Origin of the sequence: Arthrobacter sp. StoSoilB20 (assembly GCF_019977295.1) — a bacterium.
Lineage (GTDB): Bacteria > Actinomycetota > Actinomycetes > Actinomycetales > Micrococcaceae > Arthrobacter > Arthrobacter nicotinovorans_A.
Genome location: NZ_AP024651.1, coordinates 1,949,102 through 2,064,444, shown reverse-complemented (window position 1 = coordinate 2,064,444; position 115,343 = coordinate 1,949,102). Strand labels below are relative to the sequence as shown.

The 115,343-nt window shown below is 62.8% G+C and carries 102 protein-coding genes, 7 tRNA genes and 1 riboswitch (2 of these 110 running past the window's edge); of the genes, 48 read left to right on the top strand and 61 right to left on the bottom strand.

The genetic code is table 11. The features are described from left to right. The 7 genes from trpA to hisI form a co-directional block, all read right to left on the bottom strand. On the bottom strand, nt 1-488 hold the 5' portion of the coding sequence (gene trpA / locus LDN85_RS09325) for a tryptophan synthase subunit alpha (RefSeq protein WP_035760616.1). The gene continues 325 nt to the left of window position 1, outside the view; only the first 488 of its 813 coding nucleotides appear in the window; its start codon is at nt 486-488; its stop codon lies beyond the left edge, outside the window. Further along, nucleotides 488-1,864, bottom strand: coding sequence for a tryptophan synthase subunit beta (gene trpB, locus LDN85_RS09320; protein ID WP_223945182.1), 1,377 nt, complete (start codon nt 1,862-1,864; stop codon nt 488-490). Before trpB ends, trpA begins: the two co-directional genes overlap by 1 nt. 114 nt (nt 1,865-1,978) lie before the next feature. After that, entirely contained in the window at nt 1,979-2,797 is an 819-nt protein-coding gene (gene trpC, locus LDN85_RS09315; RefSeq protein ID WP_223945181.1) for an indole-3-glycerol phosphate synthase TrpC, read from the bottom strand. 2 nt (nt 2,798-2,799) lie between these two features. Continuing rightward, entirely contained in the window at nt 2,800-3,072 is a 273-nt protein-coding gene (locus tag LDN85_RS09310; RefSeq protein ID WP_026540363.1) for an HGxxPAAW family protein, read from the bottom strand. Between the two features lie 132 nt (nt 3,073-3,204). Then, complete coding sequence (locus LDN85_RS09305; protein ID WP_026540362.1) at nt 3,205-3,807, bottom strand: Trp biosynthesis-associated membrane protein; 603 nt, start codon at nt 3,805-3,807, stop codon at nt 3,205-3,207. Further along, a complete protein-coding gene (locus tag LDN85_RS09300) occupies nt 3,804-5,387 on the bottom strand; it encodes an anthranilate synthase component I (RefSeq protein ID WP_026540361.1) in 1,584 nt (527 codons plus the stop codon). The genes LDN85_RS09305 and LDN85_RS09300 overlap by 4 nt, the downstream gene beginning before the upstream one ends. A 56-nt stretch (nt 5,388-5,443) precedes the next feature. After that, nucleotides 5,444-5,860, bottom strand: a complete 417-nt coding sequence (gene hisI / locus LDN85_RS09295; protein WP_026540360.1) for a phosphoribosyl-AMP cyclohydrolase — start codon at nt 5,858-5,860, stop codon at nt 5,444-5,446. A gap of 89 nt (nt 5,861-5,949) precedes the next feature. On the opposite strand from hisI, the gene LDN85_RS09290 reads away from it, so the two are divergent. After that, on the top strand, nt 5,950-6,594 hold the full coding sequence (locus tag LDN85_RS09290; protein WP_026540359.1) for a TIGR03085 family metal-binding protein: 645 nt from the start codon (nt 5,950-5,952) through the stop codon (nt 6,592-6,594). Between the two features lie 73 nt (nt 6,595-6,667). Here LDN85_RS09290 and hisF read toward each other — a convergent pair whose 3' ends face one another. The 16 genes from hisF to LDN85_RS09210 all read right to left on the bottom strand — a co-directional run bounded on the left by hisF (nt 6,668) and on the right by LDN85_RS09210 (nt 21,275). Next, nucleotides 6,668-7,444, bottom strand: a complete 777-nt coding sequence (hisF, locus tag LDN85_RS09285; RefSeq protein WP_026540358.1) for an imidazole glycerol phosphate synthase subunit HisF — start codon at nt 7,442-7,444, stop codon at nt 6,668-6,670. A 41-nt stretch (nt 7,445-7,485) separates the two neighbouring features. Continuing rightward, complete coding sequence (gene hisG / locus LDN85_RS09280) at nt 7,486-8,346, bottom strand: ATP phosphoribosyltransferase (protein WP_026540357.1); 861 nt, start codon at nt 8,344-8,346, stop codon at nt 7,486-7,488. A gap of 84 nt (nt 8,347-8,430) precedes the next feature. Then, complete coding sequence (locus LDN85_RS09275; RefSeq protein ID WP_024820576.1) at nt 8,431-8,694, bottom strand: phosphoribosyl-ATP diphosphatase; 264 nt, start codon at nt 8,692-8,694, stop codon at nt 8,431-8,433. Nucleotides 8,695-8,800: 106 nt separating this feature from the next. Further along, nucleotides 8,801-9,286 (bottom strand): 6,7-dimethyl-8-ribityllumazine synthase, encoded by a 486-nt coding sequence (ribH, locus tag LDN85_RS09270; protein ID WP_026540356.1) that lies wholly within the window; start codon nt 9,284-9,286, stop codon nt 8,801-8,803. Between the two features lie 17 nt (nt 9,287-9,303). Next, nucleotides 9,304-10,008 carry a GTP cyclohydrolase II gene (gene ribA, locus LDN85_RS09265; RefSeq protein WP_026540355.1) on the bottom strand — a complete coding sequence of 235 codons (705 nt, stop codon included), beginning with the start codon at nt 10,006-10,008 and terminating at the stop codon, nt 9,304-9,306. Continuing rightward, a complete protein-coding gene (gene ribB, locus LDN85_RS09260) occupies nt 10,005-10,700 on the bottom strand; it encodes a 3,4-dihydroxy-2-butanone-4-phosphate synthase (protein WP_026540354.1) in 696 nt (231 codons plus the stop codon). The genes ribA and ribB overlap by 4 nt, the downstream gene beginning before the upstream one ends. Then, complete coding sequence (locus LDN85_RS09255) at nt 10,697-11,326, bottom strand: riboflavin synthase (RefSeq protein WP_026546615.1); 630 nt, start codon at nt 11,324-11,326, stop codon at nt 10,697-10,699. Before LDN85_RS09255 ends, ribB begins: the two co-directional genes overlap by 4 nt. Further along, nucleotides 11,326-12,420, bottom strand: coding sequence for a bifunctional diaminohydroxyphosphoribosylaminopyrimidine deaminase/5-amino-6-(5-phosphoribosylamino)uracil reductase RibD (gene ribD / locus LDN85_RS09250; protein ID WP_051421485.1), 1,095 nt, complete (start codon nt 12,418-12,420; stop codon nt 11,326-11,328). Before ribD ends, LDN85_RS09255 begins: the two co-directional genes overlap by 1 nt. A 32-nt stretch (nt 12,421-12,452) precedes the next feature. After that, nucleotides 12,453-13,157, bottom strand: a complete 705-nt coding sequence (gene pnuC / locus LDN85_RS09245) for a nicotinamide riboside transporter PnuC (protein WP_026540351.1) — start codon at nt 13,155-13,157, stop codon at nt 12,453-12,455. An 89-nt stretch (nt 13,158-13,246) separates the two neighbouring features. Beyond that, a riboswitch (FMN riboswitch) is annotated at nt 13,247-13,403 on the bottom strand. Between the two features lie 78 nt (nt 13,404-13,481). Beyond that, nucleotides 13,482-14,156: a ribulose-phosphate 3-epimerase gene (gene rpe / locus LDN85_RS09240; RefSeq protein ID WP_026540350.1), complete on the bottom strand. Its 675-nt coding sequence runs from the start codon at nt 14,154-14,156 to the stop codon at nt 13,482-13,484. A gap of 31 nt (nt 14,157-14,187) precedes the next feature. Beyond that, a complete protein-coding gene (locus LDN85_RS09235) occupies nt 14,188-15,738 on the bottom strand; it encodes a transcription antitermination factor NusB (protein WP_026540349.1) in 1,551 nt (516 codons plus the stop codon). After that, the gene (fmt, locus tag LDN85_RS09230) at nt 15,735-16,655 is read right to left on the bottom strand and encodes a methionyl-tRNA formyltransferase (RefSeq protein WP_026540348.1); all 921 of its coding nucleotides are present in this window, start codon (nt 16,653-16,655) and stop codon (nt 15,735-15,737) included. Before fmt ends, LDN85_RS09235 begins: the two co-directional genes overlap by 4 nt. Next, nucleotides 16,652-17,224, bottom strand: coding sequence for a peptide deformylase (def, locus tag LDN85_RS09225; protein ID WP_026540347.1), 573 nt, complete (start codon nt 17,222-17,224; stop codon nt 16,652-16,654). Before def ends, fmt begins: the two co-directional genes overlap by 4 nt. Before the next feature lie 60 nt (nt 17,225-17,284). Beyond that, on the bottom strand, nt 17,285-18,172 hold the full coding sequence (locus tag LDN85_RS09220; RefSeq protein WP_051421484.1) for a cytochrome: 888 nt from the start codon (nt 18,170-18,172) through the stop codon (nt 17,285-17,287). Nucleotides 18,173-18,480: 308 nt separating this feature from the next. Then, complete coding sequence (locus LDN85_RS09215; protein WP_155854070.1) at nt 18,481-19,413, bottom strand: hypothetical protein; 933 nt, start codon at nt 19,411-19,413, stop codon at nt 18,481-18,483. Between the two features lie 116 nt (nt 19,414-19,529). Continuing rightward, the gene (locus LDN85_RS09210; protein ID WP_223945180.1) at nt 19,530-21,275 is read right to left on the bottom strand and encodes an RNA polymerase sigma factor; all 1,746 of its coding nucleotides are present in this window, start codon (nt 21,273-21,275) and stop codon (nt 19,530-19,532) included. A 392-nt stretch (nt 21,276-21,667) separates the two neighbouring features. On the opposite strand from LDN85_RS09210, the gene LDN85_RS09205 reads away from it, so the two are divergent. The 5 genes from LDN85_RS09205 to LDN85_RS09185 all read left to right on the top strand — a co-directional run bounded on the left by LDN85_RS09205 (nt 21,668) and on the right by LDN85_RS09185 (nt 27,693). Beyond that, nucleotides 21,668-24,400, top strand: coding sequence for a SpaA isopeptide-forming pilin-related protein (locus tag LDN85_RS09205; RefSeq protein ID WP_091551196.1), 2,733 nt, complete (start codon nt 21,668-21,670; stop codon nt 24,398-24,400). Nucleotides 24,401-24,493: 93 nt separating this feature from the next. After that, a complete protein-coding gene (locus tag LDN85_RS09200) occupies nt 24,494-25,978 on the top strand; it encodes a SpaH/EbpB family LPXTG-anchored major pilin (RefSeq protein ID WP_026540344.1) in 1,485 nt (494 codons plus the stop codon). A gap of 124 nt (nt 25,979-26,102) precedes the next feature. Further along, on the top strand, nt 26,103-27,074 hold the full coding sequence (locus LDN85_RS09195) for a class C sortase (protein ID WP_081733252.1): 972 nt from the start codon (nt 26,103-26,105) through the stop codon (nt 27,072-27,074). 21 nt (nt 27,075-27,095) lie between these two features. After that, nucleotides 27,096-27,506 carry a response regulator transcription factor gene (locus tag LDN85_RS09190; RefSeq protein WP_026540343.1) on the top strand — a complete coding sequence of 137 codons (411 nt, stop codon included), beginning with the start codon at nt 27,096-27,098 and terminating at the stop codon, nt 27,504-27,506. A gap of 49 nt (nt 27,507-27,555) precedes the next feature. After that, nucleotides 27,556-27,693 carry a hypothetical protein gene (locus LDN85_RS09185; protein WP_155854577.1) on the top strand — a complete coding sequence of 46 codons (138 nt, stop codon included), beginning with the start codon at nt 27,556-27,558 and terminating at the stop codon, nt 27,691-27,693. A gap of 228 nt (nt 27,694-27,921) precedes the next feature. On the opposite strand, the gene LDN85_RS09180 is transcribed toward LDN85_RS09185, so the two are convergent. Both LDN85_RS09180 and LDN85_RS09175 read right to left on the bottom strand, forming a co-directional pair. Continuing rightward, entirely contained in the window at nt 27,922-28,548 is a 627-nt protein-coding gene (locus tag LDN85_RS09180) for a response regulator transcription factor (RefSeq protein ID WP_091551940.1), read from the bottom strand. Next, the gene (locus LDN85_RS09175) at nt 28,545-29,741 is read right to left on the bottom strand and encodes an ATP-binding protein (RefSeq protein ID WP_223945179.1); all 1,197 of its coding nucleotides are present in this window, start codon (nt 29,739-29,741) and stop codon (nt 28,545-28,547) included. The genes LDN85_RS09180 and LDN85_RS09175 overlap by 4 nt, the downstream gene beginning before the upstream one ends. Nucleotides 29,742-29,894: 153 nt before the next feature. On the opposite strand from LDN85_RS09175, the gene LDN85_RS09170 reads away from it, so the two are divergent. From LDN85_RS09170 to LDN85_RS09160, 3 genes are all read left to right on the top strand, one after another. Next, entirely contained in the window at nt 29,895-30,602 is a 708-nt protein-coding gene (locus LDN85_RS09170) for a DUF3060 domain-containing protein (protein ID WP_223945178.1), read from the top strand. A gap of 424 nt (nt 30,603-31,026) precedes the next feature. Beyond that, complete coding sequence (locus LDN85_RS09165) at nt 31,027-31,395, top strand: hypothetical protein (protein WP_155854576.1); 369 nt, start codon at nt 31,027-31,029, stop codon at nt 31,393-31,395. A 199-nt stretch (nt 31,396-31,594) separates the two neighbouring features. Further along, nucleotides 31,595-32,023: a hypothetical protein gene (locus LDN85_RS09160; RefSeq protein ID WP_051420736.1), complete on the top strand. Its 429-nt coding sequence runs from the start codon at nt 31,595-31,597 to the stop codon at nt 32,021-32,023. An 83-nt stretch (nt 32,024-32,106) separates the two neighbouring features. Here the strand turns inward: LDN85_RS09160 and LDN85_RS09155 are convergent. Further along, a tRNA-Val gene (locus tag LDN85_RS09155) sits at nt 32,107-32,178 on the bottom strand. Nucleotides 32,179-32,427: 249 nt separating this feature from the next. Here LDN85_RS09155 and LDN85_RS09150 point away from each other — a divergent pair. From LDN85_RS09150 to LDN85_RS09110, 9 genes are all read left to right on the top strand, one after another. Further along, a tRNA-Gly gene (locus LDN85_RS09150) sits at nt 32,428-32,500 on the top strand. Nucleotides 32,501-32,546: 46 nt separating this feature from the next. Then, nucleotides 32,547-32,617: transfer RNA gene (locus LDN85_RS09145), tRNA-Cys, on the top strand. 39 nt (nt 32,618-32,656) lie between these two features. Continuing rightward, nucleotides 32,657-32,731 (top strand) — tRNA-Val (locus tag LDN85_RS09140). A gap of 57 nt (nt 32,732-32,788) precedes the next feature. Then, nucleotides 32,789-32,861 (top strand) — tRNA-Gly (locus LDN85_RS09135). A gap of 24 nt (nt 32,862-32,885) precedes the next feature. Next, nucleotides 32,886-32,960: transfer RNA gene (locus LDN85_RS09130), tRNA-Val, on the top strand. Nucleotides 32,961-33,017: 57 nt separating this feature from the next. Next, nucleotides 33,018-33,093, top strand: a tRNA-Gly gene (locus LDN85_RS09125). Between the two features lie 176 nt (nt 33,094-33,269). Further along, nucleotides 33,270-34,724, top strand: coding sequence for an amino acid permease (locus tag LDN85_RS09120; protein WP_026540339.1), 1,455 nt, complete (start codon nt 33,270-33,272; stop codon nt 34,722-34,724). A gap of 95 nt (nt 34,725-34,819) precedes the next feature. Next, entirely contained in the window at nt 34,820-35,053 is a 234-nt protein-coding gene (locus LDN85_RS09115) for an antitoxin (RefSeq protein WP_026540338.1), read from the top strand. Nucleotides 35,054-35,167: 114 nt separating this feature from the next. Beyond that, nucleotides 35,168-36,385, top strand: a complete 1,218-nt coding sequence (locus tag LDN85_RS09110; RefSeq protein ID WP_091554126.1) for a benzoate/H(+) symporter BenE family transporter — start codon at nt 35,168-35,170, stop codon at nt 36,383-36,385. Nucleotide 36,386: 1 nt separating this feature from the next. Here LDN85_RS09110 and zapE read toward each other — a convergent pair whose 3' ends face one another. Beyond that, on the bottom strand, nt 36,387-37,427 hold the full coding sequence (zapE, locus tag LDN85_RS09105; protein ID WP_026540336.1) for a cell division protein ZapE: 1,041 nt from the start codon (nt 37,425-37,427) through the stop codon (nt 36,387-36,389). 210 nt (nt 37,428-37,637) lie between these two features. Here zapE and LDN85_RS09100 point away from each other — a divergent pair, with 210 nt between their 5' ends. The 3 genes from LDN85_RS09100 to ybaK all read left to right on the top strand — a co-directional run bounded on the left by LDN85_RS09100 (nt 37,638) and on the right by ybaK (nt 39,638). Further along, nucleotides 37,638-38,564 carry a sulfurtransferase gene (locus LDN85_RS09100; protein WP_223945177.1) on the top strand — a complete coding sequence of 309 codons (927 nt, stop codon included), beginning with the start codon at nt 37,638-37,640 and terminating at the stop codon, nt 38,562-38,564. Between the two features lie 73 nt (nt 38,565-38,637). Continuing rightward, nucleotides 38,638-39,096 (top strand): SufE family protein, encoded by a 459-nt coding sequence (locus LDN85_RS09095; RefSeq protein WP_202900146.1) that lies wholly within the window; start codon nt 38,638-38,640, stop codon nt 39,094-39,096. Nucleotides 39,097-39,131: 35 nt separating this feature from the next. Further along, nucleotides 39,132-39,638, top strand: coding sequence for a Cys-tRNA(Pro) deacylase (gene ybaK, locus LDN85_RS09090; protein WP_223945176.1), 507 nt, complete (start codon nt 39,132-39,134; stop codon nt 39,636-39,638). A 13-nt stretch (nt 39,639-39,651) separates the two neighbouring features. On the opposite strand, the gene LDN85_RS09085 is transcribed toward ybaK, so the two are convergent. Beyond that, nucleotides 39,652-40,992, bottom strand: coding sequence for an alpha/beta fold hydrolase (locus LDN85_RS09085; RefSeq protein ID WP_223945175.1), 1,341 nt, complete (start codon nt 40,990-40,992; stop codon nt 39,652-39,654). A 147-nt stretch (nt 40,993-41,139) separates the two neighbouring features. Between LDN85_RS09085 and LDN85_RS09080 the strand changes: the two genes are divergently transcribed. From LDN85_RS09080 to LDN85_RS09040, 9 genes are all read left to right on the top strand, one after another. Next, nucleotides 41,140-41,631 carry a hypothetical protein gene (locus tag LDN85_RS09080; protein WP_026540332.1) on the top strand — a complete coding sequence of 164 codons (492 nt, stop codon included), beginning with the start codon at nt 41,140-41,142 and terminating at the stop codon, nt 41,629-41,631. 14 nt (nt 41,632-41,645) lie between these two features. Further along, entirely contained in the window at nt 41,646-42,086 is a 441-nt protein-coding gene (gene msrB / locus LDN85_RS09075; RefSeq protein WP_223945174.1) for a peptide-methionine (R)-S-oxide reductase MsrB, read from the top strand. A gap of 199 nt (nt 42,087-42,285) precedes the next feature. Beyond that, nucleotides 42,286-43,653, top strand: coding sequence for a DUF6421 family protein (locus LDN85_RS09070; RefSeq protein WP_026546601.1), 1,368 nt, complete (start codon nt 42,286-42,288; stop codon nt 43,651-43,653). Then, nucleotides 43,653-44,393 carry an SDR family oxidoreductase gene (locus LDN85_RS09065; protein WP_223945173.1) on the top strand — a complete coding sequence of 247 codons (741 nt, stop codon included), beginning with the start codon at nt 43,653-43,655 and terminating at the stop codon, nt 44,391-44,393. Before LDN85_RS09070 ends, LDN85_RS09065 begins: the two co-directional genes overlap by 1 nt. Nucleotides 44,394-44,403: 10 nt before the next feature. Then, on the top strand, nt 44,404-45,516 hold the full coding sequence (locus LDN85_RS09060) for a low specificity L-threonine aldolase (protein ID WP_223945172.1): 1,113 nt from the start codon (nt 44,404-44,406) through the stop codon (nt 45,514-45,516). A gap of 63 nt (nt 45,517-45,579) precedes the next feature. After that, nucleotides 45,580-46,236 (top strand): DUF3000 domain-containing protein, encoded by a 657-nt coding sequence (locus LDN85_RS09055; RefSeq protein ID WP_223945171.1) that lies wholly within the window; start codon nt 45,580-45,582, stop codon nt 46,234-46,236. A gap of 91 nt (nt 46,237-46,327) precedes the next feature. After that, nucleotides 46,328-47,689: an HRDC domain-containing protein gene (locus LDN85_RS09050; RefSeq protein ID WP_026540326.1), complete on the top strand. Its 1,362-nt coding sequence runs from the start codon at nt 46,328-46,330 to the stop codon at nt 47,687-47,689. Between the two features lie 210 nt (nt 47,690-47,899). Continuing rightward, nucleotides 47,900-49,162: an acetyl-CoA C-acyltransferase gene (locus tag LDN85_RS09045; protein ID WP_223945170.1), complete on the top strand. Its 1,263-nt coding sequence runs from the start codon at nt 47,900-47,902 to the stop codon at nt 49,160-49,162. Next, nucleotides 49,159-51,303 carry a 3-hydroxyacyl-CoA dehydrogenase NAD-binding domain-containing protein gene (locus LDN85_RS09040; protein ID WP_223945169.1) on the top strand — a complete coding sequence of 715 codons (2,145 nt, stop codon included), beginning with the start codon at nt 49,159-49,161 and terminating at the stop codon, nt 51,301-51,303. The genes LDN85_RS09045 and LDN85_RS09040 overlap by 4 nt, the downstream gene beginning before the upstream one ends. Before the next feature lie 175 nt (nt 51,304-51,478). Here the strand turns inward: LDN85_RS09040 and LDN85_RS09035 are convergent, their stop codons facing one another. From LDN85_RS09035 to LDN85_RS09000, 8 genes are all read right to left on the bottom strand, one after another. After that, nucleotides 51,479-52,456 carry an aldo/keto reductase gene (locus tag LDN85_RS09035; protein ID WP_026540323.1) on the bottom strand — a complete coding sequence of 326 codons (978 nt, stop codon included), beginning with the start codon at nt 52,454-52,456 and terminating at the stop codon, nt 51,479-51,481. A 9-nt stretch (nt 52,457-52,465) separates the two neighbouring features. Then, a complete protein-coding gene (locus LDN85_RS09030; RefSeq protein WP_026540322.1) occupies nt 52,466-52,684 on the bottom strand; it encodes a hypothetical protein in 219 nt (72 codons plus the stop codon). A gap of 30 nt (nt 52,685-52,714) precedes the next feature. Then, nucleotides 52,715-53,275 carry a hypothetical protein gene (locus LDN85_RS09025; protein WP_026540321.1) on the bottom strand — a complete coding sequence of 187 codons (561 nt, stop codon included), beginning with the start codon at nt 53,273-53,275 and terminating at the stop codon, nt 52,715-52,717. Beyond that, nucleotides 53,272-53,838, bottom strand: coding sequence for a DUF402 domain-containing protein (locus tag LDN85_RS09020; RefSeq protein ID WP_091554145.1), 567 nt, complete (start codon nt 53,836-53,838; stop codon nt 53,272-53,274). Before LDN85_RS09020 ends, LDN85_RS09025 begins: the two co-directional genes overlap by 4 nt. Further along, nucleotides 53,835-55,808, bottom strand: coding sequence for a 1-deoxy-D-xylulose-5-phosphate synthase (gene dxs / locus LDN85_RS09015; RefSeq protein ID WP_026540319.1), 1,974 nt, complete (start codon nt 55,806-55,808; stop codon nt 53,835-53,837). The genes LDN85_RS09020 and dxs overlap by 4 nt, the downstream gene beginning before the upstream one ends. Before the next feature lie 177 nt (nt 55,809-55,985). After that, nucleotides 55,986-58,793: an aconitate hydratase AcnA gene (gene acnA, locus LDN85_RS09010; RefSeq protein ID WP_223945168.1), complete on the bottom strand. Its 2,808-nt coding sequence runs from the start codon at nt 58,791-58,793 to the stop codon at nt 55,986-55,988. Nucleotides 58,794-59,025: 232 nt separating this feature from the next. Further along, nucleotides 59,026-60,399 (bottom strand): TRAM domain-containing protein, encoded by a 1,374-nt coding sequence (locus LDN85_RS09005; protein ID WP_223945167.1) that lies wholly within the window; start codon nt 60,397-60,399, stop codon nt 59,026-59,028. Then, nucleotides 60,400-62,373, bottom strand: coding sequence for an APC family permease (locus LDN85_RS09000; protein WP_026540316.1), 1,974 nt, complete (start codon nt 62,371-62,373; stop codon nt 60,400-60,402). Between the two features lie 115 nt (nt 62,374-62,488). Here LDN85_RS09000 and LDN85_RS08995 point away from each other — a divergent pair, with 115 nt between their 5' ends. Continuing rightward, nucleotides 62,489-63,160 carry a TrkA family potassium uptake protein gene (locus LDN85_RS08995; RefSeq protein ID WP_026540315.1) on the top strand — a complete coding sequence of 224 codons (672 nt, stop codon included), beginning with the start codon at nt 62,489-62,491 and terminating at the stop codon, nt 63,158-63,160. After that, entirely contained in the window at nt 63,160-63,897 is a 738-nt protein-coding gene (locus LDN85_RS08990) for an NAD-binding protein (protein ID WP_026540314.1), read from the top strand. Before LDN85_RS08995 ends, LDN85_RS08990 begins: the two co-directional genes overlap by 1 nt. Here the strand turns inward: LDN85_RS08990 and LDN85_RS08985 are convergent. From LDN85_RS08985 to dut, 4 genes are all read right to left on the bottom strand, one after another. Then, nucleotides 63,864-64,646 carry a DUF3159 domain-containing protein gene (locus tag LDN85_RS08985; protein WP_223945166.1) on the bottom strand — a complete coding sequence of 261 codons (783 nt, stop codon included), beginning with the start codon at nt 64,644-64,646 and terminating at the stop codon, nt 63,864-63,866. The genes LDN85_RS08990 and LDN85_RS08985 overlap by 34 nt on opposite strands. After that, nucleotides 64,643-64,909: a hypothetical protein gene (locus tag LDN85_RS08980; protein WP_346347061.1), complete on the bottom strand. Its 267-nt coding sequence runs from the start codon at nt 64,907-64,909 to the stop codon at nt 64,643-64,645. Before LDN85_RS08980 ends, LDN85_RS08985 begins: the two co-directional genes overlap by 4 nt. A gap of 103 nt (nt 64,910-65,012) precedes the next feature. Next, a complete protein-coding gene (locus LDN85_RS08975; protein ID WP_026540311.1) occupies nt 65,013-65,756 on the bottom strand; it encodes a DUF3710 domain-containing protein in 744 nt (247 codons plus the stop codon). A gap of 112 nt (nt 65,757-65,868) precedes the next feature. Then, on the bottom strand, nt 65,869-66,426 hold the full coding sequence (gene dut / locus LDN85_RS08970) for a dUTP diphosphatase (RefSeq protein ID WP_223945164.1): 558 nt from the start codon (nt 66,424-66,426) through the stop codon (nt 65,869-65,871). Between the two features lie 150 nt (nt 66,427-66,576). Between dut and LDN85_RS08965 the strand changes: the two genes are divergently transcribed. After that, on the top strand, nt 66,577-67,071 hold the full coding sequence (locus LDN85_RS08965; protein ID WP_223945163.1) for a DUF3093 domain-containing protein: 495 nt from the start codon (nt 66,577-66,579) through the stop codon (nt 67,069-67,071). A gap of 195 nt (nt 67,072-67,266) precedes the next feature. On the opposite strand, the gene LDN85_RS08960 is transcribed toward LDN85_RS08965, so the two are convergent. Then, nucleotides 67,267-67,566, bottom strand: coding sequence for a DUF4193 domain-containing protein (locus tag LDN85_RS08960; protein WP_026540308.1), 300 nt, complete (start codon nt 67,564-67,566; stop codon nt 67,267-67,269). Between the two features lie 296 nt (nt 67,567-67,862). Between LDN85_RS08960 and sepH the strand changes: the two genes are divergently transcribed. After that, nucleotides 67,863-69,197: a septation protein SepH gene (gene sepH, locus LDN85_RS08955; protein WP_223945162.1), complete on the top strand. Its 1,335-nt coding sequence runs from the start codon at nt 67,863-67,865 to the stop codon at nt 69,195-69,197. Between the two features lie 9 nt (nt 69,198-69,206). Here the strand turns inward: sepH and LDN85_RS08950 are convergent, their stop codons facing one another. The 4 genes from LDN85_RS08950 to LDN85_RS08935 are packed head-to-tail and all read right to left on the bottom strand — an operon-like array spanning nt 69,207 to nt 74,626. After that, complete coding sequence (locus LDN85_RS08950) at nt 69,207-69,947, bottom strand: thymidine kinase (protein ID WP_223945161.1); 741 nt, start codon at nt 69,945-69,947, stop codon at nt 69,207-69,209. Further along, nucleotides 69,940-71,160, bottom strand: coding sequence for a nucleotide pyrophosphatase/phosphodiesterase family protein (locus tag LDN85_RS08945; protein ID WP_091554157.1), 1,221 nt, complete (start codon nt 71,158-71,160; stop codon nt 69,940-69,942). The genes LDN85_RS08950 and LDN85_RS08945 overlap by 8 nt, the downstream gene beginning before the upstream one ends. Continuing rightward, nucleotides 71,157-71,882, bottom strand: a complete 726-nt coding sequence (locus tag LDN85_RS08940) for a DUF5998 family protein (RefSeq protein WP_026546585.1) — start codon at nt 71,880-71,882, stop codon at nt 71,157-71,159. The genes LDN85_RS08945 and LDN85_RS08940 overlap by 4 nt, the downstream gene beginning before the upstream one ends. A 56-nt stretch (nt 71,883-71,938) precedes the next feature. After that, nucleotides 71,939-74,626 carry a bifunctional GNAT family N-acetyltransferase/acetate--CoA ligase family protein gene (locus LDN85_RS08935; protein ID WP_223945160.1) on the bottom strand — a complete coding sequence of 896 codons (2,688 nt, stop codon included), beginning with the start codon at nt 74,624-74,626 and terminating at the stop codon, nt 71,939-71,941. 54 nt (nt 74,627-74,680) lie between these two features. Between LDN85_RS08935 and LDN85_RS08930 the strand changes: the two genes are divergently transcribed. Beyond that, nucleotides 74,681-77,197, top strand: a complete 2,517-nt coding sequence (locus tag LDN85_RS08930) for a DNA topoisomerase IV subunit A (protein WP_223945159.1) — start codon at nt 74,681-74,683, stop codon at nt 77,195-77,197. Nucleotides 77,198-77,285: 88 nt separating this feature from the next. Here LDN85_RS08930 and LDN85_RS08925 read toward each other — a convergent pair whose 3' ends face one another. Then, nucleotides 77,286-77,669, bottom strand: coding sequence for a VOC family protein (locus tag LDN85_RS08925; protein WP_223945158.1), 384 nt, complete (start codon nt 77,667-77,669; stop codon nt 77,286-77,288). Nucleotides 77,670-77,798: 129 nt separating this feature from the next. Here LDN85_RS08925 and LDN85_RS08920 point away from each other — a divergent pair, with 129 nt between their 5' ends. Further along, nucleotides 77,799-78,317 carry a DinB family protein gene (locus tag LDN85_RS08920; protein WP_026546583.1) on the top strand — a complete coding sequence of 173 codons (519 nt, stop codon included), beginning with the start codon at nt 77,799-77,801 and terminating at the stop codon, nt 78,315-78,317. Nucleotides 78,318-78,323: 6 nt separating this feature from the next. Here LDN85_RS08920 and LDN85_RS08915 read toward each other — a convergent pair whose 3' ends face one another. Genes LDN85_RS08915 through LDN85_RS08900 form a run of 4 tightly spaced genes read right to left on the bottom strand, consistent with a single transcriptional unit; the run spans nt 78,324 to nt 85,512 of the window. After that, nucleotides 78,324-79,349, bottom strand: coding sequence for a GNAT family N-acetyltransferase (locus LDN85_RS08915; RefSeq protein WP_026540299.1), 1,026 nt, complete (start codon nt 79,347-79,349; stop codon nt 78,324-78,326). 9 nt (nt 79,350-79,358) lie between these two features. Further along, complete coding sequence (cydD, locus tag LDN85_RS08910) at nt 79,359-82,796, bottom strand: thiol reductant ABC exporter subunit CydD (RefSeq protein WP_223945157.1); 3,438 nt, start codon at nt 82,794-82,796, stop codon at nt 79,359-79,361. 7 nt (nt 82,797-82,803) lie between these two features. Further along, nucleotides 82,804-83,883 (bottom strand): cytochrome d ubiquinol oxidase subunit II, encoded by a 1,080-nt coding sequence (gene cydB / locus LDN85_RS08905; protein WP_223945156.1) that lies wholly within the window; start codon nt 83,881-83,883, stop codon nt 82,804-82,806. Between the two features lie 18 nt (nt 83,884-83,901). Then, nucleotides 83,902-85,512 (bottom strand): cytochrome ubiquinol oxidase subunit I, encoded by a 1,611-nt coding sequence (locus tag LDN85_RS08900; RefSeq protein ID WP_026546580.1) that lies wholly within the window; start codon nt 85,510-85,512, stop codon nt 83,902-83,904. A 280-nt stretch (nt 85,513-85,792) separates the two neighbouring features. Between LDN85_RS08900 and LDN85_RS08895 the strand changes: the two genes are divergently transcribed. Together LDN85_RS08895 and LDN85_RS08890 are read left to right on the top strand one after the other, a co-directional pair. Then, on the top strand, nt 85,793-86,179 hold the full coding sequence (locus tag LDN85_RS08895) for a BlaI/MecI/CopY family transcriptional regulator (RefSeq protein ID WP_011774471.1): 387 nt from the start codon (nt 85,793-85,795) through the stop codon (nt 86,177-86,179). Nucleotides 86,180-86,184: 5 nt separating this feature from the next. After that, nucleotides 86,185-87,171: a M56 family metallopeptidase gene (locus LDN85_RS08890; protein ID WP_223945155.1), complete on the top strand. Its 987-nt coding sequence runs from the start codon at nt 86,185-86,187 to the stop codon at nt 87,169-87,171. Between the two features lie 167 nt (nt 87,172-87,338). On the opposite strand, the gene LDN85_RS08885 is transcribed toward LDN85_RS08890, so the two are convergent. Further along, nucleotides 87,339-87,875 (bottom strand): Chromate resistance protein ChrB, encoded by a 537-nt coding sequence (locus LDN85_RS08885; protein WP_223945154.1) that lies wholly within the window; start codon nt 87,873-87,875, stop codon nt 87,339-87,341. Between the two features lie 34 nt (nt 87,876-87,909). Between LDN85_RS08885 and LDN85_RS08880 the strand changes: the two genes are divergently transcribed. Then, a complete protein-coding gene (locus LDN85_RS08880) occupies nt 87,910-89,109 on the top strand; it encodes an MFS transporter (RefSeq protein WP_223945153.1) in 1,200 nt (399 codons plus the stop codon). On the opposite strand, the gene LDN85_RS08875 is transcribed toward LDN85_RS08880, so the two are convergent. Continuing rightward, a complete protein-coding gene (locus LDN85_RS08875; protein WP_026540292.1) occupies nt 89,106-91,214 on the bottom strand; it encodes a DNA topoisomerase IV subunit B in 2,109 nt (702 codons plus the stop codon). The two genes, LDN85_RS08880 and LDN85_RS08875, sit on opposite strands and share 4 nt — an antisense overlap. Before the next feature lie 302 nt (nt 91,215-91,516). On the opposite strand from LDN85_RS08875, the gene LDN85_RS08870 reads away from it, so the two are divergent. Continuing rightward, nucleotides 91,517-91,738, top strand: coding sequence for a hypothetical protein (locus LDN85_RS08870; RefSeq protein ID WP_018778705.1), 222 nt, complete (start codon nt 91,517-91,519; stop codon nt 91,736-91,738). 266 nt (nt 91,739-92,004) lie between these two features. Here the strand turns inward: LDN85_RS08870 and LDN85_RS08865 are convergent, their stop codons facing one another. The 4 genes from LDN85_RS08865 to LDN85_RS08850 form a co-directional block, all read right to left on the bottom strand. After that, nucleotides 92,005-93,315: an RNA polymerase sigma factor gene (locus LDN85_RS08865; protein ID WP_026540291.1), complete on the bottom strand. Its 1,311-nt coding sequence runs from the start codon at nt 93,313-93,315 to the stop codon at nt 92,005-92,007. 258 nt (nt 93,316-93,573) lie between these two features. Continuing rightward, nucleotides 93,574-94,833, bottom strand: coding sequence for a DUF4192 domain-containing protein (locus LDN85_RS08860; protein WP_223945152.1), 1,260 nt, complete (start codon nt 94,831-94,833; stop codon nt 93,574-93,576). A 103-nt stretch (nt 94,834-94,936) separates the two neighbouring features. Then, entirely contained in the window at nt 94,937-96,289 is a 1,353-nt protein-coding gene (locus LDN85_RS08855; protein WP_026540289.1) for an MFS transporter, read from the bottom strand. A gap of 37 nt (nt 96,290-96,326) precedes the next feature. Beyond that, a complete protein-coding gene (locus LDN85_RS08850; protein WP_026546574.1) occupies nt 96,327-97,262 on the bottom strand; it encodes a PAC2 family protein in 936 nt (311 codons plus the stop codon). Between the two features lie 337 nt (nt 97,263-97,599). On the opposite strand from LDN85_RS08850, the gene LDN85_RS08845 reads away from it, so the two are divergent. From LDN85_RS08845 to LDN85_RS08825, 5 genes are all read left to right on the top strand, one after another. Further along, a complete protein-coding gene (locus LDN85_RS08845) occupies nt 97,600-99,123 on the top strand; it encodes a leucyl aminopeptidase (protein ID WP_223945151.1) in 1,524 nt (507 codons plus the stop codon). 294 nt (nt 99,124-99,417) lie between these two features. Continuing rightward, on the top strand, nt 99,418-100,800 hold the full coding sequence (gene lpdA, locus LDN85_RS08840) for a dihydrolipoyl dehydrogenase (RefSeq protein WP_026540286.1): 1,383 nt from the start codon (nt 99,418-99,420) through the stop codon (nt 100,798-100,800). A gap of 113 nt (nt 100,801-100,913) precedes the next feature. After that, on the top strand, nt 100,914-102,671 hold the full coding sequence (gene sucB, locus LDN85_RS08835) for a 2-oxoglutarate dehydrogenase, E2 component, dihydrolipoamide succinyltransferase (protein ID WP_091554196.1): 1,758 nt from the start codon (nt 100,914-100,916) through the stop codon (nt 102,669-102,671). Between the two features lie 130 nt (nt 102,672-102,801). Continuing rightward, nucleotides 102,802-103,155: a hypothetical protein gene (locus LDN85_RS08830; RefSeq protein ID WP_223945150.1), complete on the top strand. Its 354-nt coding sequence runs from the start codon at nt 102,802-102,804 to the stop codon at nt 103,153-103,155. A 135-nt stretch (nt 103,156-103,290) separates the two neighbouring features. Continuing rightward, on the top strand, nt 103,291-103,719 hold the full coding sequence (locus tag LDN85_RS08825; protein WP_026540283.1) for an OsmC family protein: 429 nt from the start codon (nt 103,291-103,293) through the stop codon (nt 103,717-103,719). Between the two features lie 96 nt (nt 103,720-103,815). On the opposite strand, the gene LDN85_RS08820 is transcribed toward LDN85_RS08825, so the two are convergent. Continuing rightward, nucleotides 103,816-107,319 carry a S41 family peptidase gene (locus tag LDN85_RS08820; RefSeq protein ID WP_223945149.1) on the bottom strand — a complete coding sequence of 1,168 codons (3,504 nt, stop codon included), beginning with the start codon at nt 107,317-107,319 and terminating at the stop codon, nt 103,816-103,818. A gap of 85 nt (nt 107,320-107,404) precedes the next feature. On the opposite strand from LDN85_RS08820, the gene LDN85_RS08815 reads away from it, so the two are divergent. Next, the gene (locus LDN85_RS08815; protein ID WP_223945148.1) at nt 107,405-108,304 is read left to right on the top strand and encodes a TIGR01777 family oxidoreductase; all 900 of its coding nucleotides are present in this window, start codon (nt 107,405-107,407) and stop codon (nt 108,302-108,304) included. 35 nt (nt 108,305-108,339) lie between these two features. Here LDN85_RS08815 and LDN85_RS08810 read toward each other — a convergent pair whose 3' ends face one another. Further along, the gene (locus LDN85_RS08810; RefSeq protein WP_223945442.1) at nt 108,340-110,136 is read right to left on the bottom strand and encodes a serine/threonine-protein kinase; all 1,797 of its coding nucleotides are present in this window, start codon (nt 110,134-110,136) and stop codon (nt 108,340-108,342) included. 180 nt (nt 110,137-110,316) lie between these two features. Here LDN85_RS08810 and lipB point away from each other — a divergent pair, with 180 nt between their 5' ends. Then, nucleotides 110,317-110,985, top strand: coding sequence for a lipoyl(octanoyl) transferase LipB (lipB, locus tag LDN85_RS08805; RefSeq protein WP_026540280.1), 669 nt, complete (start codon nt 110,317-110,319; stop codon nt 110,983-110,985). Next, nucleotides 110,982-112,001 carry a lipoyl synthase gene (gene lipA / locus LDN85_RS08800; RefSeq protein ID WP_223945147.1) on the top strand — a complete coding sequence of 340 codons (1,020 nt, stop codon included), beginning with the start codon at nt 110,982-110,984 and terminating at the stop codon, nt 111,999-112,001. The genes lipB and lipA overlap by 4 nt, the downstream gene beginning before the upstream one ends. A 71-nt stretch (nt 112,002-112,072) precedes the next feature. Here the strand turns inward: lipA and LDN85_RS08795 are convergent, their stop codons facing one another. The 3 genes in view from LDN85_RS08795 to LDN85_RS08785 are tightly spaced (each overlapping or abutting the next) and all read right to left on the bottom strand, a layout consistent with a single transcriptional unit that may run on beyond the window. Next, nucleotides 112,073-112,930, bottom strand: a complete 858-nt coding sequence (locus LDN85_RS08795) for an acyltransferase (protein WP_223945146.1) — start codon at nt 112,928-112,930, stop codon at nt 112,073-112,075. Then, nucleotides 112,914-114,788 (bottom strand): hypothetical protein, encoded by a 1,875-nt coding sequence (locus LDN85_RS08790; protein ID WP_223945145.1) that lies wholly within the window; start codon nt 114,786-114,788, stop codon nt 112,914-112,916. Before LDN85_RS08790 ends, LDN85_RS08795 begins: the two co-directional genes overlap by 17 nt. Next, a protein-coding gene (locus LDN85_RS08785; RefSeq protein WP_223945144.1) for a CDP-glycerol glycerophosphotransferase family protein crosses the window boundary here: on the bottom strand, nt 114,788-115,343 show its end. It continues 1,472 nt past the right edge of the window; 556 of the gene's 2,028 nt are visible here — the last part of the coding sequence; the start codon falls outside the window, past its right edge — the gene reads right to left on this strand; it ends in the stop codon at nt 114,788-114,790. The genes LDN85_RS08790 and LDN85_RS08785 overlap by 1 nt, the downstream gene beginning before the upstream one ends.

Genomic DNA, 115,343 nt, shown 5'->3' with positions numbered 1-115,343 from the left:
GTGGATGACGGTGCCACGAGGAACACCCGGTCCAAGCCGTACTTGTCCGAGGCCTCGAACCACTCGTGGGCCTCGTCAGGCACCAGGTCCGGGGTAATAAGCCCCGCTCCCCCGGCTTCGGCCAGGCGGCGGGAGAATTCATCGACGCCCATGCGCATGACTGGGTTCCAGTAGGTCATGACCAGAACGGCTGCATCGGTGGCGGCGGTGATGCCGGCAACGACGTCGAAAACGTTGCTGACACGGAAGCCATTGGCGATCGCCTCGGTGGTGGCAGCCTGGATGACCGGGCCGTCCATTACCGGATCGGAGTACGGGATGCCGATTTCGATCAGGTCGGCACCGTTCCGGGCCAAGGCGATTCCGGCCTCGATGCTCTCCTGGACCGTGGGGTACCCCGCGGGGAGGTAGCCCACCAGGGCGGCGCGGCCTTCAGCCTTGGCACGATCGATGGCGGCAGCGGATTTGCTGGCGAATTCTTCAGTCATCAGTTCTGGTCCTCGTTGACATCCACGGCTGCTTCGGACGTGCGCTCGGTGGGGCCCTTGGGCTTGCGCGTGGACAAGGTGGTGCCCTTGACGTGCCCTTCCTCATCCAACATGTTGAACCAGGCAGCGGCAGTCTCCACGTCCTTGTCTCCACGGCCGGAGAGGTTGACGATCACCGTGACGTCGGAAGGGTTGTCCTTGCCTTCAGTCAGGCGGTGGCCGATCTTGATGGCACCAGCCAGGGCGTGCGAGGACTCGATGGCGGGAATGATGCCCTCGGTCCGGCACAGGAGGCTGAAGGCGTCCATGGCCTCGGTATCCGTGACAGCCTCGTAGGTGACGCGGCCAATATCGGCCAGGTAAGAGTGCTCCGGACCCACGCTGGGGTAGTCCAGGCCTGCGGAGATGGAGTGGGATTCGATCGTTTGGCCGTCTTCGTCCTGCATGAGGTACGAACGTGCACCGTGCAGCACACCGGGCCGACCCAAGGAGATGGCAGCAGCGTGGCGGCCGGTTTCGACCCCTTCGCCGCCGGCTTCGAATCCGTAGATCTTCACCGAGGCGTCATCAAGGAAGGCGTGGAACAGGCCGATGGCGTTCGAGCCACCGCCAATACATGCAGCAATGGCGTCCGGGAGCTTGCCCGCCTGCTCCAGGATCTGGCTGCGGGCTTCTTCGCCGATGACCTCGTGGAAGTAGCGGACCATTGCCGGGAACGGGTGGGCTCCAGCTGCGGTGCCAAGAAGGTAGTGCGTGTGCTCCACATTCGAAACCCAGTCGCGCAGGGCATCGTTAATGGCGTCCTTGAGGGTCTGGGAGCCGTTGGTGACCGGCACCACAGTGGCACCGAGCAACTGCATGCGGGCCACGTTCAACGCCTGGCGCCGGCAATCCTCGGCACCCATGTACACCACGCACTCAAGGCCCAGCAGGGCCGCAGCAGTGGCACTGGCAACGCCGTGCTGTCCCGCTCCGGTCTCGGCGATCACACGGGTCTTACCCATGCGCTTGGCAAGGAGGGCCTGGCCCAGGACGTTGTTGATCTTGTGGGACCCGGTGTGGTTCAGGTCTTCGCGCTTGAGGAAGATGCGGGCCCCTCCGGCGTGCTCCGAGAAGCGCTTGGCCTCGGTAAGCAAGGAAGGCCTGCCGGAGTAATTCTTGTTGAGGTCCTTGAGCTGCGCGATGAAATCGGGGTCAGCCTTTGCCTTCTCAAACGTGTCCTGGACTTCGTCAAGGGCGGCGATGAGGGACTCCGGCATCCAGCGTCCGCCGTAGTTGCCGAAGTAGGGCCCGGAGGCGTTGCGCAGCGAAGGGCCACCTTGCAGGAATGCGTCGGCCGCATTCTCTTCTGAGCCGGCTGTTGGCGCGTCGACCATCAGTCTCACCGTCCTGTTCCAGTTAGTTCATTGGGTAGTTCCACGTGCCACAAGGCAGCCGCGGGCTTCAGCCCGGGCTGCCTTGCGGCTGTTCGCCGTGATTCAGTGACTGCCTCAGTTCCTGACGGCGATGGCGGCAGCTCCAGCTGCCTTGAATTCAGTAATGCGTTCACGCGGGGTCGAATCGCTGACCAGCGCCTCCCCCACCAGGATGGCGTTGGCACCACCGGCCGCGTAATGCGAGACGTCATCGGCGCCCCGGACCCCGGACTCGGCGACGATGACCGACTCAGCCGGAATCAAACCGGCCAGGGACCCGAAAACCGAACGGTCGACGTCGAGCGTCTTGAGGTTGCGTACGTTGATGCCGATGATCCGGGCGTTTGCCGCCACGGCACGTTCGATCTCTTCCTCCGTGTGGGTCTCCACCAGTACGTTCATGCCAAGCTCGTGGCTCAGTGCGCTGAACTCCGCCAACTCGGTGTCGGACAACGCCGCGACAATCAGCAGGATGAGGTCCGCTCCGTGGGCGCGGGCTTCCCAGATCTGGTACTCGTCCACCGTGAAGTCCTTGCGGAGCAAGGGAATCTCGACGGCGGCGCGGACCGCATCCAAGTCAGCAAGCGAGCCACCGAAGCGGCGCTGTTCGGTCAGGACACTGATGACGGAAGCTCCGCCGTCGGCGTACTGAACCGCGAGGGAAGCGGGATCGGCAATAGGCGCGAGATCGCCCTTGGAGGGGCTGCGGCGCTTGATTTCCGCGATGACTTTGAGGTCGTTGCGGACCGATGCAGGCCCACCCAAGGCAGCCCAGGCATCGAGGGCCGGAGCAGCCACCGCTGCCCGGTCCTTCAACTCCGCCAGGGATACGAGGCGCTTGCGCGCCTCCATCTCCTCCTTGACGCCAACAATGATGTCATCAAGAACGGTCACGATTAGTGGCCGTTGTTCTGCAGCTTGCTGCCACCAACTCCGTAGCCCGCCTTGCGCATGACAAAGCCAACGATCAGGCCGATGACCATGACTACCAGCCCGCCAACGAAGATCGGGGTGCTGGCAATGACGAACGCGATGGAGGAAATCAAGGCACCGACCAGCATCACGAGTACGCAGGTCCAAGCAGCCGGGCTGTTTCCGTGGCCGATGGCGTCAGCGTGGCTGGCCATGGTGGATTCAGCTTGGTTCGTGGACACTGTGGTTTTGCTCATGTGAAATCTCCTCAGGATGAATACTGCTTACATTCTGCCATTTATTGGCGGCGTCCGGGACATCGCCCGACGTCAGGACGGGCGCGTGGGGATTTGTTGCGCCCCACCTGCCCGCAAGCCCCCTATGGCTGCCTACGTAGGGTCCTCACCGCGCGACAGGCTGTCCCAACTGTCAATCTCGTCCACCGGTTCATTGCTGCTCTTCCGGCTCCGTGCGCCGGCGTCGTACTTGGTTCGCGAGGTCCAATGGCGGCCGGCCAGCGCTAAGGCAACAGCGCAAAGGGCCAGCAGGGCGCCGGCAACAATCGCCACCACAGGGAAGGCGGTGGCGGCTGCATCGGCCTGGCCGCCGGAAACACCTGTTGCAGCCGCAATGGCACCTTGGGAGGCACCCAACGGATCCATCAGAACGGTGATCGCGGCAAGAATGATCCCGGCCGCTGACAGGACGATGAGGACGGCGATGATCCAGCGCGCGATTCTTCCCGCAATGGAGGCGGCCAGGCCGCCGGCCAGGGCAACCACGGCCAGCGCCGTGACTGCTGTTGCGGCTTTGCTCCCCTGGACGTGGAGATCGCTGTTGGAGGCTCCCGTGGGATCCAGCCGCACTTCGATCCAGGTCTGCGTTGTGGCCCCGAAGACTGCAAGGGCAAGGATCGTGGTGGCCAGGACCAAAGTGGACTTACGCGCCCAGCGCGGAGGCCGCTTGAGGGCAGACGGGGATTCAGTGCTCATGAGGCCGAAGTCCCGTCGTCCGGGACGTCTGTATTTCCTGCCGCTTCAGTTGAAACGTTGTGCAGGGATCCGGCGGTGTGTACGGCACGCAGGGGCGCTGCGGCTTTGTTGACCGTTTCCAAAGCCTCGGAAGGCTTGTGGGAATCGGCCACGATTCCGCCGCCTGCCTGGACGTACGCACGGCCCTCGCGGAGCAGCGCGGACCGGATGGCGATGGCCATGTCCATGTCCCCGGCGAAGTCGAGGTAGCCCACTACGCCGCCGTAGATCCCGCGCCTGTGTGGTTCGAGTTCGTCAAGCAGCCGCAGTGCACGCGGCTTGGGGGCTCCGGACAGGGTGCCGGCCGGGAATGTTGCCTTCAGGACGTCGTAAGCCTTGGCCTGCGGGGCCAATTCGCCCACCACTGTGGAGACCAGGTGCATGATGTGGCTGAACCGCTCCACTTCCATGAACTGCGTGACGTCCACGGTGCCGGCCACACAAACCTTGGAGAGGTCATTGCGCGAAAGATCCACCAGCATCAGGTGCTCGGCGCGCTCCTTCTGGTCAGCCAACAGCTCTGCCGCCAACGCCTTGTCCGCCTCCATGGTCTTGCCACGCGGGCGCGACCCGGCGATGGGGTGCGTAATGACTTCCTGGCCGGTCACGGTGACCAAAGCTTCCGGCGAGGACCCCACAATCGAGTACTCGCGTCCGTCTGCATCTTCCAAGCTGAAGAGGTACATGTATGGGCTCGGGTTGGTGTTGCGCAGGACGCGGTAAACGTCCAACGGGTCCGCCGCGCACTCCATCTCGAAACGGCGGGAAATCACCACCTGGAACACTTCGCCGTCAACAATGGCTTCCTTGCCGCGGTCGATCGCCTCCAGGTACCTGGCCTCGTCCCAGCGTTCCTGCACGCTGGAAGCAAAGTCCAGGGCCGCAGTTTCCAGCACTGAAACCGGCTGGGAGACGGGTGTGCTGATCTGCTCCAGCAGTGCCTGCACACGGGCAACGGCATCGTGCCACGCGTCGTCCACGCGCTCGGAGCTGTCATCAAAGTTGATGGCGTTGGCGATCAGGAGGACAGTGCCGTCCATGTTGTCGTGGACAGCCATGTCGGTGACCAGGTTCAGGGCCATCTCGGGAAGCTGCAGGTCGTCCTCGGGCGGGGAAGTCAGGCGCTCCCAGTGGCGGACAGCTTCCCAACCGAGGAAGCCCACCAGACCGGAGGTGAACGGGGGCAGTCCCTCAAAGCGGTCCGTCTGCAGCGCAGCAATGGTATCCCGCACCGCTTCTACGGGGTTGCCCGACACTGGAACACCAACAGGGGGCTCGCCAATCCAATGCGCCTGGCCGTCTTTGGTTGTCAGGGTGGCGCGGGACTTCGATCCAATGAAGGAGTAGCGCGACCAGGCGCCGCCGACTGCCGCGGATTCCAGGAGGAAGGTTCCGGGTTGCCCTTTGGCCAGCTTCCGGTACAGGCCAATGGGGGTCTCGGCGTCTGCCAAGACCTTGAGGCGAACAGGAATGACACGGCTGTGGACGGCGAGTTCGCGGAACTCTTCCAGGCCCGGGCTGATGATTCCAAGGTCCTGCATGGCTATTTTCTCCGCCTTTATCTGAGGTGGTGCTTCAGTGGAATGTAGTGGGTGCCTTAGTCGCGGTGACCCGTAACAACTGTGAAGTCGCGACCATCGAAGCAGGTCCGGGTTCCGGTGTGGCAGGCTGCGCCGATCTGGTCCACGCGGATCAGGAGGGCATCGCCGTCGCAGTCAAGGGCAACAGACTTCACGAACTGTACGTGTCCGGAGGTGTCGCCCTTGCGCCAGTACTCCTGGCGTGAACGTGAGTAGAACGTCACGCGACCTGTGGTCATGGTGCGGTGCAGGGCTTCGTCGTCCATCCAGCCAAGCATGAGGACCTCGTTGGTGTCATGCTGCTGCACGATCGCGGCTACGAGCCCGGAAGAATCCCGTTTCAGGGCGGTGGCGATCTCCTGCGGCAGGGGGCTGGCGGAGTCGCTTGAGGGCTCCACGGCAGGAGTTGGGCTGGGGGCGGACTGCTCTGACATCAGATCAAGTCTAGTGCCTTTGGCGGGAGCCGGATTCTGCGGCGGTTCCTCTGCGCAAGAGCGCTCTGATCGTGCTAGTTTCACAAGTGATGCATTTCGTCGATCCTTCCCGAGAAGTACTGGCCGAAACCCTGCTGGCGGCCGGACCTGACTCCCCCACGCTCTGCGAGGGGTGGCAGACCCGGGATCTTGCTGCGCATTTATATCTGCGCGAACGGAAAATTGCGGTAGGCCTGGGCCTGCTGATTCCAAGCCTGGGCAAGGCCTCCGAGAAAGCCACCTCCAAACTGGCAGCAAAGCTCAAGAGCCCTGAGGCCTATGCGGAACTCATCAAGACGTTCCGAGGCGGGCCCCCGGCCCTCTCTCCCTTGAAGATCAAGGCTTTGGACGAGACGTCCAACCTCATTGAGTACTTTGTCCACACCGAGGACATCCGCCGCGCCGGCGATCGTTGGGCGCCACGGGCCCTGGACGAAGCCTATTCCGATGCCCTCTGGGACGACCTCATCAAACGGGCCGCCTTCTTGTACCGCGGAGTGGACCTCGGCATCGTACTGGTTCGGCCTACTGGCCCGCGGCATGTGGCAAAGCGGGCCCCCGTCTCGGTTGCCATCGTCGGCGAACCGGGCGAGCTGCTCATGCACGCCCATGGCCGCACCAGCCAGGCCCTGGTGACCTTCGAAGGCCAGCCGGACGCCGTCGCACTGTTGCAGTCTGCCGACATCGGACTCTAACGATCCACTTGTTTTAACAAAGAAATGGAGAGTCACTTTCACAGTGACTCTCCATTTCTGTTTAATCCTGGCGCTAGCGGACCTCGAAACCAGCGTGCCGGATCGCCGTTTTGACTTGGGCGATCATGTCGTCCGGCCCGAAGTGGAACACCGAGGCCGCCAGCACGGCGTCAGCCCCGGCTTCGACGGCCGGCGGGAAATGTGCCGGCTCCCCCGCGCCACCTGAAGCAATAATCGGGATGTTCACCGCGGCACGGACCAGACGTATCAGTTCAAGGTCGAAGCCGTCCTTGGTGCCGTCGGCATCGATGGAGTTGAGCAGGATTTCCCCCACACCCCGGTCCGCTGCTTCCTTGGCCCAGGCGATGGCGTCGATTCCGGTTCCAGTGCGGCCACCGTGGGTGGTGACTTCAAAACCGGACGACGTCGGGACGTCACCTTCGCGGGTGCGGCGCGCATCCACGGAGAGCACCAGGACCTGAGAGCCGAAGTGGCGGGTGATTTCGTCGATGACCCCGGGCCGCGCGACTGCTGCGGTATTGATGGATGCCTTGTCCGCACCGAAGCGCAGGAGCTTGTCCACCTCGGCAACACCACGGACGCCGCCGCCCACGGTCAAGGGGATGAAGACTTCCTCTGCCGTTCGTCTGACGACGTCAAAGGTGGTTTCCCGGTTGCCGGATGAGGCTGTGACGTCCAGGAATGTCAGCTCATCGGCCCCGCCGTTGTCGTAGCGGTGGGCAAGTTCCACCGGATCACCGGCATCGCGGAGGCCTTCGAAGTTGACGCCCTTGACGACGCGGCCTGCGTCGACATCAAGGCACGGTATGACTCTGACGGCTACAGCCATGTGCTGCTCCTCAATCTTTCTGGGCTTGCTGTTACCGCGGGTCAGATGCGGCAGGCGTGGATGCTGCTGACCAGGATGGCACGCGCGCCGAGGTCGTAAAGCTCGTCCATGATGCGGTTGGTTTCCTTCTTGGGAACCATGGACCGCACAGCAACCCACTCCGAGTCACGCAAAGGTGACACGGTGGGCGATTCCAGGCCGGGAGTCAGCGCAGCGGCGTCTTCCACGAGGTCCTTGCGGATGTCGTAGTCCATCAGCACGTACTGGCGGGCAACCAGGACACCTTGGAGCCGGCGGATGAGGATGTCGATTTCCTTGACGGTTCCGTTGGCTGCTCCACCTGAACCGGAGCGGCGGATGAGCACGGCCTCCGACTTCAGGATGGGATCACCAAAGATCTCCATTCCGGCGGCCTTGAGCGTGTTTCCGGTTTCAACGACGTCGGCAATGGCGTCTGCCACGCCCAGCCGGACGGAAGACTCCACGGCACCATCAAGGCGAACCACGGTGGCATTGACCCCGCGCCCGGCGAGGTAGTCGCGCAGGAGTCCGTCATAGCTGGTGGCAAGACGCTTGCCTTCAAGCTGTTCGACGCCGGCAAAGTCACCCACCGGACCTGCAAAACGGAAGGTTGACGGGGCAAAGCCCAGGGGAAGGATTTCTTCGGCTTCGACCTTGGCGTCGAGCAGGAGGTCCCGGCCGGTAATGCCAACATCCAGCGTTCCCTGACCTACATAGACAGCAATGTCGCGCGGGCGGAGGAAGAAGAACTCGATGTCGTTATCGGGGTCCACCATCACCAGTTCGCGGGTGTCGCGGCGCTGGCGGTAACCGGCCTCGGACAGCATGGCCGAGGCGGCTTCGGACAGGGATCCCTTATTGGGAACTGCTACACGGAGCATGGGGAGACTTTCTTGTTTGAAGGGAGGTTTCAGGCACCTTGGCCACGCGTGGGGACTCCGCGGAAGTACGCCGGAGTGGCGTGGCTAGAGATGCTTGTAAACGTCCTCCAGCGTGAGGCCCTTGGCGAGCATGAGGACCTGCAGGTGGTAAAGCAGCTGGGAGATTTCCTCAGCGGCGGCTTCGTCGGATTCGTACTCCGCGGCCATCCAGACTTCGGCGGCCTCTTCGACCACTTTCTTGCCGATGCCGTGGATTCCGGAGTCCAGTTCGGCAACCGTGCGCGAACCTGCCGGGCGGGTCGCTGCTTTCTCACTCAGTTCTGCGAACAGCGTCTCGAAATTCTTCACGCCCTCCAGACTACTTGCTCCGGGGCTGACACTGCTTGTTGGGGCGTTGCATGACGAAGGGGATGTGAGTGAAGACACACCCACATCCCCTCCATACGCGATGCCCCTAGCTGTACTGCTTCAAGGTCACGGCAGTGGCGAGGGCTGCGGTCACTGCCTCGTGGCCCTTGTCTTCCTTTGAACCGGGCAGGCCAGCGCGGTCCAGCCCCTGCTGCTCGGTATCGCAGGTGAGGACCCCGAAGCCAACCGGCACGCCGGTGCGGACACTGACGTCGGTCAGTCCCGACGTCGCGGCCTGGCAGACGTAGTCAAAGTGCGGCGTCCCGCCGCGGATGACCACACCAAGAGCCACCACTGCATCAAAGTGCGGCGCAAGTTTGGCAGCTGCCACGGGAAGCTCGAAGCTGCCCGGCACCCGCAGGAGTACGGGATCGGCGATCCCGGCTTCCTTTGCGGCGCGCAGTGCGCCATCAACCAGTCCGTCCATGATTTGGGTGTGCCAGCTTGCCGCCACGATGGCGAGCTTGAGCTGCGAGGTTTCCTCAGGGTTGAGGGTGGTGAGGTCAATAGTGGGCGCGCCGTGTCCGCTCATATTTTCGTGAAGTCCGTTCAGTCTTGGGTGCTGTCAAAGGTTTGGTTCGAAGGTGTCTTGCCGTTGCTGACCGGCTCAACGTTGAGCGCCAGCAGGTGGTCCATCCGGTCTTTCTTGGTCTGCAGGTACCGGAGGTTCTGTTCGCGGGAGGGAACCTCGGTGGGCACCATCTCCACAACGGTGACTCCGGCCTGGGCAAGACGGTTTTGCTTGTCCGGGTTGTTGCTCAGCAACCTGACCTCGTGCAGTCCCATCTCCGCCAGGATCTGGCCCGCCGCAGTGTAGGAGCGTGCATCCACGGGCAGGCCCAGCTGTTCGTTGGCCTCCACGGTGTCAAAACCGGCTTCCTGCAGGGCATAAGCCTTGATCTTGTTGGCCAGCCCGATTCCCCGCCCCTCTTGGCCGCGCAGGTAGAGCAAGGTTCCGCCCTCTGCGTGGATGAGCTCCAGGGCAAAGGCCAGTTGTTCTCCGCAGTCGCAACGGTAAGAACCAAATACGTCACCGGTCAGGCATTCGGAATGGAGCCGTACCAACGGTGCACGGCCGCCCTTAGGCGGGTTCGGGGAACTCACGGCAAGGTGCTCGTGGCCCGTCTCAAGGTCTGTCCATGCCTGTGCCACGAACTCACCAAATGCCGTGGGCAATTGCACGATCGGCCCACCACTGACGGGGTGCGGCGCCTGTCCGGAATGGTCGCTGCTGTGCGTGGTCGATGCGGTCATCGCTTCTCCTCGTCCTCCTGTGAAATACGTGCCGCCTGGGACTCTACCGTCTCAACATAAGACACCAGGTCCTCAATGGAGATGAGGGGGCATCCATGGTTGGCGGCGAAGTCGCGCAGGCTGTCCAAGCGCATCATTTCACCATCGTCATGTACCAACTCTGCGATCACACCCACCGGGGCGAGCCCGGCAAGACGACACAGGTCCACGGCAGCTTCCGTGTGACCTGGACGTTCACGCACTCCCCCGTTAACCGCGCGCAGCGGGAAAATATGCCCGGGACGGGTGAGGGACGCCGGGCTGCTGCTCGGATCTGCCAGGATCCGGGCGGTCAAAGCCCTGTCCGTCGCCGAAATACCTGTACTGACGCCGATCGCTGCGTCGCAGGAAACGGTGTACGCCGTCCCCTTGGCGTCCTCATTGATTTCCACCATTGGCGGCAGCAGGAGGGCGTCCGCCCGTTCGCCGTCCAAGGGGACACAGATAACGCCGGATGAATAGCGGATGGTCCACCCCATGAGGGCGGGCGTGGCGTGCTGGGCGGCAAAAATAATGTCGCCTTCGTTCTCGCGGTCCTCGTTGTCTACCACGATCACGGCCCTGCCGGCAGCCATGGCTTCAATGGCTGCTTCCACCGGATCCAGTCCGGTCCGGGGCGATCCTGCCGGCGAATTCCGGGTGGGGGCGCTCATGGTGCGTTCCCTGCCTGCGGTGCGAAAGACAGAAGACGTTCGGTGTATTTTGCCAGCACGTCCACTTCAAGGTTGACCCGGCCGCCAACGGGCTTGGCGCCCAGCCCGGTCTCATCCAGCGTGGTGGGGATAAGCCCGACTTCAAACCAGGGGGCCTGCTCAGCGGCAGGACTGACTGCCGTGACGGTCAGCGAGACACCGTCGACGGCGATCGAGCCCTTCTCGGCGATGTAGCGCGCCAGCGGGGCCGGCACCCCGAAGCGCAGGCGGTCCCAATTACCCAGGGCTTCGCGCTCCAGCAACTCTCCTACGCCGTCGACGTGGCCCTGGACTACATGGCCGTCCAGGCGTCCGCCCGCCGGCACACAGCGTTCGAGGTTGACTGCGTCCCCGGCTTCCAGTCCGCCGATGGTGGTACGGATGAGGGTTTCGCCCATGACGTCGACGCTGAAGTCCTGGCCGTCGATCTGCGTGGCAGTCAGGCATACGCCATTCACTGCGATGGACCCACCCAAGGCCAAACCTGCAGTGGTTGTAGGCGCTTTCAAGCGCAAGGTGGCGCTGACATCTCCGTCACGCTCAATACCCAGCACAGTGCCTTGTTCGGCAACAATTCCCGTAAACATCAGTGTCCTCCTGTGAGATGTTCCGCAGCTTCACTGCGCGAAACCAAATTCTTGTTTTGAACCACATTCCCGGCATTGCCCGCACTGCCCCTTGGTGATCTGAGGTGCAGGCGAAGGTCCTCGCCGAGCGTCCGGACAGCTCCGCCGCCGGCGTCATCCCAGGACCACCGCTGGGCGTCAGCCAAGGTGGTGATGCCCAGGTCATTCAATGCGGGGGTCCCTGATCCCAACAAGGTGGGAGCCAGGTAGACGATCAGCTCGTCCACCAGGTGCGCCTGGAGGAATGTACTCAGAATCGACGAGCCGCCCTCGACCATGACGTGCCGGACACCTTGGTCGAACAACATGCGTAAAGCCTCTGAAGGATCCCTCGTGGGCAGGTGCACGAACCTGCCGTCAGTGCCGCGTACCGAGGCGTCTTCGGGCACATCCCGTAAACCCATCACGGCGCGCAGCGGTTGCCGGTGGGAAAGTTCTCCGTCCGCGTCCCTGGCAGTGAGCCGCGGGTTGTCAATCAGGACCGTGCCTGTACCCACCAGGATGGCGTCGATGAGTCCCCGCAGCCCATGGTTGTCGGCCAGCGACTCCGGACTGGAGATCCATTGGCTGGTGCCGTCGGCGGCCGCTATGCGGCTGTCCAGCGTCTGGGCGATGTGCAAGGTGACAAACGGACGCTTGGCGGCAACGGCGTCGAACCAGTCCCGGTTCAAGTCAAAGGCCTGGTCCAAGGCCAGCCCGGAAAGGACCTCCACCCCTGCGGATCGGAGGGTTCGGGCGCCACCCGCGGCGGGGTCATGCGGATCATCGACGGCGTAGATCACCTTCGCGATTCCGGCGGCAATGATCGCCTGGGCACAAGGTCCGGTGCGGCCTACATGGTTGCAGGGCTCCAAGGTGACAACCATGGTGGTTCCCACGGTGTCGACGCCCTTCTTGTGGGCCTCGGAAATCGCGTCCGCTTCGGCATGGGCCGTTCCGGCTCCCCGGTGATAACCGGTTGCCAGTTGCTCGCCCTCCGGGCTGAGGATGACCGCTCCCACCAGAGGGTTGGCGCCACGGGGACCGGCCAGGGCAGCGGCGAGTGCGGCGTCCATGGCTGTCTGTTCTGCCGGGGTGCAGGTCACGCTCACTGGGCAGCACCCGCAGATACGGCGACGGCTTCCGGGCCGGCGTCATGGCTGGCACGTTCACGCTTTTCGGCCCGCCACCACACGAAGAACCCCGTGAGGGTGAAAAAGCCGTAGAACAGATACATGACCGCGCTGGCGTAGTATCCAGCACTGAAAAGCAGCGGAACGCCCACAATGTCAACGGCCACCCAGATCAGCCAGAATTCAGTCCATCCACGGGCCATGCCATAGGTTGCCAGCAAGGAGCCCATGAAGGTCCAGGCATCAGCCCAAACGGGCGGGTAGGAGCCAAGGGCATCGAACACCGGCGTGAGGGCCGCAGTGCCTGCCACCATGGCGGCGATCAGTGCGATGCGAACCTTGTTGCTCGCCCAACCGGGGACAATGGCGCGGCCTTGGGCACTCGATTCCTGGCCCTGCTTCCAGCGGTACCAGCCGTAGATGGCCACGGTGATGAACATGACCTGACGCGCAGCCTGTCCCCACAACGTGGCCGGTGCTGCTGCACCGAAAACGTTACCCAGGAAGACCGTGAGCAGGAGGATGTTTCCGAGTATGCCGATTGGCCAGGCCCAGACTTTGCGGCGCATACCGCCGAGGGCGCTGAGCAGCCCAAAGATGTTTCCAAGCACTTCGCGTAAGACAAGGGCAGATCCTCCAATGGGGATCTGTGCTTCGAAGAGCCATCGCAGTAAGTCCATGCCGTTCCTTCCCAGTAAGCCGCGATGACTCCGGGGGTGTACGACAGCGCAATGCCGGGCGTCGCTGAAGGAACGCCCAAGGCATGACTGTACGTGCTTCTCCCATCCAGACTTTAACTGTCGGTACCGGAATTTCACCGGTTCAACCGTCTGCCATCGAGGCTCCAATCACTTGGAATCACGATGGCTCGCGGGTCGCGGACTATAACCGCCGGTTCGGACTTACACCGACCCCGGAGCACGTATGTGTGTTGTTATTCTGCCACAACTACCAAGATGCCCGGGCTATTCCCGGGCAATCTTCGTAACATGTGGTGACGGTCGTCAGGCGAACGTCGCTGTGACGCCCTGGCCCGCTGCACGCAGGCGATCAATCGCCGCTGCGGGGTCCTGGTGCCCATAAACCGCCGAACCGGCGACGAACACGTTGGCGCCGGCTTCCGCGGCCCTGATGATGGTTTCCTCGGTGATGCCCCCATCAACCTGGATGGCTACACCGATGCCCGAGCCCTCTACTGCTGCCCGGGCACGACGGATTTTGGGCAAGGTGATATCAAGGAAGGACTGTCCCCCGAAACCGGGCTCCACCGTCATGATCAACAACATGTCCAGCTCGCTGAGCATGTCCAAATAGGGCTCTACCGGGGTGGCCGGACGCAGGGCCATTCCAGCCTTGGACCCCCTCGCCCGCAATTCCCGGGCGAGCTTTACCGGGGCCATGGCCGCCTCAGCATGGAACGTCACGGAAGCAACGCCGGCGTCCGCGTAGGCAGGTGCCCAACGGTCGGCGTCGGAAATCATCAAGTGAGCGTCCAGCGGTACCGGGCTGACCGCCTGGATGCGCTGCACCACCGGCAGGCCCAACGTCAGGTTGGGGACAAAATGGTTGTCCATGACGTCCACATGAACGGCATCGGCATTGCTGATCCGCTGAAGTTCCGCCTCAAGATTGACGAAATCAGCAGACAGGATGCTCGGGTTGATACAGCACTGAGACAAGGCAGCCCCTCTGGGTAGGTGGAAAGCCGGGTTACGGCTTTTTACGGATGATTGCCATGAACATGGCATCCGTCTGGTGGACGTGCGGCCACAACTGGGCCGTTTGCTCATGACCGGCACCCAAGCGTCCGGTCAGGCTGACATGGTCAAGTGCCTGTCCGGCGTCGAGCAGTTCCAGGTCTTCCCGCTTGGCCATGACGTCGCTGACAACCGCGGTGGTTTCGGCCGGGTGCGGCGAGCAGGTCACATAGGCAACCACGCCGCCGGGCTTGACGGCGTCAATGGCGGACTTCAGGAGATCCCGCTGCAACGGACCGAGATCGCCGATGTCCTTGGGCGAGCGGCGCCACCGCGATTCGGGTCGCCTGCGCAAGGCACCCAATCCGCTGCAGGGAACATCAACCAGCACGCGGTCGAAAGCTTCCGCCTGTTCGGAACCAACGTCGCGTCCGTCACCGGTCCGTACCGACCAGGTGTCCGCAGGAACTGCCGAGAGCGCCTGCTGGACCAGCTTGGCCCTGTGCGGCGCCGGCTCGTTGGCCAACAGGGTAGCGCCGTCCCGGTGTGCCAGGGCAGCCAGAAGGGCGGCCTTGCCTCCCGGGCCGGCGCACAAGTCCAGCCAGCGTTCACTTCCGGCGATGGCTCCACCAAGGTCCACTCCGGCCAAAGCCCGCGCGACCAACTGGGATCCAACGTCCTGGACACGGGTGGTGCCGCGACGGACCGACTCCAGGCGGCCGAGGTCCCCACCGGCGGACAAAGCAGAATCTTCCACCAACTCCCCCGCCGTAGCCCCATTGTCGAAGGCCTCATCCAGGCTCCCCAACCCGGGCAACGCTACAAGATTGACCACCGGAGCGGCGTTGTCCGCTTCCAGGAGGTCATCGATTTCCGACTTCGGGCGGCCGTGGTTGACCAACGACTGGCGCAGCGCGCGGACAATCCATTCAGGGTGGGCGTGCCGGAGCGCTGCGATCTTTGTTTCATCAGTCTCGTTGGCCAGGAGGATGTTCAGCCACTCACCCATGCTGTGCGCGGTGACCTTGCGAAGGACCGCGTTGATCAGGGCTGACGGACCTGCGCCGATGACCGCTCGCGCCAGGCCAACGGTTTGGTCCAAGGCTGCGTGCGCAGGAACGCGCATAGACAGCAACTGATGGGCGCCAATCCGCAGGGCATCCAGGATGGCGGGGTCGAGTTGCTCAAGGGGGCGGTCCACGCAGCGGGCCAAGATCGCGTCATAGGTGCCTTGGCCGCGCAGGGCACCGTAACTGAGCTCGGTGGCAAAGCCGGCGTCCCGGCGGTCCAAGCGATGTTCCCTGATGCGGGCCGGAAGCACCAGGTTGGCGTAAGCGTCCTCGGAGGCAACAGCGCGGAGCACTTCGAAGGCAACGAGCCGGGCCGGGTCAGCGCGGCGCGTGCGTTGCGACGGAGCATTGTTGGTAAATCCGCGCTGGGGTCCCCGGTTCCGCTCGCGGCCCTGGGCGTTGCGGCGGCTTTCACCCCGCGCACCACGGTTCCCTTGTCCTCCGCCGTCCCGGTTCCCGCTGTTGTTGGGGCCTCGCCGGCCGGACTCACTCATTCGAATACCACTCTCTCGGGTGTTGCCAAGCCGCGGGCCCAATCGGCCGACGACATCATTTTCTTGCCTGCCGGCTGGATCCTGCCAAGTTCAACGGCATGGGATCCGGTGCCGACAAGAACAGTTTTTCCATCCACCCTGATGGCACCTGGCGCCAGGTCCTTCATATCAGGACGGAGGCCTACGGGTTCGAGCTTGATCCGCTGGCCCTCCAGGGTGGTCCATGCCCCCGGCTCGGGGGTCACACCACGAGCCCGACGATTAATGGCCAAGGCGGGCATCTGCCAGTCAAGGCGGCCATCCTCCAACGTCAACTTGGGTGCCAGGGATATCTCCCCGGTTTGCGGTTGGGGGGCGGCTTGCCCGGCGTCAATGGCGGAGAGCGTCTGGCTGAGCAGCACTGCACCGCTGACGGAGAGGCGCTCAAGGAGGTCCCCGGCGGTATCGTCCGGCCTGACAGCTTCCGTTAAGGTACCGAAGACCGGCCCGGTGTCCAGGCCCTCTTCAAGCTGGAAAGTCACTGCGCCAGTGATCTCGTCTCCGGCGATAACGGAGCGCTGGACCGGAGCAGCACCCCTCCATGCGGGAAGCAGCGAGAAATGCAGGTTGACCCACCCATGCCTGGGAACTCCCAAAGCAGACTTCGGAACAATTCCCCCGTAGGCCACAATGGCCGCGACATCAGGGGCGAACTCCGCGATCCGGGCAGTGGTATCCACATCGACCTTGGCGGCACGGATCACCTCGATACCCAGTTCCATGGCCCGAGCTGCCACAGGTGAAGGTGTCAGGACCCTCTTCCTGCCTACCGGCGCGTCCGGGCGTGTCAGGACGGCAACGACGTCGAATCCTGCCTTAACCAGTGCGTCCAGAGACGGGACCGCCACGGCTGGGGTGCCAGCAAAAAGGACCCTCACTCGGGAGCCCCGAAACTGCCGCCACCAAAGCTTGATCCCACGCTGGTGGCGCGCTGGGACGTAGTCTTCTCCGTGATGGCGTGGTAGTTGGCGTTCCGGATGGCGCGGAGGGCTGCCTTCCGGTCCTCCCCTTCCAACCTGTCCGTGTACAAAATGCCGTCAAGGTGGTCCGTCTCATGCTGGAAACACCGGGCGAGCATGCCCTCGGCCTCCACGGAAACCGGGTTGCCATGCATGTCGACTCCCGTCGCCCGGGTTGCCCGGAACCGGCGCACCGGGAAACCCAGGCCAGGGATCGAGAGGCAACCTTCGACTTCATCCGGCTGGAAATCTTCGCTGTTCTCCAGGACGGGGTTGATGATGTGGCCTTCCACTCCCCCGATCCTGTAGGTAAAAACGCGCTGGCTCACGCCGATTTGCGGTGCAGCGAGGCCTGCACCTTCCACGTCCTCCATGGTTTCGGTCATGTCAGCTACCAGCTTGGCGAGCTCCGGACCGAAGTCGGTGACGGGGTCCGCTACGGTGCGCAACACCGGATCCCCGATGATTCGGATACTCAAAATTGCCATGTGCTGTCAGTCCTCACTATCGTCAAACCCGGCTCCGGGTGTTACGGAGCCTAAGCCAGTTTAGTTGAGAGCATCGCCGGTGCCCGCGGCTCCGGCACCGACCCCTGCAAACACGGGCGGAGCTATGGGCAACAGTGCTTGCCCCGCCGCAGAGACGTCCGCAGACATTTCCCAGACACGGCGAAGCGCGCAAAACTTCCACCAATGGTGCTTGAGTATCTCCGGATTGGCCCGCATGGGCCGCACTTCAGTCTCTCCGATGGCCACCGCCAGCAGCATGGGATTATCTCCGTATTTCCACGGCTCCCATTCACCGGCAACAGGATCAACCAGGCTCTCCTCTGCCTTCATTCCCGCGGCCAGCTGCATGACCACTTTGTCATCCAAGGCCTTGACTGTGCCGTCCCGCGTCGTGCCTTTGGTCTTGTAGTCGATCAGGCAGATACGTCCGTTGATCCGGGCCACAAGATCCAGTGTTCCGGCGTAGCCCACCGTCTTGTTCCACACAGTGATCTCCGGGGCCAACGGCTCCACCCTGTAAAGTTCCCACCACTCATCAAAGCGGGCGGCAAAGGCCTGCTCTCCGTGGGCTGCGAGGTCGTCCCTGCATTCCTGCATCCGGTGGGGGCGTCCCAGGGCACGAAGGGCCACCTGTTCACAGTAAGTGTGGACCCTGTCGCCGCGCGCCGCTGCGGCATCCCGGTAGGCTTCCGCAGCTTTTGCGGCTTTGTTGATGGCCTGCCGGGTCTTGGCCGGGCTACCCAGAATCGCGGGAAGCTCCGGATCCGCAGCGAGGCTGCTCGCGCCCATGTAACTGAACCAACCGTCCAGGGAGTGTGCCTGTTGTCCAATCACCGTAGTGATGGAGGGCACAGAAAATTGCTCCGTGGTGGAGCGGGCGTACATCCGGCCGTAGTCAGTAGCGTGGGCAAGCAGTGGAGCAGTCATATAAAGACTGTGTCATACCGGACCGACAGAATTCTCCGGCGGGAAGATCGTTGCCAGTTGCTCCGGTGCAAGCCTGGCCAGCTTCGCGGCGAGGACGGGAGCCGTCACCGCCAGCTCCTTGCAGGGCAGCGCAGGACCGGGACAGTTCCGGGGCAGTTCGGGTTCTTGATCGTCTTGCATGCTGACGAAGTGCGCCGATGCAGCGGTTCGTGACGCGAATTCGCAGTACGTCCGCTGTACTTCCGTAGAACGAGGCGCAAAAACAGGCAAGAACTTGGCCGATCTGCTCGGCCGGGAGGATGGAATGCTCAGTCTTTGGACAAAACTGCTTCCAGAACGGCCTGAAACTCCGGGCCGACGCGGATCGACAACTTTCCATCCTCAGACAACGCGGTCAGTTGCTCATAGCCAGCGCCGTTGCTCCAGTAGACATGGGGACTCACTGGTCCAGGTGCGTCGCCGTAGCCCATGGCAGTGAAGCGCACCATGCCGTCCAGGACCATCACCAGGGTTTCATCGCTGATGAGGTGCCACACCAACTGATGCCTGTTGGGCATGCTCATCAGCCAGCCAAGATCAGGGCGCAAGGTTTGGCCGGACGCCTCTTCAGCAAGTCCTGGCAGCAACAAAGCCTTACTCGCCGTATAGACCGAATCACCCAAGAGGGCAGTAAATGAGCCACCGCCTTGCACAGGCACGGTTTCCAGGTGCTGGTCTTCCACCAACTTCAAGTTCGCAATTCCCTGGGAACGCAGAGCTTCCCAGCCTCCGCATCTCCCCGCGTGTTCCCGATTGAACACTGCCACGGTATCGGGAAGATCCAGTGCCAGCATTTCGATCACACCTGGAGCAAATTCGGTGTGGGGATAAGCGTCCGGATTTGGAATGCTGGATGCTTCGTATAGGCGTGCATGGACCCGGCGTGCCACATCTGCAGGCGTGAGGCATTCGAACGGATCGGGCGCTTCAAAGCTGGCAAGAACCTTCTGCAGATGTTCTCTTATGGTGTCCCGCCATTGGGATTCCGGACGGTTGTGGCACGACGCAGCAACATTCCAGAATCCATAACCCCGTCCGTCAGCATCAACGGCGCGGTCGCTGAAAATGTGTACCTCGTAGCCCAGCTCGCCGAAGACTTCGCGGATTGTTGTCCGAAACCTTTGGGCTTCGGAAACCGTGAAGAAGGACAAATCCTCGTCGGACGGTTCTTGCTCAGGCCGTTTCTTTTTGAAGAAACCCACGGGACCCACTTTCGTTGTTCCTTGGCGCCCATCCCGCAACGCCGGGGACTTCGAGGGCTGTCAACACGATGCACCCAACCTACCGGGCCAACCCCACCGGGCATAGCAACCGCAGGTCAAAAGGTGTCCACGAACGTCGTCGGCGCAATCCCACTGCCGCTGAACGTGTAGGTCATCGTGGTTGTCTGGTTGGGGTCTTTGCGGGTGACTCCCATATGGAAACCGAGGGCTCCCGGGTCCACCGCGGTACTGGTGCACTTCAGCTCCGGAATATCGTCGTGTTCCTTCCGGCAGCTCCAGCCTGATGGCTCGATCAATTTACCTGGGATGAGGCCTGATCCCTCCGACAAGCTGAATGTCACTTCAGCAGATGCTGGAATCCTCCCGTCGCCGAGGACAAAAACAATTTCTACATTCGCGTCGGAAGCAGTGGTGCCGGGTTCTGCCGAGAAGTCTGCTGTCACAGCCGGCACCGGATTCGTTTGGGTCGGCGTCGGCGTCGGCGTCGGAGTCGGAGTCGGGGTTGGGGCTGGACTCGACGACGACGGTTGGGGCGAGGGCGTGGTGTTGCCCGTCGGCGTGGCAGCGGGAGGGACGGATGCTGTGGCTGATGGGGATGCTGAAGGGACAACTGGCGGGTTGGTCCCGGGCGCAGAGGGGGCAATGGTGGGCAGGACCGGAGGCAAGGAAGGCGGCTCCTTTGGGGTCGACCCTCCGGGCGCGGGGGGCAGTGCCGGCAACGAGGGGTTGGTGTTTCGCCGCAGCACCACCCAGATTGCGGGAAGTGCCGGCACCTCGGCTGCTGTGGGTGGATTGGCCTGGCCTGTTTCCCCCGGAACAGGAACCAGTGGCCGCGTCGGGCTGGCCGTAGGTCTTGGAGTTACTCCCCGGGGCTTCGGCGAAGGCGCAATCTCGGCCGTTTGTGCGCCCGGAACAAACATGCCCGCAGCGCCCATGGCTGCCACTGCTGCGGAGCCCGCCACGGCAGCCACAAGCACCCCGACAACCACTTTCATGGGCAGTGCCATGCCGCCATGGGCTGCACCTGCTGCGGCAGTCGCACCGGCTGAACCAGAGGCTGAAGCCACAGCGGCAATTGCCGGGCTGAAGGCAATTCCCGCTATCAACGGGAACAGCACAGACCTCATTGAGGATTGGACATCATGAAGGTCCAGCAAGAGAGCCGTGCACATTGAGCACTCCTCCAGGTGGGACTGGACTTTCCGTTCGGATCGTGGGCTGAGTCCTTTGCGGGAATAGACCCCAAGCTGCGCAGAGTACTCCTCACAGTCCTCGCCAACAGAGGCTTTGACATGGTTCTGCAGGTAGGCCTGACGCAAACCTTCCCTTGCCCTCAGGGCAAGGGCGGAAACGCCGTTGGGGCTGAGCCCCAACATCGGCGACGCTGCCCTGGGCTTCATGCCCTCAATGTCGACGTACCACAGAACGGCCTGCCATCGCTCGGGAAGGGATTTGAAGGCTTGGGCCACAGCGGCTGTTTCGAATTCGGCCAGCACCAAATCCTGATGGTAATGCGCACTATCCAAGAGATAGGACTCGTCAGTGGGCCGCGTTCGCGAACCGGAGCGGTTGGCCCTGTAAGCGGTTCTGCGGACTGCGGTCAGCAAATAGGCGCGGAAAAATAAGTCGGGGCCCTTCCCCTGGGTCAGTGATTCCAGCACGGATGCAAAGGCATCAGCCACTACATCGTCAACGTCAGCACTGTTGTCGACTTGGGCTGCAGCGACGTGCCTCGCCATCACGCGATGCCTGCCATAAAGAGCATCGAAGGCGGCGGTGTCACCGGAGCGCACCTGCTCAACCAGTTGCTCATCGCTTAGTGCCGGCTCGGCCAGCCCCACTCCAGAGCTACTGTCCCGCAATCTGTTCCGTCTTGGATCCGCCCCCATGGCGCTGCCTACTGACGGACACGACAAGGTGAACGGAAAACCCGGACAACAACGTCCGGGACAGGAGAGCCACGCTGCTGCAGCCCTCACGCAGTCGCCATGTCCAGGGGCCGCGCTCCCCCACCAGACTAAAGCCGACGACCTCCCAGGAAAATAACGAATCGGTACCTTGTTTTCCGTTGAGGAACCGAAACCGCGCGATGACGCGGCAGGACCGGAAACCGGCCTCTGTGTGATAAAGCTCACACTCACTTCTCCGTCACGATCCCCTTCTGAAATCCACTAGTCATCCAATTGGGCGAAGAGCTACCGGTTTTCCGGTGGCATGTCAGGAGAAATGGACCATGCAGAAGTACATGAAGCGGGGCGTCACCAAGACCAACCGCGAGCGTGCCGCCTCACGGCTCGTCCTCCTCGCAACGGCTCTTGCGGTCCTTGCCGGCACCATCGGCTACAGCGCCGTCAATGCCCCCACACCTGTTGCCGCCCTGCCTGGAACGCCGGGCGTCACCCAGGCGGGAAAGTTGGTCTACAGCGAAGATTTCTCAAATGCGAGCGCGGCTACGGCGCCAATACCCTTGGGCTCGTACACCGGCGGAGCAGCAGCGGGCAGTGAACAGTACACGGCCGATGCCGCATGGCTGCCCGGCGCCCAGGCTTGCAACGGCTGGATCCTGCGCGAAGGTACGCCATTGCCCAGCAACGGCGGACTCCTGAACATCTTGACCAACGATCAATGTGGCCGGAACACCGCTTTCACGGAGCTTGGCAAGATGGCACATGCCATGGGCCTTTTCCAGGGCATGACAGACGCGCAGGCCGCCCAGAACCAGATCCTGAGCGAGTACACCAACAGCGTTACCGGCGCCCAGTTGGCGGGGCGTCAGTTGCAGACCACCAAGAACACGATTCCCACCATCGCCGGGCATTACTACGCGATCTCAGGCATCTTCGGGGCAACCAGTTGCTTCTCCAACCATGCGAGCCAGGAGTTCGCCATCCTCATCAACGGAGTACCCACCGTGGTGGGCTCCAATTTGGATCCATGCTCCGATGCCAGTTCCCAGTCCGTCAATTATGGCGGCAGCAGCTTCCGCGTCGCGAAGCTGCAGTCCGGCGCAATTCAAGTTCCCGTTTCCGGGACGACTCCCACGCTGGGCATCCGGGTGCGGAACCTTACGGCTACAGGCAACGGAAACGACGTCGGTTTTGACCTTCCGCAGCTGGTGGACGTGACCCCTCAGCTGGACAAGTCCTTTGCCCCCACCACTATCACGCAGGGGCAGAACACAACACTGACCTACACCGTCACCAACACCTCTGACCTCATGGCCAAGAACGGATGGCATTTCATTGACACAATGCCTGCCGGATTGACTGCCGTCGGGCCACTGGGCGGGACGTGTGTCCGCACAGCCGGAACAGTGTCGGGCAGGACCGTGGATGTGACGGGGAACCTCGCACAGGGCAGTGTCTCGTGCACCATTACCGTTACCGTTACGTCCAACACTCCCGGCGTTTACAACAACTCGGGATGCGTAGCCAACGACGGTACTGCGGTTCCCAATTGCACCAACAACTTCCCCACCATTACCGGGCTTTACTCTCCGGGGACTGCCCCTCTGACCGTGAAGCCGGTGGTGGACCTGTCCATCACCAAAGGCGCTGACCTCACCACCTACGTGCCCGGCCAGAGCATCACGTACACGGTGGTGGTGCATAACAACGGACCCAGCGATGCCGTGAACGCTCTGTTCACTGATCCCTTGCCCTCATCCATCCAGGGCGCAGCATGGACTTGCAGTGTGACAGCTGCAGGTACCCCGAACCTCCCACCCACCGCACCGACCGCCTGCAACGCTCCCAGCGGCACAGGAAGCATCTCCGGAACTGTACGTATCAACGTCGGCGGGACACTGACCTACAGGATTACAGGCACAGTTGCCCTGGGCAGCTCAACGAGTATCACCAATACGGCCACCATCGTGCCCGCCGCCCAGACCGCCGTTCCCACCATGCCAGGTGGAGGACCGAATCCTGTGGCTGGCTCCACCTCGCTGGTCACTACCGTTGATCCCGCCTGTGCTCCGTCTCCGGGAACCGGCTGCTCCGCCACCGTCACAACCCCCGTAACACCCCAGTGGACCATGGCAAAGAGTGCCTCAGTCAACGGCATACCTTCTGCCGGAAACACTTCTGTTCGACCCGGAGAAACCATCACCTACTCTGTGACGGCCACCAGTGACAGAGGGCAGATCAACAACGTTGTCCTCACCGATAACCTGGCGGACGTCCTGGATCAGGCAGCCTTCGTGCCCGGATCCGCCACACTGAAGATTGGCACTTCAGCGCCTGTCGCTGTAGCCGACCCGCCGGCAGGTTCGACGGTACTCACCACCGCCCCATTCACGCTTCCGGCCGGTGCAACGGCCGTCCTGAGCTACAAAGTCACCGTCGCCCAGACGGCCTGGAGTTCCCAACTCGTCAACATGGCCACCGGCAGTGGCAGCGTGACTCCTCTTCGTTGCGCGACTGGCGCCACACCAGTGAATCCGGCATGCATCACCACCCACCACACGCCGTCGAAAATTCTTCTTGAGAAGGTCGGGGAATCCTCGGGTTCATTATGGGTCCCCATGGCGGGCTCGTCCTGGGCCATCCACGACGACGCCTCGGGTGCGGCCGGTGCCGTCAATAATGCCTACGCTGTGACGCCTGTCCCCTCCAGCATTGGACAGTTTCAGATCACCGGAATCGAGCCGGGCGTTTACTGGCTCCAGGAGACCCAGGCACCTGCGGGATTCAGTCTCCTCGCAGAGCCGGTGCAGTTCACGGTTGCGCCCAATGGTGCCGTAACGCTGGGCGCCGGCAGCGGTTCAGGTGTCGTGACCAGCGGTGACCCTGACGGCGACGGCGTGTTCCTCGTTACCGTCCGTGATGTCCCTGCTTTGAAGATGCCCGAAACAGGAGGCATTGGTTGGTGGCCGCTCACGGCAGCCGGAACAGGACTCCTGACGGCGTCGCTGTTCGTGGCCTTCACAAGCTTCAGGCGCTCACGCAAGCGGGCATTGGCCTGATACCAGACCCGGTCCGCCATCCCAAGGTAGGACCGTATTTCCCCCCAAGGTGTTCACTCCGAGCATCACCCCCAAAAAAAGAAAGAGGTTCACGTGAGCAATTTACGCTCCCGGGGTCTTTGGAAGACCGCCGCCGCCACCATCGCCGGGGCGGTGCTGGCTATGTCCTTTTCCGTAGCTCCTGCATCCGCCGCTCCCCTTGTCGATGGCACCCGGACTGGTTCCATCACTGTCCACAAGTTTGAGCGTCCAGCCACGCCCACCGGGTTGCCGAACAACGGCACCGCCGTGGATACCAGCGCACTGACCCCGTTGTCGGGCATTACCTTCAGCATCGCGCAGGTCAATTCCATCGATCTGAGCACGAACGCCGGCTGGGATGCTGCCCACAACCTCAGCACTACTTTCTCTGCGGCCAATCCGGCTGGTTCCATCGCGGCCGGAGGCTACACCCTGGGCGCCGCACAATCCCAAACAACAGACGCCACCGGCACAGCAGCCTTCAACACTCTTCCCTTGGGCCTCTACCTGGTGACAGAAACCAATTACCCGGCCGGTGTGACGCCGTCGGCTCCTTTCCTGATTTCGGTGCCGCTCACTGACCCCAACAACACCAACAACTGGATCTACGACGTCAACGTCTACCCCAAGAACTCTGTGACCGGTGCTGAGAAGACGGTTACGGACGCCCCGGCTGTGAAACTCGGTGACGCGGTCGACTTCACCATCACCGGTGACATCCCGAACGAAGCCATCATTGATGGTTACAAGATTGTTGATGTCCTCGATCCCAAGCTGAGCTACGTCGATGCAACGGCAACGCTGCTCGATGGCACCGTCCTTACCGAAGGAACCCACTACGTGGTGACCTTCGATGCAGCCAGCAACACTGTTTCGGTTGAGTTCACCGCAGCCGGCCGGGCCGTGCTTGCCGCGCACAACACCACCCGCGTCCAGCTCGTTGTCAACACCACCGCCAACGCAGTCGGAGAAATCGAGAACGTTGCTGCCGTTTACCCGAACGCCGGAAGCTTCACCGGCACCCCGGGTCAGCCGGGTGGACCGATCGTTACGCCGCCGGTTGTCACCAAGTGGGGCGAAATGACCCTTCAGAAGACCGATCCGAACGGCACAGCCCTTTCTGGCGCATCCTTTTCCGTTTACGCTTCCGAGACAGACGCCAAAGCCGGCACCAACCCGATCGCCATCAGCGGCCAGACCGTATTCACCGTAGCTGCCGATGGCACGCTGACTCTGTCCGGTTTGCGCTACTCAGACTGGGCGAACGGCGCTGCTGTGGCACCCGGGGATGCCAACTACCGCACCTACTACCTGGTTGAAACAACCGCCCCAGCCGGATACGAACTGCTGGCCGCGCCGGTGTCCTTCGTCATCAACGCCGGTTCCACGGCAGTCGGGATTGACCTCCAGGTCAAAAACGTCCCTTCCAACAGCGGTTTTGAACTCCCCCTGACCGGTGGCGTTGGAACGAACCTGTTGTACGCAGCCGGCGGACTCCTGGTGGTTGGTGCAGTACTGCTGCTGATCCGTTCACGCCGCAGCGCCGACAAAGGCTGAATCCCGGAAGATCAGGGCCTGACAGCTTGACCGCACCGTGGGGAAGAACGCCAATCATGCGCTCTTCCCCACGGTGGTTCCGTCCGTTCCAACGACTCACTTCACCACCCTTCCCAGGACCGACATGAAACCGAAGCAAACAAACCGGCTGCGCCCCCGGAGCCCACGTCGCCGTGCCTGGACAGGGCAGCGCCTCTTCATCATTTTTGCCGCCGTCATAGGCGTAGGCATCCTGCTGTACCCAACTGCGGCCGCCTGGTTCTCGGACCGTGTGCATGCCACGGAAATCAGCGGCTACGCCGACACGGTGGAGAACCTTGCACCCTCAGCGCAGGACTCGTTGCTGGAGAAGGCCCGGGCATTCAATGCAGCCCTGCCCAGCGGTCCTTTGAGGGATCCGTACTCTTTGAATGACGACGGCGGCCAGATCGTTGTGGGGGCCGGCTCGGAAACGTACAAAAACATCCTCGACGTCGGCCCCAACGGCATGATGGGACGCATCAGCATCCCTTCAATCCACAGCGACCTCCCCGTCTTTCATGGCACGGACGAGGAAACCCTGTCCAAAGGCATCGGGCACCTTTTCGGCTCTGGGCTGCCGGTTGGTGGAACGGACACCCACAGCGTGTTGACCGGCCATTCGGGCTTCGTCAATTCGACGCTCTTCGACAACCTGGACAAGGTCAAAACGGGGGACGTCTTCTCCATCACCGTCCTGGGCAAGGCGATTTACTATGAAGTCGACCAAATCCTGACCGTGAAGCCCGAAGACACCGAAGCCCTCCGCAAAATCGCAGGGCAAGACCTGGTCACCCTCGTTACCTGCACCCCAAAGGGCGTCAACAGCCACCGACTCCTGGTACGCGGGAAGCGCGTTGATGCTCCAAGCGAGGACCAAGCACAAGCCTTTGCCGGCCAGACGCTGGACCCCGGCTTTCCTTGGTGGACACTCGGACTCTGTGCAACGGCAGCCCTTGCCATCCTCGTGACACGCCCCCGTCAGCAGGGTGCCGGGCGGGGCGTTGCGCCTAATGGTGAAGGTCCGTCGGGACCTGAACCGGCGGGCCTCTACGGCGTCGGGCGGTCCCGCACGTAAGCTTGTCCCGAAGGGGGCCACGTGAATTCACCAAGAACCTGCGTTGTCATTGAGGACGATACTGATATCCGCGACCTCATAGCGTTGATCCTTACAGACGCCGGCTTCGAGGTTCACGCCTGCGAAACAGGACATGACGGCGTGGTTGCAGCCGAACGACTCAACCCTGACCTCATCACTCTTGATGTGGGCCTCCCTGATATGGATGGCCGCGAGGCTGCACGCCTGATTGCCGCCGTTTCACCCGCCCCCATTCTGATGATCACGGCCTTTGCAGAACTGGATGACGAACTGCACGCCATCGCCTCCGGAGCCACGGCATACCTCATCAAGCCTTTCCGGCCCCGCCAGCTGCGTGAACTTGCACTGCAACTGAGTCCCCACGAACCGGCCTCGGGCGCAGTGCGTCCGACACCGTGCGTCAAGCCGTAAAGGAGAGGTGGGGACCGGCCCATCGCTCCAAAGAAGGAGTGCCCACATCATGAATAGACTGACAGCACCAATCATGATCGCGGCAGTGCTGCTGTTGGGCAGCTTGTCGGCGTGCGCAGATTCCGCGGGCCCGGGGTCCGGCCGGACCAGCAAGCCATCTGCTCCTCACAGCACCAATGACGCCTAAGCGTATGTCGCCTTACTCACGCCTCAGTTGGGCCAGGACGGCCGATTGTCCGAGTATTCAGTGCAGGGTTACCAGTACGGTCTCCGGGAGGTAAAGGGCACCGGCGCCGAAACCACTTTGCTGAATAACGAAACCCATGAGTGGGAGAGCCTGGGAAGTTTCGTGAAACTTCCGTAGGCAGGGTCTCCGGTCTGTCACCGCCACCGCTCCCACGCCGGGAGCCGAGCTTCAGAGGTCCTCTTCCCAAAGCCGTTCGCGAAGTTCAAGTTTGGTCCTGGTTGGCCATCCGGCGTCAGTGTACTTGCGTTTGACACGCTCAAGGTACTCTCTGGCCGTTCCATAAGCTACGCCTGCTTGGCGGGCCGTTGCGGCCAGCGTGGCCCCCGAGGCGTAGATACGCAGAACCGTGGATTCCTGGGCTGAAAGCCGGGGTCGCTGCGGCCGCGCGTCAGTGCTTAGCAAAAACGCCAACTCCGGGCTGACCGCCAACTCGCCCTTAGCTGCGGACCGGATAAAGTCGACGAGGTTGGGCAGATCATTGTCCTTGGTGATGTAGCCCGACGCGCCCGCTTCAATAGTTGCCAACACATGTTCTTGATCGGGAATGGTTGAAACCACCAGAATAGCTGCACCTGTTTCGAGGAGCTCCTGGACATTGCGGCCGGGATTGCTGCCGTCCCTGAGATTCAAATCCAGCAGGATTACATCGACGTCCGCCTGATCCTGCAGGTATTCGGCCACCGTGGAAGCCATCCTGACCAGCAGCACATCCTCCAAGGGTTCCAGCCACGCAGCGAGGCCTTGCAGGAGCATCCTGTCATCGTCAATCGCGCCAATCCGCACAGGACTGCTCATGCGGGCCACCGCAATTCCACGCTGGTCCCTTGCCCGGTCTGACTCTCAACCACTGCACTGCCCCCAATTTCAGCCATTCTGGCAATGATCGAACCGCTCAGTCCGAGGCCCGGATAGTTTCCGCCCGTGTCGAATCCCCGCCCGCGGTCTGTTACCGTGACCGTGACTCCGCCGTTCCCGGAGGGGTCGCCGCGCCCCGTCACCCATGCCTGGCTCTGCCCCGAATGCTTCAAGACGTTGTTCAGAGCCTCCCTGCTGGCGTCCCGAATCGTCATGACGACCTCCTCGGGAACGGTTGCGGGCATGTCGGCAACCTGGTGGTGCACCCTCAAGCCCAATACCGCCTGTTCCCGGCCTAGAGCTGCAAGCTCGCCCTGAAGCCTGTTTGCCGCTGACCGGTCCGCCGAGGAGATAATCGAGCGCAGGTATTCCGCATCAGCTGCGCAGCGGCGTTGGACGAGCGGGTCTGAGGCATCCAAACTTCCACGGGCCAGCGCACTGAGGGTAGAGAGTACTGTGTCATGCAGCGTGCGGTATTGCCTTGTCCGTTCGCTGCCTTGCATTTCCGCGGCTCGGCGCCACTGCAGGGAGTTCTCCAATGCCTCCGCGGCGCGGCCGGCATTTTCCGCCAGCGCGCGCAGCCGGTGCCCCACCAGTGAGGCCAAGGTAGCCACGACGAGGAGCATAACCAAGGTGGAAAGATACTCAGTCACCATCGCCGGCTGGCCGAACATGGCGACAGAGGCGCCGGCACCAATACCGGTTGACAGCATAAGCCAAGCCAGGACAACGCGCCGTGCCGGAAAAAGCAGTGCGAGGGAAAACATGCTTCCCATGGCCAACGGAACCGCGGAATTTGACCAACTCAATGCGTCCCAGGGATAGCACGCCAGACCTGCCGTGACGGCAGCACTGGCATTGATGGAGACATCTGCCCACAGCGACCATACAGGGATGTCGTTTCGGCTGAGCACGATGGTCACCCAAATCAAGGACCAAAGGGTTTGCAGGACAATGGTGACGGTCGCCAGGGCCGGGTTCTCAATGCCCGCAGTCAGGCCGAACACAATGCCTGCCGGCCACAGCAGCAGCTGGGCCAGCCGAAGAAGGGCAATGCCCCGCACCAGGAATGTCCGGTTGTGCATCAACGCATCCCTCACCGTCGCAAGGGTCTCTTCCCCGGTTCTGTCCATGGAACGCAATGCTACCCATCGCCGCCACCGGCATGCTGTCGGCAGTTCTGCTGACAGCATTTTTCCCGGCGTGACAGCACTGGTTGAAACTGCGATGGTTACGTCACAACACGAAAAGTGCGGACCAACGCTATAGATCAAGGACAAGCAATCATGGAACGATTCGAACACCGGAGGATCTTGCTGTTATTGCCGTTGGTCTTGGCCAATGCAGGAGCAGCCTTTGCTCTTTCTGCGTGCGGTGCCGGCGGCGCTCCTGCAGGAGCAGTCGTAACGGATGCCCCCGTCAGCAGTGCCGTCTCCACTGCCGCCAGCCCGTCACCGCAACTTGGTTCGCCGGTATCTGCAGGCCCCACATCAAATTCTCCTGCCGCAGCCAACTCCAGTTCCGGACCAGAGGTAATTATCCCCACCACCGCCCCAACTGCGCTCCAGGTTTCCAGCGGAACCACCCACACTGTCACAGGCGACATTGTTACCGCCGAACTGAACTGTTCGGGTGGTGACGTTGTCATCGATGGAACAGGGAACACGGTGAGAATTTCCGGTGCCTGCAACTCAATCAGCGTCATGGGAACTTCGAATACGGTACAGGCCGCCAATGCCACAACCATTCAGATTGACGGTGTTGGGAATTTCCTCACAGGTGACACCTTTGAAAACGTCACCATCGTCTCGGGGCCCAATTCCCTGCACAATCGCACCACAGGTGTACTGACCATGGAAGGACAAGGCAATTCGGTCAAAACCGGCACGCTGAAGATGGCCACTGTCAGCGGCAACTCGAACTCGGCACGCTATGCCGGGGATGCCCCCGCGAGTTCGGTTACCGGCATTGGGAACAGCGTAACCCCCCACTAGCCACCGACACCTCGGACTGGAGACTGAAGCAGGCTTCGGCATCGAGTCAGTGTTTCCAGGCAGCTTGTCCCTCTTAGTCCGGGCACCTCATTTTCTGAAATTCCGCAGCTATTAAGTAGGAGAAACAGTCTTGAAGAGGATCCAACGTTCCGCCATTTTTGCCCTGGCAATGTCCATGACCTTAGGTCTGTCAGCCTGCGGTACCGGTGGCAGCCCGGAAGGCCCAAAACCCGACCCCTCCACTTCTACGACGGACTCGGCGCCCTTTTCCGGGCCTACGGCTTCTGAGCGTCACAGCCCGGCCGGGACATCCACGCCGGCACCGACGCCGACCACCACCGCACCCGGGAAGCTGGCGGCAGCGGGTTCCCTGCAGGCGGGCGGCCAGTGGCTGTACGCGCTCAAAAACGAATCCACCAGGCCGGTGGGCGAAACCAGCGCCGTACTTGAAGGCGATGCATCGGGCACCGTGTACACGAAATCAACATCCCAGTTCATGGGCTGCGACGGAACGACCGACCAGACAAGCTATCAATTGGATGGCGCATTCACGATTTTCAAGGCCCAAGTGGGTCTTCGCGCCGGTACCCCCGCTGGAATCAAAGCAATTGTTGATGTGTATCTCGATGATGCGCTCATCACCCGTCTGCAAATAGACGACGACGGAGGGGCGCCACTGCAGGTTGTTCTGACGGGGGGACAAACGCTGACTTTCCGTGCTTCAACAGGCACCGGCGAGTGCGAATATTCCGAGCAAGGCTATCTCGTCTTCGGTGACGCGCAGGTTTCCTGACCCAGCAAATATTTCTCCAGGCCAACAACGCAAGGCCGTTCGACGCGCAGGGACAACTCCCATTTCATCACTTGTCGTCACGATTCCGTAACCCACATCACATATAGGCAGCGGTAGTTCACCGTGGCACCGTCAGGCCTGATCTCAGTTGAGACCATGGCCTCCTCAGGCAACAAAGATGAGAAGGAGAAGTGGACAGTTGAAACCCACACTCAAGAAATTTGGCACAGCAGCGGCCATTGGCATCACACTCTCGTTGACCATGGTCGCTCCCCCGGCAAATGCGGCTGTTGCAAAGCTGTCAAGCACCATCAAGTACTGCACTCAGTTCCCACATAATGGCTACGGTGGCGCTGTCTCTTTCAGCGACTACCGCGCTAAGTGCGCTCAGGTCTACACCAACTACAACCTCAACGTCCGAAGAGGACCCGGCACCGGATACGCGCTCACGGGCCGCACGCTCAGCAGTGGCCTGGTCCAGGAATTCGATTGCTGGACCACCGGCACATGGGTAGACGGTGACAACATCTGGCTCAAGCTCTACCCCGGCTCGTTGGGTGCCCAGTACGTTTCTGACCGCTACGTCTACACCGGGCCGAACGTCACGACCATCCTGCCGCACTGCTGAAAGCTTCTGCTCAGACTTTGAGGACGACGCTGACATCCCCGGAAACCAAAAACCCCCCGGAGAGCCGGGGGGTTTTTGTTTTGTGGGCGATACTGGGTTCGAACCAGTGACCTCTTCGGTGTGAACGAAGCGCGCTACCACTGCGCCAATCGCCCGGGTGCATAGAAAACACTAACCGACCACGGCCTGAATGCAAAACCGATCAGCTCCTTCGCACCGGCAGCGAACTACACGGGTGGAATTACACCGGTGAAACTCCCCGCAAGCCGCGGAAAGACAAGGATCCGGCCGTCTCCGAAATCAAAAATCACCGCCCGATTTGGAGTTTGCAACAACCTCCTATAGAGTTTTTACTCGTCGGAAAGCGACGGAAAGCCTGCAGGGCTGGCCGTCAAAACGACACTGCGGACGTAGCTCAGCTGGTAGAGCACCACCTTGCCAAGGTGGATGTCGCGAGTTCGAATCTCGTCGTCCGCTCGCAAGGCACTGTCAAGGCAAGAATTCCCCGGAATCCTGCTTACACGGTGGGTTGGCCGAGAGGCGAGGCAGCGGCCTGCAAAGCCGTATACACGGGTTCGAATCCCGTACCCACCTCGGTGAAAACCATGTCTTCCAGCTTCTGGCTGGATGCATGGGCGATTGGCGCAGCGGTAGCGCGCTTCCCTGACACGGAAGAGGTCACTGGTTCGATCCCAGTATCGCCCACCAGAACAAGGCAACTTGTTTGTTGTTGAAGGCCAGGCACCAACCAGGCAGACAACATGTGCGGACGTAGCTCAGCTGGTAGAGCACCACCTTGCCAAGGTGGATGTCGCGAGTTCGAATCTCGTCGTCCGCTCTCCTTTTAGAAGGACCCGGAAACGGGCGATTGGCGCAGCGGTAGCGCGCTTCCCTGACACGGAAGAGGTCACTGGTTCGATCCCAGTATCGCCCACCAAAACAAGGCAACTTGTTTGTTGTTGAAGGCCAGGCACCAGCCAGGCAGACAACATGTGCGGACGTAGCTCAGCTGGTAGAGCACCACCTTGCCAAGGTGGATGTCGCGAGTTCGAATCTCGTCGTCCGCTCCAGAATAAAAAAGCAGCTCCCCGGAGCTGCTTTTTTTGTGCCATTTTTCAGCAAAGACCAACTCATTACGGGAAATAACCGATACCCCTCAGAAGAAGTCGCTTTATCTAATGTGATTCGGCTCGCATAATGTACTGCGAGCTCATCACCGTTCCACGCCTATGGCAGGAGTACCCCCATGAATCAACAGACGGCTTCCAAGTCCGTCCTGAGGCGCAAGCCCATCGACGACATCGAGGAAGAAAGCAAACACAGCGGACTCTTTAAGAGTCTTGGCCTCTGGCAACTGACAGCAATCGGCGTTGGCGGAATTATCGGCGTCGGGATTTTCTCCCTTGCCGGCCTTGTAGCCCACGGCAGCGAGGGCAACCCGGGCGTAGGCCCCGCCGTGCTCTTTTCCTTCCTGATCGCCGGCCTGGCTTCCGGTGCAGCCGCGCTCTCCTACGCGGAATTCGCCGGCATGATCCCGCGCGCCGGCTCGGCCTACACCTACGGCTACGTTGCCCTTGGCGAGATCATTGGCTGGTTCATCGGCTGGGATCTGCTGCTGGAGTACATTGCGATCGTGGCTGTAGTGGCCATCGGCATCTCCGGCTACTTTGATGCTTTCCTCTCCGGCATCGGAATTCACATGCCAACCTGGATGACGTCCACGGCCGACGAGGGCAAGGGCGGAATCATCAACCTCCCGGCAATCCTGGTCTGCCTCCTGGTCACCTGGATCCTCAGCCGCGGAACCAAGGCCTTTGGCCGGTTCGAGCTGGTAGCTGTGGCCATCAAGGTCATCCTGATCCTGTTCATCATTGGACTGGGCATCTTCTACGTCAACACCGAAAACTACAACCCGTTCATGCCCAGCGGCTTCGGCCCGGTCATTGCCGGTGCCGCCACCGTCTTCTTCGCCGTCTTCGGCTATGACGCCATGAGCACGGCGGCCGAAGAGGCAAAGGACGGCAAGAAGCACATGCCCAAGGCCATCATCCTGTCCTTGATCATTGCCATGCTCCTGTACGTAGCCGCCACGCTGGTCCTGACCGGCATGCAGAACTACAAGGACATCAATCCCACAGCCGGCTTCGCATCGGCGTTCCAGGGCGTGGGACTGCCCGTCATTGCCACCATCATCTCCGTGTTCGCGGTTCTGTCCATCCTGACCGTCATGCTGACCTTCCTGTTGGGCGTCACCCGCGTGTGGTTCTCCATGAGCCGTGACGGCCTGCTGCCGGGCTGGTTCGCCAAGACGGACCGGCACGGGACGCCGCAGCGCGTTACGTGGATCGCCGGCGTTGCTTCGGCATTCCTTGCCGGCGTCTTCCCCATCAAGGAAGTAGCCGACCTCACCAATATCGGCATCCTGGCTGCATTCGTGGTGGTGTGTGTCTCGGTGATTGTCTTCCGCTACACCAAGCCGAACGCTCCAAGGACGTTCCGGTTGCCGCTCATGCCGCTCGTGCCTGCCTTCGGTGTCCTGGCTTCGGCATTCCTGATGTTCCAGCTCCACTGGGAAACCTGGGTACGGTTTGGCGTATGGCTCGTGATTGGCCTGGTGATCTACTTCGCTTACGGCCGACGACACTCCCTGATGAATCCGGACAGCCCCCGCCACAAGGTGGAAAGTACGCCGTTGGCGTAGTTTATCCACAGGCCAATCCGGAACCCTTGGCACCCTTGAAAAGTGGTGTTAGGGTCGGACGCGGAGGAGCGAACTGGCTCCGCGATGGAAGGGAGGTGCCCGTGGGTTTAATTGACGACCTGAAGGGCAAGGCTCAGGGTCTCATTCAAGGCAACGAAGAAGCCATCAAGAATGGCATCGAAAAGGCCGGGGATTTTGTGGACGAGAAGACGGGCGGCAAGTATGCCGGCCACGTCGACAAGGTCCAGAACGCCGCTTCCGACTTCGTGGCCAAGAACGACGGTCAGCCTGGACAGGCTCCCGTCACGGATGAGCCGAAGCAGCCATAGCTGCCTGAGCCGCCGTACCAGATACGTCAAGGGGGCACCGGTCCCGCCGAGAGGCGCCACCGGTGCCCTTGGCGTTTAACGCCCACCCTCTGACGGTCGGGTACGTTGGTCTTTATGCCTTCCGTCTCCCCGCCCCGAACGCACGACAGTTCCAGCCGGGAGACACTGGGACCTCCGATTACCGCCGGTATCGTCACCGCGCTGGTGGGTTTCACCTCATCATTTGCCGTCGTCCTTGCCGGCCTGCAGGCGGTGGGCGCCAACCAGGCCCAGGCATCGAGCGGACTACTCGCTCTCACCCTCACCTTTGGCCTTGGAATCCTGTGGCTGTCCTGGCGTTCCAGGTTGCCGGTGACGCTCGCCTGGTCCACGCCCGGGGCGGCGCTGCTCGCCTCAGCCGGAACGGTCGACGGCGGATGGCCGGCTGCCGTGGGGGCGTTCCTTATGGTTGGGGTGCTGATCGTCCTGACTGGACTGTTGCCGGTATTGGGGCGGCTCATGGCAAAAATCCCGACGGCACTTGCCCAAGCCATGCTTGCCGGAGTCCTGCTCCCCCTGTGCCTGGCTCCTTTCAAGTCGCTGGGATCGGCTCCGCTGCTGATTGCTCCCGTGGTCCTGTGCTGGGTTGTCCTGATGAAGTTCGCGCCGCGGTGGTCAGTCCCGGCATCGTTGCTGGTGGCCCTGGCCGTTATCGGAATCCACATTGCCTCCAACGGCGTCCAGATCCCCGTGGACAGTCTCTTGCCAAGGTTGGAGTGGACCACACCGGCTTTCTCCGTGGAGGCGGCAGTAGGGCTGGCCTTGCCCTTGTTCATCGTCACCATGGCCTCCCAGAACATCCCGGGAGTCGCTGTCCTGAAGTCGTTTGGTTACACCACACCTTGGCGTTCCTCCATGCTGGTCACCGGAGCCGGAACCATCGTGGGAGCGCCATTCGGCGGCCATGCAATCAACCTTGCCGCCCTCAGCGCAGCCCTGGCAGCGGGCGAGGAGGCGGGCAGGAACCACAGCAGGCGTTGGATCGCAGCGTTCGTCTCCGGTTTGGCCTACCTGGTCCTGGCCGCAGCTTCGGCGGCCCTGGTGACCTTGGTAGCGGCGGCACCATCGGGGCTGTTGGAAGCCGTAGCCGGCCTGGCACTCCTGGGGACCTTGGCGGCGTCCATTTCCTCTGCGCTGGCCGTCGCAGAGGAACGCATACCAGCCTGCATCACTTTCCTGCTGGCAGCGTCAGGCCTCAGCTTCGCCGGTGTGGGCGCCGCGTTCTGGGCGCTTGCCGGAGGCATCCTGGTTCGCTGGATGCTCAAGAGCCGCGAACCAGTACAGAAAGCGTGAGTCAGGCAGGCTCGTGGTTTTGCGCCTCGCGGGCAAGCGCTGTCAGCCTGGACACAGCACGGAAGTACTTCTTGGTATAGCCGCCGGTCATCATCTCTTCGGTAAAGAGCTTGTCGAAGGGGACGCCACTGGCCAGGATGGGCACATCCTTGTCATAGAGCCTGTCCGCCAACACCACAAAGCGGAGGGCCACAGCCTGTTCCGTGATGGTTTCGACGTCGCTCCAGACCACTGCTTCGACGCCGGAGATGAGCTGCCGGTAGCGGCTGGGGTGAACCGCAGCCAGATGGTTGACCAGTGTGCGGAAATCGTCCACTGCCACCGTCTTGCCAGCAAATTCGGCCTTCATGCGGTGCTTGAGTTCTTCAGTCTTGAGGGGTGCCGGAGCAGCAGGCAAGCCGCGGTGCCGGAAATCCTCGCCGTCGATCCTGACAACATCGAATTGGTCGGCAAGAACCTGGATCTCGCGCTGGAAATCGACGGCGGCAAAGCGCCCCTCACCCAGTGAGCCAGGCAAGGTGTTCGATGTGGCGGCCAGTTTGACGCCGGCGTCGGCGAGTTCGCGCATGAGGCGGGACATCAACACGGTGTCGCCTGGATCATCGAGTTCGAATTCGTCGATGCAGACCAGCTTGTAGCTGCTCAGGGCCTCGACGGTCTTGCGGAACGAAAGCGCCCCAACCAGGTTGGTGTATTCCACGAACGTGCCGAATGCCTTGGGGCCCGGAGACCTGTGCCACAAGGAGGCCAGGAGGTGGGTTTTGCCCACTCCAAAACCACCGTCAAGGTAGATTCCTGCCCTGGTGGCCGGAGCCTTTTTGGCGAAGAGCTTCTTGAACAATCCGCCACTGTCCTCGGAACCAACCCCGTCGGCGAAGGCCGAAAGGAGCTTCACTGCGTTGGCCTGGCTCGGCTGCGAGGGATCGGGACGGTAACTGTCGAACGAGACCTCTCCGAATCGCGGAGAGGGGTAGAAACCCTTGAGGAGTTCCTCCACGGAGACTGCCGGTGTGCGGGCAGCCAGTTGTTCGATCTGTACCACGGTGGTCCGTTCCTTCGGTATTAGGTCCCCAGCAAGAATACCGGCATTGGAAGGTCCGGGAAGGACACGTGACCAAGCACATGTTTCATCGTGTGACCGCCGGGAAGCAATCCGGGCAGCCCGTGGTTAGTGTTGGGAGAACGCCGGGCTGGCACCTGCACCATTTTCCACGGCCTGGCTCCCGTCCGTTGTCAGTGAAAGGCCATCACCATGTCCTACCCCGTTGAACAGAACGAAAAGTTTGCCGCATACGCAAACCCGGAACGCCTCGTCTCCACAGAGTGGCTGGCATCAGCCCTGGCCGACGGTGCCATCGCCGACGGCAAGCTGGTAGTTGTGGAGTCCGATGAAGATGTCCTCCTCTACGAGACCGGGCATATCCCGGGGGCCGTGAAGATCGACTGGCACACCGACCTGAACGACGAGGTCACCCGTGACTACGTCGACGGTGCCGCGTTCGCTGCCCTCGCTGCGTCCAAGGGAATCTCCCGTGACAGCACCGTGGTCATCTATGGGGACAAGTCCAACTGGTGGGCTGCTTACGCCCTCTGGGTTTTCACTCTCTTCGGCCACGAAGACGTCCGGCTCCTTGACGGCGGGCGCGACAAGTGGATCGCAGAAGGACGCGCTCTCACCACCGACGCTTCCCAGCCCGGCGTCGGCGAATATCCCGTGGTGGAGCGCAATGACGCCCCCATCCGTGCGTTCAAGGAAGACGTCCTGGCGCACCTGGGCAACCCGCTGATCGATGTCCGCTCCCCCGAGGAATACACCGGCCAACGTACCCACATGCCTGCCTACCCCGAAGAAGGCGCCCTCCGCGGCGGCCACATCCCCACGGCAGCATCGATTCCGTGGGCACGTGCAGCTGCAGAAGATGGCACCTACCGCAGCCGCGAACAGCTTGAAGCCCTGTACCTGGGTGAAGCCGGGCTCGAAGCCGGCGATGACGTGGTGGCCTACTGCCGGATCGGCGAACGTTCAAGCCACACGTGGTTCGCGCTCAAATACCTGCTGGGCTTTGATTCCGTGCGCAACTACGACGGCTCCTGGACGGAGTGGGGCAACGCAGTACGCGTTCCCATCGTCAAGGGCGCCGATCGGGGCTCGGTACCGGCCGCCTTCGCTCGCAGCTGATACGTGAACGGGAGTCCCGTAGTGTTGCGGCACACAGAGCCATTCCGCCCCGGTTGTGCGTAAGCTGGAAGAGATGAGTACGTACACTTTGCCCACCGCGTTGGCGGAAATCGTCGATGACTTCCAGGCACTGACGGAGCCCGACCGCCTCCAGCTCCTGCTTGAGTTCTCCAGGGGACTGCCGGAGCTTCCGGAACGCTTGAAGGACCACCCCGAGTTGCTGGAACAGGTTGTGGAGTGCCAATCTCCGCTGTTCCTCACGATCGAGTCGGAGAAGAATCCTGATGGCGTCCGGAAGTACCGGCTCTTCTTCAAGGCTCCCCAGGAAGCGCCGACCACCCGCGGCTTCGCCGGTGTCCTGCACGAGGGACTCGACGGATTAACGGCCGAAGAAATCCTCGCCGTCCCGGATGACATGCCTGAACTGCTGGGCCTGACCAGGGCCATCACTCCCCTGCGGATGCGGGGAATGACCGCCATGCTCGGCCGCATCAAACGCAAAGTTGCAGCCGCCAACCGGTTGGAACACTGATTCCGTCAGAGCACTGAAAGGCGACACCACACGGTATGGCCAAAAAGATGGCTTCACAGGGAACGCCGGCCACTGCAGCCCTGGCTGCGGCCGGCGTTTCCTTTGTGCTTCGCCCGTACGTCCATGACCCGGCAGCAACCAGCTACGGCCTGGAAGCAGCAGAGGTCCTGGGCATTGAACCGGCGCGGGTCTTCAAAACCCTCATGGTTGAAGTCGAAGCCCGCCTTGCCGTGGCCATCGTCCCCGTATCGGGCAACCTGGACCTGAAATCAGTGGCGGCAGCGCTGGGAGCCAAAAAAGCAGCCATGGCAGATCCCAGGGCTGCGGAGCGCCGAACCGGCTACGTGCTCGGCGGCATATCCCCCTTGGGGCAGCGCCAGCCCTCCCCCACTGTCCTTGACGCTTCAGCGCTTGCCTTTGATGCCATCCTGGTATCCGGCGGCCGGCGCGGGCTGGACATCGAACTTGCTCCGACGGACCTGGTCCGGCTGACCAACGCCACTGTCGCGGCCATTGGGACCACGCCAACGGCCCAAGGCTAACCAGCCAGCGCGTTCAGCCGCGAGGGCCCTGAACGCCGACTGTGCCTCCACCGTCCACAGAATCCCCACCATGTACCTGGGCCGTGCCGTCCGCCGGCCCTGCTCCGCCCGCTTGTCCCGGGTTGTTCCGCGGTGCCAGCTGCCGCTGCAGCCATGAGCGCACTATGCGCTCCCACCGTTCCGGGTCCACATTCCATTCCTTGGTGTGCCGGGCGCCGTTGAATGGCTCAAAGGTCACCATCTCCGGGTTCTTCTCGGCAAGGCTCGCCGAGGGTCCGAACGGAACGTAGTCATCGTCAACGCTATGGATCAGAAGCGTGGGTGTGCGCAGCTCCACTGCCCGGGCTTCCCAATCCATTGCCTTGAGGTCAACGGGGGCCGCGAGACCGGTGAGCCTGCGCCCCAGCGGGTGACCCAGCATCAACTGCCCGTAGCGCCCCACAGCGTAGGGAATCCTGTTCATCTGCGCATGGTGTGCCATGACATTGACCCAGTTGATGACAGGGGCATCCAGGACCAGGGCCCGGATGAGATGCCGGTGGCTGGACAGATCGGCGGTCTGGAGGCTGATCGCTCCGCCCATCGACCACCCGAACAGCACGATCTCCTCCGCTCCGTGTTCACGCGCGTAGTCAATGGCAGCCTCTACGTCGCGCCATTCGGTGGATCCCAGGCCGTAGCGTCCATCGAGGGCTGACGGGGCAAGGCCGTCGTTGCGGTAGGAGATGAGCAGGCTGTCCATGCCCAGGCTCTGCGCCGTTCGCACAGCCCGAAGGCCTTCAAGGCGTGTGGCCCCACGCCCGTGGACCATGATTGCCCAGACCGCTGCCGGATTGGACGCCTCGGCGCGGACCAACCACGCAGGTGCCACACCGCCGTCGACCGCTATGTCCACGTCCTGGGCCACCAGGCCAATCGACGCCGGGTCCGGGTAGGTGGCGCCGCTCCACCACCCACGGCGCGCCTCTGCAAGATTTCCGCTGTAGACCTCTTCAACCTCCCGGAGTACGGTCTGCTCGGCCGGGGAATAGGACACGATCCTGCCAATCCGTGCATGGCCCTGACCACCGGCGAAGAAGAGGCTGAATACGCCGTCTATGGTGGTGTCGGGAGTAGCGGCCAGGATGACTTGGGGGCCCTTGTCGCCCTGGATGACGGCGAGGACCTCCTGGTCCTCATGCCTGGCAGCGGGGGTGATGACGCGGCGGGCAAAGTAGACGGCGAGCGCAGAGGATCCTGCGCCCAGCAGTCCGGCGAGGGTGCCGCCCGCGAGGAAGCCGCCGATGGCCCATTTGGTGCGGAGGGACAGTTTGTTCTCTGCAGCGTCGCTCGCTGACCGGTTAGTCGATGCCATGCTTCCATTGTTGCCGGTCCTTGGCGGTGCCTGGTGCAGGTGCCGGGCGCGCGGCGCCACTGTGCATTGAATCGGCGCGTTGATTCAGTGCGTTGATTCGGCGGCAAAAGCCTGCGGACGCACGTTGGGCGGGACTACGCTGTAGCCATGAGTGATCCCATAGTCATCCTGACTGAAGAGCCCCTTGGCCCCGACGACCGCGTAAACATCGCCAAACTGGTGGACGGCGGTGACACGCCCCTTGTTGTACTGGTTCCGGCCAATACCGAGCGACATCTCCTGGTGGATTTCCTGGAGAACCTCTCGTTGCTCGATATTGCCAAGGCATTCCGTGAGCTCACTGCGCAGTCACCGGATCCGGTAGCCGAGCGGGCTGAAGCGTCGGAGACGTTGGCTGCCTCGTTGGCGGCTTTGGCCGGCGTGGGTGGTGGCGTCACCGGTGAAGTAGTCGACGGCGGTGCGGTGGCCGGCTTGGTGGCCAAGGTGCGGGCACTGGATGCTGCTCAAGCTGTGGTGGTCACGCGGCCCCACGCGATCGCCGACACGTTCCACACGGACTGGGCCAACAAGGCCCAGGATCAATTGGGGCTTCCGGTGCTGCATTTGTACGCGGGTTCGGGATTTATCGGCGACTCGTGAGCGTTGGAGAAGACATGAACACTCCTGAGAACACCAGCAAGACAACCGCTGCGCCCGTGGAAAAGAGCGATGCCCAGTGGCGCGAGGAGTTAACCCCGGAGGAATACCGGGTTCTGCGGCAGGCGGGAACGGAGCGACCCTACACCGGGGAGTACTGGGATACCCACACCGAGGGCGTCTATCAGTGCCGTGCTTGTGGCAGCGAACTTTTTACCAGCAAGGAGAAGTTCGATTCCCATTGCGGCTGGCCCTCGTTCTGGGCTCCCCTGGCCGAAGGCACGGTCCGATACCTTCATGACCGCACCATGGGGATGGACCGGGTAGAGGTCCGCTGCGCCAACTGTGATTCCCATTTGGGGCACGTGTTCGAGGGTGAGGGCTACGGCACTCCCACCGACCAGCGGTTCTGCATCAATTCCGTTTCCCTCCGCCTGGTCAACGCGGAAGAGAACTGACGCGTCCGGACGGGCCAGCTATTCACTGGTCCGTCCGGCATCGTTCGGAGGAGAAACGCTGCGCGCTGGACCTCGAACGGGACAGAAGCACCCGAAGAACAAGAGTTGCTTATGCTGAGGGCTTTTTTGGATTAGCAATGCTTTTCGCTTGCTACGCTCGGCCCAGAAGCAATAACTACTTCGGAAAGGGCCGAGCTCCATGACAACCATCGCCACCTCCACCCTCCCGCGTGTCACCGCCGACAACGCCGAGTGGACATCGCTGAAGGCCGCGGCCACAGCACTCCAGGCACACCAGGAACAGGACGGCTCCATCGCCGATCCTGCTGCCCACGCCGGGGCAGCCGCGCTCGTCGCAACGATCTGCGAAGCCATTACCGCCCTGGCTCCCCTGTTCCCCCACGATGCCCGCTACCTGGAGTTGCTGGTGGAAGACTTCGGCCGGTGGGTGAACGACGGTTTTGGCGTACCTGACTTCCTGGATTCCCTGCAGGCGTTCCAGCCCCAGGAACTTCGCGTGGACGGCCTCCAGCACCTGGTGGTCTTCCCCATGTACACGCAGAACGGCAGCACCAACCGGCTGGTCGAGGCCGTCCTGATCGAGGTTATCTGGCCGGAGTTCATTGGAGGCCTGGAAGCAGGCGAGTACTCCAACAAGCTCTTCGTCCCCATCCGCTTCATCGATTTCACTCCGGGGTACGACACCAACTCAGCGGTCCTCTTCCCCGAAACGGTCGCGGTGCGCGAGACTCCTACCTTCACTTGGGGCGCCATCTTCGCCGACCGCGAAGCCGCACGCTTCCGTCGGGTCCTCAAAGCAGCAGCAGCAACTACGTCACTGGAACTTCCCGCGGATGCAGCCCAGTTGATTGAGGACCAGGAGCTCACGCAGCGTACGTTCGTTATGTGGGACCTCATCCACGACCGGACCCACATGCGTGGCGATCTTCCCTTTGATCCATTCATGATCAAGCAGCGCATGCCGTTCTTCCTCTACTCACTGGAGGAGCTGCGCTGCGACCTGACCGCTTTCCGTGAGTCGGTGCGCATCGAAAAGGACGAGAACGCTGATCCCGATGCCCGGAAACACGCAAAACTGGTTCAGTATGCGGTGATCTTTGACCGGATCTTCCGTTTTGCCATCACCGGCAGCCGCGTCCGCAACTACGACGGGCTCGGCGGGCAACTGCTGTTCGCCTGGATGCACCAGCACCACGTTCTGCACTGGACCGACAGCAAACTCTCCATTGACTGGGAAGATGCTGCTGCAGTCGTGGTTGAACTCGGCGCAAAGATCGAGGAACTGTACTGGCGTTCGATCGACCGCCCCAAGGCCGCCCACTGGTTGGCTGCGTACGAACTCATTTCCGGCACCGTCACAGCCCACCCGGCGTCGGTATGGGCCAAGGGTCCGGATGCCCTGCCGTTGGACGGTCCTCCCCGCGGACTCACCGACCAGGTCCTTGACGATGAGTTCCCCCTGTCCATGTTCTACGAAGCACTGGAGAAGAAAATGCGCCCCGTCATCGAATCCACCACCGGCATCACTGGCGCGACGGCAGCCTGATGCCCGGTTTGACCATCCTTGTAACCGGCGGCAGCAGCGCGTCCGGCATCGCCACGGCGCGTGCGTTGGGGGCCGCCGGTCACAAGGTTTTCACCGTCGGCTCAGACGATGCCCGGATCAAGGCCGCGGCGGATGATGCCGGCAGCGGAGTCACCCCCATGGTGTGTGACCTCGCCTCCTACGATGCCGTTCGTGAACTGGCCCGCGCGCTCACCGGCCGCGGCGTGGACCGCGTGGATGGTGTGATCCACTTGGTGGGCGGTTGGCGTGGAGCGAAAGGAATAGAAGACCAGTCCGATGAGGACTGGGATGCGATGGAACGCGGCGCTATCACTACCCTGCGCAACGTTTCCCGCGTCTTCTACAGCCAGCTTGAGGCCTCCCCCCAGGGCCGGCTGGCGATGATTTCCTCCACTGCCGTTTCCTCCCCCACCGCCGCTGCCGCCAGCTACGCCGCTTCCAAAGCCGCCGCTGAAGCCTGGACCCTGGCGGTGGCTGACGGGTTCCGCAGGGCGCAGGCTGACGGCCGGGCCGAAACCCAGCACCAGCCCCAAGACCTGCACAGTGCCGCTGTCGTCTTCGTTGTGAAGGCCTTGGTGGATCCTGCCATGCGGGCCGCGCATCCGGAGAGGCGGTTCCCCGGCTACACGGACGTCGAAGACCTGGCGGCCGCCGTCGTCGGATTGTTTGAAGAGCCGGCCGCAAACCTCAACGGCCAGCGCATCCTGCTGGCCAAATAGACTTGAAAGCGTGAATGAACAAGTGACGAGCACAACAGAGGCCACTGCCACCGCCAACACGATGGCCGGGCACCAACAACTCCACGACCCATCGGTGCGTGGATTTGCCTCCGACAACTACTCCGGCGTGCATCCTGAGATCCTTGCCGCCTTGGCCGCTGCCAACGGTGGCCACCAGGTTTCCTACGGCGAGGACGTCTACACGGCGCGCCTCCAGGAAGTTCTGGAGCAGCAGTTCGGCTCCGGCATTGAGAGTTTCCCTGTCTTCAACGGCACAGGCGCCAACGTCCTGGCTCTGCAGTCCCTCCTGCCGCGTTGGGGAGCCGTCATCTGCGCTTCCACCGCGCACATCAACATGGATGAGAACGGCGCACCGGAACGCGTCGGCGGGATCAAGCTCCTGCAGGTCCCCACAGAAGACGGCAAGCTCACGCCCGAATTGATTGATCGCGAAGCATGGGGCTGGGGTGACGAGCACCGCGCGCAGCCCCTGGTGGTCTCCATTACCCAAACCACCGAACTGGGCACCTGCTACACCCCTGAAGAAGTACGTGCCATTGCAGAACACGCCCACGCCAAGGGCATGAAGCTCCACATGGACGGCGCGCGGCTGGCAAACGCCGCGGCCTACCTGGATGTGCCCCTGCGCGCCTTCACACGCGATGCCGGAGTGGACATCCTCTCCTTTGGCGGCACCAAGAACGGCCTGCTCTTTGGCGAAGTGGTGGTTGCCCTGAACCCTGAGGCAGCGGACGGACTGAAGTTCCTGCGGAAGATGAACATGCAGCTGGCTTCGAAGATGCGCTTCATTTCCGCACAGTTCATCGCCCTGCTTGAGGACGGGCTGTGGTTGCGGTCTGCCGCACATGCCAACGCCATGGCGGCCCGTCTTCGCACGGCTGTCGAGGCAATCGACGGCGTGGAGCCCACCCAGGCAACGCAGTCCAACGGCGTCTTTGCCATCCTCCCGGCCGGCGTTGCCGATCGCCTGCGCAGGAACTTTGCCTTCTACGATTGGGACGCAGCCAGGGGCGAGGTCCGGTGGATGTGCTCCTTCGACACTACCGAAGCAGACATCGACGCCTTCGTCGCAGGAATCAAGCGGGAGCTGGGCTCCCTCTAACCCCGTGCATCCGGGGCGGCGAGCCTGCTGGGAATCGCCGTCCCGGAAGCATAACCTGCGAGGGTGAACGCCCTCGCACAGGTTCCCTCGGACTTTCTTCTCGCTTTGGGAACGCTACGAAAAGCCCAATGCCGCAGCGAACTGCGGCTTGACGAAATCCCTGCACCGGCACGGCTGGCACCCTATGCAGTAGCCCTCGGAGCAGAAGTCTTCAGCCCCACCGCGGCAACACGTCGGGTGCCCGTGCACGGGCCGGCAGCCAAAGCATTCGCAGCCAGCCAGTCCAACACGCCGGCAAGCGAGGACGACGACGAACTGGCCACGGGCCGGTTCATCCTCCTCTACGATCCCGACGGCTCGGCAGTATGGGAAGGCGAATTCCGGATCGTCACCTACATCAGGGCCCAAATGGACGCGGAGATGGGCAATGACTCCATGCTTGGCTCAGTCGCGTGGACATGGCTGGTGGATGCCTTGGAGAACCACGCGGCACCGTACCGCGCGGCCGGTGGCACGGCAACCAGGATCCTCTCCGAGAGCTTCGGCACGCTGGCCGAACGTCCGGACACCATAGACATTGAACTCCGCGCTTCGTGGACGCCGGCCGGCGCTGATGTCCAGGCCCACTTGGAAGCCTGGTCCGACATGGTGTGCACGTTCGCGGGACTTCCACCCCTTCCACCGGGTGTCACCGGACTGCCCAACAGGAGACTCAATTGACCAATAATCACCTACCGGCACAGGCGCCCAAGGTGCTGCCATCACCACGCCCCGGCGTGATCCCGGCATGAATCGGTAAGCTTAAGCCACCATGACCCCTGAAAACCTGGATAAAAACACAGCCGGCGTTCCGGTTGCTGATCCCACCACGCACATCAAGGTAGACGGCTTCGACAGCCACGTCCCTGAAGTCATCGATCTCGATACGCCACGCGAAGGCGTGCCCGTAGTCATCGATACGCCTTCTGGACTGGAACGGTGCGCCGCCGCCATCGCCGCCGGAACAGGACCAGCCGGGGTGGACGCAGAACGCGCCTCCGGCTTCCGCTACGGACAACGCGCCTTCCTGGTGCAGATCCGCCGCGAGGGGGCAGGAACCTGGCTGATTGACCCCGAGCCTTTCGAGAACCTGGACATCATCAACGAGGCCCTCCGGGGAGTCGAATGGATCCTGCACGCAGCAACACAGGATCTCCCCTGCCTGTCCGAGCTCGGCATGTGGCCGGACAAACTGTTCGACACCGAACTTGCCGCACGGCTTGCCGGCCTTCCGCGCGTGGGCCTGGCCGCCGTCATTGAACAACTCCTGGGATTCGGCCTCGCTAAAGAACACTCAGCGGCCGACTGGTCCACCCGCCCGCTGCCCGAGCCGTGGCTCCGGTACGCAGCCCTCGACGTCGAAGTTCTTGCCGAATTGCGCGAAGAACTCATCGAACTGCTCGAAGCTGACGGCAAACTTCAGTACGCAGAGCAGGAATTTGCCGGCATCCTTGCCGCCGGCATTTCAGCACCCAGGGTGGATCCCTGGCGGAAGACGTCCGGCCTGCACCAGATCCGGGACCGACGCCAATTGGCAGCCGTCCGTGAACTGTGGCAGGAGCGCGACCAACTGGCCCGCAAGCGCGATGTGGCTCCGGGTCGCCTGATTCCCGATTCTGCGCTGGTAGCCGCCGCCAAAGCCATGCCCACCACTGTCCCCCAGCTGCTGGCCACCAAGGGATTCCATGGCCGCTCAGCCCAACGTGAGGCGCCACGCTGGCTGCGCTGCATCACCAACGCCCGGACCCTGACGGACGTGCCGCCCTTGCACTTGCCCACGAACGCCCCGCCGCCACCGCGGGTCTGGGTGGATCGGGACCCCGAGGCCGCGGCCCGCCTGGCTACCGCGCGCCCTGCGCTCCAGGCCAAAGCTGACGAACTCAACCTGCCGGTGGAAAACCTGCTGACGCCGGACTTCCTCAGGCGCATCACGTGGCGGCCACCGGCAGAGATCTCCCTCGAGACCGTGGCTGCTGAATTGCGGGCCCTGGGCGCGCGCGAATGGCAGGTCGACTTTGCCGCCCCGATCCTCACCGATGCATGCTTGAACCCCAAACCGCTTCCGGCCAAGGAATCAAAAGCGAAAGACAACCCACAGTCCCCGGGAACCCAAGAGTCCAAGGACTCCGCCTGAGCCTTATCGGACCACCTAAGCCTTACCGGCCCGCCCGGCCCGTCACCCGAACCACGGTTCGCGGTGGCGGGCCTTTCGCGTCTCCCCATGCACGTTGAACGGATGTGACGCACCTTGCACCCTAAGTTACCGACGAGTAACATGGGCTTAATGCCAAACCGGAGTACCCGCAACGCGGGCCGGCACCATGTCTCAACGAGGAGTTAATACATGAGTCCATCACGCAGCGCCCAGAGGACCGTCCGGGATGTCGTCTTCGTGGACGGAGTCCGCACGCCCTTCGGCAAGGCCGGCGATAAGGGAATCTACGCTGGCACCAGGGCCGATGACCTCGTGGTGAAGTGCATCCGCGAACTGATGCGCCGCAACCCGTCACTGCCTGCCGAACGTGTGGACGAAGTAGCGATTGCCGCCACCACCCAAACCGGCGACCAAGGCCTCACCATCGGGCGCACTGCCGCTTTGCTGGCAGGTCTTCCGCGCACAGTGCCCGGCTTCGCGATCGACCGCATGTGTGCAGGTGCCATGACGGCAGTAACGACGACGGCGAGCGGCATCGGCTTTGGCGCTTATGACGTGGTCATCGCCGGCGGCGTCGAACACATGGGCAACCACCCCATGGGCGCAGGAGCTGACCCCAACCCCCGGTTCATGTCCGAGCGCTTGGTGGACCCGGCCGCCCTGAACATGGGTAACACGGCGGAGAACCTGCACGACCGTTTTCCGGCCATCACCAAGGACCGCACCGATGCTTACGCTGCGGCTTCACAAGCCAAGCTCGCCGCAGCCTACGCCAACGAACAAATCCAGCACGACCTCGTCCCCGTGGCCACCATGAAACCGGGCCAAGGCTGGGCGCTTCACACCACCGACGAACCCCCGCGCCCAGGAACCACGGTGGCGGACCTTGCCGAACTCCGCACCCCGTTCCGTGCCCACGGCCGTGTCACCGCAGGCAACGCCGCAGGACTCAACGACGGCGCCACGGCTGCCGTCCTCGCCTCTGCCGACGCTGCGGAGGAACTGGGCTTGTCAGTGAAGATGCGGCTCGTTTCTTACGCCTTCGCCGGCGTCGAACCTGAGGTCATGGGCATCGGCCCCGTCCCGGCCACGGAAAAGGCCCTGAAGAACGCCGGACTGGGCATCGAAGACATCGGGCTCTTCGAGATCAACGAGGCCTTTGCCGTCCAGGTGCTCAGCTTCCTGGACCATTTCGGCATCGCAGACGAGGACCCCCGCGTCAACCGCTATGGCGGGGCGATCGCCGTCGGACATCCCCTGGCTTCCTCAGGTGTCCGGCTGATGAACCAGCTGGCCAGGCAATTCGAGGAAGATCCCACAGTGCGTTATGGCATCACCACCATGTGCATCGGCCTGGGCATGGGTGCCACAGTGATCTGGGAGAACCCGCACCACGCCGACTACGCTTCCTCCACCGCTGATACCGCCACCACCGAAGGAGCCGCCGCATGAGCGCCGCCGAATTCCAGAAGCTCGCCGCCCTTTTCCCTGATGAAGTCCGCACCCACTCCTACGTGCAGGACATCCAGCTGCCAGGTGGCGCAGGAACCTTCGCGCTGATCACCCTGGATAACGGCCTGGACCACTCCAAACCGACCACGCTGGGCCCCAACACGCTTGTTGAACTGGGCGGCGTCCTGGACGCCCTCAAGGAGCGCGCCTCGAAGGGTGAGATCGTCGGCGTCGGCGTCACCGGCAAGCCGTACTTCCTGGTGGCCGGCGCGGACCTGTCTGCGGTCAAAACGCTCAAGGAGCGCGAGCACGGCCTCTGGATGGCAGAGCTTGGCCATGCCGTTTATAACACCCTGGCCAACCTTGGCGTTCCCAGCTTCGCCTTCATCAACGGCCTCGCCTTGGGCGGTGGCCTCGAAATCGCCCTGCAGTCCACGTACCGGACGGTCTCCACGGGCGCCGGCGCCTTGGCCCTGCCCGAAGCGTTCATCGGCTTGGTCCCGGGTTGGGGCGGGGTCTACATCCTGCCTCGCCTCATTGGCCCGGAAAACGCCGTCAAGGTCATGATCGAGAATCCCCTCAGCAACAACCGGACCCTCACCGGCCCGCAGGCCTTCGAGCTCGGTGTAGCTGATGCCATGTTCGAGCCCGCCGACTTCGTCGAACAGTCAATCGCATGGGCCGCCAAGGTCATCTCCGGTGCCGTAACACCGGAGCGGAAGAACTCCGTGGATGCCGGCGATGACACCGTCGCCGGCCGCTGGGCAGACGCTGTGGCCGCTGGACGTGCCTTTGTGGAGTCCAAGACCTCAAACGCTTCCCCTGCCCCGGCAAAGGTCCTGGATGTCATGGAGGCCAACCGCACCATGACGCAGGCCGAATCGGCCGCCCTCGAGTGTGAGACCCTGGCGGGCCTCATGCAAACCGACGAGTTCCGGTCCACGGTGTACGCATTCCTGGACCTCGTCCAGAAGCGCTCCAAGCGTCCTGCCGGCGCCCCTGACCGCAAGCTTGCCCGACCGGTCACCAAGATCGGCGTGGTGGGTGCAGGGCTCATGGCAAGCCAACTGGCGTTGCTGTTCGCCCGGCAACTGAAAGTCCCCGTGGTCATGACGGACATCGACCAGGCACGGGTGGATAAGGGCGTGGCCTACGTCCATGCCGAAGTCGACAAGATGCTGGCGAAAAAGAGGATCAAACCCGACGCCGCCAACAGGACCAAGGCATTGGTCACAGGCTCGGTCTCCAAGGAAGCCTTCGCAGACGCTGATTTTGTCATCGAGGCAGTCTTCGAGGAACTCCACGTCAAGAAGCAGGTCTTCGCGGAGGTTGAAGCAATTGTTTCCCCCGAATGCATCCTGGCCACCAACACATCCTCGCTGTCCGTCACTGCGATGGCCGAGGACCTGAAGAACCCGGAACGACTGGTGGGCTTCCACTTCTTCAACCCGGTGGCTGTCATGCCGCTCCTGGAGATAGTGCGGGCACCCAAGACAGACGACGCTGTGCTGGCCACCGCGTTCGAGCTCGCCAAGGGACTCAAGAAGACGGCCGTGCTGGTCAAGGACGCTGCAGCCTTTGTGGTCAACCGCATCCTGCTGCGCCTCATGGGTGAAGTCATCGCAGCCTTTGACGAAGGAACTCCTGCCGACGTCGCTGACAACGCCCTCCGTCCCATGGGCCTGCCGATGTCACCGTTTACTTTGGCTGCCATGGTTGGCCTCCCGGTTGCCCAGCATGTCCAGGAGTCCCTGCACAGCGCATTCGGTGAGCGGTTCCCCGTCTCGCAGAACCTGCAGAAGCTCATCGACAACGGAGTCAAGACCCTGTGGATTCCCGGCTCCGAGGGCAAGCCCGTCATTCCGGCTGAAACCCTTGCCATCCTGTCTTTCGGGAACACGCCGTCCACCGGCGAAGAAGTCCTTCGACGCACGCAGGATGCTTTGGCAGAGGAAATCGGGCTCATGCTCGAAGAAGGCGTCGTGGCAGGACCGGAAGACATCGACCTCTGCGTCATCATGGGCGCCGGCTGGCCGATGTTCCTCGGTGGCATCACACCATACCTGGACCGTGTAGGCGCTTCCGAACGTGTCAACGGGAAGCGGTTCCTGGCGCCCGGGATTGCCTCGGCACCGGCTTAGGCCGGGCGTGTCCCTTTCCAGTACTGTCCGGCCACGTCCGGTCCCGTCCCGGATAGACAACCGAAGGTCCCTATAGGCAACCAAAGAGGGCAGTGGCCCGGAGCAGATGCTCCGGGCCACTGCCCTCTTTGCCTATCACCCGGCAACTTCCAACGTTGGGCCGGTCAATCCAGTTCTAAAACAGTGCCACTTTCGGAGCCTGCGGGAAGATCCCGTCCAATTCCGCGCGGTCTTCCGGAGTGGGAACCCAGCACACCGCTTCGGCATTCTGGCGGATCTGCTCCGGACGCGTGGCGCCGGCAATGACGCTGCTTACGCCGGGCTGTGCTGCCAGCCAGGAGAACGCCAACTGCAATTCAGTGATGTCCCGCTCCTTGGCGAATTGTCCAAAGCGGCCCAACTGGTCCCAGTCGGCGTCATGAACCAGGTTGGTGCGCGTGTGGCTAAGCCGGGTTCCTTCGGGCGCCTTTCCAGCGGAGTATTTGCCCGTGAGCAGTCCATTGGCAAGGGGGAAATACGGGAGCACGCCCAGGGAGAAGGCACCAGCGGCGGGAAGAACCTCCAGTTCAGCACGGCGATCCAGCAGGTTGTAATGGTTCTGGGTGGAAATGAAGCGCGCACCGCCGGCCTGACGGCCAACATACTCGGCTTCGGCGATCTGCCAGCCAGCGAAGTTCGAGTGTCCTATATAGCGGACCTTGCCTTCGGTCACCAGGTCATCGAGCGCCGCGAGCGTCTCTTCGATGGGGGTCAGCGCGTCTGGGGTGTGGAACTGGTAAAGATCGATCCACTCCGTATCCAGTCGCCGGAGCGATGCTTCGACGGCCTTGACGATGTAGCGGCGTGAACCACGGGCTCCAAAATCATTTCCATTGACCCCTTGCATGTCCATGCCGAACTTGGTGCCGATGACGACGTCATCGCGCTTGCCCTTGAGGGCTTTGCCCAACATGGTCTCGCTCAGTCCGGGCTCGCGTCCGTAGACGTCGGCAACATCAAAGAACGTCACACCGGCCTCAATCGCAGCATGGACAACGGCGTCCGTGCCTTCCTGGGACTCGGTGGGCGTATTGGCGCGGCCCAAATTGTTACAGCCCAGCCCTACAGCTGAGACTGTCAGTCCGGAATGGCCAAGGCGTCGGTATTCAGTCATGAATTCAGCCTAGCCTCCGTTGTAGGAGATACCCGATTCCTCCATGGCGTCCTCCAGCTGGGCGATCGCCACCGGCCCCATACCGTGCAGCGTGGAGATCTTCGACTCGCCGAATTCCGCCAGCTGCTCCAACGTTTCGATTCCCTCATGCGCCAGTGCCCGTCTCGCCGGTGCAGCGAGCCCCTTGGGCAGTGGTGTATGTCCGGGCCAGTTGCTCTTGGACGCCATGGAAGTCCCTTCTGGTGCGTTGGGTGCTACTTAGAGAGTAAAGCCCATCCCCTGCTTGGGCGAGTGCTTCACCTTGAAGGCGTCGGGCTCGTTGTAGGGCGCCGAGGCGATGGTGAGCTTGGTGAAGTCCAGATCCTCACCGCGAACGCAGATCTTGATCGCGTTCACAGCCTTGTTGACGTCCGGGCAGAGGCAAAAAATGTTCAGGTGGCCATTTCCTATGTCGGAACGGTCCACCACGCCCAATCCACGCCATGCCAGTTCCCCGGTCAGGGCTGCCTTGGCTTTGCGTTCAAGATGGCGGTCCCGTTCAGTGCCGTCCTTGGTCTTGAGCGCAATTTGGGCAACGACCCAGAACTGCTCGGACTCGGGAATCTCCGCATATCCGTCTTCCTCGCACTGCGCGGCAAAGGCCGCCATCAACCCCTCAACCGACGACTCATCCTCAACGCCGGTTTCATCGGTTTTACTCTGGTGTCCCACTACGCCGTGATTGATCACGAACTGCTGGTCCTCGTCGTCGTACCAGGCTTCGCGGAAGTGGAGAACTCCCTCGTCATCCCGCTTGTATGTACGAATAATCCCGCTCATGCCCGTCCTTTCCTGAACCATTCGGCGCTGGTACTGGCACCAGAGACATCGAAGGGTGCTTTCATGGCCGCTACAGCCTCCAAGAGGGCTGCGCATTCCGCGCGCATAGCGGCCACTGTTTCGTCCGGATAGCCCATGGCCACCCGGTGCTGCTCAAACTCGTCTTCATCGTCAACAAACACGCCGTGGCGGGTGGAACGGATCACGTCCAGATCCATGTCGATCACATGGAACTCCGTTACACCGGGCTTGATGGTGTTCCAACTGTGGGACGTGGCCAGATCAACATAGATCCGGAAGTCCCCGGGGTAGGTGTCGTCGTAGAACGTGGCTACGAACTCACCACTCCGCGGAACCAGCAGGACAGCGTCCGAGGCCGTGTAGAAGGCCGCCCCGGGACGGGAACAGAACTCCCCCGCGCCCTGGAAAACCCACCAGCCGTGGATGTCCTCGCCAAGGTACCTGCCCGGCACCACCCAGTGGGCTTTACCGTTGAATTTCCTGTTCCTCGACACAACGAGGTCGCCGGGCTGCAGTGAGCCCGGCCCGCGTTCGTCCATCACAACGTGGGCAGACTGCCGGTGGTGGGATGTTCCTGACCTGGAAGGGGCCTGGCAAAGGGGACCTTTGTCCCCAAAACCTGCGCTACGACGTCGTGCGTGATCTTCTGGGCCGTCAGCCCAACGCGCTCCAGGACCTGGCTCCGCGAGCCGTGCACAAGGAACTCCACCGGCAAACCGACTTCGTTGAGGGCCGTGTCCACCCCCGCGGCGCGCATTTCCTGCCGGATGCGGGAACCGACGCCGCCGGCCCGCACACCGTCCTCGATGCAAATGACCAGGCGATGCCGGGCAGCCAGGGCAATGATCGATTTCCGCACGGGAAGGAGCCAGCGGGGGTCCACCACCGTGGAACTGATGCCTTGGGCCCCCAGCCTGCCTGCTACATCCAGGGCGAGTTCGGACATTGCACCGACGCTGACAATCAGGACATCGTTTTCGGTGGACCCCTCGGGACGACGGGCAAGGATGTCGACGCCGTCGTGGAGCCGCTCGATCGCTTCGACCTCTGACCCGACACTGCCCTTGGAGAAACGCACCACCGTGGGGGCGTCGTCAATTGCAACGGCCTCCCGCAGTTCTTCCCGGAGCCTCGTGGCGTCGCGGGGGGCGGCCAGGTGAAGACCCGGGACGATCTGGACCATGGCCATGTCCCACATACCGTGGTGGCTGGGGCCGTCCGGGCCGGTGACGCCGGCCCTGTCCAGGACAATCGTGACGCCGGCCTTGTGCAGGGCGACGTCCATCAGGAGCTGGTCAAAGGCCCGGTTGAGGAAAGTGGCATACACGGCCACTACCGGATGCAGTCCGCCGAAGGCCATGCCTGCAGCTGACGTGAGCGCATGCTGCTCTGCGATACCGACATCAATGACCCGCTCGGGGTGGCGCTCGGCGAACTTGTGCAGCCCCACGGGGATGAGCATGGCCCCCGTGATCCCCACAATGTCCTGGCGCTCGTCGGCTATGTCCGCGATCTCTTCTGCGAATACCGAGGTCCAGGACCTTGCACCTGGCATCTCAGTGGACTCACCCGTTTCGGGATCGATGATTCCCACGGCATGGAACTGGTCGGCCTCGTTGGCCAGGGCCGGGGCGTAGCCGTGGCCCTTCTCGGTCATCGCGTGCACGATCACCGGACCGCCGTACGCTTTGGCGGTGCTCAGCGCGTTCTCCATGGCCTGGAGGCTATGGCCATCCACTGGACCGATGTACTTCATCCCCAGGTCCTCGAACATGCCCTGGGGCGCCCACCAGTCCTTGATGCCCTTCTTCATGGCGTGCAGGCTCTTGTAGGTGAATTGCCCGGCAGGTCCGCCGTCCTGGAGCTTTTTCTTCCACCAGTCCAGCATCCGCTCATAGGCCGGAGTGGTGCGCAAGGAGTCAATGGTGGGGCGCAGTGAAGCGAGGTAATCGGCAAAGCCGCCGACAGTAGGTGCGTAGGAGCGCCCGTTGTCATTGACCACAATGACAACACGGCGACGCTTGTCGGCGGCAATGTTGTTGATGGCTTCCCAGGTCATGCCACCTGTGAGCGCGCCATCACCAACAACGGCGACGACGAACCGGTCACCTTCGCCGGTCAGCTGGCGGGCACGCGAAATGCCGTCGGCCCAGGACAGGGAGGATGAGGCGTGGGAGCTCTCCACAATGTCATGCTCTGATTCGGCGCGCTCTGGATAGCCGGAGAGCCCGCCCTGCTGGCGGAGGGTGCTGAAATCCTGGCGGCCGGTGAGCAGCTTGTGCACATAGGACTGGTGTCCGGTGTCGAAGACGATGCTGTCGCGCGGGGACTCGAAGATCCGATGGACAGCCAAGGTAAGTTCAACAACACCCAGGTTCGGGCCCAGGTGTCCGCCTGTCGCGGCTACGTTGGTGATCAGGAATTCCCTGATTTCGCCAGCCAGTTGTTCCAGCTCGGTGCCGGACAGTTTGGCCAGGTCCTGTGGATCCTTGACGGTTTCCAAAAGTCCCAACGGCCCTCCTTAGGGTGAATGACGTGCTTGTTAACTTTAGCGCGTACGCGGGACCCCCGCGTTTCCCACGCCTGAGCACTGGGGGGGCTGTGCTGGCCCCGGACGGCAACAGCCCCGGCTGGTCATTCGACCGGCCGGGGCTGCATGCCTCGGAATCAGCTGAAACCAGCTGGTTCGCTACGCGGAGATCTGGCGCAGAACGTACTGCAGGATGCCACCGTTGCGGTAGTAGTCCGCTTCGCCCGGGGTATCGATACGCAGGACAGCGTCGAAGGACTTGGACGTGCCGTCCTCAGCCGTTGCCGTCACCTTGAGCGTCTTGGGCGTGGTGCCGTTGTTCAGCTCCGTCACGCCCTCAACAGCAAAGGTTTCCGTACCGGTCAGGCCCAGTGTTGCAGCGGACTCGCCGGCCGGGTACTGCAGCGGGAGCACACCCATGCCGATCAGGTTGGAGCGGTGGATGCGCTCGTAGCTCTCAGCAACAACGGCCTTGACCCCGAGGAGCGCAGTGCCCTTGGCTGCCCAGTCACGGGATGAACCCGAACCGTATTCCTTACCTGCCAGGACCACCAGCGGCGTTCCCGCAGCCTGGTAGTTCTGGGCGGCATCGTAGACGTAAGCCTGCGGTGCACCTTCCTGGCTGAAGTCGCGGGTGAAGCCACCCTCAACGCCATCCAGGAGCTGGTTCTTGATACGGATGTTCGCGAACGTACCGCGGATCATCACTTCGTGGTTGCCACGGCGCGAACCGTAGGAGTTGAAGTCCTTGCGCTCCACGCCGTTGGCCAGGAGGTACTGGCCCGCCGGGGTGTCCGACTTGAACGAGCCGGCCGGGGAGATGTGGTCGGTGGTGACCGAATCGCCAAGCTTGAGGAGCACGCGGGCACCGGCAATGTCCTTGACGGGATCCGGCTGTGCCTTCATGCCCTCGAAGTACGGGGGCTTCCGCACGTACGTGGAATCCTCGGCCCAGGCGAACGTGTCACCGGCCGGGGTGTCCAGTGCCTTCCACCGGTCGTCGCCGTCGAAAACGCCCTCGTAACCCTTGGCGAACATTGCCTCATCGATGGAGGAGTCAATGACTTCCTGCACCTCGGTGGGGTTCGGCCAGATGTCCTTCAGGAAGACCTCGTTGCCTTCGGAGTCGGTGCCCAGGGCATCGGCGTCGAAGTCAAAGTCCATGGAGCCGGCCAGTGCGTAGGCGATGACCAACGGCGGCGAAGCCAGGTAGTTCATCTTCACGTCCGGGTTGATGCGGCCTTCGAAGTTGCGGTTACCGGAGAGGACTGCCGTAACGGAGAGGTCGTTGGCCTGGATTGCCTCGGAGATTTCCGGCTCAAGCGGGCCGGAGTTACCGATGCAGGTGGCGCAGCCGTAACCAACAATGTAGAAGCCAAGCTTCTCAAGGTACGGGGTGAGGCCCGACTTCTCGTAGTAGTCGGTGACCACCTTGGAACCGGGGGCGACGGAGGTCTTGACCCACGGCTTGGACGTCAGGCCCTTGTCAACTGCGTTGCGTGCCAGGAGGGCAGCAGCGAGCATGACGGAAGGGTTGGACGTGTTGGTGCAGGACGTGATCGAGGCGATCGATACTGCGCCGTGGTCCAGCTCGAACTCGCGGCCGTCGGCCGTGGTGACCTTGACAGGCGAGGACGGGCGGCCGTGCGCACCGTTGGCGGCGGAGTAGACGCGGTCCGTCTCCGTGGTGTGCGAGTCAGCATGGGTGAACGACGGTGCGTCCGAAGCCGGGAACGATTCGTCCAGTGCCTCGTCCACGCTGCCGTCTTCGATGGCGACGTAGTTGTGGATGTCCTTGCGGAACTGTTCCTTGGCATCGGTGAGTTCAATGCGGTCTTGGGGACGCTTGGGACCGGAGATGGAAGGAACAACGGTGGACAGGTCCAGCTCAAGGAACTCGGAGAAACGAAGTTCGCGGGAGGGGTTGTGCCAGAGGCCCTGTTCCTTGCTGTAGGCCTCCACGAGGGCGACGTTCGCCTCGGAACGGCCCGTCAGGCGCAGGTAGTCCAGTGTGACGTCATCGATCGGGAACATGGCAGCGGTGGAACCGAATTCCGGGCTCATGTTGCCGATGGTGGCGCGGTTGGCCAGCGGCACAGCGGCGACGCCTTCGCCGTAGAACTCAACGAACTTGCCAACAACGCCGTGCTTGCGCAGCATTTCGGTGATGGTCAGGACCACGTCGGTGGCGGTAGCACCGGCCGGGATGCTGCCCTTGAGCTTGAAGCCCACAACACGGGGAATCAGCATGGAGACAGGCTGGCCGAGCATTGCGGCCTCGGCTTCGATGCCGCCAACGCCCCAACCCAGGATGCCCAGGCCGTTGACCATGGTGGTGTGTGAGTCAGTGCCGACGCAGGTGTCGGGGTAAGCGCGCAGAACGCCGTCCACTTCGCGGGTCATGACGGTGCGTGCCAGGTATTCGATGTTGACCTGGTGGACAATGCCGGTTCCCGGGGGAACTACCTTGAAGTCGTCGAATGCGGTCTGGCCCCAGCGAAGGAACTGGTAACGCTCGCCGTTGCGCTGGTACTCGATCTCCATGTTGCGCTCCAGGGCGCCGGAGTTACCGAAGGCGTCGATCTGGACGGAGTGGTCGATGACCATTTCTGCAGGTGCCAAGGGGTTGACGCGCTTGGGATCGCCGCCGAGTTCCTTGACTGCTTCGCGCATGGTGGCGAGGTCAACAACGCAGGGAACGCCGGTGAAGTCCTGCATGATGACGCGGGCGGGGGTGAACTGGATTTCCGTGTCGGGCTCCGCATTGGGATCCCAACCGGCCAGGGCGCGGACATGGTCCGCCGTAATATTGGCGCCATCCTCAGTCCGCAGGAGGTTTTCAAGCAATACCTTAAGGCTGAACGGAAGGCTGTCTGCGCCCTCTACGGAGTTCAACCGGAAAATTTCATAATCGGTGCCGGCTACATTCAGTACGCCTTTGGAACCGAAGCTGTCCACAGTGCTCATGGCAGGACTCCTCTCGCAACAGTTTCATCTTTGTCGCGTGGTTGGCCGCTAGCCAGTTAGGCGCACCTTACTTAGCCGGGCGGCATCTCTCTTGGTCACCCCGGGCCGCGGTGTTGATTCCCCCGGAGCGGGACTACTACGCCCATCGTAGTGGCATCCGTCCCAAGAGTGGCACGCCTGACCCCAAACCCGCGCCGCCCGCCGGACTCCGGCGGGCGTACGCGCCAGGGGGTCAGTGGGCGGGGACGATCAGGCCCACTGTTTCGAGGTGATGCGTGTGGGGGTAGAGATCGAACGCGCGCAGCGACTCCAGGCGCCAACCACCCTGATGGAAGTAACCCAGATCACGCGCAAAGGACGCCGGATCGCAGGACACATAGGCAATTGCGCGGGGTCCGGTGGCCATCAATTGCTTGACCACAGCCTTTCCGGCCCCGGCGCGTGGCGGGTCCAGCACCAGCGAATCAAAGCTTCGCGCACTCTGGTGCAGCACACGTTCCACCCGCCCCTGGACTATTTCCACCTGTGGTTGCCCGTGCAGGTTCTTGCGGGCATCACGGCTGGTCCCGGGGGCGCCCTCCACCGAAAGCACCGATCCCGTGACACCTACGGCGTCGGCCAAGGGGGCCGTGAACAGCCCTGCGCCGGCATAGAGATCGGCAACGGCGGCACCGGGCTGCAAGTACCCGCCCCGTGAAAGATAATCCGTCACAGCACCCACCAAGGTTCCGGGCGCGTCCTTATGGATCTGCCAGAACCCCTCGCCAGTGACCCTGTATTCGTGGCCGGCGGCGGACTCCTGCACCCAGGTCCTCCCCCGCAACTGCAGGACCTCGCCCTTTCCCGGGTCGAAGCTGGCTACTGACACCTCATGCGGCAATTGGGACACGATGCTGTGCACCCTCTTGGGGCTCGTCCCTTCTTCCGGGGCCAACAGAATCAGCGGCCGTGAACCGTTGGCCGGCACGGCAACCTCGACGCGGGCGATCCCGGTGAGGTCCAGGTCCCACAGCTTCAGTTCATTGACTCCGGGCAGTGCCAGTGGCATTTCCTTAATGGGAAGCACCAGATCGGAGCGATGCGCGTGCATGCCCAACCGTCCCTTGGAAGTCACGGCGAAGCTGGCGCGCGTGCGCCAGCCGAGGCCGTCGTCGTGCTGGTCCCCGACCGCTTCAACCTCGGTGGCGAGGTCGAGGCCGGCAAGCCTCTGGAGTTGCTCGGCCAGCACCCCGGACTTCAGTTCACGTTGGTGCTCCAGCGAGATATGTCCGAGCTCAGCGCCGCCCACCGGAGGCCCACCCCGTTTCCACGAGGCCAAGGAGTCCGCCGGTTTCCAGAAATGCGGAACGCGGTGGGGCGATGCTTCAAGGACTTCGACGACGTCGGCCCGCCAGAAGCGCGACGAGTCACCGGAGTCGGTCAACCGGATGCGGACCTTCTCCCCCGGGATGGCATGCCGGACGAAGATGACGCGCCCTTCGTGCCGTGCGACAAAGTGGCCACCGTGGGCGATCGGTCCGATGTCCACGACGAGTTCGGTACCTGCCGCGCCTGGATGTTCGCCGGCGGCCTGTGCGGTGGGGTGGGAAGTGGTGTGGGAGGTCATTTAGGTATCCTGCAGTGCCTTTGCTTCTTCGGACGATTTCAGCTGCCACGGAACGCTGGCAACCATGACTCCAGGTTCAAAGTGGAGCCGCGTCTTGATTCGGAGTGCTGTCTGGTTGTGGACCAGTTGTTCCCACCATTTGCCCACCACATATTCGGGGATGTAGACCACGATCAGGTCCCGGGGCGAGTCACGCCGCATGTTCTTGATGTAGTCCATGATGGGTGTCACGGTTTCACGGTAAGGGCTGGCCAGCACGGTCAGGGGCACCGGAATTTCCAGCTTCTCCCAGTCCCGGACGGTGTGCTGGGTCTCTTCTGTGTTGATGTCCACGGTAATTGCGTCAAGGCGCGAGGGCCTGGATGCCCTGGCATATGCCAGCGCCCGGAGGACGGGCTTGCGGACGTGCGAGACGAGGAGAACCGCATGGACGCGGGTAGGCAGGGCGCGCGGTGACGAGTCCTCGTCGACCGCCAGTTCCCTGGCCACGTTGTCATAGTGGGCGCGGATGCTCCACATGATGAGGAAGAGGACAAACATGGCAAGCAAGGCGATCCAGGCGCCCTGCTCGAACTTGGTGATCAGGACGATCACCAGGACCAGGGCCGTCATGCCGAAACCGACCATGTTGATGGTGCGCGACTTGATAATCCTCCGGCGGACGGCCTTGTCCCTGGCGAGTTTCAATTCGCGTCCCCAGTGCCGGATCATCCCGAGCTGGCTGGCCGTGAAGGAGATGAAGACGCCCACGATGTAGAGCTGGATCAGCTTGGTGACATCGGCGTTGAAAGCGAGGATCAGCACCAGGGCACCCGCGGCCAAGGCCAGGACGCCGTTGCTGAACGCGAGCCTGTCGCCGCGGGTTCGGAGTTGACGCGGGAGGTAGCCGTCCTGGGCAAGTATGGAGCCAAGGACAGGGAACCCGTTGAAGGCAGTATTCGAGGCGAACACCAGGATGACACCTGTTGCCGCCACCACGATGTAGAACGGAATGGACCCTGCACCGAAGATGGTGTCGGCAATCTGGCTGATGGCCGGGTTCTGGATGTAGCCCTCGGGAAGCGGCTTGCCGTCCACCAGGAACTCCGTGGCGGGGTCAAGGACGATGTGTACTTTGGTGGCATTGGCCAGGAAGAGGATGCCGGCCAACATTGCCGCGGCGATTGCGCCGAGCAGCAGCAACGTTGTTGCCGCGTTTTTGCTCTTGGGCTTCTGGAAGTTTGGTACGCCATTGCTGATGGCTTCGACGCCGGTCAGTGCCGCAGCGCCGGAGGAGAACGCCCGAAGCAGGAGGAAAGCGCCGGCCAGTCCAACCAGGCCCTCATCAAATCCGGACTGCGGGACGATGGTGAAGTTTGCCGACTGTGCCTCCCCCAGTTGCCCGGTGGCAAACTGGAAAATACCCACGGCGGTCATGCCCAGGATCGAAGCCATGAAAATGTAAGTGGGAACAGCAAAAACCGAGCCCGCTTCCTTGATGCCACGAAGGTTCACCAACGCAAGGATGACGACGCCGATAGTGGCAATGAGGGCCTGTTGCCCGTGCAGGGAAGGAATAGCCGTGGTGACATACGCTGCAGCGGAAGACATGGACACGGCAACGGTCAACACGTAGTCCACCAGGAGGGCTGAGGCCACGGTGAGCCCGGCATACTTGCCCAGGTTGACGTTCGCGATCTCATAGTCGCCGCCACCGGAGGGGTAGGCGTGGACGTTTTGCCGGTAGGACGCCACAACTGTGAGCAAAACCACCATGACGGCGAGGCCGACCAACGGCGAGAAAGCTACGGCACTGACGCCCGCGAGGGCCAGCGTCAGCAGGATTTCATCAGGGGCATAGGCTACCGAGGACAGCGCATCCGAGGCGAAGATCGGCAAAGCGATGCGTTTGGGCAACAAGGTGTGGGACAGGCGGTCATTCCTGACCGGCCTGCCCACCAACACCCGCTTCGCGGCATTCAAAATTGTCAGCACTCCGCAAAGCTACTCTGAATCCCCATCGATGTCATGACGGTTGTTCACAGCCAAGCCACTGCGCACCGGTAAAGTCATACCGAGCGGGACGGACAGCACAGATAAAGGAGACATGGTGGCACACTTCGTGATCATGGGTTGCGGCCGTGTTGGCGCAACCCTGGCACACACTTTGGAGGATGCCGGCCATTCGGTCGCCATCATCGACCAGGACGAGCGGGCCTTCCGCCGGTTGCGTAATACCTTTGCCGGCCGCAAGGTCACCGGCGTCGGTTTCGACAGGGACACCCTCAAGCAGGCCGGTGTGGAAGAGGCCTACGCCTTCGCCGCAGTTTCCAGCGGCGACAACTCCAACATCCTGGCCACCCGGGTGGCGCGCGAGACCTTTCATGTTGCCCATGTTGTGGCGCGGATCTACGATCCCGGACGTGCCGAGATCTACCAGCGCCTGGGCATCCCCACCGTGGCAGCTGTCCGTTGGAGCGCCGACCAGGTCCTGCGCCGCATTCTTCCCGAACAGCATCTGGCCGGGGATTACCGTGAGCCCTCGGGCCGGCTGGTTTTAGCCGAGGTGGATCTTCATGAGGAGTGGATCGGGCACAGCCTCGCATCCATTGAAGCCGCCTCGGGAATACGCATTGCCTTCATTACCCGGTTTGGCGAGGGCGTCCTCCCCACGACGGGCACGGCCTACCAGGAAGGCGACACCGTCCACGCGATGCTGAGCCTGGACAGAACGTCCGAGATCAGCCGGATCCTCGCCAAAGCACCCGCCAAGGAGTCTTAGTGAAAGTCGTTATTGTTGGTGCAGGAAGCGTCGGTTCGTCCATTGCGCGTGAACTTCTGGCCCATAAGCACCAGATCCTGCTGATCGACCTCAAGCCCGAGGTCATTGGCCGCAGCGGACTGCGGGGCGCCCGCTGGCTGGTGGGCGATGCCTGCGAACTCAGTACCCTGCAGGACGCAAAACTTGAGGATGCCGACGTCGTGGTTTCAGCCACCGGCGACGACAAAGTCAACCTGGTGGTATCCCTCTTGGCCAAGACGGAATTCGGTGTGGGCCGCACCGTGGGCCGTGTGAACAATCCCAAGAACGACTGGATGTTCAATGATTCCTGGGGCGTAGACGTCGCGGTCAATACTCCGCAGCTCATGACAGCCCTGGTGGAAGAAGCCGTCGAAATCGGCGACATCGTCCGCTTGCTGACGTTGCAGACAGGAGTGGCCTCGATCGTGGAATTCACGGTCCCGCATGACTCCCATGTCATTGGCAGCACGGTCGGCGGGATCGATTGGCCGGAGGACGCCACACTGGTGGCAATCCTGCGCGACCAGGCACCCATTACCCCCACCCGCGACGACGTCCTTGATGGCGGCGACGAGCTTTTCTTCGTCACCACCATCGCAGCAGAGGACGGCCTGAGGTCACTGTTGTCGCCGGGTTACGACGACGACAACGAACCTCGTGAGGGAACGTCGGGAACCGGGGATCAGGCCTCCGAGGACGACGGCTTCGACGGCTGAGGTGCGGGCTTGGTGACCAGCCAGGCAACCCAGAGGCCCAGGATGTACAGCGGGGCTCCCATCAGGAGCCTGGTGGTTGCCAGGGCTGTCAGGCCTGCTTCGCCCATGAAGTACAGCGGGACCTGCACCAGAAGACGCAGAGCCAGGACGGCAACCACGATCCACGTTCCCAGCTTGTAAGCCCTCAGCCGTTCAGGGTCCTTGCGCCATTCGAGTCCCTCATTGCGGACGAACCCGAAGAGCAGGCCCGCCACCGGCCATTTGAGGACGATGGAGAGCACCATGGCGAGGATATAGGCGATGTTGGTGAAGAAGCCCAGGACGTAGAAGTCCTCGGCTTTGCCTGTGGTGTTGGCCAGCCACGCCGAAATACCGACCCCCACAACCCCGGCCAAGGCCTGGGTCAGTGGGCGCCGTTGGATCAACCGGACCACAGTGAACACGGCTGCCGTAGCCAAAGCCGCCACCAATGCAGGGGTGAGATCCCTGGCCACCGTGAACACCACCAGGAAGACCAATCCCGGGAGAATGCTCTCGGCGATGCCCTGCCAGCCACCGGCGGACTTCAGCATGTCCACGTGCCCGGCGCTGTTCCGGTGAAGGCCGGCCTTTTGTGCGTAGCCGGCAGCGAGATCGGAAACACCGGGTGCTTCCGCTGACGGCTTTGCGGCTTCCCCGGGCCGGGAAGGCCGGCCATCCGGAACAGAGTCTCCGGTGTTCTTCGGTTCTGATCCGTTGGCCACTGTCATAGGTGCTCCTGGCGGGAAAGTATTTCGTAGCGTGGATTGAACATGGCCGGCAGCCCGTCAAGCTGGGTCACCATGCCCTTGAGGCGAAGCTGCACTCCGGCTTCGATACCGGGTACGCGGGTCCTGCCCAGCCAAATGACGCGAAGACGGTCGTAGGGCTTCCGGATGCCCCCTGCATTGGTGGCCTGGAGGGCTGCGGGGCCAAGGTCATCGACCACCACGGCGGAGAAAAATGGCTGCTCGCTGGGCGGTTGATGCGTCACCGATTCAATGTAGCCGGTACACACCGCCCTTCCCCTGGCTGGAAGATCACGGACGCCCTGCGCGCGGGGACGCTGGCCGGCCAGCCCACCTTTGCCCGAAGTGTCAGCCAATCTGGGTGATCTCCGGCCCTCGTTCAGGCTGTTCCATGGCCGGTGCGCCCTCAGGAGCGCCAGCCTGACCCGGCACGGCGGCGTCCTTGGGCAGGCGCAGCTGCAGCAGTTCGCGCGGGGGCATCGGATTATCGCCGCGCACCACCACTACCCTGCGGAAAAGTTCTTCCAGGCCTGCCGCGGCGTCACGTTCCAACGCAGCCTGCCCGCCGAGGACGCCCCGGAGGAACCAACGCGGCCCGTCCACGCCCATGAAGCGTGCGGCACGGAAGCCGCGGCTGCCATCAGCAGCTTCGGCGGGCAACTTGGCCACGAGTTCAGTACCGAACGCTCCGGAGACTTCTTCGGTTTCCCCGCCCTGGCTGGCTACGGACTGGGTGATCTGTTCCCGGATCTCGTCCCACAAGCCTTCCGAACGCGGAGCCGCGAAGGCCTGGAGCTGCAGGCTGGAACCTTCCAGGTCCATGGTCACTGCCACCACCCGCTGGGTGGCTTCTTCGACCTCAAGCCTCAGTTGGAGACCCTCGGCAGGAGCGATCAGGAGCGCACCGAGGTCCACGTAGCCATCACGGTCCTCGATCTCGTCTATATCCAAGGGGCCCTTGGCCAGCCTGAAATCACCGGCAGTGCCGGGCTGGACCGATTCAGGACTTTGTGCCTCAGCACCGGATTCCTCGACGGTGCCGGCGGATTCCGACCGCTCGTCCTTGGACTTCTTGCCGCGCCCAAAAAGCATTGGGTTTTCTCCTTAGTAGTGGTCTATCCCCAAGTAAACCGCACCCACGTTGAACCACGTTAAACCACGCCAAGGCGACGCCTGGGACGTGGGGAGGGTCCAGTGGCTTCCTTTAGGCCTTCGATGCGTTGAAGCCACCGGTGGAACCGAAGCCACCGGTGCCACGAACGGAATCGGACAGCTGGTCAACAGCTACGAACCGTGCGTACTCAACGCGCTGAATTACCATTTGTGCAATTCTATCGCCGCGCTTGAGGTCGATGGCGTGGTTTTGGTCGGTGTTCAGGAGCGTCACCGCAATTTCGCCACGGTAGCCCGCGTCCACAGTGCCTGGGGCGTTGACGACCGTCAGGCCATGCTTGGTGGCAAGGCCTGAGCGTGGGTGGATGAGGGCAACGAATCCGTCCGGGAGGGCGATGGAGACGCCTGTCGGAACCAGTTTCCGCTCGCCGGGGGCGAGGTGTACGTCCTCCCGGGCGCGGAGGTCGGCTCCGGCATCTCCCGGGTGGGCATACGACGGCGCTTCCAGCCCGGCGTCGAGCATTTTCAGCTGCACTTCCAAAGTGGGGGCGCCGTAAGCCGCCGCGGTCTCACTGCCGCTGCCGGTGTCGGGGGCTGTGTTTGCGTCTGTGTCTGTGTCTGTACTGAATACTGCCGTCTCATTGCTCACAGTGGTCCATTCTACTGGGAGCCGTACCCCGGGCACCGGCTTGCCAAGAGTTCCTTGCCTGAAGGTGATTGCCGGCAGGTGATTGCCGGAGAGTGATCGCCGACTCCCAGGTGGACGCAGCAGCCGTGCATCGCCGGATAAGCTGGATGCATGCCTACGCCTGACCAGTCCTCCCCCGTGCCTGCCCGGAACACTCCATCGCCGGAGGTCCTTTACTCCGAAAAACTGTGGCCGTCAGTGTGGATCTGGATCGTGGTGGTTGGCTTGTCCGGCGCGGGCATCCTGATGTTCGGTCCCATCAGTGCGGCAACGGGCATTATCGCGGCTTTGGTCCTGCTGGCCATCATGACCGTCATGCTGGTGCTCTCGACGCCCACCATCACTGTTACCCCAACTACGGTCCGTGTGGGCCGTGCGAGCATCGATCGGAAGTTCGTGGGATCCGTCGAGGCCTTCACCAAGGACGAAGCCACCGCTGAACGTGGTCCCCGGCTCAATGGACTCGCCTACATGTGCTTCAGGGGCTGGATCGATCCCGTGGTCAAGATTGAAATCACCGATCCCGCAGACCGGACTCCGTACTGGCTGGCCTCGTCCCGCAGGCCTGACGAGCTGGTTTCGGCCTTGTCAGCTCCGCGGGCCTGAAAGCGCCGGGACAACACCCTAACAACGGCCCCTCAACCAGGGCCCCTCAACAGTGGCCCCATAACTATTGCCCCTTAACAAGGGCCGGACGTCGCATTAGCAGCGCCCGGCCACTACCCGGGCAATACTTGCAGCTACGCCCAATCCCTGCAGCTACTCCCAATCCTTGCAGGTAGGCATTGCGCACTGATGCGCCTAGCTTTCGCACTCCGTGCAATACAAGTGACCGCCCCGCTCCGCGGCGATCTGCGACCTGTGCTTCACCAGGAAGCAGTTGAAGCAGGTGAACTCGTCCGGCTGCGGAGGCATCACCTGAATCAGGAGTTCCTCGCCGGACAAATCAGCGCCGGGCAGCTCAAAACTGTCGGCAAGATCGGACTCGTCGACGTCCACAGCCGAGGACTGCTTACCCGACTGGTGCGTCTTGAGTTCTTCCAGGGAATCCTCGCTGACGTCTTCCTCGGTCTTTCGAGGGGCATCGTAATCGGTGGCCATGGTCCTTCCTTGTCCTCCATACCTGCTGCGGGTTCTGTCCGGTCCGGCGGTCCATCCCCGGCCGGTGTTAGGGTCCAGCACCGGCCGTCCCGGATTTGTGCCCGATATCGGCCAGATTTTCCTCCCCCGGCCCTGAAAAGTCCATAGACACCGCTTCTTACCGAAAAGTGCTAAAAACGCTGCCTACAGGGGCGGTTTCAGCGGAATATCACGGCACGCCCTTGCTCCTAATAGGAAAAGGCCGCGCCGGGTGGCAGAGTTTCGAATGTCAGTTATGCCATGTGGTGGAGGGTGTTATGCAGGATCTACGACTGGTAGGCGTCCACGACGACGGCGGGCATCTGCTTTTGAGCGGCCCCGGCGGTGAGATGTTCCAGCTTCCGATCGACGAGGCCTTGAGGGCAGCGGCGAGCCGGACCCCTGCCCAAGTGGCGGCCCGGGCCGCCAACACACCCATTGCCATGTCACCCCGTGACATCCAGTCCAGAATTCGCAGTGGCGCGACGGCGGCCGAAGTGGCCGAATTGTCCGGGCTGCCCCTCGCCAACGTCCAACGCTACGAAGGCCCCGTCCTCGCAGAGCGTGAATACGTCGCCAGGCAAGCACGCAACATTGAGGTCGCTGCCCCTGCTCCGGGCCATGACGCCTACCGCTCAGCCTTCGGGGACAACCCGGCCACGCTCGGAGAGATGGTGGACCACCGGCTGGCTGCCCACGGCATCGATTCGTCCACCGTGGACTGGGATTCATGGCGCCGGACGGACGGTTCCTGGACCGTCGTCGCACGCTTCGAGACGGTGCCGGGCACGCACGGCAGCATCGGCGAAGAGCCTCCCGCCATGTGGACCTTCAGCCCGCAGCGCAAGTCACTTCAGAACGCCAACCGTTGGGCACAGCAGCTCAGCGAACTCGAGCCCTTGGACGGACCAGTTCCGGCGCGCCGGCTCGCTGCTGTCTCGGACCGTCCCTTCGACTTCGAGACTGATGCTGAAACAGCCGCACGTGTCTCTGCCAAGGAAGCCAAGGAAGCGGACAGCCTCCTGGAGATGCTCCGGTCGCGTCGGGGTCAGCGCCTGGGAGTGGACGAGGACGGAGACGACGCCTTGGCAGTGCTGCTGAGCAACGTTCCGGCAGCCCACCCGCGGCCGGGAGACGGGAACGACGACGTCGACGAAGCCCCCGGCGCAGAACCCGCGCCCGCAGCGGTTCCTGCTGAGGAACCCGTGCGCAAGGACGGACGTCCGTCGATGCTGTCGCGGCTGAGCCTCGCGCCACGGCACTTCGAACCCCAGGATGACGATGACGATGATTCGCTGAAGCTTCACCAGGGCGTCAGCACGGAAACGCGGGAGATCACGGTGGTGGCCAGCCCGCTGCGCCCCGTCACGCCTCTCGCCGGGCGCAAACCGGCCGGGCTTGACGAGCTTCTGGGCGGCAGCAACGTTTCCCGCGACGCGCAGGAGCAGCAGGAGTCACATGACGGGAACCCGGATTCGACAATTCCGGCCGATTCCACGGACTCCGAGGTCCGCAAGGACGCCGATGCGCCAGCAGAACGCCAGCCTTCACGGCCAAAGCGGTCCAGCATCCCCAGTTGGGATGAGATCGTTTTCGGAGCCCGCGGGGACTAGTTTTACAGCCTAGCTGCGGTGGAGCTCCCCGGCGCCCGGCCAGAGGCAAGCGTCAATATCGAAGGGAAGCGGCTGGTCCGCCCCTGCCATCAGGTTGGCACCATGGGCCGTGACACGCCTCATGTAGTGACGGCGGCACAATGTCTCGTAACCCACCACGGCTTCCCGGCCTTCGACGCCGGCATCGGCCGTGCCCGTGGCGCCGTCACTTCCGGTGGAAGGTGCTACATCGCCCACCATCACCTGTTTGCCTTCCACCACCATGATGCCGTTCACTGTCCTGGCATTCTGGGTTGCCCTGCGCCCGCACCAGCACAACGCTTCGACTTGCAGAACCTGGACCTTGTCGGCAAGCTCGATGAGCCGCTGCGATCCGGGGAACAGCCGGGTGCGGAAGTCTGAGGTGATGCCAAACGCGAAGACATCCACCTCCATCTCATCCACCACACGCGCCAACTGCTCAACTTGGGCGGGAGTGTAGAACTGCGCTTCATCGCAAATGAGGTAGTCGACACGAAGTCCGCTGGTCCGCCGAACCACCACCTCGTCCCAGAAATCCGTGTTGCCTTCGACTTCCACGGCATCGATGTGGAGGCCCAGCCTGCTGGAAATGGTGGAATATCCGGCGCGGTCGTTACAGCTGAAGCGGACGCCTCCGCGCCCCCTTGCACGGTGGTTGTGGTCCATCTGAAGGGCAAGCGTGGACTTGCCGCAGTCCATGGTGCCTGAGAAAAAGACCAGTTCAGCCACGTTTGCCTTTCCTGCCGGCTGCGGGGAAACACACCAGGGGTACTTCACGCTCGGATTTGGTCAGGGAACCGTGCTGGCCCACCACCTCCAGGGAGGCGGGGCGGACACGGCGGGTGTCATAGAGTGCCAGGGTGTCACGGGCAGCAATCATGACGTCCCCGATGCGGGGTGCGACTTCCGGGCGGACATCACCGAATAATCCGGCGTCCACGGCCTGGGTCCTCGTGAAGGCCCAGATCCGTTCACCGAACCGACGACGCCACGCAGCAAGAAGAGCGTCGCGGTGCTCCGCTGTGGCGTCCGGCTCAAGGTACAGGTGCACCATGCGCGGCTCCCCTGCCGTGTGCCGCACTCCTGCCACCAAGGGCTCATCGGCGGAGTAGTCGATCCTCTGGGACTCGGGCACGTCCACCATGCCGTGGTCACCGGTCAACAGGATGGTGGTTCCAGCAGGGAGCGTTGAGGACAGCCGTTTGACCGTGGAGTCCAGTTCCTCGAGCTGATGCTCCCAACGGTCCGACTGGCTGCCATAGCGGTGGCCGGCTTTGTCCAGCTCATTGAGGTAGAAGTACATCAAGGAACGTCCGCCTCCGGACATTGCTTCAGCGGCCGCGGCCGTCCGTGCGTGGAGCGTGGTGCCGCCAACGAACCGGCTGCCCCTCAGCGCGGCCTGCGTCATGGGCGAATCACCGAATTGCGGCAGGCTGACCGTCACCACGTCCAGCTCACCGGCCAAGCGTTCAAAAACGGTGGCATGGGGCTGCCATTCCAGCGGGTCCACGTGCGGATCCCAGTTGCCCAGGAGGTTCACTACCTTGTCCTGCGCAGGATCCAGGACGTCGTAGCCCACCATGCCATGTTGGCCTGCCGGCAGGCCGGTCCCCAGGCTCGCCAAGGAGGCCGCCGTGGTGCTCGGGAAGGCTGAGTCAATCCACTGCGGGACGTTACCCTGCCCGTTGGCAAGGACGGACCGAAGGAACGGCGTGTGCGAGGCCTTTTGTTTGAGCAGGTTGCGTCCCAAACCATCGGCGAGGACAACGCAGACGCGCTGTGATGCAGGCACCTGCAGGCGGTTGGCGAAGCCTGGTACGCCGAGGGCTGCCGCAGCGCTGACAAAGACTTCGGCAATCGACTTGCTCCCGAACAGCGGCGCGGTAGGAACGTCGGTTACGGCGCTGGTTGCCGACGACGGTGTCTGTGCAGCGTCCCTCAACGCTGGTGTCCGCGGCTCAGGCGGTTGCTGAAGACGCCCGAACGCGGCCGTGGCGCGGGGATGCCGGGGTGCTGGACCGGTGCCGGGTTTCCGGTGTTGACCGCACGCAGGGCGCGGGCAAACAGCTTGGCATCCTGGACCGCCTGCAAACCGTCGGCTTCAGCGCTAATGCGGAGGACGATGTCTTCCTGGGCAATGGTTCCGCTGTACCCGTGATCGGCCTCGCATTGGGGATCTCCGCAACTGGCCGGCCCCATATCCAAACGCTGGCCTCCGGACCATGCGATGGAGACGGTGAGCTCCCGGACAGGATCGGAAGGCTTGTAGTCCTGGGGCTGGGAGTACATGTAGCTGAGCACCACCGACCGGATTTGGGCCACGGGAACTGACTCCGTGGAGATCTGCGCGACGATTTGCTCTCCGGCTTCGTCCAGCTGCTGGTCGTCGACATGGGTGATCACCAGCATGTCTTCCGTCAGCACCAGCACAGTAATGTGCCTGCGGACCTCTGCCCGGTCAAAGTGCGTCTCGAGGTGGACCAGATGTGAAAGGCACTCCCTGCCGTCCAGGGCGTCATCGACGACATCTGCCACCAACCGCGGATAGAACCCGGCCTGCTGCAGCGCCTGATCCAGGCTCTGACCCTGCGAGCTGTGGTTGTGCGCAGTGTGGTTCCCGGTATTGGACGGGCGTGATTGAGGCGTCGGAGACTGAGTGCTCATTCCCCCATTTTCACAGATCGCTTGGTGACTTCCTAACCGCCGGTCCCCTCCTGTGGCTAACTTCGCATCGCGCGCCGGGCACTGTCAGTTCGCTGCGCGGCGTTGCCGATCCAGACGTCTGCGCCCAGGATCGTGGCCCCCGAAGGGCCGGCAAGGACGGGGTTGAATTCCACCAGCGCGATTCCCGGGTGGTCGTCCTTGAGCTTGGCGAGCCGGGCAGCTATGTCCTCCAAGGAAGCCACATCCACCGCCGGCAGCCCTTGGTAGCCGAAGAGTTTCCTGGAGGCACGCGGCGAGCGGATGACATCGTGCAGGTCCGCAGCCGATAACGGCGGTACCCGGTGGGCCCAATCGTCCAGCAGGTTCACGGCGTCACCTGCCAGGCCAAAGGAGAGCACGGGCCCCAGCAAGGGATCCTCCATGGCCCGGAAAGTGCAGGCCTGTCCTACCGGAGCCATGGCCTGGACCTCGAGGGAAGGCGATCCGTACGGTTCCAAGGCCCGCCGCATCTGTGCAACATTCTGCCGCAGCGATTCGGCGTCCTGGATATCCAGGCGCACGCCGCCGAGGTCCAGCCGGTGCCGCAAGGCGGGATCGGTGGTCTTCAGGACAACCGGCCATCCCACGGTGTTGGCCGCCTGCACGGCCTCGTCGGGCGTACCGAATCCAAGCGTGGGAACGACGTCGATTCCGTAGCCGGCAAGCAGTGCCGCGGCAGCACCGGCGTCGAGCTTCCTGATCTTTTCGCCGGTAACACCGGCAAGCATTGCCGTCAGCGTTTCCCGGGTGCCTTCAACGTCGCAGCCCTCCGGTTCGACAAACAAGCCCTGGTCCCGGTCACGCCATTGCGCATAGCCGACAATGGCTGCCAGGGCAGCAACCGCGGCGCCGGCATTCGAATAGCACGGAAGCATGGGCTTTCCCGCCGAACCCACCATTCCTTCGACGTGCACGGACGGGTCCAGGATGCCGGTGAAGGCTGCAACAACAGGTTTCCGGGCCTCCGCGGCGCACTCTGCCAAGACACCGGCCAGTGCCTCCGCTGTAAGCCCCCGCGCCGGGAGAAGCGCCGCAACCACCGCGTGAACCGAGTCATCGGCCAGGCTTTCCATAAGACTGGCCCGGAGTGCAGGCAGGGCAACGGACATTCCCGCATCGAGGTCAACGTCGGTGACCAAGCGGCTCACATCAAGCCCGAGTGGACCGGCACTGTCCGATACCACTTTGCCCAGGGCCACCGAGTTGGAATAGACGGCCACGCCGGGGCCTTGTGGCAGAGCCTGGGATGAGACGATCTGGGCAATGTCCATGAGCTGTTCAATGGTTTCGACCCGGATGACGCCGGCCTGGCGCATCATGGCATCCACTGCGGCTGAAGGGGCCTGGGTGGTCCGCACTTCATGTCCCGGCGGCAGGCTCAGGCCCGTTACATCGGATTTGGCGACAATCACGGGCTTGCTGCGCGACAACCGGCGGGCCAGGCGCGAGAACTTACGGGGATTGCCAATGGATTCCAGGTACAGGCCCACCGCGGAGGTATCGGCGTCGTCCTCCCAATACTGCATGGCATCGTTGCCCGAGACGTCGGCACGGTTTCCTGCGGAGAGGAACGAGGACAGCCCGAGCCTGCGGCGGCTTGCGGCGGCATAGACGGCAACACCCACCGCAGCAGACTGGCTGAACAAGCCCAGGCTGCCCCGGGGCGGCATGGCAGGGGCCATGGAGGCGTTGAGCGACACGGCCGGGTGGGTGTTCAGGATGCCCAGGGACTCGGGGCCGATGACCCGCATGCCGTTGGCACGGGCCCGGCGCACGAGATCGTGCTGGCGCACCAAACCCCGCTCGCCGTCGTCGGCAAATCCTGCAGTTGCCACCACGATGCCCTTGACTCCGGCAGCAGCGCACTCATCCACCACCTTGGGGACTTCCTCGTATGGCACGGCGACGATCGCCAACTGCACGGGCCCCGGAATTTCGGACAGTTTTCCAAAGGAGACCATGCCGGCCAGTTCGAAAGCTTCGGGGTTCACGGCGTAGACCGGGCCCTTGAACCCGCCTTCGATGATGTGTTCCAGCAGTTGGTAGCCAACGGTCCCCCACTTGCGGCTGGCACCAATAACAGCCACCGACGACGGCGACAACAGGTCGCGTACGCTGCGTGCCTCTGCGCGGTGCTCACGGGATTCCATCACGGCCCGGGATTTCTCCGTGGGGTCGATGTTGAACTCGACGCTCACCACGCCGTCGTCGAATTGCCTTGTGAGGTCGTAGCCTGCATCGGCGAAGACCATCAGCATCTTCCTGTTGTCCGGCAGGACCTCGGCCGTGAAGCGCCGGATGCCGTTTTCGCGGGCGGCAACCGCCAGGTGTTCAAGGAGGATCGAGCCGATCCCGCGGCCCTGGTGGGCATCTGAGATATTGAACGCGACTTCGGCCTCGTCAGGATCATCCAGTCGGTCGTACCGGCCAATTCCCATGATCTCGCCGCCGATGGTGATGACGAAGGCCACCCGGTTGATGTGGTCCACCTCGGTGAACCGGCGCACTTCCTTGCCGGAGAGCCGGGGCTTGAAGGAAAAGAACCGCATGTAGATCGACGCCTGCGACTGGCCGGCATGGAAAGCCTGCAAGGCATCGGCGTCCTCGGGCCGGATAGGGCGCAGGTGGGCGGTGCCGCCGTCGCGCAGGACGACATCAGCCTCCCAATATTCCGGATAAATGCCGACGCCGGGCTGATCCACCATAGGCTTAGCCTAGCTAAAACATCCGCAGTACAACTTCAAGGATTCACCGACGCCATGGCCCGCAGCCAAAAATCAGCACGGACAGCCGAGCCACTCGGCGATTTCACCGAGAACATCGTGGACATCGACGTCACTTCGGAGATGGAAGGCTCCTTCCTGGAGTACGCCTACTCAGTGATTTATTCGCGAGCGCTCCCGGACGCCCGCGACGGACTGAAGCCCGTACAGCGCCGCATCCTGTACATGATGTCCGACATGGGACTCCGCCCGGATCGCGGACACGTCAAGAGCGCCCGCGTGGTGGGCGAAGTCATGGGCAAGCTCCACCCCCACGGCGATACCGCGATCTACGACGCCATGGTGCGCATGGCGCAGGACTTTTCCCTCAGACTGCCGCTGATTGATGGCCACGGAAACTTCGGATCGCTCGACGACGGACCGGCAGCACCGCGGTACACCGAGGCACGCTTGGCGGCCGCCGCGCTGACCATGACGGACCACCTGGACGAAGACGTCGTGGACTTCGTCCCCAATTACGACAACCAACTGACCCAGCCGGATGTCCTCCCCGCAGCTTTCCCCAACCTGCTGGTCAACGGCACCACGGGCATCGCGGTGGGCATGGCTACGAACATGCCGCCCCACAACCTCGTCGAGGTCATCGCCGCCGCGCGCCACCTGATTGCCAACCCGGATGCCACGCTGGATGACATCATGAGGTTCATCCCGGGTCCCGACCTTCCCACAGGGGGCCGGATCGTTGGGCTGGACGGAATCCGTGACGCCTACGCCACGGGCCGTGGTTCCTTCAAGACCCGCGCCAAGGTTGAGGTGGAACAGCTCTCCGCCCGCCGGACCGGCCTGGTGGTCACTGAACTGCCCTACATGGTGGGCCCGGAAAAGGTGATCGAGAAGATCAAGGATGCCGTCAACGCCAAGAAGCTGACCGGCATCAGCGACGTCGTGGACCTGACGGACCGCAACCACGGCCTGCGCCTGGTCATCGAACTCAAGAACGGTTTCAACCCGAACGCCGTCCTCCAGCAGCTTTACCGCTACTCGCCCATGGAAGATTCCTTCGGCATCAACAACGTCACGTTGGTGGATGGCCAGCCGCAGACGCTGGGCCTCCTGCAGTTGTTGCAGGTGTACGTCGAGCACCGGCTGACTGTGGTCCGCCGTCGTACGTCCTTCCGCCTGGGCAAAAAGAAGGACCGCCTCCACCTGGTGGAGGGCCTGCTGATCGCCATCGTCGACATCGACGAGGTCATCCAGATCATTCGTTCCTCCGACGAGGCTTCCGCGGCGCGGGAGCGGTTGATGTCCATCTACGACCTCACCGAGATCCAGGCCAACTACATCCTGGAACTGCGCTTGCGTCAGCTGACCAAATACTCCCGGCTTGAACTCGAAAAGGAACAGGACGAGCTCCGCCGCGAAATCGAGGCACTTGAGGCCATCCTTGCCTCCGATGAGCTGCTCCGCGATCTTGTCTCCGGCGAGTTGGCCGTAGTCGCTGAGAAGTACGGCACACCCCGGCGCACCGTACTCCTTGAGTCCGAAGCTGTCTCCCCCACCGTTGCTGCTGCCCTCGCCGCTTCCACCCCGGGGCCCAAGGGCAAAGCTGCGGCTCTGCCCCTGGAGATCCCGGACGACCCCTGCTGGGCCCTGCTCAGCGTCTCCGGCCAGATCGCCAGGACCTCCAACCAGGAGCCACTGGCCGAAGCCGGGCCGCGGGCCAAGCATGATGTCTTCCGTTCGGTGGTCAAGACCACTGCCCGCGGCGAGATCGGCGCGGTGACTTCCCAAGGCCGCATGCTGCGACTCCAGGTCATGGACATGCCTGTCCTCCCGCCGATGTCGGGCCTGCCGAACCTTGCCGGGGGCGTCGCGGCGAAGGACTTCATCACCCTGCTCAAGGGCGAAACCCTGGTGGCGTTTGTCCCTCTGGATTCTGTCCTCGCCATTGGCACTGTCCAAGGCGTCGTGAAGCGCGTGCTGCCCGACTACCCGCTGAATCGTGAGGACTGGGAGATCATTGCCCTGAAGGACAAGGATTCGGTCCTCGCGGTGGAACCGGCGCAGGGGGACGACGTCGATCTCGTCTTCGTCACGCGCCAGGCGCAGTTGTTGCGGTTCAGCGCCTCCAATGTCCGCCCACAGGGCCGCACGGCCGGAGGTATGGCAGGCATCAAACTGGCCGCCGGCGACGACGTGATCCACTTCGGTGCCGTGCGTGCCAACGACCCCGCCGCCGTCGTGGTCACTATTGCCGGAACCACCGGCGCCCTGCCGGGCACGGCACCGGGCACTGCGAAGGTTACGGCTTTCGAGGAGTATCCGATCAAGGGCCGCGCCACCGGCGGTGTCCGGGTCCACCGTTTCCTCAAGGGTGAGGACACCCTTTTGCTGGCCTGGGCCGGACATGGCCCGGCAAAAGCATCCTCAGCTGCCGGCGTGGCCCGTGCCCTCCCGCACGAGCATGGCCGGCGGGACGGTTCAGGGGTGCCCCTGTCACAGCCCGTGGAGGCCATCGGACCCAGCATGGCTTGGGACGAATCCGCCTCATAGGCCAGCTTGAACAGCAAAGGACAGCACAGCAAAGGCCGGGGCGCGACGCCCCGGCCTTTGTTGTGCCATGGCCTCGCGGCCACGCGGGCTAGCCGGTTTGGTTGACACTGAGTATGTTTCCCTCGCTGTCGAGGAACCATGCGGCGGCGCTGCCGTCAGGCATTGTGGCAATGCCGTCTTCTGTCTTCAGTCCAGGGAAGTCGTAGTCTTCGAACTGAACTCCCTTGCCGCGCAGCTCCTGCACCGTTGCCCTCAGGTCGCTGACGTTCCAGCCCATCTGGGTGTTTTTGGCAGTCCCTGCGTTGGACGTTTGGTACACCATGAATCCGGTGGAATCGCCGCACCTGTATTGGAGGTTGTCGCCATCGGCCGGATTCTCGGGTTCCAGTCCGAGTTTTTCGCTGTAGTACGCGCGGGCCCGGGCTATGTCCTGTGCCGGTAGGACGGCACCAACTTGCTGATCCTTGAGCATGTTTTTCTCTTTCCGGCTCTCCCCCCGGAACGAACTTTACTCTTGGGCGGGCCGCTAAGTAATGCGAAAACGACACCATATTTCAGGGTCTTCGATGGGGTGTGGCGAGTGTCGGCTTAGACTGGCGGCATGCCGATCATCCCTGACGAAAAAGACTGGACCTGGGTGCTCTCCCAGCCGTGCCCCGAGTGCGGTTTCGACCCCGCCACGGTGACTCCTGCCACCGTGCCGGGCACCGTACTGAACATGCTTCCGCGGTGGAGGGCTGTCCTCCGGCGTGGGGATGCAGCCGTTCGACCTGACGATCACACATGGTCCAACCTGGAGTACGCCTGCCATGTCCGCGATGTGTTCAGCCTCTTCGACCAGCGGCTGAACCTGATGCTGGCCGAAGATGACGCCCGGTTCGCCAATTGGGACCAGGACCAGGCTGCCATCGACGGCGAGTACGGTTCAGCGGACCCGCGAACGGTGGCCGACGAAATCGAGGCAGAGGGCACGGAGATCGCCGAGTCCTTCGCCCGGGTCACCGAGAACGACTGGCCACGCACAGGGACCCGCAGCAACGGGTCAGCCTTTACTGTGCTGACGTTCTCCCAGTACTTCCTTCATGATGTGGTCCACCATTTGCATGATGTGGACGGCTAGCACGGGCTAGAGCATCTTCTCCCACGTCATGCTGCGGTTCACCGGCTCGTAGCCCATGCGAAGGTAGAGCTCCAGGGCCCCGGTGGGGTTGGCCGAATCCACATCCAGTGATGCCACCTCCATCCCGGCCCCGGTGTACCGCTGCATTGCATCCGCCAGCAGGGCCTGGGCTATCCCCCGGCCCCTGTAGGCGCGACGTACGCCCAGAAGCTCCGTGTAGCCTTCCGTGAAACCACGGTCGGCGGCGGAAGCGGCATCAAAACTGCTCAGCTGGTATCCGGCCACCTCTCCGGTTGCCGAATCCAGGACTACCGCGCTGAGGTCGTGCCGTGCCGTGGGTTCCTCGATGGTGAAGCGCCACGACTCTTCGTCCCTGGGTTCGCTTCCCCAATGGTCCCTGAAGGCATCATTATGCGCCTGCCGCACGGGCTCAAAGAACACCGGATCCAGGGTCCTGAGTTCCAGGCCCGCGCCCAGCGGAACAACCGGCAGGTCTGCGGACGGCTGTCCCGGCGACAACGGACGGTGCATCTCATTGAACCAACGGACGGCCCGGTAACCGTGGCCCATCAGGAGGGTGGCCTGGTGTTCGTGCTTTTCCTCAGTCTGGATACGGAGGCGGGGCGGTGCAGCGGTATGCCCGGCTGCTTGATCGTCGGCGAACCGCCCGCGCACCTGCCCTTCCTGCCACACCAGAACCGCGGAGCCGATGCCGCGTTCCTGCCACTCCGGATCAACACAGGCCATTCCGGTGGCCTTGTCTCCCTCCGGGTTCTTGGATATACGGCCATAAGCCCGGGCTGTGCCGTCGGTGTCCAGCCCCAGGAGGGTGCTCGTCTCCGGCGGGTTCTTCCTGGATTCAAGGACATGGGCAAGATCCCCGCGTTTCTCGTACCAGACAGGATGTTCGACGGCGGCCGTCCGGGCTATCAGGCCCGCCCAGTTATCCAGATCCCCTTCGGTGGCGGGCCGCCACTGCAGGCCAGTTACGTCGGCGTCGGGCATGGCAGGGCTTGCGGCGTTGAAAGGCATGCCAACAGGCTACTGATGGACCTGCTTTTGGACCAGTTCCGCCGCGCCCGTGCCAGGTGCGCCAGCGCTGGGTCCCCACGTTTCCTGCGGCGGAGCCTGGCCGGCCGCGGGCAGTTCCAGCCGCGTATCCCCGGGATCGATGTCCTCGGGATTGTGCGTTACCAGCACTACAGTCACCTCCGTCAGTCCCCGGCGAAGGATGGCCATCATTTCCCGCGCCGAACCGGCATCAAGATGTGCGGTGGGCTCATCCAGCAGCAATACCGAGGCTCCGGTCAGAAGGGTCCTGGCCATGGCAAGCCGCTGCCGCTCGCCACCGCTGAGGAACGAGCCGCCTGGACCGATGCGGGCATCGAGCCCACCGGGCAGGGCCTGGACCACTGAATCAAGTCCGACGTCGGCCAGCGCCTTTTGCATCTCCGCCTCGCTGGGCTTTGCCGCGGCGGGTCGTCCCAGCAAGAGGTTGCCGCGGATGGTGGAGTCGAAGAGGTGGGCTTCCTGGGGGCACCAGGCCGCTGTGCCCGTCAGCTTCGCTGATCCCCCGCTCAGGGGCAGGAAACCCAGCAGCACGGACAACAACGTCGTCTTTCCCGCACCCGAGGGTCCAGTCACGGCAAGCCAGCGGCCGGGTTCGGCAGCGGCGGTGATCCCGGTGAAGGCATCCGGTCCCCCGGGCCAGCCGGCCGAAGCGTCCGTCAGCTCAAGCCCGGCTTTCCCATCGCGGTCCGGAAGAGGGCGTGGGCCGTTGAGGGCTGAACCGCCATCACCGGCAGTGGCCGGAACGTCCAACGCCCCGGAAGCGGCAACCCGGCCCAGGACGGACGCGAGCGCTGGAGCCTGGCGTACCGCGGAAACGATGCCGCCGAAAGCATCCACCAGGGCAAGCTGCATCAGGACAATCACGGCCACAAGTTCGGGGGGAACGGCGCCGCTGGCCACCGAAGGAGCGCTGAGGGCTCCTGCCCACAAGGCAGCCAGTGAGCAGGCCAGCACCACCACGGATTGGCCGAGGCCTTCGGCCCACGCCGAGCGTTGCGCGGATCGGGTGGCTGCGCGGTCTTTGCTGCGCAGGTCCTTCAGCACCGGCCCGGCTACTGCGTTGGCCGTCAGTTCTGCCCGGGCGTCCAGGGCTGCGGCTACACCGTGGAGAACTACCGAGCGCATGTGCTGACCGGCCTTTGCGGCATTCCTGTCAGCCAGGACGGCAAGAAGCGGCGCGAGGACAAGTCCCACGATTGATGCCAGCACCACAGCCGGCAGCGCGGGAGGCAGAACGATTGCCGTGCCAATGATGGCCGCCGCTCCCACACCTACTGCTGTGACCGGTGGAAGCGCAACACGCGGCAGGAGGTCCCGGAGGGTATCGACGTCATCGACGATTGCGCCAAGCACGTTGCCGCCCTGGAGCAAGCGCCGCAGGGTCAGCGCCCTGCGGCTCAGCGTCTCCCACAGCACCCCGCGCAGGCGTGTCATCGCGGCGAAGACGGCGTCGTGCGTCAGAAGCCTCTCACAGTAGCGCAGCACTGCCCTGCCGATCCCGAAAAACCTGACGCCCACAATCGCGCCGAGCAGATAAAGGATGGGCGGTTGCTCGCTGGCCCTGATGATCAGCCATCCGGACAGTCCTGACAATGCCACGGCGAACAGGGCCGCCAGGACGGCCACGGTGCCGGCAGCGGCAAATTTCCACTGCACTGGTTTCAGGACCCCCGCCAGCCGTTTCAGGCTTCCGGAGCGTGCGCTGGAAGACTGGGCGGGACGTGCCAGGGCATCGGCTACTGTGCTGTTCCCGCCGGCGGCGGCATCAATGGTGTTTCCGGAATTCCCTGATGGAAGCAGCGGTGCGTCCTGGAAGCGCTTGGCGCCTACGGGCACCACATGGTCCGCGAGCGCACGGGTGGCGGAGTCGTGGGCCACCAGGATGACTGTGACGCTGCCTCGCAGCGCCTCGATGGCGTTGCGGACTACGTTGGCTGAATAGGGGTCAAGGTGGGCGGTGGGCTCATCCAGGAGCAGGAGCGTGGCGCCCGTCTCCACTCGTGCCAATCCCCGGGCAAGCGCAACGCGGCGCAGCTCGCCTGGACTGAGCTCGGCCGGGTTTTTCGGCGCCAGGTGGGCAGCCTTGGCCTCGGACAGGATTCGGGTCGCTGCTTGGGCAACATCGCCTTGGTATCCGTCCAGATACAAGGACAGCTCTTCCTGGACGGTGTGTGCTGCCATGACGGGGTGTTGGGGCACCCATGCCACAGCCCCTGTGCCGACTCCCGAGACTGTCCCGGTCACCGTGGCGCCGGGACCGGGACCGATCAATCCTGCCAGGACGGCCAGGACAGTGCTCTTCCCGGCGCCGCTGTCGCCGTCGAGGGCCGTAATGCTGCCCTGCGGGGCAGTAAAGCTCAGGGGCCCGACGGCGGCAGCGGACCGTCCTGCGTAGGTCACCGACAGGCGCTCCACCACTACGCCCGAAGAAGTGCCGGCTGGCACGCCAGGCGCGGAGAGGGTTTGGTGCGCGGGCGCAGCCAGCACGGCGTTGGTGGTTTCCAATGCGGCGCGGCCGTCGTCGCTGGCGTGGTGGGCAGTACCCAGTTCCCGCAACGGAAGATAGCAGTCGGGGGCCAGGATGAGGGCCAAAAGGCCGGCCTCCAGCGCCATGTCCCCACCTACGAGCCTGACGCCGATGAACACAGCGACGACGGCCACCGAAATGGAGGCAATAAGCTCAAGCGCCAACGCTGAGAGGAAGGCTGTCCGGAGGGTTCCCATGGTCCGGCTCCGGTACTGCTCGGAGATATCTTCCAGGGCCGCGCGCTGTTCACTCGCGCGGCCCAGGCCCACCAGGACAGGCAGGCCTTTGGCCAGTTCAAGGATGTGGCCGGAGAGTTTCCGCAAGGTGGTCTGGGCATCCCGGACGCTGTCCTCGGTATGCCGGCCAATCAGGACCATGAACAACGGCACCAGGGGAACAGTCAGAACGATCACCACGGCACTGACCCAATCGGCGAAGAGGATCCGTGCACCGATCAACAGCGGCACCGTCGCGCAGTTGACCAACGCCGGAAGGTACTGGGTGTAGTAGTCGTCCAGCGCATCCAGGCCCCGCGTTGCCAGGATTGCCAGACCGCCGTCGTTCATTCCTTCCACGCGCGGCGACCCGCCCTCGGACAGCGAGCGCCTGAGCAACTGAGCCCGCAATTCCTCCTTGACGCCAAGGGCGGCCCGCCGGGAGGCTACGCCTTGCCCCCAGACCGTGAGCGACCTCAGGATTGCTCCCGCTGCGCCCCAGGCAAGTCCGCCGCTCCAGTCTCCCGTTCCGGATGCCAGGCCTGCCAGCATCCCTGCCACGGCCTGCGCCATGAGCACCAGGGACAGCGCTTTGAGTGCGGACAGGAGCCCTATGGTGTACAGCGCGGAGCGGGTGGCCGGACCGGTGGGGAACACGGGTTTCATGGGGTGGCTATTCTCCCTTGGTGCCAGTGGCTGGTTGGCTGTCCTTGGAAATCAGGACCTTGGCCGCAATCGCCGGCAGGAAACCGTGCGCTTCAGGGATGTGTGCGGCGCTGACACGCCGGCGGAACACCCAGTAGGTCCAGGACTGGTACGCGATCACCAACGGAAGCCCCACGGCTGCGACGATGCTCATCAGGCCCAGGGTGTAGTCCGAGGAGGAGGCGTTGGAAATGGTCAGGTTGAAGGCCGGATCCAGCGTGGAGGGAATGACCACGGGGAAGGCTGCCCCGAAGATCGACGCTGTGGCGCAGACGATGAACCCACCGAGGGCCGCGAAGGCGCGTCCTTCTGCCCCTGCACGGGCCAGCGTCCAGGCCAGGACTACGGCCGCCACTCCGGCTGCCACCAGGGCCCAGGTCCACGGCTTGCCGCTGAGGAACTGTACCGAGACCATCCATCCGAACATTGGCAACACCGCGAACGGCACCAACCTGACAAACCAGCTGCGGGCCCGGTGCCGGACGTCGCCGTCGGTCTTGAGGGCCAGGAAGGCGAGGGCGTGAACCAGGGCGAACGCCACCACACCGAAACCGCCCAGCAGCGCGTAGCCGCTGAACCAGGACATCGGCCCACCGCTGCGGTCGCCGTTGGCGTTCAAGGGCAATCCGGTGGTGGTAAGGGCCAGTGCTGCGCCGATCCCAAAGGCAGCAACAAAAGAACCGATCCCGATCGCCCAGTCCCAGCGGTTGCGCCACCGCTCCGAGTCCACCTTGCCGCGGTATTCGAAAGCCACAGCACGGAAGATCAACGCGGCCAGGACTGCCAGGAGCGGCAAGTACAGCGCTGAGAACAACGAGGCGTACCACAACGGAAAGGCAGCGAAGGTGGCACCGGCGGCAGTGAGCAGCCACACCTCATTGCCGTCCCATACAGGGCCGATGGTGTTGAGCAGTACGCGGCGGTCCGTGTTGTTGCGGGCGAAAATCTTCATGAGCATGCCGACGCCGAGGTCAAAGCCCTCCAGGAAGAGGTAACCCGTCCACAGCACCGCGATGGCCACAAACCAGATGGTTGGCAAGAGTTCCATTCTCAGTTTCCCCTGTTCCTAGTACGCGAATGCCAGGACGTCGTCGCCGGAGTTGCCGGGACCGGCGTCGTGCTTGTCGTTTTTATGGTCCCTGTCATCATCGTTCTGGTCCCGGGCCGGGTGTGCCAGCTCCGGCATGGCCGAGGCCACACCGCCGCGGATGTATTTGACCAACAGCTTCACTTCCACCACCAGCAACACGGCGTAGATGGCAGTGAGGACCACAAGGGACGTCAGGATCTCACCGGCACTTACTCCCGGGGACACCGCAGCAGCAGTAAACATGAACACTTGGTCGATGCCGTTCATATCCGGGTTTGGCGCCACCACGAACGGCTGCCTGCCCATCTCCGTGAAGATCCAGCCGGCTGCGTTCGCGCCAAAAGGTGCAAGGATGCCGAACACAGCAAGGCGCATCAGCCACTTGGATTGCGGCACCACGCCCTTACGGGTCACCCAGAGTGCCAGCAAGGCGGCGAAGGCAGCGATCCCGCCGAAGCCGATCATCATGCGGAAGCCCCAGTAGGTCACTTCCATGACGGGCACGTATTGGATTTCCTGGCCTGCACGGTCGCCGTACAGCGGGTTGTCCGGGAGGTGGGTTCCGTACTTTTCCTTGTACTCGCCCAGCAGGCTGTTGACGCCCTTTACCTCGGTGGTGAAGTCCCCCTTGGCCAGGAAGGACAGGATGCCGGGTACTTCGATAACGGCAACAATGTCATCGCAGTTGGAGGCGCCAAGGTTGCCGACGCTCAGGACCGAGAAGCCAGTGCCGTCGTGGCAGGCGGCCTCTGCTGCAGCCATTTTCATGGGCTGCTGCTCGAACATCAGCTTGCCCTGCAGGTCGCCGGTGATGGCGGTCCCTGCAAAAGAGATCATGGCAACTACGGCACCGATCCGCAGGCTCTTCATCCACACGCTGTAATCGGACTTGTCCCGGCCGGGGATCGCTGCTTCCCCGGGAACCAGTTTGCCGTCCTTGCCCACGACGTCGATGCCATCATGCCGCCGGCGCCACAGGTGGTACCACGCGATCCCCAGGAGGAATGCTCCTGCAACGGCCAGAGCACCGAACAGAGTGTGCGGTACGGCCACGAGGGCTGTGTTATTGGTGAAGACCGCCCAGGCATCGGTCATGACGGGCCGCCCGTCCACCATCTCCACTCCCACGGGGTGCTGCATCCAGGAGTTGGCCACAATGATGAAGTAGGCGGAGAAGACGGAACCGATCACCGCAATCCACAGGCAGGCCAGGTGAACGCCGCGTTTGAGTTGCTTCCATCCGAAGATCCACAAACCCAGGAACGTCGATTCCACAAAGAACGCCAGCAGCGCCTCCAGGGCCAGCGGTGCGCCAAATACGTCACCGACAAACCGGCTGTACTCACTCCAGGCCATACCGAACTGGAATTCCTGCACGATGCCCGTAGCCACGCCCATGATGAAGTTGATGAGGAAGAGCTTTCCCCAGAACTTGGTCATCCGCAGGTATTCGGGCTTGCCCGTGCGGTACCAGATGGTCTGCATGATGGCCACCACCAGGCCCAGGCCAATGGTGAGGGGCACCATCATGAAGTGGTAGACGGTAGTGATACCGAATTGCCAGCGTGCGATTTCCAAGGCGTCCATGGCTGTCCTTTGTGCGGTGGACCGAAGTACGATGACGTGACTTCTACGATTCGTAGAAAACTTGTCTTCTACACAGTGTAGAACAAATGGCAGGCGACGAAACCCATTCTTCAAGTGGCGTTACGCACGCGCAAGGGTTCCGGGTGGAACGCGGCGCGCCGATAGTTCTACCTCACGTAGAATGAAGAGCTGAAAAGCTGTAGATTTATGGTGGAATGTTGGATCATCGCTCCCGGCGGCAGTAACCCTGCACCGGGAAGCGGAAGGTAGGGACGTATACATGGCAAGTCTTGGGGAACTGGAACGGGCAGTGATGGATCTGCTCTGGGCAGGCCAGGAGGCTGCAACTGCCAATACCCTGCGCGATCTTTTGGCGCAGGACTCCGAGGCCGGCGACGGCACTGCGGGACACCAAGGCAAGGACCTGGCCGTAACCACGGTCCTCACGGTCCTCTCACGCCTGGAAAAGAAGGGCCTGGTGGAGCGTGAACGCGGTACGCGACCGCACCGCTACCAAGCCGTTTCCAGCCGCGCGGACCACACCGCCGAACTCATGCATGAGGTCCTGGGATCCGCTCCTGACCGCGAGGCCGTCCTGGCCCGCTTCATTGGTTCCGTCACCGAAAGCGAAGCCGCTACCCTGCGCAAACTGCTCGGCTACAATTAGCCACTATGTTCTGGACCTCATACCTGCTTGCGGTCCTGGCATTGATTTTGGCATGGCCGGTTCCGGTGTTGCTCTCCCACGCCCAGTGGCCGGCACGCTCACCGTTTACGGCCATGGTCCTTTGGCAGGCAATCGCCCTTGCCGGTGGGCTGTCCATGATCGGCGCCATGCTGGTCTACGGCCTGGAGCCGATCGGCGATAACCTCATTGCCGGACTCAAGAGCCTGGCTGGGATGGTCTTCAACAACGAACCCACAACAGCCTTGGGTTTTTGGCACCTTTTCGCCCTGTCCGCGGCGGCATTGTTGACTGCGCACCTGGTCTTCACCCTGCTGCTGACGTACTACAAGATCGAGCGCCAACGGCGGCGGCACCGCGAACTGCTGGCCCTGCTTGCCTCACCATCAGACGATGGCCCGGGAACGGTGGTCATCAACCACGACTCCCCCGTGGCCTACTGCCTGCCCGGCGGCGCCCGGTCCGTCACGGTACTTTCCGACGGACTGATGGCAGCCTTGGAGCCGGCCGAGCTCAGGGCCGTACTCATTCACGAGAATGCGCATCTGTCGCAGCGCCATGACCTCTTACTGTGGGCTTTCGCTGCCTGGCGGCAGGCGCTGCCCTGGTTCCCCACCACGCGACTGGCCCAGACGGCGGTTAACTCCCTGATCGAGATGCTGGCCGACGACGTCGCACTGCGGACCGAAAGCAAGGGCACCCTGATCAAGGCCATCGCAATCGTCGCCAGCGGAACATCCCAACCTGCCATCGGAACCGGGTCACTCAATGCCGGCGGCGCCGTGGTGGAGAGCAACACCGTCAGCGCCACAGGCGGCGCCGACTCACCGCGCACGACGGCGTCACGCGTCAGCCGCTTACTCTCGCCACAGCCGCCTCTCACCAAGGGCCTGCGCATCCTTGTTTTGGTGGCATCGGCCATGTTGCTGGCGGTGCCTACGGCCCTGTTGATTGTTCCAGGGCTGCTGGGCTAGGCGGAATTGCCGGGCTTGTCCGGGTCGGGCAACTTGGCTGCACTGGCTGCGCTAACGGGACTTGCTGGGCTTGGACTGCGCTTGGACCGGGTTTGGACTGCGTTTGGACTGCGTTTGGACTGGGTTTGGACTGCGTTTGGAAAGGACAGGCCGCACCGGTTGGACGATTACTCGGCGAGCGTGGCGTCGTACACCATGGCTGCATAGCCTTCCAGGGCTTCCACGCATCGGGCCACAAGGGACGCCGCTTCGCCTGCTTGAGCCAAATGCAGGACATCACGCGACTTCAATTCCCTGTACCATCGCCGCAGCCGTTCCAAGCTCTGCTCCTCTTCTTCGAGCTCGGCAAACGTGAACTTGCCCAGGGAAATCTCCTTGGCGATCTCCTGCTCGAACTTCCCACAATCGGCAGCGAACTCCGCCCATTCCTCGAGCCGGGCTGCCTCGAAGGCGCTGCGGAACGTCGCTGCGCCGCTCTCGCGCGGAGATGCGTCAACCAATGTCCAGGATCCATCACCCTTGGCAACCAGCGCCTCAGCCTTCTTGAGCCCCTCGGAAAAGGCCGGATGGGCAGGGAGCAGCCACGTTCCCGGAGACAAGGGAACGGCTCCCATGCGCCGCAGTTCCCGCCAAACCGCCACCCTGTGACGGGAGGGCTGCGAAGGAACCTGGACCAGGATCAGTAACCATCGCTCTTCAATCACACCAACGAATGTAGCACCTGTTACATTGTGAAGCGTGAAACCCGCTGAAGTGACCCCTGTGCCCGCGCATGCCGCACAACGCTGGCCCCTCTACGCGGCAGGATTCACCACCGCCTTCGGCGCCCACGCTGTCGCAGCGGGGCTGGGGGCCGAAAGCGCGGACATCGGCCTGAGCCTGCTGACCTTGGGGTTCCTCCTGGCCCTCTACGACATAGCCGAGGTATTCCTGAAGCCGGTGTTCGGAGCCTTGAGTGACCGCATCGGACCAAAACCCGTGATTGTGGGCGGGCTGTTGGCATTTTCCGCTGCGTCACTGCTCGGTTTGTGGGCGGATGAGCCTGCCTTGCTGGCCGCGGCCCGACTGGGCCAAGGCATGGCCGCGTCGGCTTTCTCCCCGGCCTCCTCTGCAGGCGTGGCCCGCCTCTCCGGAAAAAGCACGGGACGCTATTTCGGACGCTATGGTTCGTGGAAGGGGCTCGGGTACGCGGCGGGGCCACTGATTGGGGCTGTTGCCATCATCAGCGGAGGCTTCACGCTCCTGTTCGCGGTCCTTTCGGTTCTTGGCCTTGTTGTTGCCGTTTGGGCTGCGGCAAGAGTCCCCCACCTGGCCCCCTTGCCCCGCCCCCGCTACACCATCGTGGACGTATGGCGTCAGAGCACAGAGCGATCATTCCTTGGCCCTACGCTGGTCCTGGCCGCAGCCACCGGAGCCCTCGGTGCCGCCGTCGGCTTCCTACCCGCCCTGGCGGCGCGCGCGGGCCTTGGTACAGCGGGCAGTGTGGCAGTGGTGACGGTACTGGCACTGGCGTCCTCGCTGATCCAACCACGCATTGGAAAGCTGCGGGACCAAGGCCGGCTCGGCGACAAGCCAGGCATGGTGTCAGGCCTTCTCTTCATTGCCGGGGGCACGCTGATGGCAGGGCTCCTCCCCGGAGCGGCCTGGATCTATTGTGCCGCCGTCCTGATCGGCGCAGGAATAGGCGTCGCCACCCCCTTGGCATTTGCACACCTGGCCGATTCGACCCCCTCCGAACGGTTGGGCCGCACCATGGGCTCGGCCGAGCTGGGTCGGGAACTCGGTGACGCCGGCGGCCCCTTGCTGGTGGGCGGAATCGCTGTAACAGCCGGGCTCCCCTGGGGATTGGGAACCTTGGCCCTGCTGGTGGGACTCACGGCATTCGCGGCGCCCGGAGCCGGAGCCAATGAAACGATGGCTCCGCCCTGCGCAGACTAAGCGTCGATGCGCTCCCGGTCCAGTGTGGCGGCACCTGCAATGATGAACTCCTTACGCGGGGCCACATCTGAGCCCATCAGAAGGTCAAAAACCTCTTCCGCGCGCTGGGCACTCTCAATGCCAACCTTCCGCAGCGTCCGGTGCCGCGGGTCCATGGTGGTCTCAGCCAGTTGCTGCGCATCCATTTCACCCAGGCCCTTGTAGCGCTGGATAGGCTCCTTGTAGCGCTTGCCTTCCTTGGCGAGTTTGGCAAGGAGAACGTGGAGTTCCGCCTCCGAGTAGGTATAGATCATCTCGTTGGCCTTCTGGCCAGGGTTGATTACTTCCACACGGTGCAGCGGCGGAACCGCGGCAAAGACACGTCCCTCTTCCACCATGGGGCGCATGTAACGGAAAAACAGTGTGAGCAACAGGGTCCGGATATGGGCACCGTCTACGTCGGCATCGGTCATGAGGATGACTTTGCCGTAGCGGGCTGCCTCAATATCGAAACTGCGGCCAGAACCTGCCCCAACTACCTGAATCAGGGCCGCGCACTCGGCGTTCGAGAGCATGTCACCTACAGAAGCCTTTTGGACGTTCAGGATTTTGCCCCGAATAGGCAACAAGGCCTGGAAATCCGACGACCTGGCGAGTTTCGCTGTCCCCAAAGCAGAGTCACCCTCCACAATGAACAACTCAGAACGGGCTACATCATCGGTGCGGCAATCTGCCAGCTTGGTGGGCATTGAGGAGGTTTCCAACGCATTCTTGCGTCGCTGCGTTTCCTTGTGGACCCTCGCCGAGATGCGTGACTTCATCTCGCTGACCATCTTCTCCAGCAGGAGAGCCGACTGGGCCTTGTCGTTGCGGTTGGCCGAATTCAACCGGCCGGTGATCTCCTTCTCCACCACCTTGGCAACAATGGCCCGTACCGCAGACGTGCCCAGGATCTCTTTCGTCTGGCCTTCGAATTGCGGCTCCGCCAAACGGACGGTCAGGACAGCCGTGAGCCCGGCGAGGATGTCATCCTTCTCGATCTTGTCGTTGCCGGCTTTGAGCTTGCGGGCATTCGTTTCCACGGCCTTGCGGAAGGTCTTCAGCAGGGCCGCTTCGAAGCCTGACTGGTGCGTGCCGCCCTTGGGCGTGGCGATGATGTTGACGAAGCTGCGCATAGTGGTCTCGTAGCCGATACCCCAGCGCAGGGCGATGTCCACCTCGCAATCGCGTTCGACTTCGGCGATCTTGCTATGCCCGTTCTCATCGAGCACGGGGACAGTCTCCTTGAATTTTCCGGAGCCATGGAGCCTCCAGACATCTGTCACTCCGGAATCTGCAGCGAGGAACTCGACGAATTCCGAGATGCCGCCATCATGGTGGAACACTTCCTCGTGAGCACCATTCTCGCCAGGAGTTCCGGCGAGCTTGCGCTCATCGCGGACCGTGATCTTGAGCCCTGGCACAAGGAAGGAGGTCTGACGCGCCCTCGCAGCGAGGTCGTCGTAGGAGAACTTCGCATCGGGTGTGAAAATCTGCCGGTCCGCCCAGTAGCGGACGCGGGTGCCTGTCACACCGCGCTTGGCCTTGCCCACCACGTCAAGCACGGAGTTTTCAACGAACGGCTCAAAGGGCGCGTCGGGACCAGGCTTGGAACCGGAATCCACGAACCGGCCGGGCTCACCTCTGCGGAAGGACATTTGGTAGGTCTTGCTGCCCCTGTCCACCTGAACGTCAAGGCGGCTCGACAAAGCGTTGACCACCGAGGCGCCAACCCCATGCAGACCGCCGGATGCCGTATAGGACCCGCCACCGAACTTACCGCCCGCGTGCAACTTGGTGAAGACCACCTCGACGCCGGACAGGCCGGTCTTGGGTTCGACATCCACGGGGATGCCTCGTCCGTCGTCATGGATTTCCACCGAGTTGTCCGCATGGAGGATCACTTTGATGTCGTGGCCGAAGCCCGCCAACGCTTCATCAACGGCGTTGTCGATGATCTCCCACAGGCAGTGCATGAGACCGCGGGAGTCGGTGGAACCGATATACATGCCCGGGCGCTTGCGAACGGCTTCCAAGCCCTCAAGGACTGACAGGTGCCGGGCGTTGTATTCAGAACTCGGTGCCACTCGCGGTGTGCTCCTTCGGGTATATCTCAGGGTGTATCCAGGGTGCGCATTCATTGCTGAAGGCAGTGTGAAAGCAGGGGAACTTCGCAGCCGACATTTTGACGGCAAATCAAGGCAAACACTGCCCATACTAGGGTAGTCCGGACCGCCCGTTGTCAGCGGATGCCACTCCCGGTTCGACCCAAGCTGCAAGGTTACGTTACGCACATGTGATACGCGGACAGCGAAAGTGACCCATCCTTGCCATGGATCTGCGTCGAATGCTGGTTATATGGATGTACAGAACTACTAAGGAGGCCGACATGACAACAGCAGTTGCAGACCGCACGCTAAACGCAGCTGACCGGTGCGATCGTTGCGGAGCCCAAGCATATGTCCGCGTTGTACTCGAGTCCTCCGGGGGTGAGCTGCTTTTCTGCGGCCACCACGCACGTGCAGTTGAAGCTACGCTCCGGCCCATGACTTCGGACTGGCACGATGAGACCGAGCGCCTCAACGAGAAGGCACCCGTCCCCGTCGACTAAGCAGGGCAGACCGCACAGCCGGCCTCCCCTCTTCACCGAGTATTGCATTGAGCAAAACAACAAGGCTCCTCCCATCCGGGAGGGGCCTTGTTGTCTTAGCGCGGGCCCTCAGGATGCCCACCAGAGGCCGCAGTGCTCATCCTGCGTTCCCGGTCCATCCTGGATGACGGGCTGATGGGCCGGGTTGCTGATACAAAAAGCGATCGACCAAAAAGCGGCCCCAGCCGGATGTCCGACTGGGGCCGCTTTTTGGAGTCCGGACCAATTTAGTCCAGGTAGTCCCGGAGGACCTGTGAGCGCGACGGGTGCCGCAGCTTGGACATGGTCTTCGATTCGATCTGGCGGATACGCTCGCGCGTCACTCCGTAGACTTTGCCGATTTCGTCTAAAGTCTTCGGCTGGCCGTCTGTCAGACCGAAGCGCATGGCCACAACTCCGGCTTCGCGCTCGGACAGAGTGTCCAGCACGGAGTGGAGCTGCTCCTGCAGGAGGGTGAAGCTGACAGCGTCCGCCGGAACTACGGCTTCTGAATCTTCAATCAGGTCGCCGAACTCGGAGTCGCCATCCTCGCCCAGAGGAGTGTGGAGCGAAATGGGCTCGCGTCCGTATTTCTGGACCTCGACAACCTTCTCAGGGGTCATGTCCAGCTCAAGCGCCAGTTCTTCCGGCGTTGGTTCACGGCCGAGGTCCTGCAGCATTTGCCGCTGCACACGGGCCAGCTTGTTGATGACTTCCACCATGTGCACCGGGATACGGATGGTGCGGGCTTGGTCGGCCATTGCACGGGTGATCGCCTGGCGGATCCACCACGTGGCATACGTGGAGAACTTGAAGCCCTTGGTGTAGTCGAACTTCTCCACCGCGCGGATAAGGCCGAGGTTTCCTTCCTGGATCAGGTCCAGGAAGAGCATGCCACGACCGGTGTAACGCTTGGCCAAGGAAACAACGAGGCGCAGGTTGGCCTCGAGCAGGTGGTTCTTGGCGCGCTTGCCATCGTGGATGACGAATTCGAGTTCACGCTTGAGCTTGGGATCCATGGATCCGTCGTCAGCGTTGATCTTTTCCTCGGCAAAAAGGCCGGCTTCGATACGAAGAGCGAGGTCCACTTCCTGTTCAGCGTTCAGCAGGGCGACCTTGCCGATTTGCTTCAGGTAGTCCTTGACGGGGTCGGCGGTTGCGCCTGCAGACATGACCTGCTGGACCGGAGCGTCGTCGTCGTCAGCGTCCGAGTAGACAAAACCCGAGCCCGAAGGAGCCGGCTTGTCCTTGGCGGCAACTGCGCCTTCCTCGGCGTCATCTTCACCGACTTCGACTTCTTCCGCTGCCGCGGGATCAAAGTCCTCATCCTCGGCAGTGGCTTCCTCGGAGTCGGAGCCGGACTTGTTCGCAGCCTCAGCGGCGGCCTTCGCGCCGGGCTTGGGTCCACGCTTCTTGGGAGCGGGCTTGTCAGAGTCACCCTCTGAGGCCTTGTTGGCAGCGCGTGTGGCCGCGCGCTTTGCCGACGTGGCCGCCTTCTTTTCATCAGCGGTCAATTCGGCCTGGGCGGCGGGTTCCTTCTCGACGGAAGACGGAGTCACAGAAAACCTTTCTAGCGGCGGTCTGTGGAATCACCATACGGGCAACACCACTATGACCCTGTCAAGTCCGCGATCAATTTCAAATGCGATCGCGGTCTGCAGAGTCTGTTGATAGAACTCCCGACAACGCTGTTTTGTTCCCGTTTCCGGGCCAAAGCAGGCATTCAAACGCGGACCCAACCGGGTCTCGGCATCCATTGTCTCACGGTTTTGCCAAACCCACGCCTGTTCAATTCCCAGCGCATCCGCCCGGACCGCCTAGACATGGGCCTGCCTGGGTCCCCGCCATGCCGAGCCCGGCCGGCTGGCCCAACGACAAACAGTGCCCTGGCCCAGGACTTCCATCAACAGTTCAGCCAGCCGATACCCAGGGAAGGCAGCTTCAGCCCGGACCAGGAAAGCGTGGGCGATTGAACCGCTGCCCTTGCACCACGATATCCACCCCTGAAGCGTGAAAGCTGCGGCGGCCACCTCACCGGATTCGCCGTCCACGCACAGCCGGGCAAGAACCTGGTGCAAGGCATCAACGCGGCTCCAGCAGGGCCTGTCCGGGCGCATTCCCAGCAGGACATCACCATAAGTGAAGACGTCCCCCGGTTCACCATCGCCAGGGAACACAGCGGCCGCCGGGATGGATTCCCCGTCCGGAAGGCCAAGGTCGCCTACGTCGAACCCCTGCTCATGGGGGTCTTCATCACTGAACAGACCCAAAGCCCCGGCCCCGGATTTGGCGGAATTCATACCTGCGGCAGCCATCACCACCACCGCATCCCGCCATGCCGGCACTTTCAGTGTGGTCCTGAGGAATCCCATGAGTTTCGCATCAGTGGCGGCCTTCAAAGGACCGCCATGTTCAGCCCTGGTGAGGACGTGGTGCCAGACCGTAAGGACGGACTCCAGGGAACGCTCACTGCGCCACATCCCAAGGATTTGCCCTTCAAACCGGGATTCTGCTTCCAGTACTAACGGATCAAGCGGGATCGCGGCGCCGGTAGAGGGCTGGCGCAACCCAGTGTTGGGCGCCGGACCGACAGCGCTCCCCTGGTACACGAGCTCGGCACTTAGTTGGCTGTCTTTGATGCGGTCAACCGGAAGCCCGGGATCAGGGCAGCAGCTTTCGTCGGTACAGAAGGCACTGCGCCAGTAATTGCTGCCGATCAGCCACGCGTCCCGCACCGTCAGGTCTGCTTCGTCGAGGAAGGCCTGCAGGACCTCGATCAGCGGCATCGACTGCTGGACTACGGTGCCATCGGCCCAGCCGGCATCGGAGTAGAGCGCCAGCACCACGCCGTTTGCGGCTTCGTCCGCCACCAGGTAATGACGGATCTGTTCGGCGAAACCGGCGAGCGCACGGGGCGAGCGACGGACCGGCAGATCCACCCGCAGCGTGGCTCCCAGGAGCTTGCCTTGCATGGTGATGGCCACCAAGCTCTCTTCGGGCCAGTAGCCGAGCAGATGGGGGATATAGCCGAGGATGTCTTCGGGCCTGTGGATGGTCATGGTTCGTTTGGTGGTCATGCATCCAGCCTGCGCACTCCCTGGGACTGAAAACAGGCCAAACCGAGGCTATGTGGAAAAGCCACTCACATAGTTGCCGCGTCGTGGAATCCCCTCGCCGCCATCAGTCCTTTGTGGCATTGGAACGCCCGGCGCGTCGTCGTTCCACCCGCTCGCGGCGTTGCCTTGCCAAGGCAACCACCAGTGGCTGCACGTGAATACCCTGGGCAGCCATCTGCCGCCGGACTTTGCGCCGCGTGACCAGGATGAGGACCGTCCCCAGTCCAAGGAGCAGGAACTGCACGCTCAGGGCGATGCGGAACGGCGCCAAACCATACAAATCGCCGCCCGAGAAGCCGCTGGCATTGAGCAGGTCCAGCACGAGGCCGATGAGATAGATCGCCACCAAGGCAGCAATGAAGCCACCGACGTTCACTATTCCGGTTGCCGTACCGATCCGGTGTGAGGGGTTGAAGGTCCGGGCAAAGTCGAAACCAATCATGGACCCCGGACCCCCAACGGCCAGCACCACCACCAGGACCACCAGCATCCACAGTGGAGCCCTCTCCGGCAAGAGGAGCACCGCAGCCCAGGCCAGGGTGGTTGCCAAGGTAATCAGGAGGACCATCGCTGATCGCCGCATGGGGTGCCTGGAGACGAAACGGCCAAAGCCAGGACCGGCGATGATCGCGGTAGCCACGAACAGGGCCATCAAGGCCGAAACCGTTCCGGCATCCAGGCCTTGGGCCGAGAGCAGGAACGGGTAGCCCCAGGTCATGGCGAAGAGGTTTCCGCTGAATTGGACGGTGAAGTGGCTCCACAAGCCCAGCCGTGTGCCTGGCTGCTTCCACGCCCGTGACAGGGAGATCCCGGTGGCTCTCAGGCCTTGGCCGGACTCCTTGGGAGGATGCCCTGGAGGGGCGTCCCGCAGCATGGCCAGAACCAGCACGACTGCCAGCACAGACATGGCGGCCAGGGTCAGGAAAGCTGGAGTCCACCCTGCGCTGTGCAGCAGGAGAGCGAACGGAACTACGCTGAAGAGCTGCCCCAACTGTCCGCACATTCCGGTGAGCTGGGTGACCAGAGGGACTTTGGCCGGAGCGAACCACAGTGGCACGAGGCGGATGACCGAGATGAAGGTCATGGCGTCGCCGGCCCCCACCAGGACGCGGCCCAGCACACCGCCGGGCACACTGTCCGCGAATGCCAGCTGCAGCTGGCCAAGCCCCATCAGTACTGCTCCCCCGGCGATCATGGCCCGCGATCCAAATCTGTCTACGAGGACGCCCACCGGGATCTGCAGCCCTGCATAGACCAGGAGCTGAAGCACGGTGAAAAACGAGATGGCCGCAGCACTGGCATGGAACCGCTCAGTGGCTTCCAAGCCCGCCACACCGAAGGACGTGCGTTGGGCCACCGCCACGAGGTAGGCGAACACGCCAATCGTCCAGATGAGCCAGGCGCGGGGTGCATTCACCCCTTAATTATGCCCGGTGCCGTCTAAACCTGATTTATTAAGGCGCGTCTTTACGGGCCAGGTAGGCTTCGACAGCCGCACCGATGTCCTCGGCGTTGGGCAGTTCGTCATTCTCGTCCGCCAGCAGCGACCGGCGGACCACGCCCTCGGATTTTTCGTCGTACCGCGTCTCCAAATTGGCGACCACGGCTTGCACTTCTTCCGAGGCCTGGATTTGCTCGGCGATCTGGCGGCCTACTTCACGACCGGCTTCGCGAAGCCGGTCAGTGGGCAGCATCAGTGACGTCGCCGCGCCCAGGTACTCCAGGCCCGCTACGGCCGCCGGCGGATACTCCGCTTCGGATAAGTAGTGCGGAACGTGGATGACATACCCTGCAACATTCCGTTCAGCCTCCGTCAACCGGAGTTCAAGGATGTGGCCGATTGCGGCGGGAACATCGACAGTGGGCTTCCAGCTGGAAATACCTTCGATGAGGTCGGGGCGGTTGCCATGGACAGTCACTCCCACGGGCCGCGTGTGCGGGACAGGCATGGGAATGGAATGGATCCAGGTGACCAGGTTGACGTCAAGCTCCTCGACGATCCCGACGACGGCCCGCGAGAAACGCTCCCACTGAAGGTCCGGCTCAAAGCCGGCCAACAACAGGAACGGCTGGCCGAGTCCGTCGGTCAACTTGTACAGCCCCAGCTTCGGAGCCTGGTAGTCCTGCACATGGTCTTCCACGAAACTGATGTGGGGACGGCGCGAACGGTAGTCAATCAGTTGGTCGGCGTCGAACATCGCCACGACCTCGGCGTCGAGCTCTTCCAGCAGTTCACCGTTGATCTGTCGAACCACCTGGCCGGCGTCGGCGAAGCCGGTAAATCCCATAACCATGTTCAGCCCGCGAAGTTCAGGGCTGTAGAAGGTCTCGATGTTGCGCGCGTAAAGCGATGCGGGGTCCAGGAGGGAGCCGGATATCCGTTCAAACACGGCGTGTTCCTTTCGCAATGACAAAGTAGGGGAAAGTCCCGGGGGTGCCGGCCACACGGCACCAACGGGGCCTTAAGGGGTGGCTGCGGGATTCCATTAATCCATACAACGCTGCACCTCCAACGGGCATTCCTGCACCGGATGTGCCGCAGCTCTCATTTAATTGCTGTCCGCAGCGCACAAGAGACTACGATCGAAAAGGGTCGGTTTCCACCAGCGACGCTGGCCCCTGAAGACCAAGGCCGGCGTCGGAAGAGGACGTCGGACGCGTACCGGGGCAGGCCGCCAAACATGCGGCCCAGCCATGCAATGCAGAGAGAAGTGAGGCAACATCCTCGTGGTCAAGACTACTGACATCATCCTGGGCATCATCGCCAAGGACCTGAAAAAGTCCCCCAGCGACGCACTAGTGATCGGAGTTGCGCAAGGGGCGGACGGGCCAGAGCTGCTCCCGAACCCGCTCAGCGCGAAGGCAGCCGAGTCCATCGCGGGCTCTCTGAAGCTGCTGGGGATCACCGGTGCCGCGGATCAGGCCCACCGGCTTCCCGGCCTTCCTGAAACCGGCTCGGGCATCCTGGTCCTCGCCGGCGTTGGCAAAATGCCGGAATCCGGCAGCCTTCCCCAAGAGTCCCTGCGTCGCGCCGCAGGCTCTGCCGTCCGCCAGCTGGCCGGCGTCGCGTCGGTAACCTTGGCATTCCCGACCACCGGCGTTGCCGACGTTGCGGCAATCGCCGAGGGTGCAGCCTTGGGCGCCTACTCCTATACGGAGCACCGTTCCAGCAAGGACGGGCTCAAAGCGCCCGTAGCCAAGGCCCTTATTTTCTCCGACGTCGACCCCAAGGAAGCGCAGCCGGCCCTGGACCGCGCCGGTATTGTGGCCCGCGCTGTCAATGCCACCCGGACCCTGGTCAACCAGCCCCCCAGCCACCTCTACCCGGAGTCCTTTGCCGAGTCCGCCAAGGAACTCGCCAAAGGCCTGCCCGTCAAGGTCACTGTCTGGGATGAGAAGCGCCTGGAAAAGGAAGGCTTTGGCGGCATCCTTGGCGTCGGTAAGGGTTCAACCCGTCAACCCCGCCTGGTGAAGGTCGAATACGCGCCGGCGAAGGCCACAAAGAAGATTGCCCTTGTAGGCAAGGGCATTACCTTCGACACCGGCGGCATTTCCATCAAGCCGGCCCTCGGCATGGGTGACATGAAGAGCGATATGGCCGGCGCCGCCGTCGTGCTTAATACTGTCCTGGCCATCGCTTCCCTGGGCCTGGACATCAAGGCGACCGCATGGCTGTGCATTGCGGAGAACATGCCCTCGGGTGCTGCGGCACGGCCCGCGGACGTCTTCACCATCTACGGCGGCAAGACCGTGGAGGTCCTTAACACCGACGCCGAAGGCCGCCTGGTCATGGCCGATGGACTCGTCGCTGCCAGCATGGAGAAGCCGGATGCCATCATTGACGTTGCCACGTTGACCGGCGCACAGCTGATTGCCCTTGGATTGCGCACCGCCGGCGTCATGGGCGAGGACTCCGTTACTGCAGCATTGAAGTCGGCAGCTGACAGGGCAGGCGAGCTGGTCTGGCCGATGCCCCTTCCCGAAGAACTGCGCCCAAGCCTGGACTCCCAGGTTGCAGACCTCGCCAACATCGGTGAGCGCAACGGCGGCATGATGACCGCCGCTGTCTTCCTGCGGGAATTCGTCGGCAAGAACGGCGACGGCCGGCAGATCCCGTGGGCGCACGTCGACATTGCAGGTCCGTCGTTCAACAACGGCAGCCCGTACGGCTACACCCCCAAGCAAGGAACCGGATGCACCGTCCGCACCTTGGTTGCCTATGCCGAGGATCTCCTCGCAGTTTCCGCCTAAGCACCACGCCCCTGCCCACCCGGGCGGTGCAGGCCTTGCGGGCACACCCGCAAGGCCTGCACAACCCCGGAATTATGCGGGGTGTAGCGCTGTGTCACAAGGGAACGTGAGTCTCGACACAAGCGCTCCACAAACACCCGCAGAGGGTGGAGCATGGGTAGGTGGTTCGCTAAGGTGAACTCGATAGTCACAAATGCAAGAGAACTTAGGTGCTGGCATAATCACGGCAGAACAAGTTCCAAAGACCAGATGGCACGCAGTCCCGTGTCATCATTCACGCGAGGGAGCGTTTTAGTGGCCGATCAGGCAACTGCGCAAGAATTCGACATCCTGGTACTCGGTGGCGGCAGCGGCGGCTACGCCACTGCCCTGCGGGCCGTACAGCTTGGGTTCACCGTTGGCCTTGTGGAAAAGGCAAAGCTCGGCGGAACCTGCCTGCACAACGGTTGTATCCCCACCAAGGCACTCCTGCACTCGGCCGAATTGGCCGACCACGCGCGGGATTCGGCCAAGTATGGAGTGAACGTCACGCTGGACAGCATCGACATGCCCGCCGTGAACGCCTACAAGGACGGCATCATTGCCGGCAAGTACAAGGGCCTCCAGGGACTCATCAAGTCCAAGGGCATCACCGTCATCGAGGGTGAAGGCAAGCTCCAGGGCAATAACACCGTCGTTGTGAACGGCACCTCCTACACGGGCAAGAACATTGTCCTGGCCACGGGTTCCTACTCCCGTTCATTGCCTGGCTTGGAAATCGGCGGCAAGGTCATCACTTCCGACCAAGCACTGACCATGGACTACATCCCCAAGAGCGCGATCGTCCTTGGCGGCGGCGTCATCGGCGTTGAATTCGCTTCTGTCTGGAAGTCGTTCGGCGTGGACGTCACCATCATCGAAGGCCTCCCCTCCCTGGTTCCCAACGAGGACGCCTCGATCGTGAAGAACCTTGAGCGTGCCTTCAAGAAGCGCGGCATCAAGTTCACCACCGGCATCTTCTTCCAGGGCGTCGAGCAGAACGACGACGGCGTGAAGGTCACCCTTGTTGACGGCCAGACGTTTGAAGCCGATCTCCTGCTCGTAGCTGTTGGCCGTGGCCCTGTCACTGCCAACCTGGGCTACGAGGAAGCCGGCATCACCATTGACCGTGGATTCGTCATCACCAACGAACGCCTCCACACCGGTGTCGGCAACATCTACGCCGTGGGCGACATCGTCCCCGGTGTCCAGCTCGCACACCGCGGCTACCAGCAGGGCATCTTTGTTGCCGAGGAAATCGCCGGCCTGAACCCGGCGATCGTCGAGGACATCAACATCCCCAAGGTCACGTACTGCGAACCTGAAATTGCCACGGTTGGCTACACCGAAAAGGCCGCCAAGGAGAAGTTCGGCGACGACCAGGTGCAGACGCAGGAGTACAACCTCGCCGGAAACGGCAAGAGCTCCATCCTCGGCACCGGCGGCATCGTCAAACTCGTTCGCCAGAAGGACGGCCCCGTGGTGGGTATTCACATGATCGGCTCCCGCATCGGCGAGCAGATCGGCGAAGCCCAGCTGATCGTGAACTGGGAAGCCTACCCGGAGGACGTGGCCCAGCTGGTCCACGCCCACCCCACCCAGAACGAAGCACTGGGCGAAGCCCACCTCGCCCTCGCGGGCAAGCCGCTCCACGGCTAAGTCTTTACCCAAGACAAACGGGTCGGGTGCATGCAGCGGAATCTGCCGGATGCACCCGGCCCGGACCAGCAGAATTCATCCGCACAAAGATCAATAAGGAGAACGGGGACGACATGTCTGAATCCGTTAACTTGCCCGCCCTCGGTGAGAGTGTCACCGAAGGAACCGTCACCCGCTGGCTCAAGCAGGTTGGTGACCGGGTAGAGATCGACGAGCCGCTGCTCGAGGTTTCAACCGACAAAGTAGACACTGAAATCCCTTCTCCGATCTCTGGCGTCATCGAAGAAATCCTCGTCGCCGAAGACGAGACGGCTGAAGTTGGCGCCCCCTTGGTACGCATCGGCGACGGCTCCGGCTCTGGCGCTGCTGCTACGGAGGCTGCACCGGCCGAGGAAGCACCCGCTGCTCCGGCCGCGGAGGCTGCACCGGCCCAGGAGGCTCCGGCTGCTCCTTCAGCAGAGGAAGCTCCGGCCGCTCAGGCCGCCGGCTCCGGCGAAGGCCACGAAGTAACCCTTCCCGCCCTGGGCGAGAGCGTCACCGAAGGCACCGTTACCCGCTGGCTCAAGGCTGTAGGCGACACCGTAGAGGTCGACGAGCCCCTCCTGGAGGTCTCCACCGACAAGGTCGACACCGAAATCCCGTCACCGGTTGCAGGAACGCTGCAGGAGATCCGCGTCAACGAGGATGAGACTGCCGAGGTTGGCTCTGTCCTGGCCGTCATCGGTTCCGGCGCCGCTGCACCGGCCGCCGCTCCCGCACCTGCAGCACCCGCTGCAGAAGCACCGGCTGCCCCCGCTCCGGCCCCCGCAGCACCGGCTCCGGCCGCCGCCCCGGCACCCGCAGCTGCTCCGGCTCCTGCAGCTGCCCCGGCCCCGGCCCCGGCCCCCGCAGCAGCACCTGCACCCGCTTCGGCCCCGGCCAGTGAAGGTTCCTCGGAATCCGGCTACGTCACTCCCCTGGTCCGCAAGCTCGCCAACCAGCACGGTGTGGACATCGCATCCGTCTCCGGCACCGGCGTCGGTGGCCGTATCCGCAAACAGGATGTCATTGCCGCCGCCGAAGCGAAGCAAGCTGCCGCAGCTCCCGCAGCATCGGCTCCCGCGGCAGCTCCGGCCGCCAAGGCCGCTGCTCCGGTGGTCGCATCCTCCCTGCGCGGCACCACGGAGAAGGCACCGCGTATCCGCCAGGTTATCGCCCGCCGCATGCGCGAGTCCCTTGAGGTCTCCACCCAGCTGACGCAGGTGCACGAGGTCGACATGACCAAGATCGCCAAGCTGCGGCTGAAGGCCAAGAACCAGTTCCTGGCCCAGAACGGCGTCAAGCTCACCTTCCTGCCGTTCATCGCAAAGGCCGTTGCTGAAGCCCTGAAGCAGCACCCCAAGCTGAACGCTGCCTACGACGAATCCAAGCAGGAAATCACCTACCACAACGCCGAGCACCTGGCGATTGCCGTCGACACCGACAAGGGCCTTCTGGTTCCGGTCATCTCCGACGCCGGCAACCTCAATCTTGCCGGCCTCGCCGGTAAGATCGCTGATGTCGCAGGCCGCACCCGCGACGGCAAGATCGGCCCGGACGAACTGTCCGGCGGTACGTTCAGCATCACCAACATCGGTTCTGTTGGCGCACTGTTCGACACCCCGATCATCAACCAGCCGCAGGTAGGTATTCTCGGCACCGGCGCGATCGTCAAGCGCGCTGTGGTTGTAGCCGATGAGAATGGTGACGACTCGATCGCCATCCGTTCCATGATGTACCTCTCCCTGACGTACGACCACCGTTTGGTGGACGGCGCAGACGCCGGCCGCTTCCTGCAGACCCTCAAGGCCCGCCTTGAGGAAGGTGCTTTCGAAGCCGACCTCGGCCTCTAGGGTTCAGCGCCAGGGCCAGCCCTTGGCATCAAGGGGCAGGTTACCGGGAAACCGGTGACCTGCCCCTTTGCTTTACCCACCCCGCGTGGCTTTGCTACGGGACGTAGAAGCAACTCGATAGGCTGGAGCCATGAGTATTCTCTTCAGCATTCTGGTGTTCTTGCACATCGTCGGCGCAGCCATGATCGTGGGCTACTGGATCGCCACCATCAAAGAGCCCACCGTCCACCCCCGCCAGCGCGATGGTGCTTTTCTCCAGCTCCTGACCGGCATCGCCATGATGGGGTTGTTCCCCTTGCTCCCTGACGCCGATCCCAACTATTTCAAGCTCGGGGTCAAGTTCGCCATTGGCGTGGCCGTCGCTGTCCTGGCCGTTATCGGCTCCCGGAAGGTCAAGAAGGGCGAAACTGTCTCCACTGGCCTGGCCCATGGCGTGGGCGGCCTGGCCTTGGTGAACATCGCCATCGCGACTCTCTGGAACTGATGCTTCGGCAGCTCCGGGTCACAATCCACTGTCAGCGGAATGTCCGTGCGGTCTCGCGGGCAAATCCCTAGGATGGGAACCGGTGGCACCCGCCTCAGGCTGGTTGCCGACTCACAACGACACCAAGGAGTGGACATGGCAGCAACACGCACCGCACACACGGTTTGGAACGGCAACCTGATCGAAGGCGCCGGCAACACGACGCTGGACAGCTCAGGCCTGGGAACATTCGATGTCACCTGGAAGGCACGTACCGAACAGTCCGGCGGCAAGACCAGCCCCGAAGAACTGATCGCAGCGGCACACTCCGCCTGCTTCTCCATGGCTTTCAGCCACGCCCTCGCGGGCGAAGGATTCACAGCTGAAGAAGTAAACACCAAGGCCGACGTCACGTTCGTTCCCGGCACTGGAATCACCGGCAGCCACCTGACCATGACCGCCAAGGTGCCTGGCCTTTCCGAAGAGGACTTCCGCCGCATCTCCGAGGACGCGAAGACCGGCTGCCCTGTTTCAGGCGCACTGGCCAGCATTGAGATCACCTTGGATGCCACGCTGACGGCCTAGCATCACCAGGTGCTCAAAAGCACCAGGGTTTCACAAGAAGAGCCCGCCGGCTTCCTGCAGGAAGCCGGCGGGCTCTTCTGTCTCGTCACCGCTGCTTCAGCCCTTCCGGGGCCGCGCGGGCAACGGCTCCGGACGGAGCTTTCGGTACCCCTCACGGAGTGGGGGCCTGTCGGTTGGCAGTTCCTGGATCATTTCCTTGAGTGCGCCAATACCGTACTCCAGCTGCGGATCCGAGCCGGCCGCATAGGCGTGCGGGGGGAAGAGCACCTCGATATCCGGCTCCACGCCCCGGTTTTCCACATCCCAGCCAATTCCGCCGCTGAACCAGGTAGCGTATCTGGGCTGCGTCACCCCGGTACCGTCGGCCAGGGCGAAGCGGTTGTCGATGCCCACGACGCCTCCCCAGGTTCGCGTACCGATCACCGGTCCAATGCCCCTGAGCTTGGATACCTGGGTGATGATGTCGCCATCAGATCCGGCAAATTCGTCGGCCAGAATGATCACCGGACCCCGCGGTGCATGATCGGGGTACGTTCGGGGCTTCTCGCCACGTGGCATGCTCCAGCCGGTGACCTTGCGGCCGATGAGCTCGGCTACCAGCTGGGAGGTATGCCCTCCACGATTACGCCGTACGTCCACGATGAGCCCGTCCAGGGCGGTTTCCGTATCCAGGTCGCGGTGAAGCTGGGCCCAGCCATTGGCCATCATGTCAGGGACGTGCAAGTAGCCGAACTTTCCGTCCGAGGCTTCGCGCACAGTGCGGCGGTTCGCCCGGACCCAGTCCTGGTACCGGAGCCGTTCTTCATCACGGACAGGAACCACAGCCACACGGCGCTGCGTGCCGGCGGCTTCGCCATGTCCTTCCCCGTTCAACAGGGTCAACTCCACTGTCCGGCCGGCCGCTCCCACCAACTGCATGGCCGGCGTCAAAGCCGCTGAAAGTTCGACGCCGTCAATCGCCAGGAGGACGTCACCGGCCTTCGCGTCCGCACCGGGCCGGGTCAAGGGCGACGTGGCCAGCGGGTCCGAGGACTCCCCCGCGAGAATCCGCGTGATCTCCCAACCCTTGGTGCCGAAGTGAAGCTCAGCCCCCAGGCGCCCTTGGCCGTTCCGGCCGGGCTCGGTGACGAGGGCCGGCTTGACGTAGGCGTGGGATGTACCAAGCTCACCGTGAATCTCCCACAGCAGGTCCACCAAGTCGTCGTGGGACCCGAGCCGGTCCACTATCGGGCGGTACCGTGTGTAGACGGAATCCCAATCCTGGCCTGCCATGTCTGCGGTCCAGAAGAAGTCCCGCTGGAGCCGCCACGCTTCCTCAAAGGCCTGTCCCCAGGCAGCAACGGGGTCCAGGATCACCCTGACCCTGTTCAGTTCCACTTTCACCAGGTCTCCGGACTCCTCGTCCACCTTGGTGTCGGAAGGCACAGAGGTGACCTGCTGGTCCAGGATGTACACAACACGCTTGAGATCGCCGGACAACCTGTAGCTGTCCACGGCTGTAACCAAAGTACTCTTTTTGCGCTTGGCGAGGTCATAGCGCACCAGTGCCGGCGCTGTCTTCTTGTCCGAGGGCGTACCCTTCCCTTCGCCGGTGACACCGGTTAGCTCCGTATCGAGCCACAGCAGGGCACCATCCGCCACGGCCAGCTGCGAGTAGTTCCCTTGAGGTACGGGCACAGTGATGACGCGGTGCGCAAGGCCCTCAGGGTCGACGCGCACGGCAGGTGCGCCGCCGTCGTCGGACGTTACCGAGGAGGCCGGGACATCCTCAAGCGTGTCGACGGACGGGCCGAAGGGTGAAGGGGTGTCTGCAGCCAAGGCGACCAGGTAGGGCTTAATGGGACTCGGGAACGACAGATCGAAGGAGTGGCCGTCGTAGACGGGGTCGAAGCTGCGGTTCGACAGGAAAGCGAGGAACTTCCCGTCAGGGGTGAACCTCGGCGATTCGTCGCAGAACCGGCCATCCGTCACGTCAATGATGCCTGTTTCGGTGTGAGCCGGGCGGGTGATACGGAGCTTGCTTCGAGAACCGAAGGCCGTCACTGGCTCGGACCAGGCAAGCCATTGGGAGTCGCCGGACCAAGCCAGTTGTTCAATGCTCCCCTCGCCCACGCTGACAACTTGGGTCAACGTGCCCTGCGAAGTATCAGCGACATAGACGTCACCGAAGGAGGTTCCCACTGCCAGCCATCGTCCGTCCGGGCTGGCTTCCACAGCGCTCGTGCGCGTGGGCGAAGGGAAATCAATCCGCACCTCGACGCCGTCTTCGGACGTATCAGGAGCTGCTGGTGCGTCCGTGGAGCTCACAGTGTCCGCAGAGGGCTCGGCCGGCAGGCCGTCGGACTGCCTGTCATCTGCCGGCGCGCCAGGCACTGGTGCTTGAGCAGGAGCATTCCCCTGCCCCAACACATTGGACGCGGATACCGGCTTGGGCAAGGGATCCGCTCCATTGACCGGCGCCGGCGAAGAAACAACTGCTTCGGGAACATCCACGACTGCCGACAAGCGCGATGCGATGCGCTTGATGTACAGGGCTTCGACCGCCCCATGGTCAGCGACGTAGGCGATCCGGCCGTCTGTGAGCGGACGCGGCAGGCGGGCGCGCACTCCCGGTGTCGCTTCCACTACACGGGAGGGGCCGTCCTTGTGCCGGAGCCAGTGCAGGGTGCCGTGCGATTCCACCGCACTGGCCGTCCCTGAAGCATTTGGAACGACATCGCCAAGGTGCGCGGCGACCTTCAGCGGTGCAGGACGGCGTGCCGGTGAAGCCGAGCCCAGGGTGATGTCCAGCTTGCTTGCCTCTGCGTCAGCCTCAAGTGAGGGAAGCACCCACAACTCGCCGGCCGATTCGAAGATGACCCGGCCGCCGTCCGTGCTGGCGTGCCTGACGTAGAAGTCCTCGTGATCGGTGTGGCGGCGCAAGCCTGAACCATCCGGAAGTGAGGAGTAGAGGTTACCGTACCCTTCGTGGTCCGAAAGGAACGCGATCCGTCCCTTGATCCACATGGGGTCGGTGAGGTTGCCGTCGAGCTGCGGCAAGAGGCGCTCGAATTCGCCGTTGCCGTCCGCATCGATCCACAGCTTGCCGGCAGTACCGCCCCGGTACCGCTTCCACCATGCCGGCTCACGCGAAAGGACGCTGGAAACCACCACCGGCTTCTCGTCGCCGATTTCAGGACCAAAGGCAACTGCCTCAACGGGACCAAAGGGAAGTTCGACGGCGGCACCCCCGTCCAGCGGCAGGCTGTAGGCATGCGTGTGGCGGCTTTCCGCTTGCTGGAAGGCGCTGGTCACCACTACGTTGCCCTTCGGCGTGAAACCCTTGACTTTCGTGGTGCTGTGGCCGAAGTACGTCAGCTGCCTGTAACCGCCGCCGTTGACGTCCGCCGTCACCACCTCAGGAGAGGTGCCCACGATCACCGTCCACACGAGTCGCGTTCCGTCGGGGGTGAACCGGGGGTTTCTGGCCGGCAGTTGCTGGGAAGAAACCCGCCAGGCGCGCCCACCGGAAAGGGGTGCGACCCAAACGTCGTCTTCGGCCACGAAAGTGACCAGATCGCCGTGCACATGCGGGAAACGGAGGTAGCTGGAGGAGGTCATTGTTCGATCATAGTCAAGAGGCGCCCACGCTCCGCCGCACCGACAGGCGTTTCCACCGCACACGTTTCCCATGGTGAGATGGGTCATGAGAATTGTGATGTCCGGCGCGTCGGGAATGATAGGAACAGCTCTAGCGGAGCACTTGACCGGCCACGGCCACGAGGTCATTCGGTTGGTGCGGAGGCCGGCCAAGGGCCCTGATGAGTGGACATGGGATCCGGCTGCCGGACACCTTGACGAAGCCGTCCTGGACACGGCGGAGGCAGTCATCAACCTTTCAGGAGCCGGAATCGGGGACCGCCCCTGGACCAAAAACCGGATCCAGGTCCTCCGGGATTCAAGACTGCAGGCCACCAGGACCCTGACCGCTGCCATGGGACGCCTTGGCACTCCGCCCGCTACCTTCATCAGCCAGTCGGCGTCCGGTTACTACGGCGCCTCCCGGGATGGCCTCTTGACCGAGGATTCAGGTCCGGGCTTTGGCGTACTGGGGAGTTTGTGTGTGGAGTGGGAACGAACAGCCCGGACAGCACCACAGGGTGTGAGGGTAGTAACCCCCAGGACAGGCGTAGTGCTCAGCACCTCCGGCGGCGCATTGGGCCCGCTCCTCCCGCTGCTCAAGGTTGGGCTGGGCGGGCCGTTCGGAAGCGGCCGGCAGTATTGGCCCTGGATCACGTTGGCCGACGAGGTGAGCGCACTGGCATTTCTCCTGGCCTCCGAGCTTGAAGGCCCGGTTAACGTTTGCGCCCCGGAAAGCGCAGATGTCAACACGATCGTGGCCGCGCTGGCCAAGGCTTACCACCGGCCAGCCTTCTTCCGCGTCCCCGGCCCCGCCCTGCGCCTGGTCTTGGGACGGCTTGCCGATGAACTGGTTTTGGCCAACCAGAAGATGGAACCCGCCCGGTTGTCGGAGGCCGGTTTCCAGTGGCAGCACCCCTCGCTCTCCGACGCCATGGCGTGGCTGACGCAAGACAAAGCACGCTGAATGTGCGGCTGCCGCGCTAGCCGCCGGCCGCGGGGCTAGCCGCCGGCCGCGGGGCCGGTAACTGCGGGCACGGGCGCTGCCGGTAGGGTGCCCGCCGGGCTGGAGCCAACGGCAAGGATCTCCCAAATCCACCAGCGCCCGGCCTCCCGTACAACACGCACGCTCAGTTCCTGCGGCGGACCGGAAGGCTGTGACCCGGCAACGGCACCGGCTGCGTTGCGTTCCTCATAGCCGGATGATGCAGCGGTGAGCGTGACCGCTGCGTGGCCCGACTCCGCAGACCCGGACACTTCCAGGATGGATAACGACGTGGAGAAACCGGCATACTTTGACCCCGATTCCCGTAGGTGGTCCGCCAGCAGACCGTCGGAAGCTTCAGCGGGTGATGCAGACGCATTCACCAAATCCAGCAAATCCAGCCGACCTTGGCTGAGTGCGATGTCGCGGATGGATGACAGCGTGGTTATGGCTATTGCCGGGTCTTCGGTGTGGAGGCCTTCAGCCAGTACTTGCGGCAGCGTTTCCGGCTGATCCGCGGATGCAGAGGTTTCCGGCTCCGGGGCCGGACTACCGGTTCCTGTTCCTGTTTCTGCTCCGGTTCCTGTTTCTGCTCCAGTTCGCTTGCCAGTTCCTGTTTCTGTTGGTTGAGGTTCCGCAGACAACTCCATACTTTGTTGCTGCGGGTAGTGCGACCATAAAATCCAGCCCACGCTTCCGAGCAGCAGCCCGGTGGCCAGGATGGCTGCGCCACCTCTGAACCTGCCGCCCCTGAGCCACCCCCCGCTGAACCAACCGCGACTGAACCCACCGCCTACGATCCGGGGCCCGCGGCCCCTTGCCTGAACTTCGCCCTTTGGTCCACGTTGGACGAACCTGAGCCACGAACGGATCCGGCTGGGTATCAGGGATTTACGGCGCGCGGACCGCTCCAAGGCCCGGCGCCGCGTCAGCAGTTCAGGAATCACTGAAGGATGGACGGCGCCGGACAAGTCCACAGGCTCGGGTGCCGCGCTTCGAAAAATGGCCATGGCCAGCTCCCTGGCTGTTGGCCGCAGCACCGGATTCACATCCAGGGCAGCCTCCAATGCGGCCACCAGCGACTTCGGAACATCCGGCACCACCAAAGACAACGGCGGACGAAGTTGCGTGGTTTCCGGGACCGAACCGGTCAGGCAATACCATCCGAGGGCGGCCAGTGAGTAGACATCGAGCTGCGGTTGGAGTTCCCGCATTGTGCCCATCTCCCCATCGGTCCCTGGAGTAACAGGACTGCCAGGACTGCCAGGGTTGCCAGGGCTGCCAGGATCCAAGAAACCGGGCGTTCCAACCAAAGGATCCTGCGGGGAACCGCCCACCACGGCGGCCATCCCGAGGTCTGCAAGCAGTGGTTTCCCCTCGGCAGTAAAGAGGACGTTCCCGGGCGCAACGTCACCATGTACGATCCCCTGTCCATGAAGGTAGGCCAATACCTGGGCGAGAGGGGTCAGAATGGTGACGGCTTCCCCCACAGTCAGCTTTCCGCGCCCAGCCATCAGGTTGGCCAGGGAGCCGCCAGCCGCGTAGTCCATGACGATTCCCAGCGTCCCTTCGGAGCCGCCTTCCAGCGGAACTGCCCCATGAACCCCAACCAGGTGCTGGTGCTTCAGGGCCGACAAGAGCCTCACCTCTTGGGACGCTTGCTCAAGCCCCCGGGGTCGCACCAATTGACTGCCTGGGTTGGCGCACTTGATCGCAAATCGGGCACCATCGCTGCTCCTGGTGAGGAGCCAAACAGTCGAAGTGCTGCCGCGGCCCAAGAATCGGGTTGTCTCATAACCCGGGGCGGACGGCATGCGGGCGGAGGGCGGATCCAGAGTTTCCATAGACAAGATCTACCGGAATCCGGGTTTTCCCGCAGAAGTTATCCACAGGCACCCCCTTGCCGCCATCTTGAACGCCACCGTCACTGGATGCGACTGAGAGCTTCGCCACAAAATCATGGCCTGCCTCCTGCTGGGTCTAAGCTTGAACCCATGACTCTTGAGTTTTCACAACTGGGTCTTGCCCCTGATTTCGTTGACTACATGCAGGGCTGGGACCTGCAGCGCGAGATCCACAACAAAGTTGTTGCGGGCGAGAAGAACAGCACCGTTTTGCTCCTGGAGCACGCTGCCGTCTACACGGCCGGCAAACTTACCGAAGATCACGAGCGGCCCTTTGACGGGACACCCGTTGTCCCCGTGGACCGCGGCGGAAAGCTGACGTGGCATGGTCCGGGGCAGCTGATCGCATACCCCATCCTCAAACTCAAGAACCGTGCCGGTATCCGCGATTATGTGGAGCGGCTCGAAGCCACCATGATCGCGGTGATGGCGGACTATGGCATCAACGCCGTGACCGTCAAAGGCCGGGCCGGTGTCTGGATTCTTGCCGATGACAAAGGTCCGGACCGCAAAATCGCCGCCATCGGCATCCGCGTCCTCGATGGCGTGACCATGCACGGTGTCGCCATCAACTGCAGCAACGACCTGTCCCCTTACGAACAGATCATTGCTTGCGGGATTACTGACGCCAGCGTCTCCACCATGTCGCTGGAAGCCGGCCGGACCATCAATCCAGCCGACATCGTTGACCGCTTCGTGGAAGAATTCCGCAAGCATGAAGAAGCACTCGTTTCCACCCACGAAGGAGCACTCCAGTGACCTTGGCACCTGAAGGCCGTAAGTTGCTGCGCGTTGAGCAGCGTAATGCGGCGGTCCCGGTTGAACGTAAGCCTGAGTGGATCAAGGCCAAGGTCCAGATGGGTCCTGAGTTTGTCCAGCTCAAGAACCTGGTGAAGAAGGAAGGCCTGCACACCGTGTGTGAAGAGGCCGGCTGCCCGAACATCTTTGAATGCTGGGAAGACAAGGAAGCGACGTTCCTGATCGGCGGGTCCGAGTGCACCCGGCGCTGTGATTTCTGCCAGATCGATACCGGCAAGCCCTCCCCGGTGGACATGTTCGAACCCACCAAGGTAGCCCGCAGCGTCCAGGCCATGCAGCTGCGCTACGCCACGGTGACCGGAGTGGCCCGTGATGACCTGGCCGATGAGGGCGTCTGGCTGTACGCCGAAACGGTCCGGAAGATCCACGAACTGAACCCCGGCACCGGGGTGGAGCTGCTGATCCCGGACTTCTCCGGCAAGCCTGAACACATCGCGGCGATCTGTGATTCCAAGCCTGAGGTGTTCGCGCACAATGTGGAGACCGTGCCGAGGATTTTCAAGCGGATCCGTCCGGCGTTCCGGTACGAAAGGTCCCTGGATGTCATCACGCAGGGCCGGGATCTGGGCATGGTGACCAAGTCCAACCTGATCCTGGGCATGGGCGAGACCCGCGAAGAAATTTCCGAGGCGCTGCGGGACCTGCACCAGGCCGGGTGTGACTTGATCACGATCACCCAGTACCTGCGCCCGTCCGAGCGGCACTTGCCGGTGGACCGGTGGGTCAAGCCGCAGGAGTTCGTGGACCTCCAGCACGAGGCCGAGGAGATCGGTTTCCTGGGTGTCATGTCGGGTCCGTTGGTGCGGTCCTCGTACCGGGCCGGGCGTTTGTGGGCCACCGCGATGCGGAAGAAAGGCCGGGACATCCCCGCCGAACTCGCCCACATCGCAGAAGGCATCCAGGACTCCGGCACCACCCGCCAGGAAGCCTCCACTATCCTCGCCGCCCACGGCTAGACAGACCCGCCCTAAGCCGCGCCGCCATTTCTGGCGGCGCGGCTTAGTCGTTTCCAATGGCTGAGTCGTTTCTAATCCAGGTAGAAGCGGTTCCGGGCACCCATGTGATCCAGTTGGAAACACCAGGCGGCACGGCCTATGCCGGAGGTCGCTGCCTCCAGGCCGCGTTCCAGGGTGGGTATGTCAATAACGTGTTCGTCCGGAGCGAAGATAAATTCGTCCCCGGCATGGACCAGGCTCTTTTTAGTCTGGCTTTCCGTATATCCGTGGACGGATGGGCGGGTCCAAAAGATCCCCTTGCTGACAATTCTGGCCGGTACGCCTGCAGCGGTCGCATTTGAAGGGACGTTCTTGGTAATCAACGCCCGGGCAGCAAGAATGCTACCGGAACCAACCTTCGCTCCCTTGAGGAGAAGGGTATCTTCCCCCAACCACACGTGGTCCCCTACCCAAATCGATTCGCTCGGATTGATGCGTTGGTGGTGCTCCACCGAGTAGATCAAATGAGGGTCGGCCGTTCGGAAAGCAACCCGTGATGAAAACATTGCATCCCGTCCGACGATCACATGCTTGCGTTCAGTGGGAAGGACGCGCGCTTCGGCCGTGAAGGTTGCGCCTGGCCCCAAGTAAAAAACGGATTCTTCGAACACGGTCACAATCAGCCTGAGGAAGCCATGGGACTTCCTTAGATGGATCACGGCGTCGTTGCCCAGAAAGCGGAGCCTGGTGTTGCGGAGCCTTGTTCCGTCCTCCACGAAAAGGACATTTCCGCTGCCGGCAAACTCCACACTTGATGATGTGAATTCGGAACCTGGTGTCTCTTTGAGATGCACCACATTGTCTTGAACCGCGGCGACGTCGGCGTAGGAGCGGATGATCTGGTTCTTTGGCGCTTGGGCACGGCTGGGTGAATCAGTGATGTCCTGCACCGGCCAACACCTCCTTGGAGTCGGCCTGCACAACACTGGCGTCCTCCCAATCGATGGCGGAAAGGACTTCGACGGCCTCGGGGTCTGCATCGGCATCGATCACAAGCAGCAACCGCCGCACCCCGGCAGCGATGACGAACCTCAAGGCTGCGATGTCCGCCAATGCCCAGCCATCGAGTGGTTGAACTACTGCCTTGAAGGCGGTCCGAGAGCTGCTGTCAGGGATGTCTGCAGTTACTGAATCTGTTGTGGCCGCGAAATGGATTTCCATGGTGTCGCCGTCACCGGCCAGGGCACGGCAGTCATAACGGAAGCGGGCGAGGGTGTCGCCGTCGAGTATTGCGTACTCTTGCGTGGTTTCTGTCTCAAGAGTCAGCGGCTGGAAACTAAGGCTCTTTTTCAGCACCCGGGTTCCTGGTTTGACCGCCGCAGGCAGAGCAGCCGTCCACGTGGTTCCACCGGGCGTCAGGGCAATGACCTCGGAGAGCTGATCGATGGGGTCGTAGGCGGGGCAAAGACTCTGCTCGCCTGCGGTGTACTTGACGAAATGGTAGGAGTGTTCCGTCATCAGCTGAAGGAACCGCGTTCGCCCTGAACTCCCGGCAACGAACCAGTTGGCCCCGGCGACCATGGAAGCTTCGGCGTCGATCCGGACCTGTACTTGTACGCTCTGGTCATATCGGAAAGTTCGCAATTCTTCGCAGGCGAACTCTTTGTCAATCGGGCCGCTGAGGAAGCTTCGCAAAATACACAACATGGCAGGCAGGGCGGACCTTGCGACGTCTGAGTGCCCGCCGTGGATGCGGTATTTGGAGAGATTGGGTATATCGGATGCCAGTTCGATCAGTGAGTGATTGCTCAGCTCATCGGAATTCGTATAGAAGTAGTCAATCCTGCGTCCTTCCGCCAAGTACCTGCGGAGCCGCTCCTCTGGTTGTTCGACTTCGCGCAGAGCGGGATTCTGCAAGAGGTTGTCCCTGAAAAACGGCTTATTGAAGTAATACGGCAGGTTCATTTGCGGGACAGCCAGCAGCAACGCGGCCCGGGGATAATTCTCCGCGTAGTGGATGGCAATGGAACCACCCTTGGAAGCTCCGAAGAACAGCATCTCCTGGGCATCTATGTTGAACCGGCTCCGGAGTCCTTCAATAGCTCCCCCAACCCTGCTGTCCAGAGGTCTTCCCGAGTTGTCCACCATCATGTAGGAACCCGCCACCAGGTAACGGTCTTGGAAGCACACCATCAGGGTCTCTTGCAGGTCCACCTCAGTGAGGTCCTTAAGGTAGCTGACCGCATAGGAAATCCGCGTTGTTGAGGGGCCGAATCCCGGAAAGGTGATGAGCATTTTCTTCGGGTTTTTCGTGTTTCCCCGCAGGGAGTAAAACACGTCCCCGTGCTGCTCCACGCCGTACCGCTCGTCGTAGGCGAGCTGCTGTTGGGTGGTGAATGCTCCGCGCCCGATTTTCAATTCATATGGCACGTCGATATCGATCGTGAAGCGGGAGGGGTCCTCCGACGTGACCATGATGTTGCGGTATTCCAGAGGAAAGCCGCGGGCCGGAGGCTCAACCTGGTTTCCGTAGACTACTTTCCCATCCTGAAGGAGCCGGAACTGATGCCCCTTCCAAGCCTCCCAATTGCCCAGGGTCAGTTTCGCAAAGTAGACCCCCTGCGGGAGGCTCTCGGAGGCAACCCGGCGTATTCTTCCCTCCAGGCCTCTTGCCTTAATGATGCGCCGCACGGGCGAATCAGCGCGGGTCGCCAGGACTGCCCTGGCGACCTCCAGGCCGGCAGGCGAGTAGGCTGCCGCGCGGCCTGCTTTGGTGATGCTCCTTCTGAAGCCATGAACCAACGCCATCAGAGACTCAACATCCTTTCGACGATCTTTTCATTGATGCGTCCTGGATCCACGCCTTCAAAGAATCGTTCCCGGCGCCCGATGTACTCAGGATCGGTGACAGTGAATTCCTCCCGGACGATGTAATTGATCAACCCGGCGTGCTCATGGAACACCGGGCCCAGCCCCTCGTCGGCGTAGTCCAGACGGCTTTCATAGGGTTGGTCGTTGAAGAAGTCGGCTGCGTCCCAGTGGTAGTAGGCGATCGGTGTGCCCACGAATGCTGCGTCAAGGGCTGCTGAGCTGTAGTCGGTCACTACCAACTCGGCGGCACGGATCGCTTCCCGATAGCTCAATTCCGACTTCACGATGCGATCTGTGAACCTGAACTGACCGGCACGCTTTTCCACATTCGGATGCAGCTTCACGTGCATTATCCGGTCAGTTTCCTCAAGGAACTTCAGGAGGGCGTGGTCCGACAGCAACGCGTCAATGGCTTGGAAATAGCTCGACTGGACAAAGTGCTCGGTGGAGGACTGGTGCAGGTTGAAGCGCCACGTTGGCATAAAGAGAAGA

Coding starts and splice junctions, on each gene's coding strand:
- LDN85_RS09310 (WP_026540363.1), bottom strand. CDS start 3,072: ATGAGCAAAACCACAGTGTCCACGAACCAAGCTGAATCCACCATGGCC.
- LDN85_RS08940 (WP_026546585.1), bottom strand. CDS start 71,882: ATGAGCACTCAGTCTCCGACGCCTCAATCACGCCCGTCCAATACCGGG.
- ribA (WP_026540355.1), bottom strand. CDS start 10,008: ATGACCGCATCGACCACGCACAGCAGCGACCATTCCGGACAGGCGCCG.
- LDN85_RS09110 (WP_091554126.1), top strand. CDS start 35,168: ATGCCTTCCGTCTCCCCGCCCCGAACGCACGACAGTTCCAGCCGGGAG.
- ribH (WP_026540356.1), bottom strand. CDS start 9,286: ATGAGCGGACACGGCGCGCCCACTATTGACCTCACCACCCTCAACCCT.
- LDN85_RS09185 (WP_155854577.1), top strand. CDS start 27,556: ATGAATAGACTGACAGCACCAATCATGATCGCGGCAGTGCTGCTGTTG.
- LDN85_RS09030 (WP_026540322.1), bottom strand. CDS start 52,684: ATGGCGTCCAAGAGCAACTGGCCCGGACATACACCACTGCCCAAGGGG.
- LDN85_RS09040 (WP_223945169.1), top strand. CDS start 49,159: ATGAGCGCCGCCGAATTCCAGAAGCTCGCCGCCCTTTTCCCTGATGAA.
- hisF (WP_026540358.1), bottom strand. CDS start 7,444: ATGGCTGTAGCCGTCAGAGTCATACCGTGCCTTGATGTCGACGCAGGC.
- LDN85_RS08790 (WP_223945145.1), bottom strand. CDS start 114,788: ATGGCGTTGGTTCATGGCTTCAGAAGGAGCATCACCAAAGCAGGCCGC.
- LDN85_RS08820 (WP_223945149.1), bottom strand. CDS start 107,319: ATGACCTCCTCCAGCTACCTCCGTTTCCCGCATGTGCACGGCGATCTG.
- LDN85_RS09005 (WP_223945167.1), bottom strand. CDS start 60,399: ATGACCTCCCACACCACTTCCCACCCCACCGCACAGGCCGCCGGCGAA.
- LDN85_RS09045 (WP_223945170.1), top strand. CDS start 47,900: ATGAGTCCATCACGCAGCGCCCAGAGGACCGTCCGGGATGTCGTCTTC.
- LDN85_RS09290 (WP_026540359.1), top strand. CDS start 5,950: ATGCATTTCGTCGATCCTTCCCGAGAAGTACTGGCCGAAACCCTGCTG.
- pnuC (WP_026540351.1), bottom strand. CDS start 13,157: ATGGACTTACTGCGATGGCTCTTCGAAGCACAGATCCCCATTGGAGGA.
- LDN85_RS09170 (WP_223945178.1), top strand. CDS start 29,895: ATGGAACGATTCGAACACCGGAGGATCTTGCTGTTATTGCCGTTGGTC.
- hisI (WP_026540360.1), bottom strand. CDS start 5,860: ATGTCAGAGCAGTCCGCCCCCAGCCCAACTCCTGCCGTGGAGCCCTCA.
- lipB (WP_026540280.1), top strand. CDS start 110,317: ATGACTCTTGAGTTTTCACAACTGGGTCTTGCCCCTGATTTCGTTGAC.
- LDN85_RS08930 (WP_223945159.1), top strand. CDS start 74,681: ATGGCCCGCAGCCAAAAATCAGCACGGACAGCCGAGCCACTCGGCGAT.
- LDN85_RS09095 (WP_202900146.1), top strand. CDS start 38,638: ATGAGTACGTACACTTTGCCCACCGCGTTGGCGGAAATCGTCGATGAC.
- LDN85_RS09050 (WP_026540326.1), top strand. CDS start 46,328: ATGACCCCTGAAAACCTGGATAAAAACACAGCCGGCGTTCCGGTTGCT.
- LDN85_RS09120 (WP_026540339.1), top strand. CDS start 33,270: ATGAATCAACAGACGGCTTCCAAGTCCGTCCTGAGGCGCAAGCCCATC.
- ribD (WP_051421485.1), bottom strand. CDS start 12,420: ATGGACGCCGCACTCGCCGCTGCCCTGGCCGGTCCCCGTGGCGCCAAC.
- LDN85_RS08825 (WP_026540283.1), top strand. CDS start 103,291: ATGGCAGCAACACGCACCGCACACACGGTTTGGAACGGCAACCTGATC.
- LDN85_RS09195 (WP_081733252.1), top strand. CDS start 26,103: ATGAAACCGAAGCAAACAAACCGGCTGCGCCCCCGGAGCCCACGTCGC.
- LDN85_RS09180 (WP_091551940.1), bottom strand. CDS start 28,548: ATGAGCAGTCCTGTGCGGATTGGCGCGATTGACGATGACAGGATGCTC.
- LDN85_RS09305 (WP_026540362.1), bottom strand. CDS start 3,807: ATGAGCACTGAATCCCCGTCTGCCCTCAAGCGGCCTCCGCGCTGGGCG.
- LDN85_RS08815 (WP_223945148.1), top strand. CDS start 107,405: ATGAGAATTGTGATGTCCGGCGCGTCGGGAATGATAGGAACAGCTCTA.
- LDN85_RS08870 (WP_018778705.1), top strand. CDS start 91,517: ATGACAACAGCAGTTGCAGACCGCACGCTAAACGCAGCTGACCGGTGC.
- LDN85_RS09220 (WP_051421484.1), bottom strand. CDS start 18,172: ATGACTGCTCCACTGCTTGCCCACGCTACTGACTACGGCCGGATGTAC.
- LDN85_RS08900 (WP_026546580.1), bottom strand. CDS start 85,512: ATGGACGCCTTGGAAATCGCACGCTGGCAATTCGGTATCACTACCGTC.
- cydB (WP_223945156.1), bottom strand. CDS start 83,883: ATGGAACTCTTGCCAACCATCTGGTTTGTGGCCATCGCGGTGCTGTGG.
- LDN85_RS08915 (WP_026540299.1), bottom strand. CDS start 79,349: ATGCCTTTCAACGCCGCAAGCCCTGCCATGCCCGACGCCGACGTAACT.
- LDN85_RS09070 (WP_026546601.1), top strand. CDS start 42,286: ATGACAACCATCGCCACCTCCACCCTCCCGCGTGTCACCGCCGACAAC.
- LDN85_RS09235 (WP_026540349.1), bottom strand. CDS start 15,738: ATGAGTGAGTCCGGCCGGCGAGGCCCCAACAACAGCGGGAACCGGGAC.
- LDN85_RS09080 (WP_026540332.1), top strand. CDS start 41,140: ATGAGTGATCCCATAGTCATCCTGACTGAAGAGCCCCTTGGCCCCGAC.
- LDN85_RS08975 (WP_026540311.1), bottom strand. CDS start 65,756: ATGCTTTTTGGGCGCGGCAAGAAGTCCAAGGACGAGCGGTCGGAATCC.
- hisG (WP_026540357.1), bottom strand. CDS start 8,346: ATGCTCCGTGTAGCAGTTCCCAATAAGGGATCCCTGTCCGAAGCCGCC.
- LDN85_RS08895 (WP_011774471.1), top strand. CDS start 85,793: ATGGCAAGTCTTGGGGAACTGGAACGGGCAGTGATGGATCTGCTCTGG.
- LDN85_RS08860 (WP_223945152.1), bottom strand. CDS start 94,833: ATGACCACCAAACGAACCATGACCATCCACAGGCCCGAAGACATCCTC.
- sucB (WP_091554196.1), top strand. CDS start 100,914: ATGTCTGAATCCGTTAACTTGCCCGCCCTCGGTGAGAGTGTCACCGAA.
- def (WP_026540347.1), bottom strand. CDS start 17,224: ATGGCAATTTTGAGTATCCGAATCATCGGGGATCCGGTGTTGCGCACC.
- sepH (WP_223945162.1), top strand. CDS start 67,863: ATGCAGGATCTACGACTGGTAGGCGTCCACGACGACGGCGGGCATCTG.
- LDN85_RS08960 (WP_026540308.1), bottom strand. CDS start 67,566: ATGGCCACCGATTACGATGCCCCTCGAAAGACCGAGGAAGACGTCAGC.
- LDN85_RS08890 (WP_223945155.1), top strand. CDS start 86,185: ATGTTCTGGACCTCATACCTGCTTGCGGTCCTGGCATTGATTTTGGCA.
- LDN85_RS09300 (WP_026540361.1), bottom strand. CDS start 5,387: ATGCAGGACCTTGGAATCATCAGCCCGGGCCTGGAAGAGTTCCGCGAA.
- LDN85_RS08810 (WP_223945442.1), bottom strand. CDS start 110,136: ATGCCGTCCGCCCCGGGTTATGAGACAACCCGATTCTTGGGCCGCGGC.
- LDN85_RS09065 (WP_223945173.1), top strand. CDS start 43,653: ATGCCCGGTTTGACCATCCTTGTAACCGGCGGCAGCAGCGCGTCCGGC.
- acnA (WP_223945168.1), bottom strand. CDS start 58,793: ATGAGCACTGTGGACAGCTTCGGTTCCAAAGGCGTACTGAATGTAGCC.
- LDN85_RS09255 (WP_026546615.1), bottom strand. CDS start 11,326: ATGTTTACGGGAATTGTTGCCGAACAAGGCACTGTGCTGGGTATTGAG.
- LDN85_RS08935 (WP_223945160.1), bottom strand. CDS start 74,626: ATGGTGGATCAGCCCGGCGTCGGCATTTATCCGGAATATTGGGAGGCT.
- LDN85_RS09205 (WP_091551196.1), top strand. CDS start 21,668: ATGCAGAAGTACATGAAGCGGGGCGTCACCAAGACCAACCGCGAGCGT.
- ybaK (WP_223945176.1), top strand. CDS start 39,132: ATGGCCAAAAAGATGGCTTCACAGGGAACGCCGGCCACTGCAGCCCTG.
- msrB (WP_223945174.1), top strand. CDS start 41,646: ATGAACACTCCTGAGAACACCAGCAAGACAACCGCTGCGCCCGTGGAA.
- LDN85_RS08925 (WP_223945158.1), bottom strand. CDS start 77,669: ATGCTCAAGGATCAGCAAGTTGGTGCCGTCCTACCGGCACAGGACATA.
- LDN85_RS09085 (WP_223945175.1), bottom strand. CDS start 40,992: ATGGCATCGACTAACCGGTCAGCGAGCGACGCTGCAGAGAACAAACTG.
- LDN85_RS09035 (WP_026540323.1), bottom strand. CDS start 52,456: ATGACTGAATACCGACGCCTTGGCCATTCCGGACTGACAGTCTCAGCT.
- ribB (WP_026540354.1), bottom strand. CDS start 10,700: ATGAGCGCCCCCACCCGGAATTCGCCGGCAGGATCGCCCCGGACCGGA.
- trpB (WP_223945182.1), bottom strand. CDS start 1,864: ATGGTCGACGCGCCAACAGCCGGCTCAGAAGAGAATGCGGCCGACGCA.
- LDN85_RS09100 (WP_223945177.1), top strand. CDS start 37,638: ATGTCCTACCCCGTTGAACAGAACGAAAAGTTTGCCGCATACGCAAAC.
- LDN85_RS08985 (WP_223945166.1), bottom strand. CDS start 64,646: ATGACAGTGGCCAACGGATCAGAACCGAAGAACACCGGAGACTCTGTT.
- LDN85_RS09025 (WP_026540321.1), bottom strand. CDS start 53,275: ATGAGCGGGATTATTCGTACATACAAGCGGGATGACGAGGGAGTTCTC.
- LDN85_RS08965 (WP_223945163.1), top strand. CDS start 66,577: ATGCCTACGCCTGACCAGTCCTCCCCCGTGCCTGCCCGGAACACTCCA.
- LDN85_RS09175 (WP_223945179.1), bottom strand. CDS start 29,741: ATGGACAGAACCGGGGAAGAGACCCTTGCGACGGTGAGGGATGCGTTG.
- LDN85_RS08830 (WP_223945150.1), top strand. CDS start 102,802: ATGAGTATTCTCTTCAGCATTCTGGTGTTCTTGCACATCGTCGGCGCA.
- cydD (WP_223945157.1), bottom strand. CDS start 82,796: ATGAAACCCGTGTTCCCCACCGGTCCGGCCACCCGCTCCGCGCTGTAC.
- LDN85_RS08920 (WP_026546583.1), top strand. CDS start 77,799: ATGCCGATCATCCCTGACGAAAAAGACTGGACCTGGGTGCTCTCCCAG.